The following is a 115,343-nucleotide window of genomic DNA, read 5'->3' as shown; positions in this document are numbered from 1 at the left end:
CCTAGGACGCGCTCTCGATTGCGAACTGTATGCAAAATGTGAGTTTTTTAATCCAGGTGGCTCTGTTAAGGATCGTATTGGGTATGAAATGGTTATTCATGCAGAGCGAGATGGCCATATCAAGCCTGGTTATACACTAATTGAGCCTACATCCGGGAATACAGGAATAGGCATTGCGTTAGCAGGTGCGGTATTAGGTTACAAAGTAATCATCACTATGCCCGAAAAAATGAGTCAGGAAAAACAGTCTGTACTTGAGCGCTTAGGAGCAAAGATTTATCGTACCCCAACAGAAGCTGCTTATGACGATCCGGAAAGCCATATTTCTTTAGCTAAAAGGCTGCAAGCAGAAATTCCTAATTCTTATATCCTTGATCAGTATGCCAATCCCAATAATCCTAATGCCCACTATTATGGCACCGCACAAGAAATTATTGATGATTTTGGCAAAGACTTGCATATGGTTGTTGCGGGAGTTGGCACTGGAGGAACAATTACAGGTATTGCAAAACGACTTAAAGAATATAATTCAGAGATTAAGATCATTGGTGCTGATCCTGAAGGTTCAATTCTTGGTGGTGGAACTGAAGTTAAATCCTATGATGTGGAAGGGATAGGTTATGATTTCTTCCCGCAAGTTTTAGATAATAGTTTAATTGATAAGTACATTAAAACAAATGATCAGGATTCATTCCGAACTGCAAGAGATTTAATTCGAGAAGAAGGCTTACTGGTAGGAGGTTCTTCTGGGGCAGCAATGTGGGCGGCTCTACAGGCTGCCAAATCTTTAAGTAAAGGCCAAAAATGCCTGGTTATTTTGCCTGATTCAATTCGTAATTATATGTCTAAATTTGCTAATGATGAATGGATGAATGAGCACGGATTTTTGTAATTGCACAAACCTAGAAGGCAAGCGTTCAGGAGGATGCTTGAATCTTAGGCAACGGTTGGATTTGAGCGCAGGTTGCGTGAAAATAACTCAGAGAAAACATAGCATAAATCCGTATGTGAGACTTCCGAAGATTTATTTTCGCCTAAGAGGTACCAAATACAGCCGTTGAGTGAATAAAGGACGAATGTTTACCCTAGAAGCAGACGAGGGAATGTAGCGTATATAAACCGGACTCTGCTTCGCATATTCAAAAATTTATCTCAATGCAACAGTAGATTGATTTTCTATTTGCTCAAATAAACTATCAGGCTCAACTTGTTTTGTGCTAATCCAACTCGATAAAGCGTTTGCTAACAGTTCGATCGTTTGTTGTTCTCGTTCTTGGGGAACACCAGCAATAACAGATTTTCTGTTTGATTGCTCAAGAACAGCCGCTAGTGTATTGTTCGTTTGAGCAGGTAAAAAGGTAATATAGAGACCCATTAATTGCTCACGGGATAATTCGCCTGCAACAACCATGCTTAAAATAGTCTTACGCCATTGTTCATAAGACTGCAGTATTTGTTTATTGTCCTCCGCAATCAGCGCCATAATATCGCTTAGAGTTTCCCCCTGCTCTTTTGTATTTTCAACAGGTTTAGGAGCATTAATGGCTAATTGACCAACATATGCAAAATCTGCTTTATGCTTTACAGCGGGGAAATACTGATCCCCTTGCACTTGAATTACTAAATTAATTTTATTAGACATCATGCTTCTCCATCATATACATCTCTTTTCCTCAGTTCCTTTCCAAGTTCTTTAAAAGATAGCGTAATACTAACCCCCAGCACCTGAGCCAAGGCCTTTAAAGCGCTTGATGGCAGTTCGACCTCTGGATCACGCAAATAACTTTTTGGCGTGTCAGCACTTAACCCATCAAATACTTCACGATACATTAATGGATGCGTATATATCTCATCCACTGCAAGCTGGCGTAGCACATAAGCCATGCATTCCACTAACTCTGACTTGCGAGACGTATTGAGTAACATACCCATACGTTCTGAAAGTGTTAAATAAGGTTGATTACTAACATATTTTGGGAAATGAAGATAAAAACGCTCCAAAATTTTTTTCAAGGTAGCATCATTGCCTCGTTGGGAAATGCTTTGTAACGAGTCGATCAGAGCTACAGCAACCGCATGAAATTGTTCATTACCAACATTGATAAAATTATATTCTACGCGTGGCCTAGGTTCATGATGTAGATAAGCTCGATTACTAAAAAAACCAGCCATAATGCTCTCCTACCCCTCAATATAACTTCATTCTAATGAATCAAAATTAAGGAAATATTAACTATAAACATCATAAGACATAATTTAAACAGCTACTCCCGTTTCTAGAAACAGAATCATTTAACAAAAATAATACTTAACACTATAATTCTATACTACATGCAGAAATTTTACTCGATTATATTGCAATAAGACATATATCCGTTTTTATCCATGATGATTATATGGGATTAATGAGGGAAAATACATCACAATATCAAATTTATGCGCACAAACTGGTGTCTCCCTTCTTTAAACTGATTAAATGTAGGCGCAAAGAAAAATCAATTGCATGTCTTGCTTACTCTTAAAGTGGAAACACATAGCCTCTCACTATGCTAATAAGATATACTCAGGACTTACGAAAAACCCCAATCTCTTTGTTAAAAAATGTTTTTAATTCGGTCATTTAGTCTATCTAAACTCCCTCATTAAAAACATTTTTTGCCTCGACCTTGAGATTTTTCGTACGTCCTGATGCTGGTATTATTCTATAAGGTTCCGGAGCAATAGCTAAAATTAGCTGCACATTTAATTAAGGATTTACTCTTGGGTCACTCGACACTTTATTTTGTTTGTTTGCTCCTTGTACTCTTAACGTTACTTCTTCATTTTAAGTGCAAAAGCAAACAGAGCAGTGTGAACCGTTGGCAAAAATCATTAAATCTACAAAAGCACGCCCAAGCATTTCGCCAAATTTATACAGATGCCAACGGCTTTCTGCTTTCTCAGAATGCTCGCCAGAACCATGATGCGATGGAATATGCTTACGGAGAAATTGAGTTTTTATCATTTATCGCACTATTGTCCTTAACCAACCCAGATGAAAACACCGTATTCTATGACTTAGGTTCGGGAGTAGGCAAAGCAGTATTAGCGTGCAGCATGGTTTTCCCCGTCCGCAAAAGTGCTGGAGTCGAATTATTTCCCCAACTCTACTTCGATGCATGCAAACGTGCCGAGCAACTGGCAGCAATGAAGGACTACACCGAACAAGCAAAGAAGATTCAGTTTATTTTAGGTGATTTTCTTGAAGCGAATCTGAGTGATGCAACGCTTGTTTTTATTAATTCCACTGCCTTTTTTGGTCCAATATGGGAAAACCTCTGTATTAAACTGGATCAACTACCGCATCTGAATACCGTAATTACAACCAGCAAAGCACTATCCTGTACTCATTTTATGGTAACAGCACGTACCAAAGTTGAAATGAGCTGGGGCGTAGTTTTCGCCTATATTCATACACGAAAAACAACTTTTGACTAACCGTCTTGAAAATATTGAATAATTTTTTTCCCAGTCTATACTTATAAAACAAGGGACAATTGTCAGCACCTAATCTGTATTGGTTGCAGACTTTGATACACGCGACAACACGAGGTGGGTATGATCAAATCGGAACTCATTGAACACATCGCTGCTCGAATGACGCATCTTACTGAAAAGCAAGTGGCTGATGGCATAAATAGAATATTAGAATTAATGAGTGAAGCACTCATTAAAAATCAAAGAATAGAAATTCGGGGATTTGGCAGTTTTTCTCTTCATTACAGACCGCCACGTAATGCGCATAATCCCAAAACGGGTGAAAAAGTAGTGACTAAAGCCAAATATAGTCCGCACTTTAAGCCGGGAAAAGAATTACGTGAACGTGTTGATGCCTCGCGTGATAAATATAAATTACCTGATGAAGAATAAGGTAAGTTTGTTTTATATCTTATATTAATCTGAGCACTGGACCAGGAGCGTTATGTCCAAACCTCAGATGGGGAAGCCCCATTAAGGTAATGATCTTCATCATTCCCGCGAAGGCGGGGACCTATTCTTATAGCAGGACTGTGCCTTCCAAGAAATAGGTTTGCGCCTTCATGGGAACTACCGTTATTATTTAGCTTTGTGGCGATGGCTTACCAACCTTTCGAGCCACAAAATTTATTGCCTATTCGCTAGGTTATGTGCGAGGCAAAGTAACCCCTGTTTGTCCCTGATATTTTCCACCACGATCACGATATGAAACAGCGCAAACTTCAGAGGCCTCCAGAAACAGCATTTGTGCCACACCCTCATGTGCATAAATTTTAGCGGGTAATGTGGTAGTATTTGAAAACTCCAGAGTCACATGACCTTCCCACTCGGGCTCCAAAGGTGTCACATTCACGATAATCCCACAACGTGCGTAAGTCGACTTACCAAGACAGATAGTCAGGATATTTCGTGGAATTCGAAAATACTCTACAGTTCTTGCTAAGGCAAACGAGTTGGGAGGAATAATACATACGTCGGACTGCACATCGACAAAGCTGTTTTCATCAAAAGCTTTCGGATCCACAATAGCAGAATTTATATTCGTAAAAATTTTAAATTCATTCGCACAACGCACGTCATATCCATAGCTTGACACACCATATGAAATAATTCTTCCATTTTCATTTTCACGCACTTGCCCTGGTTGAAATGGAGATATCATTCCATGTTCAAGCGCCATCTTTTCTATCCATCTATCTGATTTAATCGACACAATAAAAACCTCATGAATTCTTCAAAAGGAGTGTTCTATCATAAAAGTCGGATAAACGAAAGATTGTATTGATATTTGCCAAATGATTCATAACCTTTGGGCTAAGGCCCTGGGGTACGGCTTTGCCTTCACCCAGGAGATGGTTCTAATTGAAGCTATGATTTTTTTGTCGCCATATTGGCCAAGAAATCACCCAGCTCTATTGGCATTGGGAACACAATGGTAGAGTTATTATTGCCCGCTATAGCGGCTAATGTTTGCAAATAACGTAATTGCATAGCCTGGGGTTGTTGAGCCAAAACTTGAGATGCTTGCAGTAATTTATCTGACGCTTGTAACTCTCCTTCAGCATGAATCACTTTAGCACGTCGTTCACGCTCAGCTTCAGCTTGTCTGGCAATTGCGCGGATCATGCTTTCATCCAAATCGACACGTTTTATTTCGACATTAGACACTTTAATGCCCCAGTTATCGGTTTGTGAATCCAGTATTTTTTGTACGTCACTATTTAAGCGCTCGCGTTCAGAAAGCATTTCATCCAGTTCATGTTGTCCTAACACTGAACGAAGCGTTGTTTGCGCCAATTGACTGGTTGCTTCATAGTAATTTTCTACTTGGATAATTGCATTTTCTGGAACCACCACTCGAAAATATAAGACCGCATTGACCCGTACTGAAACGTTATCTTTAGAGATCACATCTTGGCTCGGAACGTCCATAACTATAGTACGTAAATCGACCCGTACTACCTGTTGAATCACTGGAATAATAAGCACTAAACCAGGCCCTTTAACTTTCCAGAACCGTCCTAACATAAATACAACACCGCGCTCATACTCTCGAAAGACTTTAACTGCCGAGATCAAAAGTATTAAAATTGCTACGATGATCACCGTTAAAAATGGTCCCATTTTAACCTCCTTGATTACCCAAATCTTCTTCAATTTCCAATTTAAGTCCTGAAGTCCCGATTACTTTTATTGGCGTGTTTGCTGCAATGGGCTGTTTGGAGTGCACGCTCCAAATCTCACCGCGAATCATTGCCTGTCCTTCAAGATTTACATTGCCAAGGGTATGACCTTTGGCTCCCATCAAAACGCTTAACCCATGTTTTACATTTTGTCGCCTTGCTTTTACCACCATCCCGAGAATGATCACAAAAAAGAGAATATTCACAAAGGCCATTGCTCCTATTGCCGACCAAGCAATATGATACATTTGATTATCGGCATCAATTAACATAATAGAACCAATAATAAATGCAATAGTTCCTCCTACTCCCAGAGAACCGTAAGCAGGAACAAATGCTTCTCCTATAATAAATGCTATTCCCAATATAATAAGAAAGAAACCAGCATAGTTAATCGGTAATAATTGCAGCGCATAAAGTGCGATACACATTGATATCGCACCAATCACTCCGGGAAATAAATGTCCTGGATTAACCAACTCGAAAAAAATACCGTATATACCCAGTAAAAGAAGAAGATAAGCTACTGTTGGATCCGTAATTATCGATAAAAACCGTGTACGCCAATCAGGTTTAATGAGTTCAGTCTGTGAATTATTGGTATGAAGTATTATTTTTTGATTGTTTTGCATTACTGATACGCCGTTCAACTGGGTCAGTAATTCCTTCTCATCATTTGCAATGAAATTAATCACACCTTCCTTTAAAGCTTCTGTAGCGGTTAGTGTTTCAGCATTCAAAACCGCTTTTTGTGCAAAATCTGGATTACGCCCTCTCAATTGAGCCAATGACCGTATTGTGGCTACAGCATCATTGGTAATTTTTTTATCCATCGTAGTTTGTTTATCTGAGTTGGCCACATCGCCGAAACCTGTTGCTGCTAAATTAACCGGACTCGCTGCTCCCAGTTGCGTTCCTGGAGCCATAGCCGCCAAAGTACTGGCATAAAGCAAATAAGTACCAGCGCTTGCCGCACGTGCACCATTTGGGCTTACATAAGTCACTATAGGAATATTAGAGGATAGAAATTTTTGAACTATTGTTCGGGTTGCTTCATCAAGTCCCCCAGGAGTATCAATAGTAATTAGGATTAAATCTGCATGTTGTGAATTATCGATACTACGAATAATATAATCTGCTGTCGCAGGTCCAATTGTTCCTTTTATATTAAGTTCAATCACTTTAGTCGCATAGGAACATGAAGTGTAAATGAGTAACAAAATAAACAGAACACTGTATCGTAATAACAATATTATTCGACCCGTTGGCGTGACTATGGACTTTGGCATGATGTACGCTTTACACATGCTCCCTTCCCTAATGAAATACGCTATATGTTAAAAGATAGCACAATTTGAATTATTTATTGCTGCGACACGAAGGAAGTCAACGGATTATAATCGATAATAATTTATGTGTAGGGTTGATAAGCGTTGCGAGCCAATCCAAAGAATCTTTATGCGCTAAAACCCTGGGTTACTGAGTTGCGTTCACCCAGGGTACAAAAATAATTTTTTAGAAATAAACCCCGATTTGTGCAGAAACAGTATCCGCAGTACCACCGGTACCTATTGTGGGTGCGTTTACAAATCCTGGAGCTGAAGCACCATTGGCAAAATCATTGGAACCGTAATCAATTTCATGTCGATATTCGATACTTTCTACAGTATCTTTCCAGATTGAAATATTAAATACGCCAATAAAGCGGTGCTCTGGCAAGTTTAACGCAAGCGCCTCTTTAGTTCTTTGATAACCAACGCCAATAGATGCAGGTCGATTAAATGCCTTAAACGTCATATCAATTTCTGTTTGTAATGCCTGTGGCTTTGCACCGCGTCCATTAAAACTTAAATCCTGTGCTCTAAATGATTCAATTGTACCAACCCATTCAGCAGCAAAGTTAAATCGGTCATAAGCCATGTTGCCATACACATCCATAGCTTCTGTCTTGCGCACGAGCTCATTTCCGTTAAGTAGCGATCCAAATCCGCCAAAAGTTCCTGGGTTACCGCCAGTATTTTGCATTCCAGCAGAATCATCAATAGAGCTGATGTAACTTGCGCCTATTTCACCAGTGACTTCATTAAATGCAAAGACATATCCTAAGTTCGCGCCACCTACGCCAGCGCGCCCCAAGGTAGTATCACTTCGATAAATGTATGTAGCTGCAAATGGTCCGGTATCTTCTTGTGATTTATAACCTATAATAAAAGGCCTTGTTTTAGTCCGGGCTAAATTTAAAGTCAGCGGAGCACTGATCATCGAACTTGAATAACGTCCAAAAGGAACATACAACTGCCCAGCAGTAAAGTAAAAGGGCGTTTTATCCAGGTTACCGATATTCACGAAGCCCATATTGAGGTTAAACGCTGAATTGTTAATTCTTGGGCCAACATCAGGTGGACTTTCATCATAGGCCAGTGCGATATATGCCTCGACATTTTGATTTAATGCAGCTGCAACATCTACCTCACTAGAGCCTAAAGTCAAATCAACATTTGTTCCACCGACATAATCACTATTGATCATGCCAACAGGCTCTGCTTTTCCACTAAGTGCAATGATTGGCCTTTCAGGAATCGGGTACCCCATATTTCGATAGGCTCTATATAATTTCCGACGCTGTTGCATCAAACGGATATCTCGGTTAATACTTGAAATATTCACAATATAATCCGATCCATCAAAAGCAGGTCTGTCCCCTAAATAAGGAGAAGTTACAACCGGTGTTCCTGCAATATAGGTTACAACTCGATTTTCTGCCACTAAAGCAGTTGGATAAAACCCTATTGATTCTGGATGTTCCTCAGGTGTATGTACCGTTATAGTTGAGGAATGATACTTAACCATTTTTTCATGTTTTTGCTGTTCATGTTTCTTCTCATGCTTTTTATGAACAACAGGCCCTGGCTTTTTCGACTCCTTTTTAGTCGACTTGCTCGAATGAGTTACTTTCTGAGCCACCAGTTCTTTTTGTAGCGAATCTAATTGAGTTTGTAATTGTTGTGCTTGCTTTTGTAAACGAGCTATTTGACGTTGCAACTGCTGATCATGTTCCGCATAGAGTGGCGATGACAAACAGACTAGGGCCAATATGATTTTTTTATATTGCATGCGGTACTCCTGTTCATTATTTTTACTTCCACATCGGAAAGGCAGAAAATTATAGCTTGGTAAACAAGGAGTGGCTAGCTTCTTTTTCACAAATTTGCTTAAAATTTGTTACTTAACTGGCTTTGATTAAAAAAAAACCCATAGAAAATCTATGGGTTTCATTGAGCAATTTACAATTCAGTTTAGCTTACGCATTTCCAATTAGCTTCAGGCCAAAATATGGACCAAAAACGCCATAGTCAACTGGGCGAGTTGGACCAAATAAATTGGGAAATGGCTGTTCTTCCAAAACGTGAAAATAATTTACTACTTGATAACCTGCTTGAATATTTGCAAGACCTATAGGTGTAGAATGGGCATAATTTATACCAAGTTTTGCTTCCAAGCTTGGAACAATACCCCTTTTACGGAAGGATACTTGCTCAATAATTGCTTCTGTAGGGGATACTACAAAACCTGCATGATATCGATTAGTTCCGTAGAGAACTGAGCCGCCTCCATTCGCAGTGACACTTAGTGAGTCAGTAATGTTGTATGCATAGTCAATTCCAACTACCGGTCCAAAACCTTTATATTCAGTATTGTCGAATTTACTAAAGGGATTTGTCACAAGAGCGGGAATGAATTCTGTTATATAATAATTTGTAGATGTAGATTGGATATTTGCATATTGCATACCGGCATAGAAACGCATTTTCTTACGCATACTTATGTCAGTATGTTGTCCCATTACTACGTTAACCTGGTCTATTCTATTGCGGCTAATGAATTCAAATGGCGCTGGAATAGGTGGTAAACTTGTTACGGGTATGTTCAAAACTCCGAAAAATTCTGTAGGATCTGTTGAGGTACTGAAGTGCATCCAATTAACGGAAATATCATTGCCGGTGTTAAAATGATATGACCCTTCTAAAAAATATCCCCAGTTCCAATCATTTTTTATTTCTTTATTTACTGGTAATGTACCGTATTGTATCGATTTCTCACTACCATAGATGGATCTTAAATAGAGCGCTTGAGCGCTAAAGTCCCAGAGTTTTGTTACGCATGGAACTGTAACATTACCTGGCGTACAAACTGGGCCCATACTGCCAGCAGTAGCTAGACCTGCGGCCAATCCCAATACAGCTATACTTACTTTCTTAAACATGAATACTCCATTAGAAAAAAAAAGCCCATCACTAATGACGGGCTTTTATAAGATCTTAATCAATTAAGAAATTAAATGTTTCCAACATACTTCAGACCGAAGTAAGGACCAGCAGCAGCGAAGTCAGTTGCTGTAACTGGCAATACGGTTGTGTTTAACGCATGGATGTAGTTAAACCACATGTATCCAGCATCCAGAGTTAAATCACCTTGTGCCATTGCATAAGTGTAGTTAGCACCTAACTTAGCTTCTAATTCTGGAACGATTGCTGTTCTGGTTCCGCTGATATCAACAGTGAACACATTTGGAAGAACAGGAACAGAACCATCAGCATCAACGAAGTCAACATTGTAGCTGTGTTTTTGTGAACCAACTAACAATGCACCAGCTGCTTTAGCGTAAATACCAAAACCGTTACCGAATACATAGTTCATGTCGATACCAGTACGTGGTCCGAAACCATTGTATTGAGTGTTTCCTTCAAATCCAACTGTGAAGTCTGGAACACCATTATCGAAGTCTGTTCCAAATGCATGGACGCTTCTCTTGATGCTAGCAAATTGGAAACCGCCATGGAAACGGATTTTCTTGTTCGCGCTGAAATCAACGAACTGACCGAATTCACCGTTAACTGCATCCCATCTGTTTTTATGACCAAAACCAATTAATGTATCTGGGTCAATAGCAGGAGTAAATTCATGGTTGTTCCAACCAGTATCTAAGTGATACCAAGTTAAAGTAATGTCGTTTCCAGTGTTGAAATGGTAAGAACCTTCAATTTGGAAGCCCCAGTTCCATTGCGCGTCTAGTTCTGTATTCAAAGAAACGCCTGATGGAGCAATGTTGAGGTCCAAAGTAACATCGTTATCAGTCATTGTTTGCAAAACTAATGCTTGACCACCGATGTTCCATCCAGTACTTGGGCAAGGAACAGTAACGTTACCTGGGGTGCAAACTGGGCCCATGGTACCAGCGAATACTGCACTGCTACCTAAAGCAAGAACAGCTAACGCTGTTTTTTTCAAATTTAACATGCTTATCTCCACTTTTTATTATTATTTCCGTTCGTTACCAATTTAAATTGTTAGCAACGGTACGCATATTCGCTCTATACCGAGAGCGTACCTTGCTCAATTATCTAACCGGAGTTTCATAAAGTCAACAGTACCGATTAAATTTATTAAAATGATAGCGAATTAAATGTTTCCTATATATTTCAAGCCAAAGTAAGGGCCAGCAGCAGCGAAATCAGTTGCTGTAACTGGTAATACGGTTGTATTTAACGCATGAATGTAGTTAAACCACATGTATCCAGCATCCAGTACCAAATCACCTTGTGCCATTGCATAATCATAGCTAGCACCCAATTTAGCTTCTAATTCAGGAACGATCGCTGTTCTGGTTCCGCTAATATCAACGGTGAACACATTAGGAAGAACAGGATTAGAGCCATCTGGGTCAATGAAATCAACATTGTAGCTATGTTTTTGTGAACCAACTAACAATGCACCAGCTGCTTTAGCATAAATACCAAAACCATTACCGAATACATAGTTCATGTCGATACCAGTACGTGGTCCGAAACCGTTGTACTGAGTGTTTCCTTCAAATGTAAGCGTATAGTCTGGAACACCATTATCGAAGTCTGTTCCAAATGCATGCATGCTTCTCTTAATGCTAGCAAATTGGAAACCGCCATGGAAACGGATTTTTTTGTTCGCGCTGAAATCAACGAACTGACCGAATTCACCGTTAACTGCATCCCATCTGTTTTTATGGCCAAAACCAATTAATACATCTGGGGCAATAGCAGGAGTAAATTCATGGTTGTTCCAACCAGTATCTAAGTGATACCAAGTTAAAGTGATGTCGTTTCCAGTATTGAAATGGTAAGAACCTTCAATTTGGAAGCCCCAGTTCCATTGCGCGTCTAGTTCTGTATTCAAAGAAACGCCTGATGGAGCAATGTTGAGATCCAAAGAAACATTGTTATCAGTCATTGTTTGTAAAACTAATGCTTGACCGCCAATGTTCCATCCAGTACTTGGGCAAGGAACAGTAACGTTACCTGGGGTACAAACTGGACCCATGGTACCTGCAAATAATGTACTGCTGCCTAAAGCTAAAATTGCTAAAGTAGTTTTCTTTAAACTTAACATGCTTATGTCTCCGCATAAATTATTATTGTTTCCTATTTCATTGATAACTCTCTACTAGGAGTTGTCATTAGCATGCCTTCGTCGCTTCAGGTCGATGCATGCAACAGTGTGAGTATTAGCAGTGGAGTAGAATAAGTCAAGAAGATTTACTAAAAAAAATTAATATTTTTCAAGTATATATGCTTTTTTTACGCATTGGATGTTTTTTTTGAGCAGCATGGCTGTTCTTTGGTTTTACCTATTAAAAAAAATGTGGCCTCTGCGCTTTCTTAAAAAATGCAAGAACAGAGTACCGAGGATGACTAATATAGAGCATCCATAAAAACTTGCAACCTTTTTTAAAATTTAATGATCTTGCAATTTAATTTATTTATTTGACTTAATTACAATCAAGCGAACTCTATTTTTTTATTAGCGTAATCACCACTCTTCGGTTCGCTGCACGACCTGCATCGGTATCATTTCTGGCTACCGGGTACAGTTCACCCACCCAAGTCACATGCAGCATTTTTTTAGGTACACCAAGTTTTAGTAAATATTTTTGCACCATTCGCGCCCTATTTTCAGATACTGCGTTGTTATAACCCTTTCGCCCACTCGCATCAGCATAGCCAATGATTCTTATTTCATTTATTTGAGCATCTGCCTCTACATAGTGTGCAATACGACGTAATTGTTCCTTATCTGCATCACTCAACTCGCTATTATCTTCTTTATAATGGAAGACACTTTCTCGTATCTGCTGATAATCGAACGGTAACAAATTTCCAATACATTCTTGATAGCGGGAATAAGGCTTTTGAAATCCAACGGGTGATAAAGCAACCGTTGTATTAAACCCTGTTTCAGATCGATAGCTGAAATTTGGTTCGTAGCCTTGTGATAGGAACGTGAGTAACTTTAAACTTGCATCGCGCCTTAGATAGATACCAAACTCACCCGGCTTAACCATTAGCTCTCCTGCAAAAACAGAAGGTCGATCTGGCTTCCAATTGGGCGATTTTATGATGATTTTAGCATGTAAATACTGCTGGACTTCATCCCACGTCCGTAAAACAAAATGGGGAGGTTGTGCCGCATATTGTTCAAAATATGCGATGCCATAATTAGGGATAGTAAGTGCCAATCCACAGCGAATCGGATTACGGCTGACTCGCCATCCCTTTGCACCTAAAGGATTTGCAAAATGAACTTGCGTCATTGTATGTGCAGTATTTATTGTAAGCACCGTGCTCAACGCAATACATGCCATAAATTGTCCTTTGTGATCCACAAATGCCATCTTTTACTCATTCTCGCTACTTGTTTCATGTTATCCTTAATTATCGGCAAGAACGCAGGAATCTTTACTATGCAAACGCTAATAATTAATCGCCCTGACGATTGGCATGTTCATCTTAGAGATAATGAGATGTTGCAACACACAGTGGCAGATAGTGCAAAGCATTTTGCTCGCGCATTAATAATGCCAAATCTTAAACCGGCTTTAACAACATTGTCATCCCTTGGTGAATACAGAAATAGAATTCTGACAGCACTACCCAAAGGATCTACTTTTGAGCCTTATATGACTTTTTATCTTAATGATTCCGTGTGTGCCGAAGAATTACATCAAGCCGCAAAAACTCCTTATGTTCTCGGTGCAAAACTTTACCCGGCAGGCGCAACGACCAATTCAGAAGCAGGTGCAAAATCGTTAACAGCTCTTTATCCTCTTTTTGAAGTGTTACAAAATAATAATCTGGCGTTGCAAATTCATGGGGAAGTTACTCATAGTGATATTTTTGAACGTGAGTCCTTATTTATTGATGAGTATTTAAAGCCAATCGTCCGAAATTTTCCCAAACTAAGAGTAGTCCTTGAACACATATCAACACAAGCTGCTGTCGAATATGTAACAGATGCTCCAGCAACAGTTGCGGCAACGATTACTCCACATCATTTATTATATAACCGCAATAAACTGCTGGCCGGCGGACTGAGACCCCATTATTATTGTTTACCTATTTTAAAGCATGAAAAAGATCAAAAGGCGTTACAGGATGCTGCCTGTAGCGGTAATCCGAAGTTTTTTGCTGGAACTGATAGCGCCCCTCATATCGTAAGTGCCAAAGAAAGTGCCTGTGGTTGTGCAGGAATTTATTCTGCTCCCTTTGCTCTCGCTCTATATACACAAGTATTTGATGAAATGAACCAGTTAAAACAACTTAATCATTTTCTCAGTCGTTTTGGTGCTGAGTTCTATCAGCTACCCATCAATCAACAACACATTGAACTCATTAAATCCCCACAAACTATACCCGATTATCTGCCTTTAGGCTCAAACCAAGTTGTTCCGATCGCTGCAGGTGAAACCATCCAATGGAGCATTCATGAGCCCACGCGATAGTGTATTTTATATGAATTTAAAAGAACGATTTCGTGGTTTCTTACCTGTCGTCGTTGATGTAGAAACAGCCGGTATAGATCCATACAAAAACGCATTGTTAGAAATGTGCATCGTATTAATTTTTATGGATGAACAAGGTAATTTTTATCGTGGCAAAAGTCATTTTGAACATATTTTGCCTTTCCCTGGCGCTGAATTGGATCAAAAATCCCTGGAGTTCAATCAAATAGATCCTTACCAACCTCTGCGTTTTGCGCTGGATGAAAAAATCGCTTTGGAAAATCTATTTAAACCCATTTTTACTGCGCTTAAAGAAACTCAATGTCAGCGCGCTGTCTTGGTTGGCCATAATGCATGGTTTGATTTATTGTTTATAAAAGAAGCCATCAAAAGAACAGGAGTTAAATCACCATTTCATGCCTTTACTTGCTTCGATACAGCTACATTAGGCGGGCTCATATATGGGCAAACCGTATTAGCCAAAGCAGCTCAAGCAGCAGGAATTCCTTTTGATGCTCAGGAAGCACATTCAGCGATTTATGATGCAGAAAAAACCGCCGATTTATTTTGTCATATGGTCAACATCTGGAAAAAAGTACAACAAAAAACTTAATGGAGATTTTGCGAAATATAACCTAATTTAACAATACTAGGATGTGTTGATAACTCATCTCAACACTTCATCTCCCGGAAGACGCTTTGCGTCCCCGGGGATCAATTTTTACAATGATTCAGAATGCTCTGATAAATAAGCAGCAACACCTTCTGTTGATGCTTTCATACCTGCTTTACCTTTTTGCCAGCCTGCAGGACATACTTCACCATTTTCTTCAAAGTGCTGAACGGCATCAATGATTCTTAAAATTTCGTCCATATTGCGACCTATAGGCAAATCATTAACGATTTGTGAACGAACTACGCCATTGGTATCAATAATAAATGCACCTCGGAATGCAACACCCGCACCAGGATGTTCAACTCCATATGATTGGCAAATGCTATGAGTCATATCAGCAGCCATAACATATCGAACTGGACCAATACCACCCTTATTAATTGGGGTATTTCTGTATGCATTGTGAGTGAAGTGTGAATCAATTGAAACAGTAACCACTTCAACATTACGGCTTTTGAACTCATCAATACGATGGTCTAAAGCAATTAACTCAGAAGGACATACAAAAGTAAAATCCAGAGGATAAAAGAACACGAGCCCATACTTACCTTTTAAATGCTCGTGTAAATTAAATTTATCCATAATCTCACCGTTAGGCATTACAGCTGCTACGGTAAAATCAGGAGCTTTTCGTCCCACTAATACGCTCATTCTATGATCTCCATCATTATCGTTATTATTATGGTATTAACTCGTTATATTATGCAGCAATTGCATCACGCAGCATTGTTTCTAATTCACCTTGTTGAAATAATTCAGCAATGATATCAGAACCACCGATTAACTCTCCCTTCACATAAAGTTGTGGAAAAGTGGGCCAATCAGCGTACTGTGGCAATGTTTGGCGAATATCAGGATTAGCAAGAACATCTACATAGGCAAAATCGACACCACACGATTCGATGCATTGTACCGCACGAGCAGAAAATCCACATTGTGGCATCTTCGGCGTGCCTTTCATATAAAGCAGAATGGCATTTTCTGCTATTTGCTTTTTAATTTTTTCTAAAGTATCCACTCAAACACCTTATAATAAGTTAATTATTGCTCATTATCGCGAAAACCTATAAAAGCCGCAACCAATAAATTTTTAGCACAATAGATTAACAGATCTTGGTTTAAAAGCCAACTAATGCTCCATTTGACCTAATAATAACCAGCAAACCACGTGTAGATTCTGTTTTTAAGCACTTTCATTATTCCAGGCTAAAAACCGCTTTTTTTCTTATTATAATTAATCTTCATTGAATATCATGCCCTTCCTGCTACACTTACGCGCACCGAATAAAATAATAGGAGATTAGGATGACATTTACATTGCCTGAGTTACCTTACGCCAAGAATGCGTTAGAACCTCACATTTCCAGTGAAACATTAGAGTATCATTACGGCAAGCATCATCAAGCTTACGTCACCAATTTAAATAAATTAATTCCAGGAACTGAATTTGAAACCATGGATCTGGAAGAGATCATCAAAAAGTCAAATGGCGGCATATTTAACAATGCGGCACAAGTTTGGAATCATACCTTTTACTGGCATTGCCTCAGTCCTAATGGTGGTGGCGAGCCCCAAGGCAAGTTAGCGGAAGCAATTAACAAACATTTTGGCTCATTCAGTGCATTTAAAGAAGAGTTTACAAAAACTGCAATATCTACTTTTGGTTCAGGCTGGGCATGGCTTGTTCAAGATAGTACTGGCGCTTTAAAAATAATCAGCACCAGTAATGCAGGAACGCCCATGACCGAGGGTTTAACCGCGCTATTGACGTGCGATGTATGGGAACATGCATATTATATTGATTACCGCAATGCACGTCCTGACTATGTCTCTGCATTCTGGTCTTTGGTTAATTGGGATTTTGTAGTCAGTAATTTGAAATAAAAACATTCTTTTTACCATGGATACCTTTCCTCATGTAGCATAGGGAAGAAAGTTATGTCTATAATGTGGCCGCACCCTATCTCTCCCTGAAGGGAGAGATAATTTTTGAGTGGAGATCCTTCATTTTTAAGGAAAACATTATGGCTTTAATTACCAGTTACAATCCTATGCCAATAACTTTCACCCATGGAGAAGGAATTTGGTTGTATGACGAACAAGGCAAGGCCTATCTTGACGCTTTAAGTGGGATAGCAGTTTGTGGATTAGGACATTCTCATCCTGATGTCACCAAAACCATACAGCAACAAGCAGCTAAGCTGCTCCATACCTCGAATACCTTTCACATCAAACAACAAGAATTACTTGCCGAAAAACTTACAACTATGGCCGGTATGGAGCAAGTTTTTTTCGCTAATTCAGGTGCTGAAGCCAATGAAGCGGCAATTAAATTGACCCGTCTTTATGGCCATAAAAAGGGAATAGAAACCCCTTCAATTATTGTTATGGAACGAGCGTTCCACGGTCGTACAATGGCTACTTTAACCGCATCAGGAAGTCGAAAAGTACAAGCAGGATTTGAACCCTTAGTACCTGGTTTCATTCGTGCTCCTTTTAATGATTTGGATGCCATTCATACTATTGCAGCAAATAGAGAGGATGTTGTTGCTGTTATGCTCGAACCAATTCAGGGAGAAGGTGGAATTCATGCAGCAGAAGAAAGTTATCTTCGCTCCTTAGCCAAGCTTTGCGAACAACATGATTGGATGCTTATTCTGGATGAAATCCAAACTGGGAATGGCCGCACCGGAAAACTTTTTACCTGCATGCACTATGATATTCAACCTGATATTCTTACTACTGCCAAAGGTTTGGGTAATGGTGTTCCCATAGGCGCCTGCCTGATGAGTAAAAAAGCAAAAGATTTATTTAAACCAGGAAATCATGGTTCGACTTTTGGAGGTAATCCACTTGCTTGTGCCACCGCTTTAACGGTATTGGAAGTCTTGGAGCGTGACAAAATTTGTGAAAAAGTAACAAAAAATAGTCCGCTGTTAATGGAAAAATTAATTAAAAATCTGGGTGAGCATCCCTGTGTTAAGTCGATTCGTGGTAAAGGGTATATGATAGGCATTGAGTTGGACCGCCCCGCCAATGACATGCGTTTACTTGGGTTAGCCAATGGCATACTCTTTAATATTACCGCAGATACAGTGGTACGACTTTTACCTCCATTGATTATCAATGAAGACGAAATCGATGAATTGGTTAAGCGATTAACTTTGACGATCAATCAATTTACTCAAAACTAATTAACCTTCACGAGCTTTTTATTTTAGCCTGTATGCGACGAAGTGAGCGCTTTTAGTATACGGGCTAAGCTTCTTGCTTCATCATTTCAAAAAAATCAATAATCGTATCATAGATTTTTCTTATAACTTGATTCTTTGACTTTAAATTCAAACAAGTATCTTCTTCCGCGTTTCCTGCTTGCAGTTTTTGGCAAATAAGGTCAAACATATGGGCATCAATTTTCGCTAATTCAGGGAGCATGCGATTGATTCGCTCTAAAAAAACATTTTTTTTATTTTTTCTTGATTCAAATAACCTTCTCTCCAGTCTATCCATTAGATCTTGCAGTTCATTTTCGCGGCCACTACATGTGATGCGCATAAAACCATCATGTTTTGACAATCCAAAATAAGACAAAGGTGTAATCATTAGATTGTCTTCAAACAATAAATAATAAGACAGCTCCTCATCCGTCTTCACTAAACCCGACTTCTGTAAAACGCGAACCGCATCTTTGGGCAAAGGCAAACCAAACATATCACTAAAGTCAGCAAGAACATAAAAAGTGGCCTCTACCTGGTATAAAGGGTCTGGCATTGCCGCTCCCATGGCTTTTAATCGCGCAACCACATAATCGACCTTTTTCTTATAGAATGCTGCTATATTATTTTTTTCCTCAGTCCCAAAATTCGCCATGGTTTGAGCATAAGCTGCTTGTGCTGAACGCGGTGCATGAATGAAGTAGCTTATATTTTTATTGAGCATTTCATTCATCAAACTTGATTCAAACACCAAAAGCACTGCCATGCGCTCGCCAGCTGCTGACAAAGCCTTTGTTGCTGAACGCAAAACGATCACTCGTTCTTTAAGGTCGGGAGCAATTTTTAAGAAAGAAGGCATATCTGAAAAGCTCATCTCGGTATAAGCTTCATCAAAAATGATGTACAAATCAGGATACTGACGCAAAACATCTGCAATTTTTCTTAACTCATCTTCGTCAATGATGTTTCCCAAGGGATTTGATGGATTACAAATTAATATGGCCTTTGGCCAACCGTGGTCCATTTCAGCAAGGGAATAAGCCTCTTTAATGCTTTGTTCTGTTGCACGTGCTGTTAGTTTATATCCAGGCTCATCCATCACATGAATAGGATGCAAACAATGCAATGGATTATTGGAATAGGCGCTGTAATAAGGAAAAGGGGTAATAATTCGATATCCCGGCACATCTTCATAATGAGTATTAAAGGTTTCAAATAATACTCGTAAGGCACCAATACCGCCTACAGTAAATAATATGTTTTGCGCTTTAATTTCTGTCCCATACCAGCATGACATGATGTCGGCCATTAATTCTCGTGGCGCGTAATCACCACGAGGATCTCCATAGTCAATGGCAATATCCTCTTCAACCTGGTGAGGGTCTGCTTTCCATTTATTGGTTAAATGGTCTAACTTTTGCCAATATGAAAGATAAGATGCAATCGTATGTGAATTAATAGGATAGGTCGGCTTCCCAAGCCCCGCAAAAATTAATTTTTTTGTTGCGGATAAACCTTGTGCTTGAATTTCGTCTCTTAAAGTATTTGCCCATAATGCCAGCAGCATTACTTTTTCAATTTTATTCGCACAATGTCCATCGGGAGTGAGCATGATATTACCGGATAATCAATTTTGCTTATTATAACAGAATGCAAAATAAAACATGATATCAATTTTAAGAACAATCAATTCAATAAAAATCCTAAATTAATCGGAAGTTAGAGAGCATTTATCTATGCTATGCTTAAAAATATATGGACACTTCTTTTGGTTTTTGTGTCAATGGAGACGAATGACCACGCTCTAAAATACAGAAAATTCATGTTTTTAGATTTGGGCACTCAAAAAATATGCTGAATTAAAATTTTAATTGATCACGGAATAAAATGGCGAAAAAAGAAACTCCCAAAACGGCTAACTTAATTGCTGATTTAGACACGTTACAAAATAAAATCGATCATCTGGAAACACAATATGCCCAATTAAAAAATCTGCTTGATGCCGTGCCTGGAGATGTCTACTGGAAAGATTTAAACGGTGTATGGTCTGGGATGAATCAACGATGTGTCCAAAGTCTTTATCATATGAAATTCATCAATAAATGCGATGAAAATGAAGTTATTGGCAAAACAGATTATGAGATATTCGGCAAGCAAACAGCCGATATTTATCGAACAAATGACCTTGAAGTGATTGAGAAAAATGTTGAATTGTCACGGGAAGAGAGAACGCTTTTACCATCAGGTGAAGAGGTGATTTTACTTTCGACTAAAAGACCTATGTTGGATAAATCAGGGAACATTATTGGCATTCTTGGCAATACCATTGATATTACTCATCTAAAAAAAATCGAATCCGAGCTCAAAAGAGCGAAAGAAAAAGCAGAGGCTGCGAACTATGCCAAAGACGAATTCATCCGCAATATGAGTCATGATATTCGCACTCCTTTAAGTGGGATTATCGGGATCTCCAGCATTCTTGAACAAGAAGCCCACAATTCCCGAGACAAAGAACATGCACACATGATAAACATAAGCGGAGAACAGCTCTTAGCATTACTTAATGGGGTGCTCGATATAATTGCTGCAGGCAGTCAGCAAGAGAACGTAATCAATGAATCCGTATGTAATGTTCATGATTTAATATACAGCATTGCCGATCTGGAACGTCCGACCATTACGTTGAAAAAATTGGATTTATTAATTAGCATCGACTGCGATACTCCCGAATGGATCGCTACAGATACTGTAAAACTGCATCGAATTTTATTAAATCTTTTAGGCAATGCGGTTAAATTCACGGAAAAGGGTTTTATTGAAATTGGAGTCAGGCCCAAATCACATCATGGCAAAACATTAGTTGAATTTTTTGTTAAAGATACTGGCCCGGGAATTAGACCTAAAGATAAAGACAAAATCTTCAAACGCTTTTATCGGGCAACACCTTCATCACAAGGTATTTACTCAGGTCATGGGGTGGGATTACATATAGTGAAACGTTACACCCAGCTTTTAAAAGGCAAGATACGTGTTGACTCAGCAATCCATGCCGGAACCACATTCACACTAACAATTCCTGTGCAGAAGGCAGAAAAACCAGTCAATCTTCAAGAGCCGGCACCTCTTAAGCTCCCGGTAAACAAAACAAGCTCTGAAGAATTAAATAATGCTCCCCTTGTGCTGCTTATTGAAGATAATGCGATTGCTCTAACAATGATAGAAAACCTTTTACAACAAGTTGGCATCCGATTTTTATCGGCCTCAACAGGTAGCAAAGCCTTGGAGCTGTTTCAATCCCATACTTTTGATTGGATATTAAGTGATATTGGTCTACCTGATACTACTGGAATACAATTAGCAAAAAAATTTCGTCAGTATGAACATAGCCATAACCAATCACCCACTCCGATCATTGGTTTGACAGCCCATGCAGTAGCTGATGTTGAAAAAGAATGCTTACAATCCGGGATGAATCAAGTGATAACAAAACCTCTGCGCACCCATTTGTTGCAGGAGCTATTGATTCGCTATAGCAATTCCAAACTTCCATCTCCTAATTTAGGCGCACAGCCTGAATCTATGCTGCAGTTTAATGAATATCCCTTGTTTGATCGTGCTGAAGGTATAAATAATCTAGGTTCAGAAGGAGCCCTCAAAAAGATAGTGCACCTTCTTATTGAAGAAAACACCAAGGATTTAATAAAAACAGCCCAGGCTTGGGAAAAGCAAGATCTGATTGAAATTAATAAGTTAACCCATAAAATGAAAAGCAGCGCGCTTTATTGTGGCACCCTTCGCATGCGCCATACATGCGAAGTCCTTGAGCAACATTTTCAACAAAATCCCGAATTATATCCTCACGCGCTTTATCAACAACTGCTCAAAGTCCATCAGGAAACTGTTGCCGTGCTCCAAGATTGGCTTCAACAATGAATTTGAGTTATAATTGAACCGACTGTTTAATGTTGCCCTAAGGTTGGTCAGCATATACTCAGACTATTAATAGACCGAAACTAATTAAGAGTAAGTATGCCAGGTTATTTATCAATTCATCCACTGACCTTTCCGAATTTATTTCGGAAAGAAAAAATATCGATTGAAGAAATTACTACCCCAGCTATAAGGTACGAGCTAGAGCGAAGTGGTAATGTAATTATTATGCATACGCCCATAAAAGTTGCATCGCTTAAAAAATTCTTTGACGATCTCGCAGCTCGCGAAGATTTATCTCAAATGCATGTTCTGCTTGGAGTTATCGGACAAGGGGCTACCGAAGACCACATAGTCACCATGCATCTGCCTCCAGGGAAGCAACCCCAAGTTTATGACTCCAAATACAGCAATCCGGAACGCTTTTTTTCGACCGCCCCCTCAAAAAATACTATTATCGGAATGCTAAGCGCTGCCTTCCATTCCTTAAATCCATTCGCAAGCCCAGAGCAACATGTTGATTTAAATCATTTAGGGTCCGAACGCATAAATTCTGCAACATATCATGCTTTCGGAACCCAATCCTTTTTTGATGGCGTTACTTGCGGTTATCATACGGCTCAGCTCATCAAAATTTTTGCGCCTATTCTCGAGCATGGTGATAATCCAAATCCGAGTGAGCTTTTGAACGCTTCCATTAATCCTATAACGAGCTCGGCAAAGATACTTGAAGAGAATGCCCCCGATTTGGTACAAGTTTCCTTTTTTTCCTTTTTGAAAAAGGCCTGGCAAGATACTTTTTTGACTCTAACTGACCCACAGTTTAGAAATCAGTATCATTTTGGCCATTACTTTCTCGGTTGGCCATCCGATCCTAAAGGCTCAAAAATAGCCTATTTTCTTACCTTAAAATTTATTACCGCCCCATTAACAAACTTACTGTCTCTTGCCATTGAGTTTCCACTTAATTTTCTTAGTGAAACATGCTCCTTTTTAAAAAACAGGATCCTCTCCTGGGCGCCGACAAATTGGCTAACCCAAAGCCTACGTAGTGTTTTACTCCTTACAACAATGGGACTGCAAGGATTGTTTAAAGGAGCGAATTATCTGATTCGCACCATTACTTCCCCCATAGTTAGCTTTAAGGAGGCGCAAAAAGTTCATCCTGCTTTAGGATATCTCAGTGCTTTAGCTTCTATATGCTTTATTGGTGCGGCAATTGCAGCTCTGGCGTTTTTTGCACCACCGATTGTGGCAGCTCTAATGCCCTCTATAGGCCCTGGAGCACTTGCCGTGCTAAGTACGTTAGCCTATCCTTTTGTCCAACTGTTTTCTTTAATCAGCGTCTCAATTCCTGCAGCTACAGGGGCCATGCTTTCATTGATTACCGGGGCATCCTTTTTAGGTGCTCTGCATCAGCTAGGCAGGAACACTATTTATCCTCAAAAGAGTCAAGTTATAACGCAACGTGTAGTCAATATTGAAGTATCCCAGGAAGGAAGTAATGTGAGCAAGCATCTATCAGCCCAAGCAAAACCCGTTCATGAAACGACATCTATAAAGAAACAAGAAGATTCTTCTAATGAATGGGTATATTTAGATGAAGAAGACAATTCTTCTCAAGAACATCAGAGACAAAAGGCAGAAACACAAAAAGCCATCGGCCCTAAAAATAACTTCAATCCTAATGGTATTCAAGATAATATAGAATTCAAATTTTAATTACTAGATACCCATTTCCTATGAGCACGCTAGATACACTCATCGCCGAAGTCGATAATGCGCTACGTACTTTATTTCCCCCAGCACAACGGATGAGTACCCGGCCATCGCCTGCACAATCACTTACTGACATCGAGCTTTCTATAAAAGAAAAAAATCATGTCGCGGGCCTCATGCGCGTCAATCATGCCGGAGAGGTCTGTGCCCAGGCACTTTATCAAGGTCAAGCGCTAACAGCGCAATTGCCCCATATAAAAAAACAAATGAGTGATGCTGCAGCAGAAGAAATTGATCATCTCGCTTGGTGTGAAGCGCGATTGACTGAACTGGGTTCAAAACCAAGCCTATTAAATCCTTTCTGGTATGGCGGTTCCATTATATTAGGAGCATTTGCAGGTTTCGTTGGTGATAAAGTAAGTTTAGGTTTTGTTGCAGAAACGGAGCGCCAAGTCTCTGCGCATTTGCAGCGTCATTTACAACAATTGCCTGCAAAAGATAAAAAATCTCAGGCAATTCTCGTTAAAATGAAAGAAGATGAAGAGCACCACGCAACGACAGCGTTGAACGCTGGAGCTATAGAGCTTCCTTACATTGTCAAACAATTGATGCGTGTTGTATCTAAATTAATGACTAAAAGTAGTTACTATGTATAGTAGTCTGGTGAAACAGAGCAAATACGAAATTGAGGATTGAACGTCGTAGCCTAAGATTGCATCCAGGCTTCACTATCCTGCGTTCGCGACGTTTCGCTTAAGCTATAAAGCTATGGCGCAAGGAGCTATTGCTATGGACTCAGCAATTTTATTTACACTTTTTGTTATTTTAGTTGCCTATATCTTTGACTTTATCAATGGGTTTCATGACGCAGCAAACTCTATAGCTACTATTGTTACCACTAAAGTTTTAACCCCGAAGCAAGCCGTAATGTGGGCTGCTTTTTTTAATTTCATTTCGTTTTTAGTATTTAATCTCACGGTAGCAAAAACTATTGGTAGCGGCCTGATTGAGTCTGATTTTGTTGATGACCATTTTATTTTAGCCACCTTGATAGGCGCCATATTCTGGAATCTTGTTACTTGGTATTATGGACTGCCATCAAGCTCATCACATGCGCTTATTGGTGGATTAGCAGGTGCCGCTATTGCCAAAGGTGGTTTTTCATCCCTTAAAATGTCAGGCTTTGCTAAAGTTATTGGCGGGATTTTTATTTCACCAGCACTTGGATTACTCATTGCCCTGCTTATTACTTATTTTTTTTATAAATTTTTACACAGTAGAAATGACCCTAAATTCAAATTATTCAAAGGATTCCAATTATGCTCCTCTGCTCTTCTAAGCTTGACCCATGGCAGCAATGATGGACAAAAAACGATGGGTATCATTTCCATAATACTGTTTTCATCCGCATGGATTGAAGGTCCTTTTTATGTCCCATGTTGGGTGATTATTTCATGTCAGGCGGCAATTAGCCTCGGAACCTTGGCCGGAGGATGGCGGATTGTGCGTACGATGGGAACTAAAATCACAAAACTTGACCCCATGAAGGGATCTGCCGCAGAAACTGGAGCCGCCGTTTCTCTTTTTATTGCAACTCAATGTGGCATCCCAGTCTCAACCACATATACAGTCACCGGAGCAATTACCGGAGTTGGCTTAATTAATGGAGTTGCAGGAACGCATTGGCGCGTTATTAAAAGAATTTTCTTTTCCTGGCTCATTACAATGCCTGCAGCTGCAATAATTTCAGCTGCATTGGTATTAAGCCATATCTAGTCTTTTGCCAAAGCACTATTGGAATAACCATAGGCAAAATAAATCACCAATCCAATAGCCATCCAAATCACAAAGCGAAAAAGGGTCACCAGAGGTAAATGAATAATTAAATAAAAACAACTGAGCATCCCTAAAATAGGGACAAAAGGCATTCCAGGGGTTCTGAACGGCCGATGCATTGTTGGATGTTTATAATGTAAATAAAGTACCCCTGCACAAACAATAAAAAATGCAAATAGAGTACCGACGTTCACTAGTTCGGCCAAAACATGGATTGGTGCAAAGGCAGCAAGTGATGCCATTAAAACACCGCATAGCAAAATAACGCGTATGGGGGTATGAGTATATTGATTGGTTTGCGAAAAAATCTTCGGTAATAAGCCATCGCGTGACATAGCTAACATAACACGTGTTAAGCCATAGAATAAAACTAACATTACGGTAGTCAATCCGGCTATTGCACCAACGCTGATAAAACTGGCCACGGTTTTATAACCTAAAACCAATAAAGCATGGCTGATCGGAGATGCAACATTGAGTGTGCTGTAGTGTGCGATACCCGTTAATAACCCTGAAACAATAATATATAAAACCGTACAAATAAATAATGAGCCGATTATTCCTATAGGTAAGTCCCGTTGTGGATTGATCGCCTCTTCAGCCGCTGTAGAAACTGCGTCAAAGCCAATATAAGCAAAAAATATTAATGATGCCCCCTTAATTACTCCGTCCCATCCAAAAGGTAAAAAGGGTGACCAATTGGGCGGATAAACCTCCCTTGAAGCAATCACAATAAAAAGAAAAATAACAATAAGCTTGATCATCACCATAATATTATTGACTCGGGAACTTGATTTGACCCCCCAAATTAATAATGCGGTTAAAATTGTCATAATGACACATGCTAATAAATTAAAAACTCCACCCTCCGTTGGGCCATGCAAGAGAACTTTGGGGAGATTGATTTTTAAAATCATGAGAAAATCATTGGCATAGCCGCTCCATCCCACAGAAACTGCAGAAACAGAAATGGCATATTCCAATAGCAAATCCCAACCAACAATCCATGCAATTAACTCTCCAAAACCTGCATAAGCATAACCATAAGCACTGCCACATCCACCAATAGATGCAGCCAGTTCAGCATAAGATAAAGCAGCGAAGACGCAAGCTACTCCAGCCAATACATAAGAAAAAATCACTGCAGGGCCCGCATCTAATGCAGCGACAACCCCTGTCAAAATAAAAATACCTGCACCTATAATGGCGCCAATGCCCAAAAAGGTCAGATCAAAGGCAGTAAGACATTTAACAAGATGGGATTCTCCCTCAAATGATGCATTGATCTCTTTTTTACGAAACAAGTCCATGGTATGCTCACGATTTATTACTTCAAAATTCTATTTATTTATAAGCAAGAAAGCTGCCAAATTAATAATATGAAGGTTAGATCATAAAATTATATTTGTAGTTTGGATCCCGCATAGGTTAAAAGTTAAATGAAAAAAACAACCTTACGAATGATCATTATTGGTCTATTAATATTGTTTTCTTTGAATACTTACAGTAACAGATCCTCTACAATTTCATCTACCCCCTCTTCCAATGAAACTAAAGCATCCAGTGCCAATGCAGCAACTCAGAATGAGGAAAAGAAAAAGGATCTCACTGCATTTAAAACCGAAGAGCCCAAAGGATGTAAATATTGGCTTCCTATATTTAAACCTCTTTGTTATCGCTTACATCAAACATGGACTGAAGGCAACAAAGAACTTTATTTCTCTGGTTATGCATGGCATAACCGCTTTACTTATCCTGCTGAACTACTCCGAGAAAAAAAATACAATGAACTCGCTTGGGGGGGCGGATTTGGCAAAGGTTTTTTTGATGAAAAAGGAAATTGGCACGGTCTTTATGCTATTGCCTTCCTCGACTCCCATCGTAACCTTGAACCGACGGTGGGATATGCCTATTTGAAAGTTGCAAAATTAACGCAAAATTTTAAGGCTGGATTGGGTGTTTCTGTATTGGTTACATCACGCCCTGATATCATGCACAATATTCCGTTCCCGGGAGCGGTCCCATGGGCAGGCTTATTTTATAAAAAACTTTCCTTAAAAGCAGCCTATATTCCTGGCTCCTCAACCAATGGAAATGTTCTTTATCTTGTAGGAGCATACACATTTGATAAGTAGGTAAAAATATACTTGGGTGAAGCAAAACTGCATTTTTTAAAAGAATGTGCTATGTTTTATAGAACTTAATTAGAATAATTTTAAAATGAAACCTTTTATTGAACAAGCACAGTTTTATGCCGAGTATCATCAAAACATCCAAACACGTTATACGCATATGGCGGGTGTACCGATTATTATTTTATCGGTAATGATTCTGTTAGGTTTTGTAAAAATTATCGTTCCTGGTGTTTTTGCAACAAATCTGGCCTGTTTAGCTACATTAATTGCCCTAATTTATTACTTTCGTCTGCATTGGCAATTAGCTTTGGCACTTACTCCAATAATGCTTATCCTGTTATTGATTGCAAATTGGTTTAGCCAAGATGGTCCAACAACACTAAGCATCTGGTCGTTTGTCTTCTTTTTTATTGTAGGCTGGGGATTACAATTGTATGGCCATTATCTCGAAGGCAAAAAACCAGCTTTTATGGTTAATTTAAGCCAAGCGCTTATCGCACCGTTATTCCTGGTTGCAGAGCTCTTTTTTATGGCTGGATTCATGCAGTCTTTAAAAGATCAAATATATGGTACAGAAAAAAATACGCTTTAATTCGTTTGCTAAACCTGCGTGAATCCTTACCCTAATTTTACTCCTGCCCATCAGAATAGATCGTTTTGCTTTCCAAGTGAATTTTACGAAAAAACTGATGAATCAGGGGTGAAAGTATGATCACCATAATTGCAATAAATGCCAAACCACTAAACAATGCATAGCATCCTGCAAAGACTTTTCCAGGGATTGTTACCAAATTGGACGCAGGCCCCATTCCAGAAAGAATCATGGACGCATTCATGAATGAATCAACCCAGGACATGTGTTCCAAGTGATGATACCCCAACATCCCTATAAAAAGGGCCATTGCCGTCATTAAAAGCCCGAAAATTGCATTACGGGCCATATGTTGGTACACATTAGCCGGGGTTAAGAATCTTTTTTTCCTTTTCGTTGAAGTTCTCATTCTTACTCCCTATAGACGAACCCCATGCTTAAGTACTGGCAAATTGAGGCATCATTATTTTAAAGCAATGATGAATTTTTTGATTTCGTTTAAAATCTTGATCTATAGTCTGCGCGCTAATGTCGTGTACTGAATATTTTTCTTTAATTTGAGTATCCAATTTAAATTGACGTAAATTGGTAGAAAAATATAAAACGCCATTGGGATTGAGCAAACGCATAGCAGAATTGACCAAAGAAACATGATCCCGCTGAATATCCAAAGTATCCGTCATGCGCTTGGAGTTGGAAAAACTGGGCGGATCTAAAAAAATAACATCAAATCGATCGCGAGCAACTCTCATCCATTCACGGCAATCATATTGCACAAACTGGTGCTTCGATAAATCAAGATGATTTAATTTGAAATTTTCTTCAGCCCATTGCAAATAAGTATTGGACAAATCAACATTGGTGGTCAGAGCTCCAGCTAAAGCCGCATGAACGCTGGCACTGGCCGTATAACAAAAACAGTTGAGAAACCGTGTTCCTGGCTTTAATTTACCAAAACTTAAACGCATTAAGCGATGATCCAGAAATAAACCTGTGTCCAGATAATCATATAAATTCACTTTAAACTTAGCTGGACCTTCTGTAACGACCATGGTTTTTCGACTTTGCCCCAGTTTTTGGTATTGCTCGCTGCCTTTTTGTTGTTTGCGTTGCTTTACTACTAATTTATCGGGTTCCAAACCCAATACTTTGGGGGTAACCTGCATCACCTCTAAACTTCGTTTTTCTGCTTTATGGGTAGGAATACTCGCGGGAGCAGCATATTCCTGGAGGACCGCATAATCGTTATAAATATCAATGGCATATGCAAATTCAGGCAAATCCGCATCATATACTCGATAACAAGAGATATGGTTATTCTTGGCCCATTTTTGTAAATGACGATAATTCTTTTCCAGTCGATTAAAAAACATCTGTGCGCTTTCAGATAGGGTATTGCTCATGAGTCCTTTAAGCTCATTAGTCGCATGAATGTCCAGGCAATAAAGCTTACACTCCAGTGCGCCGTTATAGATGGTGTATTGTTTGCTAGCGCGCAATCCCAGGGCTTTACCTAAAACAGGGTTAGAGGTCAAAACGGCTGCCTGCCAACCTTGATAATGCGCATGCAAAATCTTACCTAGCTGCTGGTAGAGCGGAACTAAATGCGTCGCATCACTAAGGCGTTCACCATAAGGGGGATTGCATATGACTAATCCTCTGGTTGCGGGAGCGTTAACCTCATTCAATGCTTGGGGTTTAAAATGAACCAATGGAGCGACACCCGCGCGTTCAGCATTTGCACGTGCTATAGCAATTATTTTGTGATCTGCATCAGTCCCTAATAATGTTAGTGGTAGCGACTTAACGTGTTGCAAAGCGTCTACTCGCAATTTTTCCCATAATGAAGATTGATGTTGTGCCCAATATTGTAAGGACTGATCTTGACGCAATAATCCTGGAGCAATATGCGCTGCCATCATTGCTGCTTCAATAACCAGAGTACCGGCGCCACAAAAAGGATCATGCAAAGCATAACCCTTAGCTGCTAATTCTGGCCATTTAGCTCGCATAAGTAACGCGGCGGCGACATTTTCTTTTATAGGTGCCGCGCCTGCCTTTTGACGATACCCCCTTTGATGCAAACTATATCCAGTGAGATCAAAGCTCACGGTAACCACATCATTTTTTAAATAGGCATGAATAAGAATTTGCGGTTTTTCTTTATCTACTGTAGGACGTGAACGATCTAACCTACGGAAATGATCTACGATTCCATCTTTAACTACTTGTGCGCCAAACATTGTATTGCGAATGTGCTCAGATGCGCCATGGAATTCTATTGCGATTGTTTTATCATGAGAAAAAACTGTTTGCCAATGAAATTGTGTACACAGTTGATGCAGTGCCTGCTCATTACCTGCATACCCACTAAAAAGAATTAATTGCACGCGATTAGCTATTCTTGACCAGAGGCATAATTTGTATACCGTCAATAAATTGGCCTCTCCGTAAACTCCTTGTGGGCTAACGCGCGTAACCAATAAACCCAAGGACTTTAATTCTTCTTCTAATAAATACTCAAGTCCACGCGGACAGCTTATGAATAAAGAATATTTCATTCTATGGTCGACCTCAAATAGCGGAATAGTGCTTTGGCAGCGCCTGTATTTTTTTCTTTCTGTTGATCATCAACTGCTTTTTTAATTAATTGCCTTAAATGCTGAACATCTTCGGGATGATAGGCTTCAATAAACGCAGTTAATGCTTCTTTACCTTCATTGATCAAGCGATCACGCCAATGTTCAACCTCATGAAATGAAGCAGTTACAGCACTGTCTTCTTCAAGCAAACGCTCATAAGCTGCCAAAATTTCTTCGTGCTCAGCCGCGCGCATTAATTTTCCAATTAATTGAGCCTGTCTTCTTTTGGCACCATGACTTCTAATTGATTTTGCATCGATAATGGCTTTGTACAAATTTTCGGGAAGTGGAAGCAACTCAAGTTTGGACAAACTCAAGTCGATTAATTTTACACCCATTTTCTGCAAAAAATCGGCATCTCGTTTTTTCTGCGATTTACTGACTGGTTCATCCATAGCGTATACTGTTTATTTTAAAATTAGCTAATCATACTATACTTCACACGCTCACAAAATGAGCGCGTGAAGATAAGCTATTATTCTGCTGTTACAAGGGAAGCAGGCGTTGGGGTTTGTGCATAATTTTTGCTGGGTCTAGAGCGTAAATACGAACGCCCTACAGCAAAAAAATTATAAATCAGAATGAATAATAGAAGTAAATGCAACCAGGTAATAGTTAATTGCATAAAAACGGGGATAGTAATAAGGACGCCTAGGCAACCGGAAAGACTTAGGATCATGGTTTTCTTTAAAGGGATTTTATCGTGTTTTAAGAATACCAAAGTAGTTAATGGTTGCTGCATAGCTCCGGCGGTAGTCATAATTGGGAACGCGACTACAGGCGAAATATTCATTAAAAATAGGACGCCTTGAACCATAACAAATAAACCGATTCCCACTGAAGTTAAAGCACCGCACACTACCATTGCTAAAAAGCCTATAACCAATTTCCATGAATGTAATTCGGTTAATTCACCACCAACAGGCAATAGACGGAATTGATGAGAAACTAACAGTAGGATAATTAAAGCAAAACAACAAACCATCGACAAACGAATCGCTTGCTTACTTAAATGACTGACAACAAAACCACCAAGTAAACCACCAACACAAGTACCCATGACTAAAGTGAGCAGAGTAGTCAAATCAACATCAATCAAACTCATAAAAAATAAAGATTCAATCGTTCCAGGAATAACTTGTGCGCCATTATTTACAGCAGGCATTTCATCGTCACGAAAAGTACCCGTGAATTTTGCCAAAGCTACATTAACAGCAAAACTACCAACACCTAAAGTATCGGCAATAAAAGCAATTACGCCGCTTATGCTTAATTTCAAATATTGCATCAGAGATAAAGGTTCGGCAGGCTGTCGAGAGAGCTTAAAAACCATCACTGCGACACAAAGCAGGCTTAATATCAAGATGCTTAAAGTAATAAAAAGGATGACCATTAAAATATTTAAATTAAAGTTAAAAACTTGATAATTATATACTAATTATGTTGATCGGGAAACAACATGTAGAGCAAAAAAAATGCTTTGTGAATTACGCAAGGCCACAAATGGAGCGCATTTGCTCGATTTTTTTTGTGCAGTTGATCGGCCCCTAATCTGCATGAACTCAAGTGAAGCACTTCGCCCACCCAGAACAAGCGAATTCTCGTCCCGGGCAAGAAAAAAGATAGAAATTTAATTGGCCATACAACTGGCGGTACTCACACCTACTTGACCAAACACTGATTTAACCATTTGTGAATCAATGTGCAAATCTTTTGCTGCATACAGCACACCACACGCACCTTGAATAAAGTTCGTCGTAGGAGTCCAGTATTTACTGTTGGCAATGATCATCGTCTGATAAGCCTGTTTAATACCTATGTTCTTAGCCAATAAATAAAATGCCTTATTAAACACCCCACTTGCCGTATGCACAATAAAGCTTTGTCTTTCTTGTGGATTAGATATATGTGATTTTGCATAAGCAACTAATTCAGGATAACTGATTGCGCAATAGGCCCCCTGACTTTGAGCTAAATTTTTATCCAAACAATCTGCGGAACTGCCATCAGACGAAGGAAAATCCATAAAGCGCAAAGCTTTACCAAATGAGTCACGAACAATAGTCTCGCCAATACCCCAGGTTACGGTATTTGGCTCTAGATAAAGTTTATTATAAAGCTGAGGAAACTTGTCCAAGAGATAAGCTCGCGATGCTTGTCCCGCCATATCAGACAACGATTCATTAAGAGCCCCTGACTGATCGTGGTACTCAAGACCTGAATGTTGCTCAGTAAAACCATGCGTTACCTCATGACCTGCAACATCCAGAGATACTAGGGGATAAAAGTCTTCGCCATCGCCAAAAGACATGAATTGCCCATCCCAAAACGCATTGTCATAATGTTGTCCAAAATGGACACGCATGACGAGCTGCATTGGTGCTCCATTAGTATGTTGCAGTGCATTAACGCCATACCACTCTTTATACATATCTACTATAGTCTGGCCAAAATAATACGCATCGTTGGTTGGCGAAAATGCTCCATTGATATTTTCTTCTGTATTCTTATTACAAGGATATTGAAATGGAGTACTCAAAAGATCATTCCAGTCCCAAGCAGACGCCAGATTCACCAATTTTACCTTAGCAGTATTCATAACACATTGGCTGCCATTTTGGGTTACATCCAAGTAAGGCAATCCATCTCGTCCATACCAATACTCATGAACTTTTTCATTGCCGCCTGGGCCAATATCCATAAAATTTTTTATGTTATTCCACTGCTTGGTGATATCACCACTTTGTGCATCTATAATAAAAAATGGCCACGCAGGTTTGTTATCAGCTTGAGTTGTTTTAAATGAAACCTGATAAACCAGTTTCAATTCATTACTTTGACTTGCTCTAATTTGCAACTCACTCAACTCTTCATAAATAGGTGCCTGAGAATTAAAGCTGAACCAGGATTTCTTAGCCAAATCAATAGCTTGTTTCGAAGTCAGAGTTGGTTGTGTATTCAGTTGAATGTCGTTAAGTAAATGTCCGTTTACTTGTGCATCCTCTTTAGTAATCATAACTTGTGCACCAACAACCGGGATTCCTCGATATATTTGTTGATACCGCGTGATTGTTTTTGAGTACTCCTGAGTTTGACTTACTTGTTGCAATGTATTTTTTTCTGCAGTTGGGGCTGCTGTGCGTGCACTTACTTTTGATTGTTGCTTAATTGAAAATTGGTTCAAACTACTTAATGGAGCCTGATACAAATCCAACTCGGTTACTGCAAAAGCATCATAAGTGATAAAAACAAGAGTAAAGCCCAGAATTTTTTTTAACATAAAAATCACTCAAAAAATTCACAATGGCATCATGATGGCATAAAAATAGACAACATCCAAGTGGGTTGTTCAAATATTATTTAATATTAAATTTCAGCAAAATAACTCTTCCTTTTTAAGGTAGAAATCAGCTCTATTACTCTTGCAAAAACGACAGGCTCTGTATAAGGTGGGTATTTAAATCATCTACGGCAGTTAAAAAGCCACCTTAACCTCACTTTAATGAATGGAATTTATATCACGCTAAGGATAATGCATATGATGTTTACTAAAAAATGTACCATACTTTTTCTTGGTCTCTGCGCTACTGTCTCTTCAGCCCAGGCAGGAATTGTGGAACGCTACGTGCAACAAAAACAAGCAGAAAAAATTCCTTTAGTTGCTGAAAAAAAGATTCAACTCGCCTATTTCAAGCAACTTATCGATCATAATGATCCAGCAATAGGAACCTTTTCTCAGCGTTACTATATTGATGAAACTTATGGCCCAACAGATGATTCCCCAGTGTTCTTTTATATTTGCGGTGAAGCGGCTTGTACTAAGCGTGCACTAAATGGTGCCATTAGAACTTATGCACAAAAGTTTCATGCCAAACTCATTGCTCTAGAACATCGATACTATGGTGAGAGCTTACCTTTCAATTCATTGTCCACCGAAAACTTACGCTTTTTAACTACAGAAGCCACTTTGGATGATTTGGCTTATTTTCAACGCCACATAACTAATGAGAAAAACTGGACTGGCAAATGGGTCGCTTTTGGAGGCTCTTATCCTGGTTCATTATCAGCTTATTATCGCTTAAAATTCCCTTATTTAGTTGTTGGTGCCTTAGCTTCATCTGCACCAGTAATGGCTAAGGAAGACTTTATTGAATACGATGCCCATGTGACTCAAGTCGCCGGTTCGCAATGTGCCAACCAAATGCGAGAAGCAGTCGGTGAAGTAGAAGCCAGCATAAACGATGCGACAAAGTGGCCCCAAATGAAAGCTTTGTTCGATGCATCTGCAATCGATGATCCTGTTGATTTTTTATACTTGATCGCGGATACCGGGGCTGCAGCAGTACAATATGGAATGCGTGATGATTTTTGCAATAGCTTATCTGCAAGTCCAACTCCACTTCAAGGTTACGCCGAATTTGCCAAAGAATTATACAAGGACATGCATGTCAGTGCGGTAGAGATGACCGCGCAGGGCGCCATGAGTGAAAACCCCAGTGATTATAAAGATGGCTTAGGCATGCGTCAGTGGTACTATCAATCATGCAAAGAATATGGTTATTGGCAAAATGCCCATCCTAACCCAACGCTTTCTACTCGATCTTCATTAATTAATCTGGATTACCATCACCATGTATGCCAACGCTTGTTTGGCTTAACCCATCCTGCCAACACCATAGAGCTCAATAACACTTTATACACTCCTTTAATGGATATCCTAACCTCCAACATTTATTTTACTAATGGAGAAAACGATCCCTGGTCTACTCTCTCTTTAGCCGAAAAAAATGGAAATGCAATTAATCCCAAATTGGCATATCAATTGATTCAAGGAGCCGCCCATTGCGATGACTTGCATAGCCCTTCCTCCCATGATTCCGACGCATTAAAAGCGGCAAGAAAAACAATGGAATCGTTGTTAGCTGCATGGCTCATGTGACCCTCATCCCTAACCCTTCTCCCCAAAGTGGGAGAAGGGTTAGGGATGGTCACACCAATAAATGGGGAACAAATAAAAGTCGCCTGGCTTTACTCCTATTCACTTATTTATTTCACATCCATTAATCCAGTTTTAGACCAAATTTAGTGAACTTCATTGCATAGGATCGAGCATCACGCGAACGCTTTAGAATCTACCGCTACGAAAATCATCCAAAGCTTGTATTATTTCTTCCTGAGTATTCATTACAAATGGCCCATGTCGAGTTATAGGCTCATGGAGTCTCGCCGCAGCAATCAGAATACATTGGCTTGCTGTCTCTCCTTTCAAAAGCAAAATATCTCCGTCGCCAAGTTTTGCCACAGTATCATGTTGTACTAATTGCTCACCGATACGAACGGTTCCAGAAATCACCAGAAGAATCGTTTGGTAGTCATTGGGAATATGTTGCTGCATACTGGCACCAGGTGGCAAAATAATATCAAATAAAAAAGGTTGGGTAGCAATACCTGTAATTGGCGAATTGGTTCCATTATCGGTCTTACCGGCAATGACTTTAATTCGAGCACCAGAGTCATTTGTTTCCACTGGCAATTGGGCACTTTGCATTTCTTGGTAAAAGGGGGCGCCCATTTTCTCTGCAGCAGGCAAATTTAGCCACAACTGCAAGCCATGTAATTTACAATTAGCTGAGGGCATTTCTGAGTGGATAATTCCTCTTCCGGCAGTCATCCATTGAACATCGCCTGCAGCGATAACTCCTTTATGTCCTTTATTGTCTTCATGAGTAATACTGCCATCGAGTAAATAAGTAATTGTCTCAAAACCACGATGTGGATGGGAAGGAAAGCCAGCCATATAATCCAAAGGATCCGCGCTATTGAAATAATCAAGTAAAAGAAGAGGCTCAAAATCATTGCTTCTCTCGATACCAATATAGCGATGTAATTTTACACCAGCACCTTCTCGTACCAGGATACCTTTGATTAATCGCTCTACTTTAATTTCGCTCATGAATACGCTCCATGTTAGCTAACGAAAAACTTTAATTTCCTTCTGCTAATATAGCATAGATCAAAATCCATGATTCGATCTTGGTAAATTAGTTCTTCTCAAAAATTACTTCTCGCACAACATCCTTAATTTTATCCTTCGTAGCATCTCAAGTCATTATGCCCCGTTTTTGAACAAAAAATACCCTGTACTATGCTTATAAAATAAACAGCGCAATTAAAAATAATTACGCTTGGCCAAAAACAACCCGGAGGCCCAAGTTATGTTAGGCAGAGTCGCTCGAGTTACCCCTGTTAGTCCATGCCGTCGTGTGGTTTTAAACCATTTGGCAAAATCTGCTCGCATGGGGAAGATTTTTAGCCCCCTTCGAGATATACCAACCGAAAGTACCCATCATGAGCTTACTAAAAAAGCAACCGTAGATTATCATCAAATGCTAGGCAGTTTGCCAAGTGGACTGGATATAATTCACCGTGGGATGGCAGGCTTTGCTGAAGTGGAAAGCATTGCGACCTATGGAAGATTTGGTGCCGGGAAATATACTAAAAGACCTTTTTCTTTAAACATAGCTGAATTTATACATAAGCCCCAGAGCTGTGTGTTGCTTTCAACATCACCAGATCCATACACCGTTAAAGAATACATGGTAGGATTTCAGCTTATTAGTGCAAAAGGAGCCATTGCATCGATGTGTTTACCTGCAGTATATATTCGACCACAAACAGCACGGCATATCGATGTGGAACAGTTTCAATATTATCAAAGTATTCTCAATGCCCAACAGGCACCTGGAGAATACACCAGAGGTGAAAATATTTTTGATCTTGCTCAGGGAAATAATGAAACAACCGTAGTCTTGGGCGCAACAAAAGAAGATGATTGGCGCCCGCAATTTGATATCGATCTGCATAGTATAGTGCTAGTACAAGGCGCTGGGCGTATTTTAAGTGGTTTTACGAAAGCAGAAACCGTAGATACAACAACGATTATAAACCCCTTCTTTCGTAAACGAATAATGTCCATTGAAATTGCATCAACGACTTCCGCAGAGAGTTCAATGTTTCTGAAGTACGTTGATAAAATGAATGAACGAGCACAAAAATTAGGCGTAGCTAAAGATGGCTATAGAGTTTTAACATTGGCCGATGCCTCTATTATGATGAGCTCACTTAAGTATCTAGAAACGTTGGGAAAATATTCAGCTTCTGATAAGACCATGATATTGCAGGATGTTCCCGCAGAGATTCCTATAGGCTCGGAAGAACTCGTTGAATATGCGCTGCATCTGATCGAAGCAAATCCGGCAAAAGAACTGGTCTCTACAAGCGCCGAGAGTTTGCAGCATAAACTGTAAGTCATAAGGCAAAAGGTCTTTTCTTAGCCCCCAGCAAGGTGAGGGGCTAAGAAAATTTTATCAATACTCGGTCATTTCTTCTTTTAATACTCGTGTGATTCCTGGTTCTTTTAGTTTAAAATGCAGACGACACGTTGAGGAATACATATCATTACCGCCAATAACAACTTGCTCACCCTCAGTAATTACATCACCTTGAGCATTTAACCGTAAAATCATGGTCGCTTTACGTCCGCAGTGACAAATGGTTTTGAGTTCAACCAACTCATCGGCCCAAGCTAAAAGATATTGACTGCCTTCAAATAATTCGCCGCGAAAATCCGTACGCAACCCATATGCCAGAACAGGAATACCCAATTGATCAGTAATTTCCGTTAATTGATGCACTTGTGCTCGCGTTAAAAATTGAGCTTCGTCAACCAAAATACACGCGTATTTTTTTTCTTGTGCCAAAAGGAGCTGATACAGGTCATCTTCTGGATTAAAAATCAAAGCCTGTTCGGATAATCCAATGCGAGAATAGACCATACCATGCTGATAACGATTATCAATCGCTGGCGTAAATAATAAAGTATTCATACCACGTTCACGATAGTTATAACTTGATTGCAAGAGAACGGTACTTTTCCCAGCATTCATTGCTGCAAAATAAAAATAGAGTTTAGCCATGGAGATCCCGGTTATATTTTAAAATACCGTCATCATACCTAAATCACTGATTAAGGGTCTACTATGCAGGCACAACTCATTAGAACCATGCGATTTCAGGAGTATTTTTTGGTATAGTACAAAAAGATATTTTTTCCGACTCACACTTACAATAAAATAAAGCAGCTTCTGAATAGTGTATGAGATAACTATGAACTCAAAAATAAAATCCTTATTTGCAGCATTGATGTTAATGACCAGCGCAGCCACTTGTCAGGCGGATGTTCTACTTAAAGACACTCAAGGCAATACGATCTCTTTTTCATCTCTGAAAGGGAAATGGGTGCTTATTAATTACTGGGCGGGCTGGTGTAAAACCTGTATCGATGAAATTCCTGAGTTAAATCATTTTTATCGAAAACACGAAAACGACCCTGTCGTATTATTCGCAGTAAATTATGATGGGCTGCCAGTTCATAAGCAAAACAAACTCATTCGAAAATTCAATATCTTGTATCCATCATTAGCTACTGACCCAGCACTCGCATTAGGATTAGGTGATATTATTGGTGTGCCTGTTACCTTCATCATCAATCCACAAGGAGATCTCGTTAATACCCTCTATGGTGGGCAAGACATTAAAACTCTAGACACTGCGATAAAAAAAGCATAAAGCATCATTGCCTGGGCTTTGGCTCGTGTCGTTGGTAATAGGAGCAGAAAGGGTTAAGTTATGCCTGTTTTAAGCAATCTTAATAGCCTATTATTCAAGGCAGATATCCTTGATTTTTGACACCCCACCAAACCTATTACTACCTTCAGTTCATGATTTAAGAACATGCACAGTTTGTTACGTCTTTTTGATCAAATGAGTTAACAATAAGCGAAGAGAACGCGATTTAACTTCGTAATTTTTAGGGTACCCTATTCTTCCTGAAAATATAATATTGTCAGCCAAGCTCCCATGTATATTGTTAAAACTGATACCTATTTTCTTTAATAACCTTGTGTGCTTTTCAAAATCCTTGGCGTAATATTCTTGGGTGTCACTCCTGGATAATAATATTGCAAAATAGCTTGGGCATATTGAAATTCCATGTTGAGCGCATGTTAGCCAAAAGCGTTGTACCATTTGACCATCCTCGATGAAATTTAAATACATGGAGTTGATATCGCCTACTCCTGACTGTTCCGAATGGGCATTATTTAATCGAACAATACTAAACTGCGCTCCTGAAAACATATTGGAAATAATAGACACTTTTAATAGCGGCAACAAATAGCCTTTGAAAGAAACCATGAAAGTGTGAAATAGCTTTGGTTTTTTTTGTATATACCGAGATAACAACCTGGAAATAAAGGATATATTAAAAGATCCCAAAGGTATTCCCTGACTGGGAAAATCATTCTTTGAAAGAGACTTTTCTGAAAAGAAATGAATCAATTTTGGGTGTAACATCATTGTTTTTTGAGCTCTCGCATCAAGAAGAGAGAACCTCCATTTATCTTTAAAAGTTTCCTTAAAAACAATGCCATGATTGATTGAAATACTTTGTTTAAGTGCTTCTAACACTTTAGGATTTATTTTTTTTAGTTGGTAAGGACGTCGATCAGTAAACCGTATCTTTATAAATTGAGATAAGGGATCTGGAGTTATAGATAAATTCTCTTTGAAATTTAAATTGAAATGTAACGTATTATCTCCTTCAACTTCATTAGGAACAAATGTCCATGAAAAATCGTGCTTAAAGTAAGATGATGCAAGCCTTAGTGTTTCAAGCATAAGCCCCGCATGAAGGAAATTAATTTTTATTGTCTGGTTAGAAGGGCCAGAAATGTCCGTAGATAAAATGCTTAACTTACAACTTTTATCATTAATCTCAGAAAATTCCCACTTTTGACTGTTATGGGCACTAGGTGACCATCGGGCCAAATTAAGGATGTTTTCAATAGGGTTATTAAAATTTAAATTTGGATAAGGATATTCTTGATTTCCTTTATTAATAAACATTTTTTTTGCTAAAAATATGCGTAATTTTTGAATTGGATTACGATTACCATATGGCATATATACTCTGAAATATTTATTTCGATAACCGTCATATTGATGACTATAGGGAGCGGCATAAACAGTCCCCCTATTTAATAAAATTTTTAATGCCTCGGTTACTGCTGCCCCTGCGCAAAACTGACAACCCATAATGGTCGAAGGACCTTTTTTCTTTTCTAAATTAACCCTTGACTTATCCATTAAGTAAGAAGTATGAGCGCCTTTGGGTGAAACACCCAACAATAGTTTGATTGAATTTAACTCTGAATTATCCTTGTCAAAATTAAAATACTGCTCCATACTCATTTTCCCTGGCAAAAAAATTACCTGACCAAATCCCATCCCAAGAGGAACTGAGAAAATTACTGGAATTTTTCTTTTCCAACATTCAGAATAAACTAGTCTTCTTGCCTCAATACAAAACAAATCAATGCAATCGAAGAATAAATCTACCCCATCAAGAAATTGGTTTACATTATCAGGATTCACACCATTAGGGAAACTTTGAATATTTAGATTCGGATTAATGTCCTTGGCCATAGCAATTAATACATCGGCCTTCATATGGTGAATTGATGAAACGGTCGCGCCGATTTGCCGATTAAAATTAGCAAGCTCGAATTCATCAAAATCAGTTATATGAAAACTCCCAATTCCAAGACGCACTGAAGTTAAGAAATTAATTCCACCAACGCCACCCATTCCGGCGATAGCAATTTTTTTAGTACGTAATACTTGTTGTTCCATTTCAGAAACCCAACCAATATTTCGACTAAATGCTTCATTATAATCAAAAGTATCCATAATTCCTCCTACAATTCTTTTAGTCCTTTTGCTTTTAATACTTATAAATAAGTTGGTTCCAATTTAAAAAAACTAAAAAATGAAGATAAGAAAAAGAAATAAGGCTTTAATGAAAAAGGAGTTTCAAAGCCATCTTTTATCATGTTAATACCTTCGAATTTAGTAAAGATACTAGATCATCAATGACCGGTTCAGTTAATAAACTATAGTGATTTGCAGCGAATTTATAAATAACCATACTCGCCAAATAGGGTTTCCAAGTCTCTGGAGACAGAGCTGTTTCGCTCGCTTGAATATGGAAAACATCCGCCGTGATTGCTCCAGGCTGATGGTCTTTCCCAGCTTGCAAATTGGCTTTTATCTGCTCAAAAAGAGGCTCAAAATTTATTGTTGAATTATATCTCTTGGCATGTAAAGTCAGGTAATCTTGGCATTCTTGTTGTGTCATCCCTTTGAGTTCATTGAACGATTTATTTAATTGCAAGTTATAACGATGATTTAACTCATGATACAAATCATACCAGACAAGCGCTTCATTTTCGCACACTGCTTCCGACAAATGATTCAAAGGATAACTATCAATCATTAATAGTTTAATCAACCGTTCTCCTTGAAGTTCCAATTGATAGGATATTTCATGAGCAATAACACCACCTAAAGACCAACCAACAAGTCGATATGGCCCTTTAGGCTGAACCTGCTTCATGGCATTTATATAATGAGCAGCCATCTCTTTAATGGATTTAGATTGCTGTAACGGGGTTTGCTGCAGACCATATGCAGACTGATTTTTGTCCAGTTTTTTGATTAATGTTGTATATCCTAAAAGATTGCCATTTACCGGATGGACAAAAAAGACGGGTAAATTTCCACCTTCTTTTAATTCTACCAAGGGAGATGTAGTCGATTGCATTTTACTTAGTAGTTGAGCCATACTCTCAATCGTTGGTGCATTGAATAGGGTAGAAACATTGAGTTCGACGCCAGTCTGTTGTTTAATGGCATGCATTAATTCAATAGCCTTTAATGAGTGCCCTCCCAAGTCGAAAAAATTTGCAGTTACACTAATATGACAAACTTGTAATACATCCTCCCAAATTTGCTTAAGTATCGATTCACATTCATTGCGTGGAGCAACATACTCAGAACATGAAGCAACATGTTGCGGACTGGGTAATGCTTTACGATCTAATTTGCCATTTTCGTTTATTGGAAGTTTATCCATAAACATAAATGCACTAGGAATCATATATTCAGGAAGTTGCATTTTTAATTGTGCCACTAATACATCTCTGTTGTCTTTAATTTCACTAGTATTTAAAACAACATAAGCGACAAGTCTTTTTTCGCCTCCTTCTTCACAGGCTACTACAGCAGATTCCTGTACTTGCGGCTGTCTATTTAATAAATTTTCTATTTCGCCCAGCTCAACCCTAAATCCTCGTATTTTAATTTGGTTATCAATCCTTCCTATATATTCAATGGTACCGTCTTTTAACCAACGGCATAAATCCCCTGTTTTATACATCTTGCTATCTGGTTTATTTGAAAAGGGATCAGGAATAAATCGTTCTTTTGTTCTTTCTGATTGATTTAGATAACCGCGAGACACGCCATCCCCACCAGCATATAATTCACCAATTATTCCTATCGGCACAGGAGCCAAGTTTTTATCCAAAATATAGACTGAAGTATTACTGATCGGACTACCTATTGGTATGGTTTTGTTAAAATCCATTTCTTTCTTAAGGGTAAAGGTTGTTGTAAATGTCGTATTCTCTGTTGGACCATAACCATTTATCAGATATCCTGGTTTACCTATTTTATTATTCATTACTTTACTTGCTATTGCAGGATTTAACGCTTCTCCTCCTACTAAAAGATATTTTAAACTAGAAAAAACAGGTTCAGAATAATGAGCAATTTGGTGAAATAGACTGGTTGTTAACCATAAAATTGATATCTTATTGTTTTGAATTGCCATTTTCAGTTTGCTCGGAGAAAGTACCTCATCAAAACCAAGAATGCATAAACAGGCCCCATTCAGTAATGCCCCCCATATCTCCAATGTAGATGCATCAAAAGATATATTTGATGATTGCGCAACTACATCTTTTGAAGTAATCGTGATGTAATTTGTATTTTTAACTAATCTAACGATATTGTAGTGCTCAACGACAACCCCTTTAGGTATACCTGTTGAGCCTGATGTATACATGACGTAAGCCGCACTATTAGGTTTACTCCAAACAATATCATGTTCATAGTTTCTTATGTCTGACAATTTATCGCCCAACTCTTCAATGAAAACGACACGCCCTAAAAAATTATCAAATCGCGTGCAGTATTGCTCTTGGGTAATGATTAATGAGGGTTTAGTATCGTTTAGCATATAATTTAATCGTTCATCTGGATAATTTATATCTAAAGGTACAAAAGCGGCTCCAGATTTAACTATAGCCAGAATAGCGACGATGAGATTGATTCCTCTATCTAAACTTATAGCGACAAAAGACTCACTTGTAATGCCGTTATTTCGAAGATAGGAGGCTAATTGATTTGTTTTTACATCAAGTTCTTTATAACTTAACTTTTCATTATTAAACATTAATGCAGTATTATTAGGGTATGCATCGACCATTTCAGCAAATAATTCTTGTAACGTTTTAAGCTTTGGATAATTGGACTCCGTTCTATTCCATTCAACTACAATTTTTTGCAATTCTTTAGGCGTCATTAACGACAATTTGTCTACTTCTTCCTCTGATTTATTCGTAATTTCTTGTAATAAAATACCCCAATGCTCTGTCATTCTCTCAATAGTATCTCTATCAAATAGAGATGTAGCGTATTCAAATGAACAGTCAATGCCATCCTCAACTGGCTCACATACTAAAGTCAAATCATACTCGGAGGCCACATTATGATAAGATACGGTTACATCGAGATGTTCCATATTCATTTGTGGCTTAGTATGTTTTTGTAAAACAAACATGACTTGGAATAACGAAGTTCCATTTGCATTGCGCTGTCTATTCAGCGCATTAACAATTTTATCAAAAGAAATATCCTGATTTTTTAGTGCATCAAGTACTTTTGTTTTTACTTTCCTTAATAAGCTGTTGAATGTTTCTCCTTCATCTAAGGTAGCCCTAATTGGGAGCGTATTGATAAAATATCCGATTGTTTTTTCCAATCCAGATTGACGCCTGTGTGTTGTTGGGATACCAATTACGAAGTCGCTTTGACCAGAGTAGCGCGAGAGCAATACTTGAAAAGCAGTCAATAAAAACATAAATAAAGTGGTATGTTGGCGATGGTTCATCTGTTTTAATTGATTTGCTACTTCTCGAGGAATTAGATATTTAACCTTATCAACAGAGTGCCCCCTTAATGAGTCTCTAGACCTATCTTTGGGTAAAAGTAATTCAGAGGGAGCATTATTTAACTCATTCTTCCAATACTCAATTAGCTTCGAATAGCTACGATTATAGTTAACGTTTTGTTGTTGGGAATACTCATAATATTGTATCGGTAATTTAGGGAGAACAAATTTTGCATTGTTCATGCCTGCATTGTAAAAGGTAGTTAACTCTTCAGAAAATAATGAAAGTGACCACCCGTCTACCAAAATATGATGAACACAAATTAATAATTTATAGGTGTTATCGTTCAAAATATAGAGACAACCCCTTATTAATGGGCCCGTCTCCAGGTTAAAGAGCTTTTCAGTCTCTTGCTGTATTGATTCTTTTAATACATCATTGCTTTCTGTTTGATCATTTTCAGATAAATTATAAATGGGTATTTTAATGCTCTCGCTTTTTTTAATGCGTTGCATGAGAATACCATCACATGATTCAAAGAAGGTTCTAAAAACTGCATGTCTTTTAACAACTTCATTAATAGCATATATTAACGTTTCAACATGCAATTCCCCTTTAATATCAAATATCATGTATAGATGATATATGGGAGATTGCGAATGGAGTTTACTCATAAAATACATGCTTGACTGTGCGGCGGTTAATGGAAATTTATCATCCGAACTCTCTGAGTTCAGATTGCATTCCATTTGATTCACTTCACATTTATTTTTATGGTTATCAATATAACTGGCTAACTCTCTAAGCGTTATGTTAGTGAAGAAACGATGTAAATCAATGTCAATGCCCCATTTATCCTTTATTCGATTTACTACTTGTATTCCATCTATTGAATCAATACCAGTTCGTACAATTTGATTATCAATTCCAACTTGAATATTTAGTACATCAGTAAATAAGTCGCACACCTCTTTTTCTGTTCTCGTTAAGTTAATATTTTGATTAATATCTTCGGTTTCTCCTATTTTCCAAGCATATAAGTAATTTAATTCATTGTTCATCAGCTTATTCTTCATTTGCTTTCGTCTTACTTTTCCGCTAGTAGTCTTTTCAATAGTTCTTGGCGGTAATAAATAAACAGAATGGGGTGTAATTTCATGTTTTGCAGTCACAGCCAATACCACATCTTTGCAAATGCACTCAAAAGAGCTAACTTGATTTGTCATGTTCTTATCCAGCTCACATAGAATACATAACTTTTCTTTATTATCGATATTTACTGAAAACGACACACAGTTAACTATATTTGTAGTATTGCGAGTTTGAATTACTGTATATTCAAAATCTTGAGGATAATAATTTTCTCCATTTAATATGATTAAATCTTTAAATCGTCCACACACAAACAATTCATTCTCATAAATAAACCCTAAATCTCCGGTTTTTAGAAATTTTGTAGCGGACTTCTCTTCATTAATGGAATTATTAAAAATAGTATCGGTTGCTTCACTATTGTTATAGTATCCCCCTGCAACAGAATTTCCACTTACCCATATTTCACCGACTTCATTAGATTGACAGATACTTTGTGTACGTTCATTGACTATGACAACATTCATTTGAGGAACACCTGAACTAACAAGACGTGTACTGTCTGGAGCGTCAGTCAAAACCACTGAGTTTTTCGCCAGTGATTTTGTATCAAGCGATATAATTTTTTCTGTTTGTAGAATCGGCTTTGCTGAAACCATAACTGTTGCTTCTGCTAACCCATAACATGGAAAAATGGTTCCTGCACGTAAACCACATGCCTTATATGTTTTATAAAATTGTTCTAACGTATGAGGATTTATTGGCTCTGCCCCATTAGCTATCACTTCTATGCGGCTTAAATTAATTTTGGATTGATCTAAATCTCTAGCGGCTTTAATGCAAAGTTCAAAAGCAAAATTTGGAGCTCCTGTTGTAGTACATCCATACTCTGACATATACCTTAACCAATTTAATGGTCGTGAAATAAAGTCCATGGTCGACATCAATGTTGAGGGTATATTCGCATATAAAGGCTCAAGAATACCTGCAATTAATCCCATATCGTGGTAGGGAGGCAACCAAGAAAACATTTGGCTTCCCTCGCGATGATCTAAAGCATTACGAATCACTTCAAAGTTATCTAACAAATTGGCATGGCTGAGCATTACCCCTTTTGGATCACCTGTAGATCCCGAGGTATATTGCAAAAATGCTATATTTTCTGTTTTTGTAAGAGGTTGTATCGCTTGTTCGATATTAATTTTTTTTCTTTCTTCGCTGGCAATTAATTTAATTCGCTGTCGATTGATTAGCGTGAGTAATTGATCGGTACTGTCATTAATGCCCGAATATCTTTTTAATTTTTTAGGTAAAAATTTGTTAACTAACAACCCTTTTTTTAATAGTGTATGAGTCTTCATATCACTCACCACAAGGGTTGGTGTAGAATCTTGTACAATATGAATAAACCGTTCCGTCATTGCACTGTTCACAGGAGGGAAAACCGGAACAACAATCGCGCCTGATTTTAGACAGGAATAAAAGCTAATAATGTATTCCAATCCAGGTCTCGCCGCTAAAATGACTCTATCGCCAGGATTAACATATTGGCTAACATAAACAGCAAATCGATTCACTTCAGCTTCTAACTCTGCAAAGGTCAGAGACTGTATCGAACGATCAGATTCGATGAATCGGTAAGCTAATGCATGGGGATTTTTTTGTGTATTGATGCTAATAAGATCTGCGATATTATAAACTTTTAATTGTAGATAATCATTCACCGTCGATTCTCCAATTGATTTAACTTATATCACTTCATTATTATTCTTTTTTAATTTGTTCTTTTGTTGGCAAACTAACTTCGTTGACCAATCCGAAAAGAGATAAATAAAACTGTAATAAATAATCAATTTGCCATTTTAAAGGCCTATGTCTCGCCGGGAAGGGAAATGCATGATGGCGATTATGCCAACCTTCACCATGGGCGAGAACGGAGAATTTATAGGGTCGATGATATGCAGTCATCCAAAAAAATGGAGGGATTTCAAAAGCTATACCCCTGAAAATAGTTAGAACAAGCTTGCTTAAGTTGTTAGCTTTGCAGTAAAGTGTTGCAATAAACGGTGTTACTAGTATACATATGCTATTAATTTTTCTGGTTATTGTGAATTTTTTATACAACTCTACATCTGATTTTTCCATTACTACGCTCTGATTAAAACCGTTACAACCAAAAAACACTATTGTTAGTATAAGTCCTAATTGAACAATTTTCATGCTAAATGAGTGTTTTTTTATCTTCACGACTTTATAGATGTCTATGGAGTGCATAAAAAAGAGGGCACATATCCAACTCACTGGCAATGAGCGTTGTTGAGTAATTTTTCCATCAGCACGATCAATGACTCAGTGTTTTCCAGACACGTACAAGCAACAATGTAATTACCTGGATGGATTTGAATTTAAATCCTGATTGGTTCACTCGAAGAGAATACCAAAGATGATTCTCTATAGCGGTGCATTCATTGCATGAATAAACTTGAGTTTTTTTAATAGGCGCGATCCAAAATGTTCTTGTTCGACAATAGTCTTACCTTCTGACATGTGTCTCTAAACCCTGGGTTGCGCGGTATGTATAGACCTGAGAGAACGGTACACCCAGGCTATTAGCAATTTACAATGATGGTGGGCTACTCATTGCAAACAAACGTTGTTTTTGGGCTTGGGTGAGGCGGATCTTCAATAGCCAATCGCCATCTTCATTATGTGATTCACTTAAAATAGCACCCAACTCATACAGTTGTGCACGTAATTTTGCCTGAGTTGGTTTGAGTACGACCTGTTCCACAAGAACCGCCCCATGCAATTGAGTACTTATTGCCTCTTTGAGCAAGTCCAATCCCAAATTCGCTGCGGCAGAAATCCATACCTTACATTTTCCTTCCTGGTAATCAATTTTAGGCGCCCAGCCTTCTTTTAAATCAATTTTATTGAATACCTGAATGATGGGGATATCATGCACTCCCAACTCATCCAAAACTTGTTGTACTGAAAACACATTGTCTCGCCAATGCGGATCAGAAATATCGATGACGTGCAACAATAGATCCGCCTGTTGAGTCTCTTCTAGGGTCGCGCGAAAGGCTTCAACCAATTGATGCGGTAAATCACGAATGAATCCTACTGTATCGGTTAAAATTACTGAGGAAGAACCGGGTAAATTAAGCTGGCGCATGGTGGGATCCAATGTAGCAAACAACTGATCGGCCACGTAAATGCTTTCCCCGGTCAATGTATTGAATAAAGTGGATTTCCCGGCGTTGGTATAACCTACCAAAGACACGGTAAGCAAAGAAGCCTTGCGTCGAGCCTGACGGTTTTGATCGCGGCTGCTGCGTACTTTTTCCAAACGTTTGTTAATGTATTTAATGCGTTCTCGCAATAAGCGACGGTCTGTTTCTAATTGGGTTTCACCTGGACCTCGCAAACCAATACCCCCTTTTTGCCGCTCCAAATGGGTCCAACCGCGTATCAGGCGAGTTGATAAGTGTTGTAATTGTGCCAGTTCGACTTGCAGTTTCCCTTCAAACGTGCGTGCACGCTGGGCAAAAATATCAAGAATCAAACCGCTTCTATCGACTACCCGACATTCACATAAACGTTCGAGATTTCGCTCTTGTGATGGGGATAATTCATGGTTGACCAAAACCAACTCTGCATCAAGCGCTTTAACCAGCTGGGCAATCTCTTCTGCTTTACCTTTACCAATATAATACTTGGCATCAGGCGTTGCGCGAGTCCCTAAAACACAATCTAAAATTTCCGCTTTTGCCGAAAGAGCCAACTCTTCAAATTCCTGCAATGCCTTATCTGCATCAACACCCGGTAATGCCAGTTGCACCAATACCGCTCGCTCGCCACCTTGAGGACGTTCAAACACTAGGTTTTTCTCCGAAAAAATAGGATAAGTATTATGTCAAAAGAAGAAAAAAAACACCATGTTGGCAAACACTTTGAGAACTAGAGGCCTCCAAATAGTCTCCCTACATATCTTTTAGTTATTAGTTAGACAACAAATTATCAGATTATAACAAATTTGATCAAAACAATCTGCGATGTTAATATTAAATTAATCTACAACAATTATAATAATCGTAAGAAGGTTGGATTGAATGAGTAGGAAGTAAGCAGAGACTAACCAGGGGTAATCCGAATGTTTGAGACAATATTTGCGGCGGTAGAAACGCTTCAGAACGAATTGATAAAAATCAATGGAGATACAGCATTACCCACCAACACTGAGAAATTAAACAAAGAGCTTTCAGATCTATTGTTTATCAACCCAAACCTTTTGCCAGACTCTTTCGAGCTACCTCAAACTGTCACTATAAAAGAAAAAGATAAGAAAACACGGCAAGAAGTTAAGAAACAAATAGCGCTTGCGACCAAAGAGCAACAGGACAAGTATTCACGTCAAGTATTGCAGGCAGTTTTTAATATTGCTAATTCTATTCCTAAACCTAATGCTGGTTACATTGAGATATCTGCTACTTTAGTTACAAATAGAAATGTCATCACCCAATCCTTTAATTCTCTAGATTCAACCTGGGTTCCCAAAATTTTTGATGATCGAACCTATCAAGTAGGAAAGGCGCTACAGACATTTTTAGAAACAGCACTGAGTGAGCAGGCACTTGCAGAGCTTCCGGAATCTCTACGAGGTGTGGGGAAAGTTCGAAAACCAGCAGAAAACCTTTTGAAAAGTTTGAAATGGACTTTGGATTGGCGAATATATATTTATGAGATCCATTCTAACCTTGAAAAAAGTAAGGAATATTTAGAATTTAAAACAGAGAGAAGGATGCAATGGTTTAACCAGTTCGAACCTTTAAAGAAAAAAATAAACGACGCAGAAAGGCTTTTTTTTAATGTTAATTCGATTTTAAAGCAGGAGCCACCTACTGAAACGACAGCATTGCAAACTCATCTCGAGAATGTGCAAACACACCTCATAGATTTGAAGCAAAAATATGAAGAAATAAAAATAGAAATGCAAAAATTTGCTGAGTTTAATGAGAGATGGAAAAAAGAAAATGATGAAAGAAACCTGCCTAAAGAAATTATATCATCACCATTTATTCGGGCATTGAATACTGAGATATCCAACTCTGTTCTAAAATCACAATTGATAATAAAAGAGTGGACCCGATTGGTCGCTGAAGAATTTGTAGCAGATGAACTGCGCGAAGAGCGAATTGCGACGGCTCTGGAAGACACTTATGAGCAAGGTCAATCTATTGTAGACAAAGCCTTCTCGGTAACTGAGATAATGATTTCAAGCCTAATTAAGGACCAAGGATTTATTGATTTACATATTGCAGATGTTACTTCATTAAGAGATTATATTGATAAGGATACAGCATTATCTCGACTTCCTATCCCCAAACCTCCTTGTGTCACCGGTGAGTTTCCTGAGATAAGCTTGAACGTTGTTTTATCGACAGATGCAGACAATAGCGTGAAATTAACGGCTAATAGAGACGCTTATGATAAGGCTTTAAAGGAACTTAATGACTACCACGATAAACTGGTTAAAGGAAAGGAAAAGTTGGCATCTACAGATTTAAATGATGCTTTGCCAGCATGGCCTGAAGAATTTCCCTATCAAGATATCTTTAAAAAAGCTCGTAGTGAGAAGCAAAAACAGCTGCTCACAGAAATGGAAAGTCAAATCAACGCCGTTAATAAATTAATACAAACAGCAACATTGGAGAAAAGCCGCATTAATCGTGAATTAATAAAATTCAACCGAGACGGGGCCACCAAGCAAGCCTCTAGCCGTATTCAAGAAACATTTCAAAAAAAAGAAGACTCTAAAAAATATTCAAGTTACGTTAATTATGACTACCATAGAACCCAAATTAGATATGAAAGAGCTTTATCTTCTAAGCAAGCTCATAAGTCTCAACTAACAGAAGTAGCAAGTAAGATTAGCACAACTGAAGAAGCAATCAAACAGCAAAGAGATTCTATCAAAAAGCTCCAAATTAAGAGAAAGCATCGTGAGCTATTTTTATTAGAAACCAAGGAAAAATTAACACAATTTAAGGAAGATTTGAGTAAGCACCAGGGCTTCTACATCCCCGCGGATAAAATCCCACAAGCGGAGTTAATAAAATATTTGGAGTGTGGCTCAAATGAATTTTATGACAACTTGTATCAAAGAGCGCAAAACGGTAACGCGTACTATGGTGCAAATATAACTTATGGAATTGATTGGGCGAGTTATCTTTTAGGATCAAGGCAACATGAATCAGATTTCCAAAAGGTTTCTAAGGACATCGAAGCCAAAATTGAACTTATCGATAAGGAATTAAAGATTAAACTTGAAGGTCAGGATGAACAACCGGAGAGTGAATCGATTGCCGAAGAAAACCTTTGGAGTCTACAAAAGTCCTATCAAAAGGCCACTCATCAAAAAAAAGAAGGCGAACTACGATTAGATTTACTAAAAACCCAACAAGAACAATTACACAAAGAGCAAAAAGAAACAAATGAACTATTAGATATTTTGAACCAAGGAAAATCAGAATTAGAACAAAAAGTTAAACAAGCCGACTTGACTATGCAACATGATGAATTTAGTAATCAGCAAGCAATCTTGGCATCAGATATGCTCAAACTTGAATATGCACTTGCTGATATTGGGGAAAGCGTAGCTAATTTCGATCAATTATTTCAAAATCTTGCCAATCTTGCTAATGAAGAATTATTGGCCCAATCAGCTGATCTTGAGGAACAACTAAATACGATTTGTCGTCCTTTAACTGAGAGGAAAACATATTGGGAAAAATCAGTTGCAGAATTGATTAAGCAAGTACAAGAAACTATCAACTCATTAGAAAAAAAATGGAAACAGGTACCTCCTAGTCCTGAATTGGCTTCTGAGTTCCAAGATCTTAAAAAACAGCTTACCGCCTCTTTGGAGGATAAAGGAATCGAGAATACCTATGCTACGCTGAGCATTAAAATTGCTGAGAAACAAAACGCACTGTTACAACTCAAAGAACTTGCCGTCACTCAAATAAAAAGCACCGAGTTATTACAAAAGGCTAGTTTGTTAGAACAAATGAGCCCAGACGAAAGAGGTGAGCTGTACGAGCAAATTAAACATTTCGAAAACGAAATTGAACCGCAATTGACGGTCATTATGGAGAACTCCAATGAGCTTGTGAAGAAGAAAGTTGATGCAACAAAGAAAATGCTTGAAGGACTTATCCAAGTAAAAAATAGTATTGAGGATTTGGAGCACTTACCAAAAATTAATTTCGTCTATGCTGAATTGGATAGGAGGGTCGATGCATGTGAACCAAACATGGTGTTAGCTCGAAGAAAATTACTAAAAGAGATTGAGCTCTTTGAACAAAGTGACTTGGGAATTTCTTTAACTAGAATTCGTATAAATAACAATCCTGCTGTGAAAAAAGAACGTGAACCAGTGCTCCAAATGCATTACAAAATTGGTTATTTTAAAATGCTCTATAAGCCTTCTCCTAAAGAAGGGTGTGACCTCCATTTGCTGGATGACTTACCTACTAAGGAGGAGTTTGATAACGATAAACTTGGAACATATAAAAAATGCTATATCTATAGCAAAGAGGCTAGTCAACTTTATTACATATCATATGGAAAATCTGAGCCAGTAAAGATCAATGATCCGGACCTATTTCAAGAAAATCTCGAAATGATTAAAAAACAACGAAATACGGATCCATTAAAGCTTACTGGAGAAGAGATTTATACGTTGATAACGTTAAACGGAGGACACTCTCTTCCGACCCTTTTTGCAGATTTAGAAGCCGAAGAGGACCAAAAAGATAAGGACAGTATTTTAGAGCACTTAGATCATGTTATTGCTGGATATGAAGGATTTAAAGAAAGGGAAACAAAATTGTCTCCAAATGCAGCGCAAGCAAGACAAAAGCTTTTCTCCGACATTAAAGAATTTGAGGAAAGCGAACTCGTGACCCTTCTGAACTATATCAGTGAGCGTGAGACTAGAGAGCCTGAGATCCAGGCAAAAATAGAACGCCTAGCAGAATTAAAGGCTAAACTCAATACTTTTAAAATGGCTTATGATGAGATAGGAACTAAGCAAGCAATTAATAAGGCGATTGAGAAGGCAACTACGAGCACAGAACAATTTGGACAAGCTCGAGCTGATTTGAAAACAAGATACTTTGGGGAAGAATCTATTTTTGACAATTATCTAAAAGAACGAAAGAGCACCTTCGCCTTCAGAGATTTTTTCAGCTCTGCTGCAGCTTTAGTATTAGGGTGCTTTGGTTATAAAACAGAGTCACAAAAAAGAGAAGAATACCTCGAGGAGCTGCAAGCAGCATTGCAAGCCTATCAAAAGGCGCCAATTGATAACGTCGAGGAAGTGAATAGCACACATTCGCAATTGCTTGAGAAGATCGACATAGGCCTTAAAAATTTCTCGCCAAGAAGCAAAGAAGGCGAAGATCATGGGAAATCACTAAATGCAAAACTGACTGCATTTAGAACTGCTGTTGAGAATGTACACAGCCAAGTCCCGGAAAAACAAGAAGAGCTGGATTATTCTGTAATAAGCTATGTTTAAAATACGCCATAGGTCATTACTAATGAAATGAAGTAAACTTGGAGATTAGCTTGGCGAATCAACTCTCAAGGCTTACTGCAGCTACCGTTAAATTAAAAACCTTTGTCATTCCCGCGAAGGCGGTAATCTATTTCTACAAATAGCAGTGCGCTTCTTTTAAGCATGGATCCCCGCCTTCGCGGGGATGACAACTTTTCGCACATATGGACCTTGCTTAATGGCAGTAAAGGATATGGCATACTAAAGTTCCTAGCCTTCCTCCGCTCCTTCGCTTCCAGAGTTTTCCTCATCAGCAGGCATTTTTATTGCGCGTGAAGGAACTACTGTAGAAATTGCATGCTTGTAAACCATTTGGGTGATCGAGTTTTTCAGCATGACTACATATTGATCAAAAGAATCCACGATACCGTGTAATTTGATTCCGTTTACCAGAAAGATAGATACAGGCACCTTTTCTTTACGTAATTCATTTAAAAAGGGGTCTTGTAGTAAATGAGTTTTAGACATTGCCCACTCCTTGTTGTTATTGTATTTATTAAAGGCAAAACATGCATCTGATCACTTATTCGACATTTTTTGATAAAACTTTAGATTAATTTCATGACAGCTCGATTTTAATCCGTTACTATAGTTTGCAAATTTAACTCTGAATTCTACTCAACAAGGAATTTCGGTTACTCATGCCGGAAGAGAACAAAGGAGATAACATTTATCATTTTTGCTGGAGAAACTCCTTTGTATAATTGTTCATTACACTTTCTCATCTTCATTAAGGAGGATTAAATGGCATTTACTCGTATCGACTTAACAGCACTCAAAAATCCCTACGAGCATCTGAGCGATGGTGACGCATTGGCAAAGAATGCTAAGGAGCTCAATGCATTAAGCGCCAAAGAACAAGTCTCTCTTGCTACCAAGATCATTGCAGCCTGCCCTGACTCAAAGTTCAAACAATATGGCCATCAAATTAAATCGTTGGAAAGCTTGGCTACAAGTGAAGAAACATTTCACTCCGTAATTACTGAAGCCTATCAAGTCAGACAGCGTATCACATCATTACTTGACCCTCGAAATAAAGCACCACACACGTTATTTTCAGGAAAGGAATTTAATCCAGCTTCTTTTCATCGTTTTAGTACCCTCGCCGAGCAAGTATTGGAAAGTAATGAATCAGCAATTGCGGAACGAGTCGCCTTATGTGCCCCAGAACACGAACGAAGTCAAATCGCCCATAACATAAGCATCGCGTTCCCCAAACATATTCTTGAAGTAAAAACTCAAATTGCATTCATGCTGCGTCGAAATATTGAACGATTGTTATTAGGAAACAATCCAGAGAAATTTTTTACAAGTCGCGATTTTAATAAAGAAACCTGCAAAATGTTCGTTAATATGTTTCGCACTTTATTGAATGGGCATGAAGCAACAATTGGAGAAAAATTAGGTGCTCTCGAGTCTCAGGCTCAAGCATCAATCAAGCGTAACTTGGAATTGTTGCACACTGAAGCATTTGATGAAACCAATCCGTTCAAGCTCATTGCTGATTCCATGAGTGCAAAAGAAAGCACGGAGCATGAGAAAAATAAATCTCAAGCCACCAATCCCAATAGCTTGTTTAAGAGCTCGCTCAACATGTCGAGCAGAACAATACAAAACAAGGAAGAACTTGAATCAAGTAGTGATGCTGATGAAAAAGAACTCTCTTACTTTAACGAAGAGGAAGACGCACACGATGGTTCTCCCACTAACACTTGGTTTTAAATACATCTGCCCTTACAAAGTAAGGGCGCTTTTTTTTGATCCTTAATTTCAAGAGAGGTAAGTTAATGACGCAAGAAAAACTGACTGTCGCATTAGTACAAGAAAAATGGCACGAAAACCCTAAGGAACATCAAGACAAACTGACTTCCGGAATCCATTCCGCAGCACAACAAGGAGCTGCTGTAGTTTGTTTGCAAGAACTCACCCTAAGCCCTTATTTCTGCACGCGTTCAGATGTAGATCCTACTCCTTTTATGGAGGATATTCATACCGGCCCTACTGCCCAGTTCGTCAGTAAAATGGCAAAGGCTTATAATTTATGCATTACAGCATCCCTATTTGAAAAAGCAGGTTATAACACTGCTGTGGCATACAATAATAAGGGAGAGCTTATTGCAATAACTAGAAAGCAACATATCCCCAGCGGCGAAAAATACCATGAAAACTTCTACTTTAAACCAGGGGACTCCAATTACCCCGTTCATCAAATCGCAGGACATAAATGGGGATTACCAACCTGTTATGATCAATGGTTTCCAGAGTTGTCACGAATTTATGGTTTGAAGGGTGCAGAAATTTTGGTTTATCCAACCGCGATAGGTGGTGAACCTACTGCTCCGGAAATAGATACGCAACCGATGTGGCAAAAGGTTATGGTTGCACAGGGAATCATGAGTAATACCTTTATCATTGCCGCCAATAGAATTGGTTGTGAAGATGGATTGGAATTTTATGGTAGCAGTTTCATTAGTACACCTATGGGTGAAATTTTGGCGCAAGCATCTCGCGACAAACCGGCAGTACTCGTAGCAGAATTAGACTTTAGTCAACGTGCATTGTGGGGAAGATTGTTTCCTTTTGCACAGCAGCGAGAACCTTCAACTTACCATGAACTTGTAACATCACGTTAATCCCTTTGGAATATCGATATTATGAACATCAGTGCACCATCTGAAGAAAATTTATATAACATCAACAACTGGGGTGAGGGATACTTCAGTATTAATGCCGAAGGGAATATTGCAATGAGTAAGGCACCAGGAAAACCTGGTGTCGAGTTGCAGGCAATTGTTAATGCTGCGAGTAGGGCTGGATTGCATTTACCGCTGCTAATTCGCTGCTCTGATATCTTACATGACCGTGTGCATCGCATTTATGAAGCATTTTCTCAGGCCATAGAAGAGAACGAATATACAGGGCACTACAAACTGGTTTATCCTATTAAAGTAAACCAAGAGCAAAGCGTTGTTCGCGAATTGTTGAAATCACCAAACCACTCTATAGGACTGGAAGCAGGCTCAAAGCCCGAACTCATGGCGGTCATTGGCATGCTGGGCAATCAACAAAACAGCACCATAGTTTGTAACGGGTATAAGGACAGCTATTATATTCGTACCGCGTTAATCGCCCAACAAATGGGACATAAAGTCTTTATTGTTATTGAAAAAATCTCTGAGTTGGATATTATTTTAAAAGAATCTGCTCGCCTGAAAATAAAACCATCACTTGGTGTTCGCATTCGTTTAATTACTAAAAGCGCAGGAAAATGGGAACATACCGGCGGGGTTAAATCCAAATTTGGCCTTACTGCAAAGCAAGTCCTCGAGTTAGTGAATCAATTAAAAGCTCATGACATGCTTGATTGCCTGCAGTTGATGCATTGTCATTTGGGTTCGCAAATAGCCAATATTCATGACATTCGCCACTGCATGCAAGAAGTCTCGCGTTACTATGTCGAGTTACGCCAACTCAATGCACCAATAGATACTATTGATGTGGGTGGTGGACTTAGCGTGGATTATGAAGGGACCCATTCGAATCAGGGTTGTTCCATGAACTACAGCTTGCGCGAATATGCCACCCATATTCTCCTCGCCATTCAATATTTATGTCAGGAAGCAAATGTTCCAGAACCAAACATTATTTCAGAATCAGGTAGAGCCTTAACAGCCCATCATGCCGTTTTAATTTCTGATATTAGCGATATAGAAATAATGAGTAAGTCTCCCTCTCTTCCGGAAATTACTAATGAAGACTCGCATGTGATTCGCGATATTTATGATACCTATCATTCAATTACTGCAAGCTCACCCATTGAAATCTATAACTATGCAGAACATTCGTTGAATGAAGCCCATTCCTTGTTTAAGCATGGGGTTATTAGCTTACAAGAAAAAGCTAAAGTAGAGGCTTTTTATACTAATATATGCCTGGAACTTAAAACGCGGCTCAATGTAGAGAATCCTACAGAAGAAGCTTTATTGGCAAAAATCAATGAAGACATGGCCGTTAAGGTTTTTTGCAATATATCGTTTTTCCAATCGATTCCGGATGCTTGGGCTATCGGACAAATCTTTCCAATTGCCCCCATTTCACAACTGACAGAACCACCCGTCATGCACAGTGTGTTACAAGATTTAACCTGTGACTCGGATGGCACCATTAAAGAATATCTTGGCAGTTCTTGTGTGAACTCAACATTAATGTTACCCCCCTATGATAGCAACAATCCTTACTCTCTGGGTTTTTTCCTGGTTGGTGCATACCAGGAAATATTGGGTAATTTGCATAATTTATTTGGGGATACTAACTCACTGGATGTCAAACTCTTTGATGATGGACAGTTTGAGCTCAATGATTTGGTTTATGGTGACACCGTAACCAATGTCTTGAATCTTGCTCATTTTGATACAAAAAAACTCGTTCAATCCTATGAAAAGCAGCTAATTCAAGCAGAGCTACCTAAAGAAACAACGCTTTTATATTTAAATGAATTAAGAAGCATTTTTTCTCAATTAACCTATTTAGACGAAAACATTCGGAGAAGATAAGATGACACCAAAACAAAGTGGATTTTTCATGCCCGCTGAGTGGCATCCGCATGAGCGCTGCTGGATGGCATGGCCTTGTCATCTTGAAACCTGGTCTAAAATAGGTCTGCAAAAAGCCCGGGCAGCTTATGCCCGGGTTGCGCAAGCCATCGCTCAATATGAACCCGTGACTATGTTAGTCAATCCAGGTGATGAAGACTCGGCGCAAAGCTTATGTGGTGATGGAATTACCTTATTTACCCTTCCCATCAATGACTCATGGACAAGGGATACCGGACCGACCTTTTTGTTAAACCAAAACCATCAATTAGCCGGTGTCGATTGGATTCATAATGCTTGGGGTGGTAACTATCAAGATTGTGCGCTGGATAACCAAATTGCCGCAGCAATCATTAAACAAACCCATGCTTTATCCTTTGCAGCACCTCTGGTTATGGAAGGCGGTTCATTCCATGTAGATGGTGAAGGAACTGTTTTAACTACTCGTGAATGCCTGCTCAATGCCAATCGAAATCCCCAGCTCAGTCAACAAGAGATTGAAACTTACCTGTATGATTTTCTTGGTTCTCAAAAAATTATCTGGTTAAACAAAGGATTATTAGGTGACGAAACTGATGGTCATGTCGATGAGATTTCCTGTTTTATCGCTCCTGGAAAAGTCTTATGTCTTATTACCCATGATAAAGAAGATCCGAACTATGCTGCTTTACACGAAAATCTGGAAATTCTTAAATCAACAACTGATGCAAAAGGTCGAAAGTTAGAAGTTTATACTGTGGAGCAACCACCAGCAACGTACCTTGATGGCGAGCGATTAACCTTATCCTATATCAACTTTTATTTAGCGAATAAAGGGATTGTTATGCCTGCTTTTGGCTATGAACAACAGGATAAGGCAGCTTACCAGTTATTTACTCAATTATATCCGGGTTATCATATTACCCAAATTGATGCACTGGATGTATTTGCAGGAGGTGGTGGAATTCATTGCATTACCCAGCAGGAACCCAAGATAACACGTGTTCCTCTTTGAGATATTTCTTACGCTCTGTTGCTCTATCCACGCAATGACAACGGCAACCAAAAGACTATACTCTAACTATAAAGGACGACACGGAATTGTCTGACAGGAAGTCAAACTACAGGGACCAGTACATGGGATGTACTCCGCTGCAAGGATGCAGCACACTAAACGTTTAATATATCTTATTTCTCCGTAAGAAAATGTCTCTCTTTCATCTATTTCTGATAAGAAGAGAGACTGTTTTTATCTTGAGGGTTATGGGATCTTCAAGTGCACCTCACAGTAAGCCGCCCACATGCTCTATAACTTCATGACTTATATTGAGCAATGATTTCTTCTTCCTCTTTTTCGGTAAACTCCTTAACGAACGTTCCTTTAAAATCACCGAAAACGCCGTTAAAATGTCCTTCAAATTTACGAGTTTGAAATAAAGTTCCCGCTAGTAAATGACTTTTAGCTACCAATTCTCGAACATTTGGTGAAGTATTTTTAGCTCCGATATCTTCGCCAGTCTCCTGCTTTCCATCCAGCTGTTGCTCTTCCATTTTTTTATTTATTGTGGCAATAATTTCATCGGCTGCAGCATCCAAAATTACATTTTGACCATCTAACCCATCACGATGATCATTGGTAACATAGGTATCTGCACCCATAGAACTGCTCGCGGTGTATTTTAGGAAGCCAGGACCAACATATTTTCGTTCCTGCTGCAGACAGTCTTTACGAACTCGTCCGCGATGCTCTATATCACGACTGATACGACGCTCAATAATGTCTGCATAACTGTCGGTTGCAACATTCGCTGTAACCACTGTCACCTTGAATGACCAATATTTTTTATAAAAATACTGCGCAAATATGCCTTCTATAATAATGACATCGGATGGATGAACCTGCTCTTCGTCTACACGCCGGTTTGTCTTAAAATCAAAAATTGGTTTGGTCACTGACTTGCCATTGTGAAGCAAAGCAATATGTTCTTTTAATAAATCTAAATGAAGCATCTCCGGTGTATCAAAATTTGTATCTCTACGATATTCTTCAAGATTAACTTCTTCAGGACACTCACGATAATAATCATCCATATTAAGTATTTGTGCACTTACTCCATTGAGCTTTAGCTTTTCCAGTAAATGCAAGGAGAGTCCTGTCTTCCCGGAGCCAGACGCTCCTCCAATAATTATAAAAATCATATGCACCCCAAAGAGATGTTGAATTTAGATTCACAAAGACGAAAGATTATACATGCGTGCTTATGATTACTCAAACAAAACAATTATGTATTTTACTGATTTTTATATATTTTTTGGATAATAATGCGGTTAGACATGCATTATTCTTTTATCTATGAGCTCTTACGCTAACGTTAATGAGTTGCATGTTTTTTGCAACAAAATCGATGTTAACTCAATGAATTTTTTCAAATGAGACTGACTCTTAATCAGAAGACCGGATCAAGAGTCAGAATGTGCTCGGCAAAATCGACCTAATCTCTATTTATAATTTACTAAGTCATGAATTAAACTGCCAAGTTCTGGAGTACCTAATCCAGTCACATAATCATATCCTTTTTGTGCAGCACAGTAATATCCACATGTTCCATTAGTTCCTGTGGTAATATCATTAAAATTGTAATGGTATTTTCCAGTGCTGGGGTTTGCGGCCGCATAGATAGCACTAATAAAATGAGTGCCATATACTTTAGAATAGAGTGAATTTGTAATTGCCGCGATTCCTGCCCACTGCGGTGCACCTGCGCTTGTACCACCGACAACGGCCCAACCTATACCATCGCTACTTGGAACAGAGTTATAAACTGAAAATCCTGTTTCTGGATCCGCATTATAAGCTACATCTGGACCCCCCCGCTTATTATTGGATTTTGGAATAGGTAATTTTTTTTGATTCTCAGGCCATGGTTCTACAATGCTCACTCCGCCACCACTTCCTGACCATGCCTCCTCTCCTTGATAATTTCCATAGTTATCAACAAGTAACGTAGTTCCGCCGACCGCCAAAACATAAGGTGATGATGCAGGATAGAGGGTTCCCTTGCCGCTATCACCGGATGAGGCTACAAAAGTGACCTTTGGATTATTAAATAGTGCATCATAGGAAGTTTCTTCAGGAAACTCATCTCCACCCCAGCTCATGGAGACAACGGTAGCTCCGTTTTTTACGGCAACTTGCACGGCTTTAAATAAATTATCTATGCTATCATCTGCAGCCTCTACTAAAATTATTTTTGCTGCAGGCGCCACAGCATGTACCCACTCGACATCCAAAGCAATTTCTCCGGCCCATCCAGCATCTGTTTTTGGCTTTTTACCGCTTGCATAGATCTTCTTAAAACAGCCATTTGCTGTTGTACACGCAGGTAATCCGAAATGTTTCGAGAACACGCCTAGATCTGCTTCAATTTTTGGATCGTCATAAGCATCTACAATCGCAATAACCTGTCCCTTTCCTTGCGAGTTGACTGAATTAAATCCATAAGCTACTCGTACCTGGCTTGGTGTTAATCCTGTGGGGATAAAATGAGGTGTATTTGGTTTATAATGGATTGGATGATGCGCTACCCCTGGTGCTTTTGCTAATGCATAAGCCTGCACACTCAATAAACCGAGTACAATTGGTGTAACAAGCCATTTAAATGGGAAGCCATTTAGTTTCAATTTCATTGTATTTCCTTATATCGATGTAATTAAATCCTTTATCTCCATCATACGTACCAATGCTATTACTTTAAATTAGGAACAACCGGAATAATTGGCTTACTTGCAAAGGGAACACTTCATACTTGCAAAGAGTTCCTGGGTTCTAGCTCACGCCTTCACCCAGGCTATGTTGATTAGTTTTCTAATTGAATATTCACACGCAACACTTTATACGTCTATATTTTCAGCTTCTAATGCGTTACTTTCGATAAACTCACGTCTGGGTTCAACATTGTCTCCCATCAATGTCGTGAAAATCGCATCTGCAGCAACTGCATCCTCAATGCTAACTTGCAGCATACGGCGTACAGCGGGATCCATAGTTGTCTCCCACAGCTGATCTGGATTCATTTCTCCCAGACCTTTATAGCGTTGAATAGCCTGACCTCTTTTGGCTTCTTCCATAAGCCAGTTTAAGGCTTGTTCAAAGCTTTCTACCATCAACTCCTTGTCACCCCGTTTAACATACGCTCCTTCCTCTACTAAACTTGCTAATTTGGAACCTAGATTAGCTAATTCTTTATAGTCTTTAGAGTTGAAAAATTCGACATTCATAGGGATGTAATTATCCATTCCATGCTGGGTAACTATGATTCGTGGAATAAATTGGTTTGTATCTTCCAGAGCATGTGTCTCGACCTGATACTGCTCCGTCTTACTACCTAGTTGTTGCAAACTCAAATGCAACTGTTTACACCAATTTGCTATTTTTTCTTGCTGGTTAAAATCTTCATTGTGCAACATGGGCAAATATGCTACCCGTTTTAGGATATCTGTCGGATATCTTCTTTTATAACGTTTGATAATTTTTTCAGCCCGCCGATATTGTTGTACCAAATCTTCTAATGCGGTAGCAGCAATTGGAGGAGCGTCTTTTGCTGGGTAGAATGCTGCTCCATCTAAAGCACTTTGTGTTAAATATTCAAATAATGCTTCATCATCTTTTACATATTGCTCTTGTTTTCCGCGCTTCACTTTATATAGCGGGGGCTGAGCAATGTAGATGTAGCCACGCTCTAGCAATTCTGGAGTCTGTCTATAGAAAAAGGTTAGTAATAAGGTTCTGATGTGCGAGCCATCGACGTCGGCGTCGGTCATGATAATAATACGATGATAACGGACTTTATCGGGATCATATTCATCGGGTCCTATACCACATCCCAAGGCTGTGATCAGTGTAGCCACTTCTTGCGATGAAAGCATCTTATCAAAACGTGCTTTTTCGACATTTAATATCTTTCCTTTGAGCGGTAAAATCGCTTGGAACTTTCTATCCCGCCCTTGTTTCGCCGAACCGCCCGCAGAATCTCCCTCTACCAGATAAAGCTCTGATAAGGCAGGGTCTTTTTCTTGACAATCAGCCAGTTTTCCGGGCAACCCAGCGATATCCAATGCACCTTTGCGACGAGTCATTTCGCGAGCACGTCGCGCAGCTTCTCTTGCACGTGCAGCATCTATAATTTTGGCAACAATTGCTTTTGCACAGGCTGGATTTTCTAAGAGGAAATCATTGAATTTTTCGGCAACACTCGATTCAACAACTGATTTTACTTCTGAAGATACAAGCTTATCCTTTGTTTGAGACGAAAATTTGGGATCGGGAACTTTAACGGAAAGAACCGCTGTTAATCCCTCACGAGCATCATCGCCTGTTGGCGATACTTTGGCCTTTTTGGCATAACCTTCACTTTCGATATAATTATTTAAAGTTCTGGTTAATGCAGCCCTGAATCCAGCCATGTGAGTACCACCATCACGCTGTGGAATATTGTTTGTAAAGCAATAAAGGGTTTCTTGATAAGAATCATTCCACTGCATAGAGAGTTCAACAACAATATTATCTTTTTCAGCGCTCATAGAAAACACTGTAGGTATAATGACGTTTTTATTTTTATTAAGGTGCTCGACAAACGCCTTTATCCCACCCTCATAATGGAATGTATCTTGTCTTTGACTGCGCTCATCAAACAAATGGATGCAGACGCCAGAATTTAAGTAGGATAATTCTCTTAGTCTTTTTGCTAAAATATCGTAGTGAAATTCAATATTAGAGAATGTTTCAGCACTCGGTTTAAACCAAATTTGAGTTCCAGTCGTTGTTGCATCGCCTGTTTCTGCCATGGGCGCTTCTGGAACGCCATTGCGGTAATGTTGTTCGTGAATTTTACCATGTCGACGCACTGTCAAATGCAATTCTTCTGATAAGGCATTAACTACTGAAACACCAACGCCATGCAAACCACCTGATACTTTATAGGAGTTATCATCAAACTTACCTCCTGCGTGAAGTACTGTCATGATCACTTCTGCAGCAGAGCGCCCTTCTTCTTTATGAATATCAACAGGGATACCACGTCCATCATCTTTAACAGAAATTGACTCATCGGAATGAATAGTAACAAAAATCTCTTTGCAGTATCCTGCCAGTGCTTCATCTATAGAGTTATCAACAACTTCAAAAACCATGTGGTGCAGACCTGTACCATCATCCGTATCACCGATATACATCCCGGGTCTTTTTCTTACTGCATCTAAACCCTTTAGGACTTTAATATTATTTGAATCGTAACTGGCATCAACGCTCATTAGGTGGTCCTCTTACCCTATTGGTGGTGTTCTAAATACCCTATAATAGCATATTTTGCGCCACGTTTATATGTCATCCAGGAACTTTACATACAATCGATAACGCCCTCCTTAAAGCCACTCAATAATGGAATATAGACTATTCCCTCTTTTATTTTCATTGATGGTAAATAGGTTTGGAGACTACGATTTGTTTCACGTGAAACATTATTTCTGCTGTAACACGCCTTCACTGATTTGATAAATTAAATGTTCTTGGGTCGATATTACTGAAATGAGCTTTTCTGGATGAGTTGTAGAAGTGATTACGTATTGTCCCGCTCGTTGAGCAAGATACTCCATAAGTTTCATTTGATGTGTTTCATCGAGTTCAGCAGGTAAATCGTCAATTAAATGCAAGCATTCCTGTTGTAAAAGATTCGCTTGAGCTAAGCGCAAAGCAATTAAAATTATTTTTTGTTGCCCACGGGATAAAACTTGTTTCGCTTTATTTTGATTAACTTCTATTAAAATATCAGCTTGATGAGCGCCAAATTGTGTATAAGTCTTTTGATTATCAGAAGCAAAATTCTCAGCTAATATTTGTTCCAGTTCTTTTCCAGAGTTTTTTTTGTCCCAACCTTTATAATAGCTAAGCTTACAATCGAGATGACTCAATTCTTTTAGTGCAGCGACAAACGCACGTTCCCATTGCGCAAAATACTCTTCACGAAGCACATGAAGTTGGTAGGCAAATTGACTTAGCTGTTTATCCCATGGAACAAAATGCTTTAAAGGGGCATGTTGTTTTAAAAGCGCATTGCGCTGCTTTAGTACTCTTTTATATTCCTTCCATAAAGGAAGATAGTTATGTTTCACGTGAAACAATCCCCAGTCCAATAAACTACGACGAACAGAAGGACCTGCATCGATAATTTGAAAAAGGTCGGAATAAAAGATCTGACAGGGTAACGCGTAAGCCAATTGACTGGTTGTGGAGCAAAATTGATTATTCAATTTAATCTGGGTGGGTTCAGAATAAGATTTTTGAATACTAATCGTTTCTTGTTGTTGTGCTCGAGCAAATACGGTTAAAGATGGGTAATCATAAGAAATAATTGGCGATATTTCACGGGAACGAAAAGAATGTCCACAGCTTAATAAATAAAGTCCTTCAAGGACAGAAGTTTTGCCACTGCCATTTGGACCATATATAAAATTAAATCTGGGACTTAAGCCAAGTTGTGTCGATGAAATATTTCGTAAGTTATGAATTCTTAATTCAGAAAGGATCATATTTTCATAGGCATAATTATATATTGGTAATTATCATCATCTATAGACTCAATTAAAATACTACTATCCGTATTCGATAGAGACAAACGAATTTGTCCTTCACCAAAATGTGAAAGCACATCGAGCAAATAGGTAGCATTCAAGCCAATCTTTAACTCATCGCCCTGTGTTTCAGCGATTAAAGATTCAACGGCTTCTTCTTGTTCATTATTGTTGGCAATTAAAGTTAACATGCCAGGTTGTAAATGAAGCATAACCGCCTTTGACTTTTCATGAGCCAAAATGACAATACGTGATAATGAGCGCTTAAAAACAGCGCAATCAATAATGATCTGCTTGTCCTGATTTTTAGGAATAGCTTTAGTATAAGGAGGAAAACGCGCTTCAATCAATTTTGATAAAAACATAAATTGACGGGATACCAATTTAAAATGAGATTTTCCAGCAGCCAATAATACCTCTTCATCTTCAATACTATTTAGAAGACGTAACAACTCTTGAATTCCCTTTTTTGGTATCAACAGTTTTTTCTCATTGGTATTAGAACATTGATGACGACAAATCGCCATTCGATGTCCATCTGTAGCAACAGCAGAAATGAGGTTCGGTTCAAAATCAAGAAACAATCCATTTAGAAAGACTCGCACATCTTGTTGTGCCATAGCAAAATGAGTGGACTGCAACAGCTTTAATAAAACCAAACGAGGAATAGTCAATTCAACCTCGTTGCATTCATCTTCGCTTAAGGGATAGCCATCAGCGGGTAACGTTGTCAATTTGAACGAACTACGTCCTTGTTTAATAGTTAATAGAGCATTATCAACAATCACTTTGGGATTGGGGTCATCATCTAAAGAACGAATAATATCAATAAATTTTTTTGCAGGGACAGTAATACTTCCAGACTGTTCGCCAGAATTACAGGGTACTTGAGCAGCAATCTCAATTTCCAAATCCGTAGCCGTAATATTTAACGAATTATCTGATAATTTAAGATAAAAATTCGACAAAATAGCTAAACTTTGCTTTTTATCAACAGCACCTGCAACTGTAAGTAGCGGAGAAAGTAAATCCTCTTTTTTAATAGCGAATTCAAACAAGATAGAACTCCATCTTAACCTAAGAATAACAATAAAAAAATCGCTTCATCACGCTCATGCATCATCTGGATTAAGATAGTCATAATCGTAGCCAGAGTAAAGCGAAACGGAACAGGGTTTGTCTCGGCCTGGATGAATACTTTAGTCCTGGATTCCACCTCAATCCCCTCAGAAGCCCATGGTCGGTCTGTTAAAATCTGTCGATTGAATTAAGAAGACAAAATGCGCATTAAATTTTTATAATCTTCAGTAAAATCACTGTCATCCTGAACCAATTCCTTAACTTTCCTGCATGCATGAATAACCGTTGTATGATCACGGCCACCAAAATGATCCCCAATTTCGGGTAAGCTGTGATTGGTTAACTCTTTGCTTAAAGCCATAGCCATTTGTCTGGGTCTGGCAATAGAACGGCTGCGGCGCTTTGACAATAAATCAGCCACTTTGACCTTATAATACTCAGCTACTGTTTTTTGAATATTTTCAATGGTAACTAATTTATCCTGCAAAGCCAGAAGATCACGCAAGGCTTCGTGAACAAACTCAATGGTAATTGGTTTGCCAGTAAAATGAGCATTGGCAATAACTCGCCGTAATGCGCCCTCGAGTTCCCTGACATTGGAGCGAATACGCTTCGCAATAAAAAATGCAACCTCATAAGGCAATTCAATATTCGATTGTTCCGCCTTGCTAATTAAAATAGCAACACGTGTTTCAAGCTCGGGAGGTTCAACAGCAACAGTTAATCCCCAACCAAATCGGGATTTCAAACGCTCTTCCATACCTTCAATTTCTTTAGGATAACGGTCACTCGTGAGAATGATTTGTTGCTGCCCCTCCAATAAAGCATTAAAAGTATGGAAAAACTCCTCTTGAGACCTGTCTTTACCAGCAAAAAACTGGATATCATCAATAAGCAATGCATTTAGGGAACGATAAAAACGTTTAAATTCATTAATTGAGTTCGTCTGGATAGCCTTTACCATATCCGCAACAAAACGTTCAGAATGTAAATATAGTATCTTCGCATCAGGATTATTTTTTAATATGGCATTACCAATAGCATGCATCAAATGCGTTTTTCCTAAACCCACACCACCATAAATAAACAGTGGATTATAGGCATCACCAGGTCGCTCAGCTACCTGCATTGAAGCAGCTCGAGCTAGCTGGTTGGAATTACCTTCAACAAAGCTTTCAAAAACAAATTTTTTATTTAAGTGACTGCTCTTATAATCGACAGCTTTCTTAGGTGCCGTCTTGATTGCAACGGTATTGGCCGGAGCAGAGGCATTTACTTCAGATGAAAAAGAACTAGAAGAACCTGCAGAGCTCGAATCAGACTCAGTACTGGAAACTCTGCTGCCAATTTCAATAGAAATTGATTTAATCTCATCACCACAAAACTGTTTAATCAACTCTTCAATTCGTGCAAAAAAATGCTTCTTTACCCAATCAACAACAAATCGATTGGGAGCAAATAAAATAAAACGTTGTTCTTCTGTATGAGCCTGTAAAGGACGCAACCAGGTATTAAATTGTTGAGCAGAATATTCATCTTGCAATAGACCTAAACATTTTTGCCAAACAGATGCTGACACAACATAACTCCTCATTAAAGAAGGGTGGTAAAAAGAATACAAAACTAATTATCCACAGCAATTAAATATGCCACTGAAAGTACCCGGACAGCAAGATAATTAAGCATGAAATTACTACGTATGAAATTGAGAAATAGAATTTCTTCGGTACACTAAGGTGCTGCTGCAGGCAAATTATACTCAGCCTTGGGAATAAAGAAAAGTTATCCACAAAAAAAGTGTGGATATTTTCAGAAGTAAGAGAGAATTATTTTGCAAGAAATTTAAATTGATATATTTGAAGAGAGCTATGCTAAGTAGACGTATCACTTTGAATTTCCATGCAATTTTCCTTATTCTCATTTAAAAAAAGATAAAAAAACAATTGAGTTTGCCCTTAATATAATTGTTTCAAATAAAGATCAGTACAGAGGTGTTGATTGGAACGAATCGCTCCATCTTTGTTCTCACTTTGTATACCTAACGATTTAAAGACATAAGATAATGTAGCACTTTGATTGCACGCCATAACCGTTTAAATACATCATTAAAACATTCAGCCTTTTGTTCATAAAGAAAATAACCACGAATACTCTATCTATTCATTAATGTCGCGCAATAGCTTTTGTTGACTCTTCTGTAATTGCTTTTGAACTATTGGCACGTTAACTTTATTTCCTAATGTGACAAATAAAAAATAGAACTACCAATAGCTAAAAATATAGCGATAGAAAAGATACACGAGTTAAAGAAAAAAAAGCGACAAAACTACCAACCATAGCGAATACGATACCAAATAATAGCCATGCGACCCTAGATCCAGATCCAATACCATTTATAGCGGATGTTAAAAATAAGATGATTATTCCTAAATAGCTGAACTCATTATTTGACGTCATTGATGTTTAGTTGCATTGCAAAAAAGAATAATAATAAAAAAATCAATAAGTTAAGTATTAAACAACATCCAGCGAAGAACAGCGATAAAACATAATAAAAAAAGATAAAAAATAAATCAGGTTGGATCAAGTTAACTATGAATAAATACGATCGAATAACGGGTATAAGCTGATAATAAATCATTGAATAAATCAAATCATAAAAATACATACAAATAGATCACAAGCTTAAAAAGAGGTTACAAACAAAGTTTCATATCAATTAAGTTATTGTTTTTAATAATTATTTAACATTTATCAACAACAGATAAAAACCTAATAACAATAAAAAATTTAAAAAATATAAAATAATGTAGTTATTAACAGGCCCAAAAAACAAAGAAAAAAGAGAGGACACAAAAAATAATCAATTATCAAAATTGACAGTAGAAAAAAAGTTCTCTATTATTGCCAGCCTCATAAATTTATTAACAGGTTCATCATGAAACGTACCTTTCAACCTAGTAATTTAAAACGTAAACGTGACCACGGTTTTCGTGAGCGTATGGCTACTCGTGCAGGTAGATTAGTAATCAAACGTCGTCGTGCTAAAGGCCGTAAACGTTTGACTGCCTAAGTGTTTGCTTTTAAAAAAACACAGCGATTACTAACAAAATATGATTATAATCATGTGTTTGAACAAGCAGAAAAAATAGTAACATCCGAGTTTATCGTTCTCTTTAGAGAAAATAATTTAGGTTATGCACGACTTGGGCTGGCGTTATCTAAGAAAATGATAGCAAAAGCTCATGATCGAAATCGTATTAAACGGCTGTTAAGAGAAAGCTTTCGACAAAAAGAATTACCTGCAGTCGATGTGGTTTTTTTAGCAAGACAAGGCGTAGCAAAACAAACAAATGCAATTATAAATGCTAGAATGAGCAAAACATGGAAAAAATTAATCTCATGTTACGAAAAATAGTTTGTTTCCCTATCAAATTATATAAATATTTGATTAGCCCCTTGTTAAAGCCAAGTTGCCGATACTACCCAAGTTGTTCACAATATGCTGAAAGCGCTATCCTACACTGTGGCATAACCAAAGGTTTATGGATGGCTTTAAAAAGAGTACTGCGTTGCCATCCTTGGTCACGTGGTGGCTATGATCCTGTACTCCCCAACAACGAGAATCATTGATGGATATACGACGTATTGTTTTATATATGGCGCTTGCGCTAGTTAGTTTATCACTTTGGAATGCCTGGCAACTAGATTATCCTCCTCAGCCAGCGCCAACAGAAAAGGTGAGCGGCCAAGAGCAGAGTGGACAACCTTTGCTTCCGCAAGTTACACCATCCAATACGTCCACCTCAACGCCCATCAACCCTGTTGCGGAACAAACTAAAAACAGTAATGTACCGCTAATCCAGGTTAAAACGGATGTTTTAGATGTGGCTATTGATCCGCAACAAGGTGATGTTGTTTCCGGGCAGCTCCTTGATTATCCGCAAAGTGTAGATGAAAAGAATAAACCATTTCTTCTTTTACAAAATCAGGCAAATGAGCGTTATGTTGCAAACAGCAGCCTTTTTGTTGCTTCAGGACAGAACGTCCAAGCTCTTGATTTCAATTTTACGACAGCACAACAGAATTACGTAATGGCGCCCGACCAGCAGCAATTAACGGTAACTCTTAGTGGAACAAATAGTGAAGGACTCAATGTAAAAAAAGAGTTTATTTTTACTAAAGGCAGCTATCTTATCGATGTAAATTATAAAATTGTTAACAAGGGCAGCAATGAATGGACTGGATATTTGAATACCCAGTTATTACGCAGCTCACCCAAAGAAGATAAGTCAAGCGTATTTCATGTTGGCTCATATACTGGTGCTTCTTATTCAGAACCCGGAAAACACCGCTATCAAAAAGTAAGCTTTAGCGATATGAATAAAGCAAATCTGGATGTGGATAGTAAAGGCGGTTGGATTGCTATGCAACAACATTACTTTTTAAGCGCCTGGGTTCCTGCAGCAAATGCGAATAACAAGTTTTATACACGAGCTGCCAATGATGATTATACTATTGGTGCTGTGAGCAAGCCGATTACCCTTAAACCCGAAGAGCAAACAACTGTTGGTTCCAAATTGTATATTGGTCCAGAAATTACGAGCGTGTTAAAAGAGATTGCTCCATCACTGGATCTTACTGTTGATTATGGCATGTTATGGTTTTTATCTTCGTTATTATTTTCGTTGATGAAAACAATTTATAATTTCATTGGCAACTGGGGTTGGTCTATCGTATTAGTTACTGTATTGATTAAACTGGCATTTTACCGCTTATCAGCGGCCAGCTATAAATCAATGGCTGGTATGCGTAAATTGCAACCCAAATTGCAAGCGCTACGTGAGCGTTATGGCGATGATAAAGCTAAAATCAGCCAAGCGACTATGGAATTGTACAGGCAGGAAAAGGTAAATCCTTTAGGCGGTTGTTTGCCTATATTGATCCAAATTCCAGTATTTATTGCTCTATATTGGGTTCTATTGGAAAGTGTTGAGCTAAGACAAGCTCCATTTATCTTTTGGATTAAAGATTTGGCCTCACCTGATCCTTATCATGTATTGCCAATAATCATGGGGGCTACCATGCTGATTCAACAAAAATTGAATCCTGCGCCTCCAGATCCAATGCAAGCAAAAGTGATGATGTTTTTACCGGTGTTATTTACTGCTTTATTCTGGAATTTCCCAGCCGGTTTGGTTCTGTATTGGATAGTGAATAATACCTTGTCCATATTGCAACAATGGTACATTACACGTAAATATTCAGATGAAAAACCAGCCAAAAAACTTGTTCCAGCTAAATAAATGACTACAGAAACTATCGTAGCTATAGCTACCCCACCTGGAAGAGGTGGGGTAGGAATAATCCGATTATCCGGTCCAGAAGCATACTCTATTGCCTTTTCTCTCAATGGTAACAAATCATTACCACCACGCATGGCTACTTTTTGCTCCTTTTATTCATTTTGCAACAATGAGCACGCCCAGCAACTTGATACTCTGATTGATCAAGGGATAATGATTTATTTTAAAGCGCCTCACTCTTTTACTGGGGAAGATGTTGTTGAGATTCAAGCGCACGGCTCGCCTGTTGTGCTTGATATGCTGACTAAAGTATGTATTCATTTAGGGGCTCGCTTGGCACGGCCAGGGGAGTTTTCCGAGCGTGCGTTTATAAATGATAAAATTGATTTAACTCAAGCTGAAGCTATTGCTGATTTAATTCAAGCCAGTTCGCAAACCGCTGCGCGAATGGCGTTAAAGTCATTACAGGGTGAATTCTCAAATAAAATAAATAAGTTAAATGAAAAGATTATTTACTTGCGTTTATATGTTGAAGCAGCAATAGATTTTCCAGAAGAAGAAATTGATTTCCTTAATGACGGTAAAGTCGCGCATTTGCTACACGATATTTTAACTGAATTAGATGAAATCCGTTCCCAAGCCAATCAAGGAGTTATTTTACGTGAGGGATTGTCTGTAGTGATTGCTGGAAGACCTAATGCAGGCAAATCAACGTTAATTAATTGTTTGGCGGGACGCGATGTGGCTATAGTTACTGAGATTGCTGGCACCACTCGTGATATTATGCGCGAACATATTTTATTGGATGACATCCCCCTCCACATTATTGATACTGCCGGTTTACGTGAGTCTGATGATATTGTCGAAAAGGAAGGGATTAAAAGAGCCTGGCAAGAATTGAAAAAGGCTGATTGTGTTTTACTGGTCGTTGATGTAAATGATCTGGAACACCATCATTATTTAACTAAGGAAATTAGAACCGCCTTGCCAGCGGAAGTTCCGATTATTACTGTCTTCAATAAAATTGACACCTTAGGTCACCGTGCTCACACAAACAATCATGATATCTATCTTTCTGCAAAATCAGGTGAAGGAATTGATGGCTTAAAGCAAGTAATAAAACACGTTGTAGGCTATCAACCTAACGAAGGAAATTTTCTTGCCAGAAGACGGCATTTGCAGGCATTGGATGAAGCAAAAAAATTACTTTCGACAGGCCAGCAACAATTGGCAGAGCATCGTGCTGGAGAGTTACTGGCAGAAGACTTGCGTCTGGCACATCAAAGTCTATGCGAAATAACAGGCGAGTTTAGTTCGGATGACTTATTAGGACGCATCTTTTCCAGCTTTTGTATTGGCAAATAAATTGATTGATAGGCTGTTTAATTTTGCTGGACACAAACCGCCGCATTATTAAGTTTTTTATTCTCACTTTTTCACCCCAAAGTGATCTTTACAGCTATAAACACTTTCTTTACTGTTTTGAAACATTATGTTAAAAAAACAAACAGAAATATCTTGTCAAAACCATTGTCCAATGATAACGTATAAGTCTTACTGTCTATTTTTTGTGAGGTGGTCATGGCTCATTCAAAACATAATGCGGATCTTAGTAACGATAAGAACTCGTTTTTTATGCAACTTAATAAGAATGAGCTTAAGACTGTAGAGGATATTGAACGTCGTGCTGATAAGCTCGGTTATCCTTTTATTTTAGAAAATCAAAAATCTCTTGAAGCTGAATTCACCCAAATGTTTGCAGTGCTGCAAAAGCGAAAAAAAGAAGATAATGAAGCTTTTTGGATGTACTGTTACTATTGCGCTACCCTGTTAGAGACCTTCCATAAAGCATATTCTCAGTACAGTAAAGAAGAAGATTATAAAAAAATAAAGCAACAAATTAAGAACCGATTGTTAAAAAAGGTACAAGAGGATGCCAAAGCAGAGGAAGAGTTCATCGAATCACTGAAAAACAGTTTTCTTAACAGTTTTCATAATTTGATGAATGCACCATTACATCTGTCCCAGATTCGTGATTATGTGGCTTATGCTAACTTATGTCGTGTATATTGGGTATTTTGCCGTTTAACTTTAGTATCGGGTTTATCTTTTGCAAAAGATATGCACCTTATTGAGCATCTGGATTCAATTTTAGGTACACACACGGATGTCGGTCAAATAATTGATTTTCTTAATGCACCCAATGGAGTACTTAAATATTTTAGTGTGGGTTTATTTTTAATGCGTTTTGCAATTGATGCAGGCTACTTGGTTGAACATACTTGTTTTCCTACCGAGGAGGAAGAAAAGAATGGAACTACGGCCTATGAGCGATTTAAATTTGAACTTTATAAACGCCACTGTAATTTTGCCAATGACCTGGTATGGGCTACAATAAATTTCCTAACAAATTTTAATCATATTACCCATATACCCGATCCAACAGCCGGAGTAATAACCTGCGTCTTTTTGGGTTTTGACGTGTGTATGACCCTGTATAAATGTCATCTGGCCAAGCAGGAATATCTGGCTAAAAAGGCACAATATGAGCAAGAAATGGAAGATTACCTGAATCATCCAGAAAAATTTCCTGGTATGACTGATAAGCAAAGATTAGCTCATGCATCAATGCTCCAACAACAACTTAAAGAATTGGAAATTAACTGGCGTACTAAAGAAAGCACTTTTTATTTTGTTGCTGCCGCAGCCACCTTGCTGATGATGGGATTCGGTGCTTCATTACTATTTACTGGCCCAGGAATAGCTGTTGCTTGTTTCTTTGTTTGTACTTTTGCGGTAGCTATGTATCTTTCTTCTGATGCGTATTCGAAATACCAAGAGAAAAGCATTCGCTTAGAGGAAGCTACCGATAAAGAATATGCTGCGGCACTAATAGAATACGAAGCGGCACGTAATGATTTTATCTTCACGATGATAAAAAATACGGTAATGCCTACACTTTTAATTGCTGCCTATGCAACATGTTGGCCGGCAGCAATCGCTTTAACTGTATTGTATATTGGTTATGAAATTTACCATGCCTATGATCAGCATAATAGTAAGAAAGAGGCTGCTAAGCTGGCTTTGGATGGACCTAATGAAGAAGATATAGAAGCTATACCACTTCTTCTAGATGAAGTTCAGACGGACAATGTAGACGGAGCTTCGTGTCTTTGCTAATAAGCGCTCTATGAAGAAAATGCTCAGGCCTGGTTGAGGTGATGCAACCCAGAGATCTCCACGTTGTAGTACAATGTTTCGATGGGAGATCCCCGGTTGCATTTGGATGGCAGGGAATCATAATATCTGCACTAAAGCGCTCGTCCTTGCGGATAAGCTGTGGAGCTTAGGTGCAGATTGCTCAAGAGACAGGTGGATTTACCCTGATTAAATGGATTTATTTTTTATTGCTAAAGCCTTTTCATACAATTCATTTTTATTCCCACTGCTCAATTTGCAAGCGATTGCTACCGCCTGCTTGAGTGGTAGTTCATCTAATAATACGTTTAGAAGTTTTTCGTAGGCTTCAGGTTCATTCGAAACAGGTCGCGGAGGAATTAATAATACAAACTCCCCTTTTACATGTCCCGGATCTGCCAAAAGCCAATTTTTGACTTCAAGTACAGTGCCAGTAATAATGCGTTCAAAAGTTTTGGTTAATTCTTTTGCCAAGACCATCTCACACGTCTGTCCATAAATTTCGCCAAGGTCATCCAGGCACTCCAGAATGCGATGCGTTGATTCATAAAAAATCAAAGTGTGCGGTTCTGTACGCAAGGCATCGAGTTTAATTTTTCGGGCATGCTGTTTTGCTGGGAGGAATCCTAAAAATAAAAAGGAATCGCAAGGAATGCCCGCAGCACAAAGAGCAGTAATTAATGCACAAGCTCCGGGAACAGGAGTAACCGGAATTTGCTGCTGACGGGCCAATTTTACCAATAAAAAACCTGGGTCGCTAATTAATGGAGTTCCGGCATCACTGATTAAGGCGATGGATTTTCCTGTTAAGAGTTGGTCAATAAAATGTTTGCTTTTATCATTTTCATTATGTGCGTGGAGTGATTCAAGATTATTTTTAATTCCTAAAGAACTCAGTAACGGTGCCGAATGACGCGTATCTTCAGCTAAAATGATATCAACAGACTTGAGAACCTCTAATGCTCTAAACGTAATATCCTCACGGTTTCCTATGGGAGTTGCAACAATATAAAGCGTACCAATGCCTGTTGCTAGTGAGTTAGTCATGGTTTATCCTCTTGCGTTATTGCTTATTCAATTCTTGAAAAACATGTTAATAAAAATTCGCGTATTTTTTTTACTGACATCTACTTTTTTTCTTTGCCAGTGTACTACCGCAGTGAATCCTCCAGAAATGGCAGCGCCAGTGCCTGCATCTAAGGTAGAAAAGAAAAAAATAGCGAGTCCTTATTCCAAATCTACTGCAAATTACCTTATGCAGGCTAAAAATCAAGAAGGCATTGATAAGCAACAATCGTTACTCTCGGCCGCGGGACGTTTGATTTCAGACGGTCAATGGCGACAAGGTGCTGCTATTTTAGCACAGACTTCTGACTTAACACCGGTACTTAATGATGAAAAAAATCTTTTACTAGCCCAAATTGATCTCATTCGTGACCGACCCAATATGGCACGGAACAAATTAGTTAGTATAAAGGAACGTGAAGCATTTTCTGCATACCAAAAGATCCAGTTTCATGAACTTTTGGCACAAGCCTATCGTGGCGAAGGTAAGTCATTGGAGTCGATTAATGAGCGGATAGAACTTGAGACTTTGTTGGCCGATGAAGAGAGTCAAGATAATAATAGGCGCGCCCTGTGGTTAACTCTAACGCGGATGTCACAAACAGAATTAAATTCATTGGCTGCTAAAGCATCAAGCCAATCTGTTTTACAAGGCTGGATTGGGCTGGCATTGATTTCTCGCAAGTATCGAGATAACCCAAAATCTTTGCTCGCTGCTTTAGAGCAGTGGCAATCTCAGTACAGTAACCACCCTGCAGGTCATATTTTGCCTAATCCACTGGACTCGATTGCAAATAAAATACGTGCTCAACCGAAACAGGTTGCTCTTTTGTTACCTGTAAGTGGTTCTTTGCAAGGACCGGGTTCTGCTGTACGTGATGGGTTTATGGCGGCATATAACAAAAACAGTGAACAATCGATGCAGGTGAAAACTTATGATACCAATAAAGGCAATGTTGCTTCTTTGTATCAAAAAGCAATTGATGATGGCGCTGATTATATTGTAGGCCCTTTAACCAAATCACAAGTAGCCACAGTTGCAGCCTTACCACATCCTGTCCCCACTCTGTTATTAAATGATGCAGATACCAATATTCAGGAAAATTCTTATTTATTCGGACTTTCTCCCGCTAATGAAGCAACCCAGGTGGCAATCAGAGCAAAAGATAAGGGATATAGTCGAGCATTAATTATTGCACCTGCAAATGAATGGGGAAAAGAGATAACCAAAGCGTTTACGCAACAATGGCAAAAAAATGGTGGACGAGTTGTTGATACTTTTTTATATGGTTCTAATGATGATTTGAATAAAAAAATGAAGGATTTTCTGCAAATCAGCAACAGCCAGCAGCGTGAAAAAAAATTAAGGGAGTTATTAGGGTATAAAATTCAGCCAATTATTAGTCGCAGACAAGATTTTGATATGATATTTCTACTGGCCTATCCGTCAAAGGCCCGTCAGATTATGCCTTTACTAAATTATTATTACGCAGGAGACGTTCCTGTATATGCTACAGCCAGTGTCTATGGTGGAAGCGCTAACCCACTGAAAGATAAAGATCTTGATGGAGTTATTTTCTGTGATATTCCCTGGGTTTTCTCGCATCAGGCAGGAACTCGCAATTGGCCTGAACAATTTAACAGTTACAATCGATTGTATGCTTTAGGAATAGACAGTTATACTTTGGCCACCCAATTGAATCAATTGATGCTATTTCCTGCGGATCGGTCGCATAATGGGGATGGTATTTTATACCTCAAGCCATCTCAACAGGTTGCACGTATTTTGGAGTGGGGGCAGTTCAAACAAGGCCTCGTGCATTCCTTGGGTGAGACGGTGTAATTGATGACCTATGAGAAAGGCCGTATTGCTGAAGAAAAAGCTTTAGCATATTTAAAAAAGCAAGGTCTTGAGTTCATAACGCAAAATTACAATTGCCGCTTGGGTGAAATTGATTTAATTATGCGTGACAAGGAACAGTTGGTTTTTATAGAGGTACGTTCGCGCGTTTCTACCCAGTTTGGTGGTGGCATTGCAAGCGTTACTTATACAAAAAAACAAAAAATACTCAAAGCAGCGACTTATTATCTGCTGGAACATCGAAAGTATGACCAATTAGCTCTTCGTTTTGATGTTGTAAGTATTGATGGAAAATCAGCATCCATTAATTGGATAAAAGATGCATTTGGAACGGATTATTAATTAAATGTAGCCTGGGTAGCGAAGTGGAACCCGGGAGTTTTATCATCTGAACAATAACCAGGGTTCCGCTTCGCTTCACCCAGGCTACAAAGAAAGTACAAGATAGAGGTTTAATATGATGGGACAAATGGAAGAACGAGTAAGACATCTGTTTGGGGTAAATATAGAAACCAAAATAGCACTTGCTGATTCTTTATCTGATTCAATCGCCAAAGCCGGGCAACGTTTAGTGAATTGTTTGCTTGCCGATGGCAAAATATTATTGTGTGGTAATGGAGGGTCAAGTGCCAATTGCATGCACTTTGCAAGCGCCATGTTGAATCAATTTGAAGTTGAACGCCCGGCTCTTCCGGTAATTAATTTAAGTACTGATGCGAGCAGTTTAAGTTATTCTGCAAATGATAATCATTATAACCAGGTTTTTGCGCGCCAAATTCAGGCTTTAGGACAAGAAAACGATGTGCTGCTTTTATTAACTACCTCAGGTAACTCCGACAGTATGTTATACGCGCTTCATGCCGCTAATGAACGTGGGATGGACACCGTAGCCTTAAGCGGACGTGATGGAGGAGTGCTAGCAAATCATTTGGGCCCAGAAGATATTGAGCTTCGCGTTGTGTCAGATAATTCAGCACGAATTAGAGAAATGCACTTGTTCATCTTACACTGCTTTTGTGATTTAATTGACCAGTCATTATTTGGTCAGGTGTTGGGGTAAAAAATGAGTTTCAAATTAAAATCAATCGCTTTTCTTTTAGTAACCACCTTGCTGACAGGATGTGTTGCTGCTGTTGTAACTGGAGCTGTTGCTGGCATGGTTTATGACCGACGCGGTGTCATTACCATGGAGGCTGATGCGCGATTATTTCATGTGATTCATAAGGCCATAGTAACAAATCGGCAGTTTAGTGATTCGCGAGTTATTGTGACTAGTTTTAATCGTGCGGTTTTACTTGTAGGCCAAACACCAACAGCTTCTTTACGTGATTTAGCCGAAAAAATAGCCCGAAGTGCTCCAGGTGCACATCGAGTTTATAATGAAATATCAGTTGGTTATCCTATACCGCTTACAGAGCGCTCTAAAGACAGTTTGATAACCAGTCAAGTCCGCAGCAGAATGTTGGCTAAAAAGGGACTTGAGTCCGGATCAATTCGTATTGTGACAGAAAATAAAGTAGTTTATCTCATGGGTATCGTTAACGCACAGCAAGCAGCTCTTGCAGTCGATGCGGCGCGGCGAGTTAATGGTGTGAATAAAGTAGTTAAAATTTTTCAGTATATTCACTAAATGAAATGTTAAAACAAGGATGTTTTGCAGTATTACTTGCTAGTGTTCTATTCTGTTTATATGGCTGTGTAGGCGGCATATGGACTGGCGCTACTATGGTCTACGACAGACATAATGTGTATAAGAAACTGGATGATTACAGCTTAAATATAAAAGTGAATAATGCGATAACTGTCGATAACAAATTCAAAAATAATGGATGTGTTATCGATATCGCCGTGTTCAATGGTGATATTTTAGTCTCCGGACACGTTCCCACGGCTGAAATGAAAGAGAAATTGAGTCAACGATTAGCTAAGGTAAAAGGTTACAGGCGTTTATTTAATCAAGTACAGGTTCGCACTGAAGAGTCCAATTTGATGCTAGATAGCTGGATAACGGCGAAAATTCGCGGGCAAATGTTTGCTGATGATTCGATTGATCCTAATGCATTCAAAATTGTTACTTCAGATCAAGTGGTGTATTTGATGGGAGATGTCCATAAGGAACAAGCTGAAAAAGTAATTAATATGGCAAGAGAAACCAGCGATGTTGTACGTGTGGTAAAAATGCTCAAATATTTTACTTATCAGGATAATTCTGTAGGGTAATCCTAAAAAGAGCGCTTGATTAAAATATCACATACAACCAACCGCCCTTTTTAGGATGTATGTATATTAATGGAAATGCCCCTTATCAGGTCGCTTACGCATTTTCCTTAATTTAAGTTGGCGTAATAATCCCGTGGAGCCGGTTAACTCTTCTTCACTTATATCGTTACCTTGATTACAAGGGTGGGATCTAAAGTGTTGTCGATATTCTAGATGATGTTTGTTATGTTTATGATGTAACCCATCGCTATAACGAGCGAGCATTTTTTGCTGCAGGCTGGCTGCAGTACGTTGGATCTTATCAGGCATGTTCTTTCCTTTTGCGAGGTTAATAAACACTACTTATTACCCGAGTTGCGATAATAAGCTCCACACTTTAATTATAGACGTTAAAATCTAGTGTAATTGGCTTCCGCAGGAAAACTATAAAGGAGAAAATGGATGAATTATTTACATACGATGGTACGAATTTCAAATTTAGAGGAGTCTCTGGATTTTTATTGCAATAAACTGGGCCTGGTTGAAGTCAAACGCACGGAGCATCAGAAAGGCCGATATACTTTGATATATCTAGCATCAACAGATGATTTAGAGCACACAACCCATGCAAATACACCCTTGCTTGAGCTTACTTACAATTGGGATCCCGAAGACTATCAAGAGGGGCGAAATTTTGGTCATTTAGCATACCGGGTGGATGATATCTACGCGACATGTCAACGATTAAAAAATGCAGGGGTAGTAATTAACCGACCACCTAGAGATGGGCATATGGCGTTTATTCGTTCGCCAGATAATATTTCCATCGAGTTGTTGCAAAAAGGTGACCCACTGCCAATACAAGAACCCTGGGTATCAGAGCCGAATGTAGGTCATTGGTAATTAGAAATTTTGTTGGATACAAGACAGGACCGTATATTAGGGAAGGCTCAACTTACCGCCAGACGCAGTGACATTTGCTGGGTATAAAACATAAACCATTGTAGTCTATAATTTAATCATTAAGATTAATTGGTGGTCAATTATGGCTTTAACGATTTATACTTGGAACCATAGTACGAAGGAGTATTCAAAAGGATTGAAAAGAGTAATTGGGCCGAAGTTTTTCGGAGGAAATATGGGACATACTTCGATAGAGTTAACTTGGCCTTCTGATGAAAAAGGAGATAGTCTCGCTACAAAATACGGTAGTATTGATGGAGTCACTATCAGTAAACGAACAGAAATTATTTCTGAAAAACAGGGCGACAGCTATCAACCAAAAGAACAAGTGGTATATTTTGCCTATTTTAGCTGGTGGCCAGGGTATACGAATGGACATCATATCAATAGGTTTCTTGATGATCGAAAATCAGAATGGGAGAATGATCCTGAGGGAAAATTAGAAGCGGAACAAATATTAAAATTATATGGTTCGGAAGAACAACCCATATCTACGAAAACTACAGTCAAAGGATATCTCATATCAAGAAAAGAAGTGACTAAAATAAAAGAACTCGAGCACCCGTCTCTGCTACAGGGCAGACAACTTGAAGATGATCCTGCCTATCAACAATTGAATCAAAAAAAAGTAAATTTAGAAGATGAGCAAAAAATGCTCATGGAGAAACGGGATGAATTTATGAATGAGCTAGAGTCAGCGAGGAAGGAAGGAAGAGAACCCGATTTACAACTTGATTTTACAAAAGAAGACGGAGATCGTGTTGATAGTCTCATGATAGAGTTAAAGTTAGCAACGAAACAACTTGAGGCATGTAAAGAAGATTTTGCTGAGCGGCATAGATCTGTGGGGAAAGAACCAGATGGTGTAATAGAACTCCCAATGGATTATGATAGCCAGCAACCGACGCATAGTTTAGATACAGAACGTGTGCTCGCGCGAATGGTTGCACTATCTAGAAGCAAAAAAGAGTACAATATCCGAACCTTCAATTGCTCAACAGCAGTACATCAAGTGATTGAGTCAGGGCTAAGTGATGAGTTGAAAGAAAAGATAAAGAATGATGGTTTTGATATCAGTATAATATCCAAACCACCCATCGCAAGTCCCACAAGTGTCTATAAATCGAGTACAAAACTAAAAGAGGAATTGTTTAAGCTAAATTTACTATCTGTAGACGTCGAGCAAGAGGACGCAGATAGTCAAATACTTAAAGTGAAATAATTTTAGTAATCACTGAGTGCCCATTCACTGATTGGCTGTATTTGGCTCACTTTGTATGAAAATAAAACTTCGTAAGTCTTACATCTTATTGGATGCCGCTCTTTAAATTAGCGTGGTGATTGTGCATTTCGTCGTAAATTTTAACCGCCATCAAAGATTCAAGTATATCCTCTGAACAGTTATTAACTTTATTGCTTAGATCAGGCATTGCTTATTCATACGCGTTGATTTATAATTCGCGCGGTGAAACTTAGGTGAATATGTGAACAAACAACTAAGTAAGCGCGGAATTGTACGACTATGGTTTGTACAGCTAAGCGTTACATTGGTCTTTGCAGCTTTATGCGCACTAGTATATGGTACTAATGCAGGAAGTTCAGCATTGCTTGGTGGTATGGTTTGTATCGTTCCAAATGCATATTTTGCTAGGAAACTATTTAAGTATCAGGGTGCGCGTTCAGCCAAACAGATAGTAAATAGCTTCTATAAAGGCGAAGCATTAAAGATAGTTATATCCATATTCCTGTTCACTGCGGTGTTTTTGCTATTTAAAATCACACCGTTAGCGTTTTTTGCGTCGTATATTATGATACTGATGACGCATTGGTTTGCCCCGTTGATTATTGTAAATAAACAGAATAGGCCTGAAAGTGACTGAAATGGTATCTAGCACAAACTACATTAAGCATCATTTAACGTATCTTACTTATAACGTTAGTGATATGAAATTGGGTTCGGGTGGTTTCTGGACATTGAATCTTGACACTTTATTTTTCTCAATCGTTTTAGGAATAGTTGTTTGCGGATTAATGTATTTTGGTGCACGCAAAGTGACTACCGGCATTCCGGGTAAGTTACAGAACTTTGCTGAAATCATGCTTCAATTTGCAGATAATCAGGTTAAAGACTGCTTCCATGGCAAAAACAACCTAATTGGGCCATTGGCATTAACCATTTTTCTATGGGTATTCCTGATGAACTTCATGGATATTTTACCTGTAGATATATTACCTGCTCTCGCGCAAACCGGAGGCATCCACTACCTTAAAGTCGTGCCAACAAACGATTTAAACTTAACCTTTGGTTTATCACTTTCTGTATTTATTCTGATTATTTTTTACAGCATTAAGATAAAAGGTGTGAAAAAGTTTATCAAAGAGTTGACTTTACAGCCTTTTAATCATCCTGGATTTATACCTTTTAACTTACTGCTCGAAGTGGTTGGTCTCGTTGCTAAACCAATTTCACTGGCATTACGTTTATTTGGTAACTTATATGCAGGCGAATTGATATTCATATTGATCGCGCTGTTAACCTTAAATGCTGCAACTTCATCAACACTGGCTACTGCGACTTTAGGCTCAGCACAATTTATTTTGGCGCTGGCGTGGTCAATATTCCATATATTGGTGATAACATTGCAAGCATTTATTTTCATGGTGCTAACGATTGTGTATCTTAGTTTGGCACACGAAGATCATTAACCGATTTAATTTTCATCCATTGTAAAGGGGATAAATATGCAAGCCGCTAGTTTAATAGCACAAATTCAGAGTATGACCGTTGTTGCGGTTGCCTTGTTAATTGGTTTGGGTGCATTGGGCACAGCGATAGGATTTGGTTTGCTTGGTGGCAAATTCCTTGAAGGCTCAGCTCGTCAACCAGAAATGGTTCCAATGTTACAAGTAAAAATGTTCATCGTTGCTGGTCTATTAGACGCCGTAACCATGATTGGAGTGGGTATCGCATTGTTCTTTACTTTCGCAAACCCTTTCCTTAGCAACCTGGGTTCTTGATAACACATAATCAGGGCGCCAGGCGCCCTAATTGTTACAGGAGATAAACAGTGGAAATTAATTTAACATTAATTGTACAAATGCTCGTTTTTGCAGCGTTTGTTTTGTTTACCATGAAGTTAGTATGGCCTCCATTAGCAAAGGCAATGGAAGAACGACAAGACAAAATTGCTGATGGTTTAGCTGCTGCAGAACGTGGTCGAAAAGAATTAGAACTAGCTCAGCATCGCGTAAAGGATGAATTAAAACAAGCTAAGGTTCAATCAGCAGACATCATTGAAAAAGCGAATAAGCGTGCTGCGCAAATCATTGAAGAAGCAAAAGAAGCTGCGAAGCATGAAGCGCAAATGCAAGTGAAATTGGCACAAGAGCAATTACTGCAACAAGTCAATCACGCAAAAGATGAATTGCGTAAACAGGTTGCAAACTTGGCAATAACTGGTGCTGAGAAAATTTTGAAGCGCGAAATTGATGCCAAGGTAAATACTGCCTTATTAGATAACTTGATAGAAGAGATTTAAAATGTCTGATAGTACCACCATAGCCAGACCCTATGCTAAAGCAATATTTGAATATGCTTTAGGGGAAAAAAAATTAGCTGAGTGGTCAGCACATTTGAAAAATCTTGCACAAGCTGTGCTGATGCCTGAAGCTGAAAAGTTTATTGCTAATCCAGCAACTACTGTCGCGCAGCATATCGAGTTGTTGCATGCAGCAATCGATGCAAAGTCAAATGAAAATAAGGCATTAAACAATTTAATTACCTTGTTGGCTACAAATAAAAGATTGATACTGCTACCAGATATTTGTGCACTCTATGAAGCACATCGTGCAGAGCAAGAGAAAACTCTGTGTGTTGATGTAAGCAGTTTTTCTGATTTATCAAATGCGCAACAACAGCGATTAATCGAATCATTAAGTCAGCGCTTACAGCGCAAGGTCTCGTTAAAAATCAGTATTGATCCTTCCTTGCTTGGTGGAGCAATAATTCGAGCGGGCGATTTAGTTATAGATGGTTCAGTTCGTGGCAAGCTTAACAAGCTCAGTACAGAATTGGCCGCATAATTTAGAGGATAGTTTCCATGTCAGAACAAGTAGCGTTAAATCCTTCTGAAATCAGTGAATTAATCAGAAAGAAAATAGAACACTTTAGTGTAGTATCTGAGTCACGCAATGAAGGTACTATTGTCAGTTTGAAAGACGGTGTTGTGAGCTTGCATGGCCTTGAAGATGCAATGGCTGGTGAAATGATTGAATTTCCAGGCGGAATTTATGGTCTGGCTCTTAACCTTGAAAGAGACTCGGTAGGCGCGGTTGTTCTTGGTGATTATTCTACTTTAGCTGAAGGTCAAAAAGGTAAATGTACTGGCCGTATTCTTGAAGTTCCAGTTGGGAAAGGACTTTTAGGCCGGGTTGTTGATGCTTTAGGTAATCCAATTGATGGTAAAGGCCCAATCGATGCAGCAGGCATGGCTCCCATTGAAAAAGTTGCTCCTGGTGTTATTGCACGTAAATCAGTAGACCAACCAGTACAAACAGGATTAAAAGCAATCGACGCAATGATTCCAGTTGGACGTGGACAGCGTGAGCTCATCATTGGTGACCGTCAAACAGGAAAAACAGCAATCGCAATTGATGCGATTATTAACCAGAAAGGCACGGGTGTTAAGTGTGTTTATGTAGCAGTCGGACAAAAAGCTTCATCTGTGGCAGCAATAGTACGTAAGCTTGAAGAGCATGGTGCTTTAGAACATACCATCGTCGTAGTTGCCGGTGCATCTGACTCAGCTGCATTACAATTCATCGCACCCTATGCCGGATGCACCATGGGTGAATACTTCATGGAGCGCGGTGAAGATGCATTAATCGTATATGATGACTTAACTAAACAGGCTTGGGCTTATCGACAAATTTCATTATTATTAAGAAGACCACCTGGCCGTGAAGCATATCCTGGTGATATTTTCTATTTGCATTCACGCTTGCTAGAAAGAGCAGCACGAATCAATGCTGATGAAGTAGAAAAATTAACTAATGGCGAAGTTAAAGGAAAAACAGGATCATTGACTGCCTTACCGATTATTGAAACACAAGCTGGTGACGTATCAGCATTCGTTCCAACTAACGTAATTTCGATTACTGACGGTCAGATTTTCCTTGATGTTGATTTATTTAACTCAGGTGTAAGACCAGCGATTAACTCCGGTCTTTCTGTATCACGGGTTGGTGGTGCTGCACAAACAAAAATCATGAAAAAGCTGGGTGGTGGTACTCGTTTGGCACTGGCTCAATTCCGCGAATTGGAAGCGTTCTCTCAATTTGCTTCAGACCTTGATGATGCAACTCGTAAACAGTTAGAGCGCGGTCAGCGCATTACTGAGTTGATGAAACAAAAACAATATTCTCCATTATCTGTTGCAGAAATGGGTACGGCATTGTTTGTTGTTGAAAAAGGTTATTTGGATGATGTACCGGTAAGTGAAGTTGCTGCATTTGAAGCGTCATTGCATGACTATATGCGTACCTCACATCCTGATCTACTACAACTGATCAATGAAGCGGGCGCTTACGATAATGACATTGAAGCAAAATTGAAAAAAGCTGTAGAGGACTTTAAACGTACGGCAAGTTGGTAAGTCAATTTAAGGCGAAGTGATATTATGGCTGGAGCAAAAGAAATCCGTTCGAAAATTTCGAGTATTAATAAGACCCGAAAGATTACTCGTGCGATGGAAATGGTGGCAGCAAGCAAAATGCGTAAAACTCAGGAAAGAATGCGCGCATCTAAACCTTATGCCAGTAAGATCTACGGTGTAGTAAAACATATTGCTCGTGCTCATTCAGAGTACAGACATCCGTTTATGACCCATCGCGAGGTTAACCGTATTGGTCTAATCGTTGTCACTACAGATCGCGGTCTATGCGGTGGTTTAAACGTAAACTTGCTGCGAGAGACAATTCGCACTATTCGTAACTGGAAAGAGCAAGGCAAAGAGGTTGATATTGCTGTTATCGGCCGTAAGGGACAAGCATTTTTTAAACGCGTTGGCAGTAATGTTCTTGGCTCAAAAGACCATCTAGGTGATACGCCAAGTATAAAAGACCTTATCGGTATCGTTAAAGTCATGCTTGATGCGTTTAATAATGGCACCATCGATGCATTGCACGTTGTATATAACGAATTTGTTAACACCATGACTCAGAAGCCTATGGTGAAACAATTACTACCATTGCCAAAATCAGAAGAAGACAGCACAACAATGGGGCATCATTGGGACTACATCTACGAACCTGATGCTAAGGAATTGCTGGATAATCTTTTAGAACGTTATATCGAATTGCAGATTTACCAAGCAGTAGTTGAAAATATTGCTTGTGAACAAGCGGCTAAAATGATTGCAATGAAAAATGCAACTGATAATGCCGGTGATTTGATTAAAGAATTTCAATTGGCTTATAACAAAGCTCGACAAGCTGCAATTACTCAAGAGTTAGCAGAGATTGTCGGTGGCGCAGCCGCTTTATAAGAGGGTATAAAATGAGCTTAGGAACTGTAGTAGAAATTATTGGCGCGGTTGTGGATGTGGAATTCCCCCGTGATAATGTCCCTAAAATCAATGATGCATTGAAACTTGTTGATGGTGATTTGGTTTTCGAAGTACAGCAACAGCTGGGTGATGGTGTAGTTCGTACTATTGCAATGGGAACAACCGAAGGACTTAAGCGTGGTTTAAAAGCTGAAAATACAGCTAATCCTATTCAAGTACCTGTTGGTAAAAAAACCCTGGGTCGAATTATGGATGTTTTGGGTCGTCCTGTTGATGATGCAGGCCCAATCGGTGCAGAAGAGCATTGGTCTATTCATCGCAAGCCACCAAGTTACGAAGAACAAGCAGGCAGTCAAGAATTGCTTGAGACCGGTATTAAAGTTATTGACTTGCTCTGTCCTTTTGCTAAAGGGGGTAAAGTCGGACTGTTCGGTGGTGCCGGTGTGGGCAAGACTGTGAATATGATGGAGTTAATTCGAAACATCGCGATTGAGCATAGCGGATACTCTGTATTTGCGGGTGTTGGTGAGCGTACTCGTGAAGGAAATGACTTCTATCATGAAATGAAAGACTCAAATGTATTGGATAAAGTATCATTGGTTTATGGCCAAATGAATGAGCCACCAGGTAACCGTTTACGAGTTGCATTAACTGGCTTGACCATGGCTGAAAAATTCCGTGATGAAGGCCGTGACGTATTACTATTCATTGACAATATCTATCGATATACCTTGGCAGGGGTTGAAGTATCAGCTCTGTTAGGTCGTATGCCCTCTGCTGTGGGTTATCAACCAACACTTGCTGAAGAAATGGGTATGTTGCAAGAACGTATTACTTCTACTAAGACTGGTTCTATTACTTCAATTCAAGCAGTATACGTACCTGCTGACGATTTAACTGACCCGTCACCAGCAACTACGTTTGCTCACTTGGATGCTACCGTTGTATTGTCGCGACAAATTGCTGAACTAGGAATCTATCCTGCGGTAGATCCTCTGGATTCTACTTCTCGACAATTAGATCCACTAATTGTTGGACAAGAGCACTACGATACAGCACGTCGTGTACAACAAACATTACAACGCTATAAAGAATTAAAAGACATTATTGCGATTCTTGGTATGGACGAATTATCTGAAGAAGATAAACGTGTTGTTACCCGTGCGCGTAAAATCCAAAGATTCTTATCTCAACCATTCTTCGTTGCTGAAGTATTTACTGGTTCTCCAGGAAAATACGTATCGTTAAAAGATACGATTAAAGGCTTCCAAGGTATTCTCGCCGGTGAATACGATGATTTACCTGAGCAGGCATTCTATATGGTTGGTAGCATTGAGGAAGCGGTTGCTAAAGCTAAGACCTTGTGAGGTAGGCAAATATGACTAGAACAACGCACTTAGATATTGTTAGTGCTGAACATGAAATATTCTCTGGTTTAGTAGAAATGGTAGTGGCTACAGGAGAATTAGGCGAAATAGGTATTACAGCCGGTCATGCACCTTTGCTTACAATTCTAAAGCCAGGCGAAGTGAGAATTACTTTGTCTGGTGGCCACCAAGAAATTTACTATGTTCAAGGTGGAATGCTGGAAATACAACCTAACTGTGTGACTATTCTTGCAGATGTGGTTGAACGAGCTGAGCATCTTGATGAAGCCGCTGTTCTGGCTGCTAAAGCTCAAGCTGAGGCGGCAATGGCGAGTAAAGGCGGTGAAATGGATTATTCTGTTGCTGCTGCCGAACTAGCTCGAGCTGTTGCACAAATTCGCGCTATTCAAAAAGTTAGAAAGTCAATTAAATAGTATCAACTCCAATCTTTAATGTTCCCCTCCCTTTTTGTGCAAGAGGGAGGCGATTTTTTAAATCGCTGTAAATATAACTGGTGAAATTAACCGAAGATTTTAATAAATATCGTTATTTGGTTTTGTCACTTTTGATGCTGGAACTCTCTTTAACAGTTTGGATATCAGAATATAAAACGACCTGATTTCGTCCATTATTTTTTGCGAAATATAGTGCCTTATCGGCTGCTTCAATGAGTTCAACCAGGGTGTGACCATGCTCCGGGTAGGAAGAAATTCCAATCGAAATGGTTATGGGGCCAACCTGTTGGGCGCCATATCTTATTTTTAACATGGATACCGAATTCCTGATGCTATCGGCACGCTCTTTAATAGATTTTGGATCTGCATTGAAGAATACGATGACAAATTCTTCCCCGCCGTATCTCGATGCCATATCTTCAATGCGTATATCATCCTGCAATACTTTGCCTACTTCTTTCAAAACAACGTCTCCAGCATCGTGCCCAAAAGTATCATTAATCCGTTTAAAATGGTCCAAATCTAGCATCAAAATTGAAAGAGGGAGTTTTGCACGTTCTGCTTGATGAAGTTGTTTAAATAGAAAGTCTTCTAAATAACGACGATTATACAAACCGGTTAATGGATCTCGGATTGATTGGTAGCGCAGATTTTCCCTTAGACGTACATTAGCATAGGCCAAAGCGATTAATTCCGAGAATGCAGTGATCAAGAGTAGATGATCATCAGAATACAATGTAGTGTCTTCTTGGTTCATCTCAAGAAATAACAATCCATAAATATCATTTTGCGCCATTAGAGGTACACAATGAGACGCTGTCGTTTGTTTATCAGCAATTTTAATATGATCACAAATTAAATCATGATGCGAAGGGCTTATTGTATGAATATGACCTAGGCGAATGGCCCAACAGTGTTCAGGCGTGAAACTGGCTTCTTGTGGGGTGGGATCACCCCAGGAGGCTACACTTTCAAAATAATTTTTTGACGGATGCAGCACATATAAATAACCATTTGCAAAATTAAGCGCGCGTTGACAATATTTGGTAACTACATTATTTAATTCTTCGAGTGTTCCACAAGCAAGTAATATGTCGCTCATTTCAACAAGCAGTGTAATTTGCTTATTTTTATCTTTTAATGCTTGCAGGCCCTTATTAAGGTTTGTATTTAAATCCTTTAGCTCGTCTTGCTCTTTCACCAATTTAGTAATATTACGAACAATATGTACCGCTCCTTTTACTTCATTATTTATATTGATAATGAGGCTTGAGCTGACCTCATAGACATTTCGTTCCTTATTGATCTCCAATTCGACGTTATTTACAAATTCCTCACCGTTTAGAGATTTTTCCCATAATTCCATATAGGGTCTATTTGAACCGGTTACATCAGCAAATGCTTCTTCAAGCGGCATTCCTATGGTAATTGATTTGGTGAATATGCGGCGAAACTCACGATGGTATGCTTCATTAAAGATTATAAATCGACATTCACTATTTACAGCAGCAATCATATCACTTGCACTTTCGAGAATGCTTTGTAATTGTATTTCAATATTTATTCTACGCCGCTCAGCTTTTAGACTGCTTGCCAACTCATAATTTCCTAATAGAAAAGCTGCAATTAAGCCAGTCAGGCTCACAATGCTGCCTATGATGATTATCAAACTAGATTTATGAGCGTTGCTTACTACAATTTGATTTCGCTCATTCAACAATACCATTTCAACTGCATTGATTTCGTCGCCAAGGCCTCTTACTTGATCTGATATTTCTTGTCCTTTATGAACTAAGATCAGGGCTTCCTGGGAACTTAAGCTATTGTGCATTTTGAATTGAATTACTTCATTTATTATTTTCAGTCTCTGATTCACTAAATCAATAAAGTGGGTAACACGTTCATGTTGCTGAGGATTATCTATGGTTAATTGCAGCAGGTCGTTGATTTGTTCAGATAGTTCTTTTGTCACGGTTTTGATGTATTCAAGGTACAGATTATCGTTGGTAATAAGATAGCCCCGTTGATGCGATTCAATATCAACTACAGTGTAAAGTACTTTGTCTGTAGCTTGAGTTACTTGATAACTACGGGTCACCCATTTATTAGACTCTACAAGATCTCGAACCTGTTTGTATGAATAAATGCTGATAATGAGTACCATAATAAACGCCGGTATGGAAATTACGTAAAGAATGTACTTACTTAGGCGAGAATTACTGTAAGTATCTAGGGAACGGCTTGAACTCGTCTTTTCATCCATTAGTTGAACTCCGTAGTCCTTTATTAGGATGCATATTAATACAATTATATATTATTTATTTTGTTTGCTGTGGATGGGAACGAAAATGAGGCATGGGTATGGGTCTAAAATGAATTTTTGTGTTATTTACAACAACTTATTCGAAATATGCTATGATAATACACAAGGTTATCCACAGGTGATCAGATATTTAAAAAACCAAAGATTTTAAAAAATAATTAATTATCAATTGGTTAAATTTATTATACTGCGTTGATTAGAAAAATATACAAAGTTATTCACAATGTATAGGTAGTTTATCTATCTACCAGAACATCCAATTTGTTGAAAATACTTTGCAACAAAGTATCCTAGTGGTTAAATAACGATATAAAACTCATGAATAAAGAAGCAATGAATCAAGTAACAGAACGAAAACCATTAACTGAATTTACCGAAAAGGCTTATCTTGATTATTCAATGTATGTCATTTTGGACAGAGCCTTACCACATATTGCAGATGGATTAAAACCTGTTCAGCGACGCATTATTTATGCAATGTCTGAACTGGGTTTGAAAGCAACCGCCAAATACAAAAAATCAGCACGTACCGTTGGGGATGTATTGGGTAAATTCCATCCACATGGTGACAGTGCCTGTTATGAAGCCATGGTATTAATGGCGCAGCCATTTTCGTACCGTTATCCCTTTGTCGATGGCCAAGGAAACTGGGGTTCTCCTGATGATCCTAAATCCTTTGCCGCAATGCGTTATACGGAAGCTCGGTTATCGCCTTATGCGGAAGTTTTACTTTCAGAGTTATTACAAGGTACGGTAGATTGGGTTGACAATTTTGATGGAACGCTACAAGAACCGGCATTATTACCAGCACGCTTGCCGAATATCTTATTAAATGGTGCAACAGGTATTGCTGTGGGTATGGCTTCAGATATTTTGCCCCATAATTTGACCGAGGTGGCTAATGCTTGTGTTCATTTATTGGATAATCCGCACGCAGATTTAACCGCAATGACCCAATATATCAAAGGCCCTGATTTTCCGACCGAAGCAGAAATCATTACTCCGCCACAAGCCATAGCGAGTATGTATGCGACAGGTAATGGTTCAATTAAAATGCGTGCTGTTTATAGTCAGGAAAAACAAAATATAGTCATCACGGCTTTGCCCTATCAGGTTTCTGGTGCCAAGGTAATAGAGCAAATCGCGTTACAGATGCAGCAGAAAAAACTTCCTATGGTGGAGGATTTACGTGATGAATCCGATCATGAACATCCTACGCGACTGGTTATTATTCCACGTTCAAACCGAGTCGATGCCGAAGGATTGATGTCACATTTATTTGCAACCACAGATTTGGAACGTAGTTATCGAGTTAATTTTAATATGATAGGGCTCGATGGCAGACCAAGAGTAAAAAATTTGCTGGATATTCTGACCGAATGGTTGTCTTATCGATTAACAGTAGTGAAGCGACGATTGGAATATCGTTTGGCAAAAGTGCTCGATCGTATTCATGTTCTTGAAGGCTTACTGATAGCTTATCTGAACATCGATGAAGTCATCGCCATCATTCGTGAACATGAGCAGCCCAAGCAGGGATTAATGGCTCGTTTTAACCTCAGTGATCGCCAGGCAGAAGCCATTTTAGAAATGAAATTGCGTCATTTAGCGAAACTGGAAGAGATAAAGATACGTGGCGAACTGGATGAGCTTTGTGCTGAGCGAGATAACCTGCAAAATATTTTAGCCTCAGAGCAACGATTAAAAACTTTGATTAAAGAAGAAATTATTAGAGACAGGGATGAGTTTGGCGATGCACGTCGTTCACCAATTATTGTGCGACAAGAATCACAAGCATTAAAAGAAGAGGATATTTTACCTAATGAGCCAATTACGGTAGTGCTCTCTAAAAAAGGCTGGGTGAGAGCCGCTAAAGGTTATGATGTAATCGGAAGCGAGTTGAGCTATAAAGCTGGTGATGAATTTAAGGCTCAGGCCATGGCACGTTCAAATCAACAAGTCCTCTTTTTCGATAGCGAGGGCAAAGTTTATTCTTTGCCGGGGCATGTTTTGCCATCAGCTCGAGGACAGGGTGAACCCTTGACTGGGAAGCTTAATCCGGCTGAAGGAGCACTCTTTGAAGCGGTAGTTGGCGGCGAAGCGGAGCAGTTGGTGTTATTGGCATGTGATGCGGGATATGGTTTTATCGCTAAGATTGATGATCTTTACGTAAAAAATCGCAACGGCAAGGCCTGTATCAAGTTGCCTGAATCCAGCCAAATTTTATCACCGCGCGTACTTCCTAAACATGAGGAGTTGTTTGTTGCGTGTGCAACAAGTGCTGGCCGATTACTTATTTTTTCCGCGAAAGAAGTACCTGAGTTATCTCGTGGAAAGGGAAATAAATTAATCAGTATTCCTGCTGCGAAAGCCGCATCACGTGAAGAGTATGTGATTGACTTGCAAGTGCTTTCCGCAGATGATTCCCTCACAGTGCATGCGGGTAAACGTCATTTTACCTTGAAAGGTGCCGATCTGGAGCATTATAAAGGAGAGCGCGGACGACGAGGTAATCGATTGCCACGTGGCTTGCAAAATGTGACCCAATTGCAAGTTAATACCCCAGAATAATCTATAAATTAGATTGTAGCCTGGGGTGAAGTCATCGCAGAAACCGGGTAGTGAATTCTCAGGTTCTACTGCGCTGCATCCAGGCAAATAATGGTGATTCCATCGTTTAATCGATGGGATTTACGCTAATGATCTGTTAAATAATTCATAGTAGTGATAAAGTGCTTGAAGCAATAAGCTAATGTGATTTCCAATAATGGAAAATAGTTTAGATAGGGAAGTCTTAGCACCCATGTTAAAAATTTTTACCTTTGTTGCCTGCCTGTTATTGAGCTCCTGTTTTATGGTTGGTCCTAATTATAAAGAGCCGATAAAACCTATTGCTGCCCATTGGCCGAAGAAGGATGCAACGGTAAAAGAAGCACCATTTAAAACGACAAAATGGTGGCAGGTTTTTCATGACCCCGTACTAACCTCATTAATTTATCAAGGGTATCATAACAATTTGACGCTCCAGAGTGCCGGGGTAAGGGTTTTACAAACCCGGGCACTATTGGCCCAATCGGTAGGTCAGCTGTATCCGCAACAACAGGCGGCCATTGGTAATTTCACCTATTATGAGATTGGTGGTGGCGAGCTGCAGACACTTTTGCCTTCATCCTTTGAAACGTTATCATTGGGTTTTTCTGCGAATTGGGAAATTGATTTTTGGGGTAAATATCGAAGAGCAATTCAGGCCAATGATGCTACATTTTTATCTTCTCTTGCTGCATATGATAATGCCTTAGTCACTCTTACCGCAGATATTGCCAGTACGTACATCCAAATTCGTACTTATGAGAAACAAATCAAGGTAACGAAAGCGAACATCGTCGTGCAAAGAGAAGGATTAAAGATAGCCCGCGCTCGATATAATGCGGGCCAAACGAATCTCATTGATGTCGAGCAAGCCCAGACAGAGCTTTCACAAACAGAAGCCTCTTTGCCTCCCTTGGTGACCAATTTAGAGCAGCAAAAAAATGCATTGGCTCTTTTATTAGGTACGGTGCCTAACGGTGTTGATGGGGAGTTGAGGAAAAGCAGAGGGATTCCCAACGCACCTTCAACTGTAGCTGTTGGCATTCCCCGAGAAGTCTTGGCTCGACGACCGGATATTCATCAAGCGCGTTTGGACGCGATGGCACAATCCGCTAAAATAGGCGCAACAAAAGCCAATCTTTTCCCCTCTTTAGCATTAAATGGAACATTTGTTTTTTCTTCAAATAATATTGGTCAAAATTCGCTTTCGGATATATTCCAATGGTCAAACCGCTCCATAACCGCAGGCCCTGCGCTGACTTGGCCAATACTTAACTATGGGCAAATTACCAACGCGGTACGAGCGCAAGATGCTGCATTCCAACAGTCTTTATTAAGCTACGTCAATTTAGTGCTTAAAGCGCAGCAAGAAGTTCAAAATAGTATTACAGCCTATATCGAGGCAAAAAAGGCAGAGCGTGCTTTAACCAAGGCAAATAACGCTGCAATTAAAACATTGAAACTAGCAATAATACGTTATGTTAACGGGGAAGTTGATTTCACACCGGTATTGAATGCTGAGCAACAACAATTAAGCGTACAGACGTCACTTGTTAATGCACAAGCGAATATTCCTCTGGCATTAGTCTCTCTGTATCGTGCGCTTGGTGGTGGTTGGGAAATTCGTGGTACAAATGATGTGGTGCCACAACAAATAAAAGCAGAAATGGCAGCACGTACGAACTGGGGTACTTTACTAAACCAGCAAAATCATGAAGTACCTCGAACGAAGGAAGAAGAAATAAAAGAACTTTATTTACCTAAGTGGTAGAGGCGTTCTAAATGGTAGTGGGGTTTACCTAATTGTAGAGAACAGGAAATCTCCTCTCGCCGCATTAGTTAAGAAAAAACCTGTCGTTCCCATAAAGGTGGGAACCCACTTCTAGAGTGGCTTATTGCCGCTTTAAGAATAGATTTCCGCCTTCGCGGGAATGACAAAATTTCATAACTTAATGGAAGCGATTCGGCATAGTGTGTCGCTTTTACCCTTAGAGAGAAGGAACATTTTGGAACAATTAAATAAAATGGTATTGGGTATGAACTTTAATCGAGATTCAAAATCAGTCAAAATTGCAGGGATAGCTGTTGCTATTTTATTTCTTATCTATCTGATGTTACATTTTTTTGGCAAAAGTAATGCGCCAACCATCCCGGTGCCTGCGGTCGTTGTGCAAAAACCAATAATCAAGGAAATGGCTGAATATGTGACGCAAACGGGGAATACCGTAGCGTATAAAGCAGTTAACCTGGTGGCTCGTGTTGAGGGTTATCTTGATTCAATTGAGTTTGTTGATGGCACTTTTATTAAAAAAGGAAAAGAGCTCTTTGTAATTCAGCCTGAGCCTTATTTTGAAAAACTTAGGGCTGCCAAGGCGACTGTTGCTGCAGCAAAAGCATCACTTATTTATAACAAATCAGAATATGCACGCCAACAGCGCATGTATAAAGAGCATGCCACCTCCCTAAATGAAGTCGAAAAATGGTACGCGAAAACCCTGGAGATTGCGGCACAACTGGATAAATCAGAAGCAGAAGAAATAAATGCGGCAATTGATTACAGTTATACCCATATTTCTGCTCCATTTGATGGCCGCATTGGTCGGCATTTGGTGGATGTAGGAAATCTTGTGGGGCATGGGGAGGCCACTAATTTAGCTACCATCGAGCAGATAGATCCAATCTATGTATACTTTAATCTGAATGAGATTGATTTAATCAAATTACGCGCGGCAGCTCGTGCACGTGGGTTTAAACCGGAAGATATTAATAAAATACCTGTTGAAGTAAGCTTACAAAATGATCCTGAGACCAAGTATAAAGCAACGCTGGATTTTGTTAATACCGGTCTTAATGCATCAACAGGGACTATGGAGCTTCGCGCTATTTTGCACAATAAAGAGTATATTTTTGTGCCTGGCCTTTTTGTGCAAGTGCGAGTTGCAATCTCCAGACCTAAAAACCAATTAACTGTGCCTGATACAGCAATCCTGTATGACCAAATCGGCTCTTATGTGTTGACTGTGGATAACAACAATATTGTGGTAACAAAACGGGTAACATTGGGCAGTGTAGAGAATGGAATGCGTGCGGTGACTACAGGACTTACTGCACAAGATGACGTAATTATTGATGGCCTGCAGAATGCGACTCCTGGCAATAAAGTTGCGCCACGGGACAAGGACACACAAACAAAGAGTAATGGGGAAGCCAAGCATTAATTTAGATCAGGACTTACGAAAACCGCCAGTCTCGTTGTAAAAAAATGTTTTTAATTCGGTCATTTAGTTTATCTACTTCCTCATTAAAATCATTTTTAGCTTCGAACTTGGAGATTCTTCGTAAATTCTGTAGCGATGACAGGCGAGCATTGTTCAGATAATTGTTACAACATGTGAGAAAATGGCAGAATGATTTCTAAATTTTTTATTGAGCGGCCTATATTGGCAAACGTTATTGCGCTTCTCATCGTGCTATTGGGAGCGGTAGCTGTATTTGTTTTACCTGTAACTCAATATCCTGCAATTGTTCCCCCAACCATTCAGGTAACCACTACCTATCCAGGTGCGGATGCCAAAACACTTATTAAAACCGTAGCTTTGCCTATTGAGCAGCAAGTGAATGGGGTGGAGAACATGCTGTATATGCAATCCACCAGCACCAATAATGGTACTTATACGCTGATTGTTACTTTTGCCATCGGGACGGATCTCAATTTTGCACAAGTATTGGTACAAAACCGGGTACAATCAGCAATGGCACAGTTACCCGATTCAGTGCAAAAACAGGGTGTTATGGTCCAGCAAAAATCTACGGCCATTTTGCAATTTATTACCCTAACATCCAAAAATAATGAATACGATGGGCTGTTTCTTGATAATTATGCTGCAATTAATATGCAAGATGAGTTGTCACGCTTACCTGGTGTCGGAAACGTGCTTATTTTTGGAACCGGGACTTATGCGATGCGTGTTTGGCTGGATCCTAAAAAAATGTTGGCTTATTCACTTAATCCAAGCGATGTGCTACAAGCCATTAGCCGCCAAAACCAGGAAGTTTCTTCTGGACAAGTTGGAGCACCGCCAACCGATGGCAAAGCAGCGTACCAATTTACGGTGAACGTTCCAGGACAACTTGCTGATGTCGATCAATTTGCCAATATCATTGTGAAAACAGTAGCTCAAAAGCCCAATCAAACGGCCAATCAAAGTAGTAGTGCGCAAATTGTACGTATTCGTGATGTAGGTCGTGTGGAACTGGGCTCTAATAGTTACAACCAGGTCGCGAAACTGAATAACAAACCGGCGGCTGCTATTGGTATTTATCAGCTCCCCGGGGCCAATGCGCTGCAAGTCGCAACCGAAGTACGTAAAGCAGTTGAGAAAATGGCAAAGCAATTTCCGCCTGGAATGGAGTATTCAATTCCTTTCGATACAACCGTTTTCGTGAAGGCATCAGTAGACGAAGTATATAAAACTTTATTCGAAGCGGGTATTTTGGTTCTGATTGTTATTTTGCTCTTTTTACAAAACGCTCGTGCCACTTTGGTGCCTACAACTACGGTACCGGTAACCATCATCGGTGCGTTCTTTGCCATGCTGGCATTAGGCTATTCCATTAACTTACTGACATTATTTGCCCTTGTTTTAGCAATCGGGATCGTGGTGGACGACGCCATTGTAATTGTTGAGGGGGTAACCCAACATATTGAAAAAGGCACGCCACCCAAACAATCGGCAATTAATGCCATGACGGAATTAATGGGCCCCATTATTGGTATTACGCTTGTATTAATGGCCGTATTTGTTCCTGCAGGTTTTATGCCTGGCTTAACTGGCGCGATGTATGCCCAGTTTGCATTGGTTATTGCCGCAACCGCGTTTATTAGCGCGATTAATGCGATGACCCTAAAGCCCACTCAATGTGCTTTGTGGCTCAAGCCGATAGACCCTCAGAAAAAGAAGAACCTTGTTTTCCGTTTATTTGATAAATATTACTATCCTATAGAAGATACCTATCTCAGGTTCATTGACAGGCTGGTTCATAATAATAAATCGGTTTGTCTTGTTGGCCTTACACTGGTGATTTTGGCGATTATAGGCCTCAGCCGTATCCCAACCGGGTTTATTCCAATCGAAGATCAGGGCTATGCGATGATGAACGTGCAACTGCCAGATGGTTCTAGTTTGGGGCGTACGGAAGCTTTGTTGCGCGATTTAAGTGACCAGGTATCTAAAATTGATGGAATAGCTAATGTGATCACCATTGACGGGATCTCGCTTTTAGATAACAGCGCGAGTCTTGCCAATGGCGGGGTTCTTTATATTATGTTTAAAGATTGGAGTGAGCGGGGTAAAAAAGAGGATTTGCTGGCGATGTACAAAGCGCTTAATGCAATTGCCCAAAAAACCTTGGGCGCTAAAATCCTGGTTATGATTCCCCCACCAATTCAAGGTTTGGGCACGGCGGGCGGCTTTCAAATGCAAGTTGAATTGCAAGACGGTTCCTTTGATTATCAAAAATTACAAACAGCTACAGATCAGTTGATTCGTTATGCAAGTCAGCAACCTGAATTACAACGGCTAATGACTTCCTTTCGTGCTTCAGTGCCTCAGCTTGCGGCCCCAATCAATCGGGTCAAAGCGGAAGCTTTGGGCGTTGCGGTGGGTGATGCCTCCGATACATTACAAACCTATCTTGGATCATCTTATGTGAATTTATTTTCAAAATTCGGACAGGTTTTCCAGGTTTATGTGCAGGCGGACGCAGACTCGCGCATGACGATTGGCGATGTGCGTAATTATTATGTACGAAATAAGTCCGGTGAAATGGTGCCATTGGGAACGCTGACTGATATGTCACCTACTGTTGGGCCGTCCATTATTTCTCTTTATAATTTATACCCTTCCAGTAATATTTATGGTGCTGCAGCGCCAGGGTACAGCTCCGGTCAAGCCATGCAAGTTATGGAGCGATTAGCCAAACAAGTATTACCTGCAGGCGTCTCTTATGAATGGACGAGTACCGCTTATCAGGAAAAAATTGCCGGAAATATGAGTTATTATATTTTTATTTTGTCACTGGTTTTGGTGTATCTGATTTTGGCGGGGCAATATGAAGATTGGATTGCCCCGGCGGCGATTTTATTAAGCGTGCCATTAGCCTTGATTGGAACGGTATTCGCTTTATCAGCTTTAGGCCTTGCCAATAATATGTACACCCAAATTGGAGTCTTGTTGCTCATTGCTTTGGCTGCAAAGAACGCTATTTTAATCGTTGAAGTGGCACGAGAACAGCATGAGCTTCATAATAAATCGATTATGGAAGCTGCAGCAATTGGTGCCAAAACGCGTTTTCGCCCGATTTTGATGACTTCTTTTGCGTTCATTCTCGGGGTAATGCCATTAGTATTTGCAACAGGTGCTGGCGCCAATGCGCGGCGCTCAATTGGCATTGCTGTATGCAGCGGCATGTTGGCATCGACTTGCCTTGCTGTAGTTTTTGTTCCTGCATTTTTTGTGATGCTGCAAACCTGGCATGAGAAAAGAAAAATAAAGAAAAAATCCAATAATTTTGAACCAATTAATACAGATAATTAAGAAATTCTTAAGCTAAAGGGGCTATACTCAATTAAAGAGTAAAATCTGAGAGGTTTTTCCCTATGCCGACCCCTGAAATACGTGCGAAATTACAAGCTATCTATTTGCAAGCGCTGCATACTGCAGCAAAGGATATATATGCTGCTAAAACTAAGATGAATCCTGAATATTTTCCAATGGATCCACAAGGCCGGGTTATTATTGATGTTCAACTTAGCGCGGATAATTGGAATAATATATATAAAGATTATCTTGCGCTACGAGAGATTAATCAAGACGAACAATTACAGGAATTTGATGATGTTGACGCATTTAAAAGAGAATTCCACGCCCTTTTAGGGCATCCTATTCAGGAGATTACTTCTGTTAGCTTTGATTTACAAACCTCATCCCAGCTAAAATCACCTTTAGATTCTACACTAAAGAAAAAGTTACCCCAAAATAAATCTCAAGAAATTTTACAGGCATATCAGGGCTTAGCCAAAGGCCGCATCATTAGTTTACACCAGGAAACCCATTTTCATGCCCATTTAATTGGGCGGATGCTTAAAACTGCGGTTCATGCTGAAGGCCGTGACTATAATGATACTGAATTTCAACAAGGTATAGAAGCTGCACTTTCTAGGCTTAATCCTTACATAATGAAGTTGCAAGCGGACGCATTAAAAAAAGCGTATGCCAAGGCTAATAAAAGAGCCCCATTTGATCAGGAGCAATTTGCAACTACTTTAAATGCTGAGCTTGATAAGGCCAGAAACAAGCTATTGCCGTATATTGCTAAAACAATACGTGTTGAAGTCATTATGGCGACTGGAATTCAATTTGATGCAAATATCACCAGGCATTTATCAAAACATCTAGCAGAAGCAACCACTGCCAGCGCCAATGATTTCGTTCATATCGATAAAGGAACAGGGTTCATTAGCTTTATCGGTGCCAGTGAGCATACCTCGCATCATCAGGAATTGGGTGAAAGCCATTTAGCAGATCGCATGATGTATTCTCACCATCTGTTAGGAGATGATGTAGTACCTTTATCTCATCGTCAACAAGTTCGCGTTCCTTCACTGGCGGTAAAACAACTACATCCCATCACGCAAAAGCTTTTGCAACAGGAAGTAAAGCAAGGTAAAAACATCGAAAGCAAAGATGATTCCCTAGTAAATAAGGAAATAACGAAACTTGACCCCAAAAATAAGCTCTCTAAAAAAGAACGAGATCAGATTTGTAAAGAATATATAACAATAAATAAACTCCTTGTCAAAAAATATCCCAAAGCACTCTATTCGGATGAAAATATAAAATGGGCTTTTAACGAGCTGATTGTGAATGATACGGTTGAAAAACTCCGTTATTTACAAGATAAATATCAACTAGGTGGAGATGTTCGCAGGTCAGCGGGATCTCAGTTTCCCCAAGCCTTTATTTACAATCTATATACCACCTTAAATAAGGGCAATCCTGCTGGAATTTATGATGAGAGCAAAAATAAGCAAAGTCAAAGTGCGGAACACATTTTGGCAGCGGCGCATGCGTACAATCGAGCCAATCCTCTAAAACCTTTATGTTTAGTCCAAAATATCGCCGTTAATGGTTGGGGCCATGAGCTGTCGATTCATGATAAAAATTCGGAGCTTGTAAATGAAGCCGCCTTGATGACGCAAATGGCTTCTTTGCATACTATTTATGAGATTATTCGGGATAAAAATGATAGAAAGCGCGTTGAATCATTGTTTGCTGAATACGATCACTTTCTTGCCCTTGATTATGGGCCTTCTTTTTATAGTTATCTCAAATCAGAAAAGCCTGAGGTTTTGACAACTCTTAATCACCTACAAAGCAGTATGACAGTTCCTGACGCGGCACCAAGTTCTGAGTTTCAATGGGAGGAGCATCGTGCGGCGATTGTAGATAATGTAAAGGTTGCTATAGTTTCCCTATTCAAAGAGGGTGCATTTGGCCATCATGAGAATGGGTTCACCTACCAAGCTTTATCAGTATTTGCGGAAAAGGCATCTATTGGTGGCTGTAAGAGCGCAAACGAAAGGGCGCAAGCCGTCAATGGTCGTGTCTCTATTCTTGATTTTGTAAGTTTGGATAATTCAGCGCGCGAGAGTCTTTTAAAGAGGTATCTTTCTGACACGGAAGCAGAGAGGCTTATTAATTTAGCAAATGAGTTGGAAACGAGTATTTATTGTAAGAATACAGCAGATATAACCAAGAATTTGGATGCGCTCTATGAGGCTTTAAACCTTGAAGGGTTCCAAGCCGTAATTAGTTTTATCGATCAGGGCGGCCATGCAAAATTAGGCACGAGAACTAGTATTTTCTCTGATACTAATAATGCTGAAACAGTTACTACCCATGTTAAAAATGCGTCGAAATGGCAATGCCATAAAGGGTTGACTGATAATGTATTAAGAGAGTTTTGTGGGGTAGAAAAGATAAGTTATTTGAGTGAACTTAAGACTGCAGGTAAGGCCATTCTTGGGATAGCAGTAGGTGGTGCATTAATTGAAGCTGGAGCTTTTGGTATTGCAGTTGTTGGCTTTGGTCTAGCTGTTTCAGCATTTCCTCCAGTTGCTATTGCGATTGGCGTAGGAGCAGGAGTTGCAGCTGGAGTAATAGCGCTGGTTTTGCTGGGTGATTTTCTCTATAGACTTGCTACGAAAAATTCCGCTCAAAAAGCTCGATTTGAAGAATTACAAAAAAGAAACATTACATTAATTGAAATGAGTAACCAGAAAAAACCGGAAGCGGATCAAGATCCTAGATATGGCCAAGAAGAGCAAGCTAATGCTGGAAATGCAAGCAGTGTTCCAGTAGGCAAATGGCGAGACACGAAATCTGCATATATTCCCGATAGAAATGGGCCTGTGATTTCAACCTCCTATGCAAAGACTGTTTTAAACGAAGGAAGAGAATCACAAAAAGATGTATTAGATTCTACCGTTGGTGCCCGAACATTTCGGATGGATAGTTCAGGAGGAGAAGATTTATGATTTTCTCTTTTAATGTACCTATCAAATATAAACAACTTATGTAGCCTGGGTGAAGCAAAGCGAAACCCAGGGTTTCCTGCCAATAACTCTCCGGGTTCTGGCTATATTGCTTGATATCCTAACTACAAAGATCCCTAATCTTCTGCTTTAGTTCTACAGATAATTGTGTCATCGGCAATGTAGCCAAGGCCGCAGTTTGGTATAAACGCTTTGTTTCGGGATTATCTATGGAGTTCAAATGCAACGCGATGGTTTGAATATCGCCTCTTGCCAGTGGCCCTGTGAGTGTTTCTGCGATATGTTTAGTTTGCAGTAAGTTATCAAGATTTCCTTGCATTAAATTCACCATCATCTGTCGGCTTTGCTGGCTATTAATGCCGGCGTTCAGAAATAATTGTTCACTGCAGGCTGCTAAGGTAATTAAATAGTTCGAAGCCATGCAGGCTGCAGCATGATAGGCTGCTTTTGCTTCGGGATTAATGGTAATTAGATGCGCGCCCAACTGCGTAAAAGAGCGCTTCAACCACTCACATACTTCCAGATCTCCTTCTAAGATACAGTCGACTTGCTTAAATGCGGTGGGTTCCAGGTAATTTGTTTTAAACGCTTTTAAAGGATGAAAACTCGCCACGAAACAACCTTGTTTCCTTAAAGGGGCAAGTAATGCCGAGCTGAGTACGCCGCTGCTATGAATGACAAAACTGCCTGGTTTTAAAGTGATACTGTGAGCTAAATTGTCAACAACATTCTCAATGGCGTCATCATTACAACATATCCAGGTTATCTCTGCTGCAGGTAAGTGAGCCATTTTGTCGATTACCTGCCCAAAACCCAGCTCTTGATGTGCATTTTGTGTACTTTCGAAGCTGCGATTGCAAATGGAAACTGATGTGATCCGCTGTGCTTTAAATAGGGCTAAAGCGATATTTTTACCTAATCGACCCGCTCCTATGAGATTGCATTTCATATTTTTTCTTGCCTGTAAATTTATCAATAGTTCATTACCCACTAAAAATGCAATTTTAGCAAAAAATTATCACCATTCGAGCAATTATTGGATATAATACTCTCAATTTGTCATGTTGAGAAATGAATTATGCCTTATATCGTACAGGGAAACGCACAACAAATGTTTCAGGCATTTGGACAGGACTGGGCTATTGCAGAACAAAAAGATGGCACAAGAGTTATTTCTAGGGAAGTCATTAATTTCCTGGGTTCTATGCCGCAAGCAATAAGACATTTAAATATTTGGCAAAAACAAGCATCAGGAAAGCATTATCTGCGGGGCAATATGACTGCGGGTAATTTGGTCTATTTATTTGGCATCGACCCTCTCAAGAAGAAAGATGAAAGCCCAGAGGTTTATCATGCTAATTTTATTCGTCAGGATTTCGCCTATATTGATGATGCGGGAGAAGACTGTGGCCTCGTCGTCATGTATCGAAAGGATGACCCCAAACAATGGGTAATCGGCTTAATGAGAAAAGGCCATGCACTACCTCAGGACAGAGAAATTATCTGTGCAGCGAGTTTTGATTTACACCCATTTATTAAAGCGCCTGATTCCGGGCTCACAGTTTCCTCTATGCCCTCTCTTGAGCTGTTATTAAATCAGGTTCGATCTCCTTTGCCGCATTTTTTATTACAAACAGCCGTCAATGCAGATAATGGAATTAATTTACGCCTTCAACGTGTTGCGCTGTTGATGCGACAGCTACAAGGAGGACAGGACCCCGCGACAATTGGTACTTCAATTCCTTTTAGTGAACTTAATTTATCTGCCATATTTGCAGAGAATCCAGCTCTGGATTTGATTCTTCAATCCAAAATACTTGATAAATTTACGTTACCTGTTGGCGTAATCAATGATCTTTTGTCACCATCCAGCCAATTGTGTAAGGAAATTCTAAAAATTAAGTTCACCAAGAATATGCGGATTAATCAGAGTTTATTAAAGATCATCATCATATTTTATGAACAAGGGATTCTTGAGCAAAACCGCGAGCTACTAGGGAATTTGGAGTTTATTAACAAGTTCAGTGGTTTTATGTGGGATAAGACGCAAATCAAGCTGCTCCCCTTTTTAATTCAACAAAACTATCCTGAAGATTTAATCCGTCTTATTTTATCTAATGAAGTATATTACCAAGTGATAGACCGCTTGGTAACATTAGAGTCGGCACTTACGGTAGATGTGCCGAAATTCTTTAACGATCCTACAAAACTAGGGGAATTAAAATTTATTCATTCCCTGCATGATGAAGATTGTAAGAGAATTTGTTTGATTTTTTGGGTAAAAGGATCTTTGTCTGCGAATAAATATCAAGAAATAATCGATGCAACAAACGAATATCCATTGTTGGCTTCGACCCTGATTGCTATAGATCAAACAAAAACTTACAGTATTAAAGGTCTGGAGAAACTTGCGTTAGCTCCCCGCGACCATTTGAAAGAATCAATTCGCTATCATTTTGAGGAAGAGTTCAAAAATCTGCATGATGTTTATGCGCGTTTATGCGCGTTATCAGTCCATGAGCTGGAAGCTGCGAGTAATGCGCTGCTTCTATTAAGGAAATCAGGGGTAATAAAACCTGAATCTTATCATGGAGCGATAGAAAATAATCATAAGGGGCAAGCCTTACGTCTGTTTTTACCGCAGTTGGAGCATATTGAGGAGAGCACTCGAAAGATATTAATAGATGTTCTGGATGTTGGTGTAACAAATGGGGTCACGGCTCTAGGCAAAAAGATACTTCAAATTACAGATCCAGGACAATTGGCTTTAGCTACACGTTTAGAAGAGCGATTTATTTGTGTCAGGCAAATGCAAGATTTAGATTTAAAGCGCAAAAATGAAATGGTTGAATTAGCGGCAATAGAAGAGAGTGAAGAAGCCAAGCGTTTTCGACACGTTATTATGCGTGTGGAAGCACAATGCGAAATAATTCATGTACGTTTGTCCGAGGCTAACTCATATAGACCCATGCTTGACAAATGGAAGAAAGCAGAAAAAGAATACAGGAAAAAATTATACACTATCACTTATGATGCGCTTATGAATCCTGATGTTGAAGTACGTTCCAAATTAAAGGCAGCCGAAAAGAAAATTCTTGATATTGTCGATCCCAAAATCGAGTCAGATATCTATAAAGCCATAATTGTCCTGGCTAATATTGTGATTAGTGTCTGTTCTTTTTTAGGGGCCAATGGATATAAATACCACAAAACTGGAAATTTTTGGTTTTTTAATCAAACCCGCTCAGGAGAAGAGATACGCGCTCTTGATAAAGAAATTCTCAAGCTTATAGAGCCAGAGAAAACAGATGAAAATGGAATTTGGTCATTCATTCCATGTTTGCAAATGAGTTAAACAAGTGTAGCCGGTAACTGCTACAGCCTTAGCCCGAGAACTTATCTCCCTCCGGGCTAGGGCATTCTTCTTGCAAGAGACCACGACTAACCTGAACAGTTCTAGGGAATGACAGCCTAAATTCGCCCAAAATTACTCCATTCGTTGTCTAAAAATATTTTTGGAACAGAACTGCCGAACCCCATTTTATCTTTTTTGCAATGGAACCTGAAAAACTAAATCATCCTAAGGAGCTTAAGATGATGGATCTCCTGAGTAGGGCAAATACACTATTTCATAAAAATTATGCCATATCCAGGCGATCCTTATCTTCGTTTAGGATGAAGTATCTTAAGCGCTAAGCGCTTAAAAAATACCCTTTAAATGAATGAGAAGGCTGGACTATTTTTTTCTTCCGTTTCGGATTCACTGGGTTGAGCTAATGAGTTAAGGAAGTTATGACGTTCAGGCTTTCTCTTTTTCAGTGGTGGTGGTGCGACTATACCTAACTTCTCAATTTGTTGAGGGTTTAATTCGTGCTCTGGAAATAAAGGAGCTGGCCGTTTTGAAGACGCAAATAACCGTAACGACGGAATTCCGAATGCGGGAAATCTTGTGGCGGCCTGTGGCGAATCACTGGATAACAGAGCTGGTATGTTTGACTCATCAGGTACTCCATCTTCCGCAAATTTTAGCCTTCTTACTTTTGTATTCTCAATAAGTGGATCATCATTATCACCCACAGCGAAGCGCCTGGGTCTTTCTAGTGCGTAGCGCACTCTTTTGGTTTCAGCATTTTGCTCTTTTAAACTTGACGTTAGCGCGATGTTTTCCGCAAAAGTTGTTAACCAGTTTTTAATACTGGCAATCGAGCATTGGTGAGTACCTATTGTTTTACCATTATGATCTAACTCATCGATAATTAGAACTTCAGGTAAATTGAATGGAAGGCAAGTCTCATTAATAACAAGAATTGCTAGAATCCATTTAATGGAATCAAATGAAGGACGAAAATCACCACTTTTATGATTAATTTTAATTAAAGTGGAATAGTCTTCACTAAAAAACAAATTGCCAGCGGTTTTACAAAAGGCCTGATTTTGTGGGGAGCCTGTCATTTTGAAATGTGCAGGGGCGTCAGGAGCATTACTATGTGACTCTCTGGCAAACCAGGCTAATTTATTTAAACAGACAAGATAGCGTAAAACAGGAGTTTCCTCTCCTTGTTTCATTTCTGTTAATAACTGTCCTAGAGTGGCTAGCGAATGAATAAGATACTCGGAAGTACGGGTTATCTTTTTCAAATTATTGGAGTGAAATTTATCATTTTGATCTGGTGGTGTAGAGAAAAGTTGTTCTAGCTTCGATTGCATAAAAATCGCCTATTATCAATAAGATATGTTTAAAAAGGCGCGTATTTTACCATGAGAGCCACTATTTAACCAATATTTTGATCATATTTTTTTCTAAACGGTTTTTTTATGCCTTTTGCTTATTTTCTTGTGATGGCATGCCTGCGCATTTAATGACGACAACTTAATATATTATTGATGCAGTATGCTTTCCCAGAATCCTGCCTGTTCTGCATAAAATTGGCGGTAGCGATACCAGTTCTCATCTTTGAGCAAAAGCTTTTTTATGGGTAAGAAGCATGCGAAAAATAGATTAAAATACAAGGTGCGAGTGAAATACAAAACTTCACGGATCGCTGACTGCGGCGGCCTATGTGCCAATGGCACCATGATAAGTTATAATAAAAAAAGCTAAACAACATCATATGAAAAACTTTCCTTTAGTGATGTGGTTATCGCTTGAATCTTACTGTTTAGTTTCCTTGTTATCTGTTTGAAAATTATTCTTGAACTTATTGAATATTTCTGCTTAATATGAACTATTCTAAAGGACGACTGTGATTTAATGGATTAAACATATGGGAATTCCAAAAAGGGCGCTGAGACATCGCCAACTCACTTATTCTACAAAAACAGCTATCTCGGATAGTTCTCATCAAACATTTCATGTTAGTTTTGAAGAAGATGGTGTTATCAAGAAGGCCTTTTTTAAAAAATTAGAACCTAAAAATCACTATCCTGAATTATTAGCCAAAATAAGTGTAGCCACTTCATCATTTAAACGTTTATTCCAAGGAAAAAGATCTGCTGAAGAGCGTTTGGTATTTGAGGAGTATGACATTGAATTACTGTTAGACAGTAGTGAATCGAGTAATACACTAAAAGACAACACACTTTATATTAAACTAGATCAACAAGATTCGCTTAAATATATTGTTAAGACTCCTGATGGTTCGATAAAAAAAGACACGATTTCAATAAAGGATATACAAGACTTTAATCTTGAGTTGCCTTTAACAGTAGAGCAACTTCAATCGGTAAAGAGTCATATCCTGGAAATCACATCAAAAAGGGGCCACACCCAAGATAAATTAATCGGTACGTTATCTATTGGTGTAGAGGATTTTAAGCCTTTTCATTTCGCTAAAGAAGGCATTCCTATAAATAGCTCCTTAAAGGAACAAGTTGCGCCCAGTGTGAAAACACTTATTGAGAAAAACATCATGGAGCTTCTGCTTGGCAGATGGTTTCTTGATGATGATGATGCGCATCCGCATAACCTGAGCCTAGCTGGAGATATCGATTTTGATATGTTTTTTTATTGGTTCACTATCTATATGAAAGAGCCAAGATCAGTGATTGGAGTTCCTAAAAAGCATGTTACTCTAACCGTTCATGATTATGAGGCTTTTCCCAACGTTCAGGAGTCCATGCCTTATCACTGGCCACCTTATCAACATCCAGGGCAAGTAACTATTCCGGTAATCGTACCTGGAGTACAAGAGCAGGCTCTTAAACTATTACCAAAAGCCTATGCAGACCCAGTTGAATTTGCACGTTTGGCTCAGAATTCTGTGGCGCAAGAACAAAAGCTCGCCGCAGCTTTAAAAGCTTTATTAACATTCCAGCCTGAGGTACAACGTAAACGTTTAACAGAGCTCTTTGGCGATCTGCCTTTAAATTACGCCTCCTTAGATGAGACCGACCCCAGCTTAAGGGCAAAATATGAAGAGCTGTATCCTCGTTTTTGTAATGAAGAGACGAACAAAAGGTCATTTGTTGATTTTATGATGGATTTGTATCAGGAACATTATGATAATTTATATCGAGTTGTCGCCTTTTATATGGGATGTTCTGACAATGGCTATGGGATACCATTATCACCCACCTATTTGGCTCTTTATCAAAAGCCTTCATTTTATCGTAACGTAGAGGAATGGGTCAAAAAGGAAAATGAAACAACCTATGCCAAAGAAGAGACACTTAAATATGATCTTGGCGAATTGCAAAAACGTTATCACCAAGTTTGGCGTGATGCATTTACTCCAACTATAAAAGAATTGATTTACAGTTCATACAGACTAACGAATGCATTACTTAAAGAGGCTACCAATCCACCATATGTACAAATCTCCGAGCTGGTTAGCAAAAAAGCTACCGATGAGACGTTAACCAGCGCGTGGGAGTTATTTGGAAATCTCCCTTTACTTTCTGCCGACACAATTGAAACGAAGATTAGTGTTGATAGGGACAGTAAGTTGCGTGATGCAGTATTATCGATGGTCGCATTTGTTAATGAGTTTCGTGCTATTACAAAAGCTTATTATGAAAAGGAACGAAAGGATCTTTCAGAAGAAGACAATCTCGAATTTTCAAATAAACTAAGCTTACTCCATCAAACGTATAACTTAAAAATTCGCCAAGCTTTAGCAAATACAACAACTCATGCTGCTGAATTTAATAATATCGCCTCAAGCCTCAAGTTGATGGCAGAACAGGTCAATTTCCAATTGCATTTGACCACTACTGATGAGCTTATGGAGAAAGCATTACTTGCAGTTAAAAAAGATGTATTACCTTTTACGCATGAAGATGTGAAAAAACAATATTGTGATTCATTATTTGTTTGGGCAAAAACCATTAAGCCTGAGGAATTAGAGCGTTATATCAACGATATTATAGATAAAAAATATGCTCCTTTGCTGCCTTCGGTGTCATTCCGTCAAAGGGCCGAACCTGTGAGACAATATTTAAAGACAAGCGGAAGTGAAAGTGGTGATAATCGCTTGGCTTATATTTTAAGTTCAGGAACCCAAGATAATGGAGCGTTGAACACCCAGCTTATACTAGGGCTTACCCCTCTTATGTTACAAAAGCATCCTATACCAAGTATTGATCTTGCAATCAGGGAGAAGAGTTTTGAAAAGGGCATCGCTGATTTCACGAGCGATGTAGTATCTTTTGCGAAAGAAAACAAGCGATTTACTCATCCTTATAGTGATGGAGGCATCAACATGGTGTATAAGGCGATTTATGATTGGGTAGATACACTAACTACGAAATCATTTAAAAGCTTAATTAATTCTACATTAACAAAATATGAGTCGAAAACATGGGGAAGCCTTATAGGTGTATCCAGGAGATCGGAAGTAGAAAGTTATTTAGAAGGAAATTGTAATTCGAAAGCACTGGCCATGATCTTTATGAATGGAGGTGAGGCGTCAACATTAAATGAGTGTTTGTTTGTCAAAATATTAGACACAATTAAAAGGGAAGTCTCTAAATACCCGGTGATGCTGCAAGAGCCAAAATATCAAGTAGTCACTCAGTTTAATTTAAATGAGCAGCATAAAGCGTTTTATCTTGCTAATCTGAAATATCATCATGAAACGATTTCTGCTTCGCATCGTCAGTTACAACTTACCTACGGAGATGCTAGCAATAGTAAGGAACCTACACCACTATATTTGTGACCATTGGAAGTATAGGTTATGATTCCCTTTTTTAAAAACGCGGTGAGAGTTTCGCATGTCTTTTGATTTAATAAAAACATTACCTCAATACCTGATTCCTCAGCATGGTCTTACAGCTCTTGCGGGTTGTTTGGCTGATGTAAAAAATGTCAAAGTTAAAAATTATATTATTCAACGATTTATAAGAAAATATCAGGTCAATATGAGTGAGGCCCTGATCGAAGATCCCACCGCATACTCTTGTTTTAATGATTTTTTTATCCGCCATCTGAAACCGGAATGTAGGCCTATGGCCCATGCAGACATCATCTCGCCTGTAGATGGTTGTGTTAGCGAGCTAGGATCTATAGAGCAAGGCCAATTAATTCAGGCAAAAGGTCATTACTATTCTGTCGCAGATCTTTTAGCATGCAATAATAAGGTGGCATCTCAATTTATTAATGGATGTTTTGCTACGTTGTATTTATCACCCAAAGATTATCATCGGGTCCATATGCCTATGGATGCTGAAATCGTATCGATGACCTATATTCCGGGGGCTTTATTTTCAGTTCAGCCTTCAACCGTTCGGGTTGTGCCAAAATTATTTGCGCGTAATGCTCGACTGGCAATCTTTTTTTCTACCAAAGTAGGTCCTATGGTGATGGTGATGGTTGGCGCAACTATAGTTGGAGCGATAGGAACCAGTTGGCATGGGGACATCAAACGGAGTAAGGCCCGCATTGATTTTGAATACAATCAGGATAAAGAACAAATGATGATGGCTCAAGGCGATGAAATGGGCTACTTTAAATTAGGCTCAACTGTTGTCTTGTTGTTTGCAAATGGCGCACAAGTCCATTGGCATGAAGCTTTAAAAGCAGGAAGAACAATACGTTTGGGCGAGGCATTTGGAGAAATTAAATAGGTGCCAAAAGCTGGAGATTCTTCGTCGCAAACTCTTCACGACGAGGTGGTACAAAATCTAGGCTGGGTGCAGCGCACCGCGCCTGAGAGATCCTCACAAAATTTAGCCATAGTGAGGACTCTCTTGTTGAGTCTGAATAGCACACTGATACAGCATGCTTAAAAGTTTCTCAAAAACTTCTTGAGAGATAGTAATTGCTTTTTTCAAAGCTCTTCTTCCGAGGAAAACGATGGATAAAACAGAGGTATGTTTAGCAGACTGGGCTTGGAAATCAGAGGCTTTTCCGATTGATTTGGTGTAAAGTCCAGCAAGCCAAGCGGTAAATAGAGCAATAGCTGCAATGAGAAGAAGAATATTCATTCGATGAGGGCATTTAGTTAGAC

General features: G+C 39.1%; 90 protein-coding genes (1 of these 90 running past the window's edge). 51 read left to right on the top strand and 39 right to left on the bottom strand.

Going from position 1 to position 115,343, the window contains the following annotated elements:
• Positions 1–892, top strand: the 3' portion of a protein-coding gene (locus ELY20_RS08215) for a pyridoxal-phosphate dependent enzyme (protein ID WP_110142260.1). The gene continues 59 nt to the left of window position 1, outside the view; the window shows 892 of its 951 coding nt (coding positions 60–951); its start codon lies beyond the left edge, outside the window; its stop codon occupies positions 890–892.
• Between the two features lie 255 nt (positions 893–1,147).
• Here the strand turns inward: ELY20_RS08215 and ELY20_RS08210 are convergent, their stop codons facing one another.
• The gene (locus ELY20_RS08210; protein WP_233590527.1) at positions 1,148–1,645 is read right to left on the bottom strand and encodes a hypothetical protein; all 498 of its coding nucleotides are present in this window, start codon (positions 1,643–1,645) and stop codon (positions 1,148–1,150) included.
• Positions 1,642–2,172 carry a transposase gene (locus tag ELY20_RS08205; RefSeq protein ID WP_110142262.1) on the bottom strand — a complete coding sequence of 177 codons (531 nt, stop codon included), beginning with the start codon at positions 2,170–2,172 and terminating at the stop codon, positions 1,642–1,644. The genes ELY20_RS08210 and ELY20_RS08205 overlap by 4 nt, the downstream gene beginning before the upstream one ends.
• A 588-nt stretch (positions 2,173–2,760) precedes the next feature.
• Between ELY20_RS08205 and ELY20_RS08200 the strand changes: the two genes are divergently transcribed.
• Positions 2,761–3,477: a class I SAM-dependent methyltransferase gene (locus tag ELY20_RS08200; RefSeq protein WP_110142263.1), complete on the top strand. Its 717-nt coding sequence runs from the start codon at positions 2,761–2,763 to the stop codon at positions 3,475–3,477.
• Positions 3,478–3,597: 120 nt separating this feature from the next.
• Entirely contained in the window at positions 3,598–3,909 is a 312-nt protein-coding gene (locus ELY20_RS08195) for an integration host factor subunit beta (protein ID WP_058459016.1), read from the top strand.
• Between the two features lie 253 nt (positions 3,910–4,162).
• Here the strand turns inward: ELY20_RS08195 and dcd are convergent, their stop codons facing one another.
• The 8 genes from dcd to ELY20_RS08155 form a co-directional block, all read right to left on the bottom strand.
• On the bottom strand, positions 4,163–4,729 hold the full coding sequence (gene dcd / locus ELY20_RS08190; protein ID WP_058468610.1) for a dCTP deaminase: 567 nt from the start codon (positions 4,727–4,729) through the stop codon (positions 4,163–4,165).
• A 155-nt stretch (positions 4,730–4,884) separates the two neighbouring features.
• A complete protein-coding gene (locus tag ELY20_RS08185) occupies positions 4,885–5,640 on the bottom strand; it encodes a slipin family protein (RefSeq protein ID WP_110142264.1) in 756 nt (251 codons plus the stop codon).
• Between the two features lies 1 nt (position 5,641).
• On the bottom strand, positions 5,642–7,006 hold the full coding sequence (locus ELY20_RS08180) for an NfeD family protein (RefSeq protein WP_407656322.1): 1,365 nt from the start codon (positions 7,004–7,006) through the stop codon (positions 5,642–5,644).
• Between the two features lie 208 nt (positions 7,007–7,214).
• Positions 7,215–8,813: an LbtU family siderophore porin gene (locus ELY20_RS08175; protein WP_110142265.1), complete on the bottom strand. Its 1,599-nt coding sequence runs from the start codon at positions 8,811–8,813 to the stop codon at positions 7,215–7,217.
• Between the two features lie 187 nt (positions 8,814–9,000).
• Positions 9,001–9,963 (bottom strand): Lpg1974 family pore-forming outer membrane protein, encoded by a 963-nt coding sequence (locus tag ELY20_RS08170; protein WP_110142266.1) that lies wholly within the window; start codon positions 9,961–9,963, stop codon positions 9,001–9,003.
• Positions 9,964–10,034: 71 nt separating this feature from the next.
• On the bottom strand, positions 10,035–10,997 hold the full coding sequence (locus ELY20_RS08165) for an Lpg1974 family pore-forming outer membrane protein (protein ID WP_110142495.1): 963 nt from the start codon (positions 10,995–10,997) through the stop codon (positions 10,035–10,037).
• A gap of 162 nt (positions 10,998–11,159) precedes the next feature.
• Complete coding sequence (locus ELY20_RS08160) at positions 11,160–12,122, bottom strand: Lpg1974 family pore-forming outer membrane protein (protein ID WP_110142496.1); 963 nt, start codon at positions 12,120–12,122, stop codon at positions 11,160–11,162.
• 400 nt (positions 12,123–12,522) lie between these two features.
• Positions 12,523–13,404: an OmpA family protein gene (locus ELY20_RS08155; protein ID WP_110142497.1), complete on the bottom strand. Its 882-nt coding sequence runs from the start codon at positions 13,402–13,404 to the stop codon at positions 12,523–12,525.
• A 69-nt stretch (positions 13,405–13,473) separates the two neighbouring features.
• On the opposite strand from ELY20_RS08155, the gene pyrC reads away from it, so the two are divergent.
• Both pyrC and rnt read left to right on the top strand, forming a co-directional pair.
• On the top strand, positions 13,474–14,511 hold the full coding sequence (gene pyrC, locus ELY20_RS08150) for a dihydroorotase (protein WP_165831600.1): 1,038 nt from the start codon (positions 13,474–13,476) through the stop codon (positions 14,509–14,511).
• Entirely contained in the window at positions 14,495–15,124 is a 630-nt protein-coding gene (gene rnt, locus ELY20_RS08145; protein ID WP_110142499.1) for a ribonuclease T, read from the top strand. Before pyrC ends, rnt begins: the two co-directional genes overlap by 17 nt.
• A gap of 108 nt (positions 15,125–15,232) precedes the next feature.
• On the opposite strand, the gene ELY20_RS08140 is transcribed toward rnt, so the two are convergent.
• Both ELY20_RS08140 and grxD read right to left on the bottom strand, forming a co-directional pair.
• Positions 15,233–15,838, bottom strand: a complete 606-nt coding sequence (locus ELY20_RS08140) for a peroxiredoxin (RefSeq protein WP_110142500.1) — start codon at positions 15,836–15,838, stop codon at positions 15,233–15,235.
• Positions 15,839–15,887: 49 nt separating this feature from the next.
• Complete coding sequence (gene grxD, locus ELY20_RS08135) at positions 15,888–16,205, bottom strand: Grx4 family monothiol glutaredoxin (RefSeq protein WP_058469255.1); 318 nt, start codon at positions 16,203–16,205, stop codon at positions 15,888–15,890.
• Between the two features lie 287 nt (positions 16,206–16,492).
• Here grxD and sodB point away from each other — a divergent pair, with 287 nt between their 5' ends.
• Together sodB and ELY20_RS08125 are read left to right on the top strand one after the other, a co-directional pair.
• Entirely contained in the window at positions 16,493–17,071 is a 579-nt protein-coding gene (gene sodB / locus ELY20_RS08130; RefSeq protein WP_110142501.1) for a superoxide dismutase [Fe], read from the top strand.
• Positions 17,072–17,211: 140 nt separating this feature from the next.
• Positions 17,212–18,381 carry an aspartate aminotransferase family protein gene (locus ELY20_RS08125; protein WP_110142502.1) on the top strand — a complete coding sequence of 390 codons (1,170 nt, stop codon included), beginning with the start codon at positions 17,212–17,214 and terminating at the stop codon, positions 18,379–18,381.
• A 64-nt stretch (positions 18,382–18,445) separates the two neighbouring features.
• On the opposite strand, the gene ELY20_RS08120 is transcribed toward ELY20_RS08125, so the two are convergent.
• Positions 18,446–20,014 (bottom strand): pyridoxal phosphate-dependent aminotransferase, encoded by a 1,569-nt coding sequence (locus ELY20_RS08120; RefSeq protein ID WP_110142503.1) that lies wholly within the window; start codon positions 20,012–20,014, stop codon positions 18,446–18,448.
• Between the two features lie 275 nt (positions 20,015–20,289).
• Between ELY20_RS08120 and ELY20_RS08115 the strand changes: the two genes are divergently transcribed.
• From ELY20_RS08115 to ELY20_RS08100, 4 genes are all read left to right on the top strand, one after another.
• Positions 20,290–22,335, top strand: a complete 2,046-nt coding sequence (locus ELY20_RS08115) for an ATP-binding protein (protein ID WP_110142504.1) — start codon at positions 20,290–20,292, stop codon at positions 22,333–22,335.
• Positions 22,336–22,431: 96 nt separating this feature from the next.
• On the top strand, positions 22,432–24,054 hold the full coding sequence (locus ELY20_RS08110) for a hypothetical protein (protein WP_110142505.1): 1,623 nt from the start codon (positions 22,432–22,434) through the stop codon (positions 24,052–24,054).
• A 20-nt stretch (positions 24,055–24,074) separates the two neighbouring features.
• A complete protein-coding gene (gene coq7, locus ELY20_RS08105) occupies positions 24,075–24,707 on the top strand; it encodes a 2-polyprenyl-3-methyl-6-methoxy-1,4-benzoquinone monooxygenase (protein ID WP_110142506.1) in 633 nt (210 codons plus the stop codon).
• 133 nt (positions 24,708–24,840) lie between these two features.
• Positions 24,841–25,827: an inorganic phosphate transporter gene (locus ELY20_RS08100; RefSeq protein ID WP_110142507.1), complete on the top strand. Its 987-nt coding sequence runs from the start codon at positions 24,841–24,843 to the stop codon at positions 25,825–25,827.
• Here the strand turns inward: ELY20_RS08100 and ELY20_RS08095 are convergent.
• The gene (locus ELY20_RS08095) at positions 25,824–27,197 is read right to left on the bottom strand and encodes an amino acid permease (RefSeq protein ID WP_110142508.1); all 1,374 of its coding nucleotides are present in this window, start codon (positions 27,195–27,197) and stop codon (positions 25,824–25,826) included. The two genes, ELY20_RS08100 and ELY20_RS08095, sit on opposite strands and share 4 nt — an antisense overlap.
• A 129-nt stretch (positions 27,198–27,326) precedes the next feature.
• Between ELY20_RS08095 and pagP the strand changes: the two genes are divergently transcribed.
• The gene (gene pagP, locus ELY20_RS08090; protein WP_110142509.1) at positions 27,327–28,022 is read left to right on the top strand and encodes a lipid IV(A) palmitoyltransferase PagP; all 696 of its coding nucleotides are present in this window, start codon (positions 27,327–27,329) and stop codon (positions 28,020–28,022) included.
• 85 nt (positions 28,023–28,107) lie between these two features.
• Positions 28,108–28,614, top strand: coding sequence for an Mpo1 family 2-hydroxy fatty acid dioxygenase (locus ELY20_RS08085; RefSeq protein WP_110142510.1), 507 nt, complete (start codon positions 28,108–28,110; stop codon positions 28,612–28,614).
• Positions 28,615–28,651: 37 nt separating this feature from the next.
• On the opposite strand, the gene ELY20_RS08080 is transcribed toward ELY20_RS08085, so the two are convergent.
• From ELY20_RS08080 to ELY20_RS08060, 5 genes are all read right to left on the bottom strand, one after another.
• Positions 28,652–29,023, bottom strand: coding sequence for a hypothetical protein (locus ELY20_RS08080; RefSeq protein ID WP_110142511.1), 372 nt, complete (start codon positions 29,021–29,023; stop codon positions 28,652–28,654).
• Between the two features lie 28 nt (positions 29,024–29,051).
• Positions 29,052–31,175, bottom strand: coding sequence for a bifunctional 23S rRNA (guanine(2069)-N(7))-methyltransferase RlmK/23S rRNA (guanine(2445)-N(2))-methyltransferase RlmL (gene rlmKL, locus ELY20_RS08075; RefSeq protein ID WP_110142512.1), 2,124 nt, complete (start codon positions 31,173–31,175; stop codon positions 29,052–29,054).
• Positions 31,172–31,651: a ribosome biogenesis factor YjgA gene (gene yjgA, locus ELY20_RS08070; RefSeq protein ID WP_110142513.1), complete on the bottom strand. Its 480-nt coding sequence runs from the start codon at positions 31,649–31,651 to the stop codon at positions 31,172–31,174. Before yjgA ends, rlmKL begins: the two co-directional genes overlap by 4 nt.
• 80 nt (positions 31,652–31,731) lie before the next feature.
• Positions 31,732–32,649 carry a sulfite exporter TauE/SafE family protein gene (locus ELY20_RS08065; protein ID WP_110142514.1) on the bottom strand — a complete coding sequence of 306 codons (918 nt, stop codon included), beginning with the start codon at positions 32,647–32,649 and terminating at the stop codon, positions 31,732–31,734.
• A gap of 237 nt (positions 32,650–32,886) precedes the next feature.
• Positions 32,887–34,536 carry a M4 family metallopeptidase gene (locus ELY20_RS08060; RefSeq protein WP_110142515.1) on the bottom strand — a complete coding sequence of 550 codons (1,650 nt, stop codon included), beginning with the start codon at positions 34,534–34,536 and terminating at the stop codon, positions 32,887–32,889.
• Between the two features lie 258 nt (positions 34,537–34,794).
• On the opposite strand from ELY20_RS08060, the gene ELY20_RS08055 reads away from it, so the two are divergent.
• Entirely contained in the window at positions 34,795–36,195 is a 1,401-nt protein-coding gene (locus ELY20_RS08055; protein ID WP_110142516.1) for a S28 family serine protease, read from the top strand.
• Between the two features lie 186 nt (positions 36,196–36,381).
• On the opposite strand, the gene ELY20_RS08050 is transcribed toward ELY20_RS08055, so the two are convergent.
• The gene (locus tag ELY20_RS08050) at positions 36,382–37,209 is read right to left on the bottom strand and encodes a pirin family protein (protein ID WP_110142517.1); all 828 of its coding nucleotides are present in this window, start codon (positions 37,207–37,209) and stop codon (positions 36,382–36,384) included.
• Between the two features lie 262 nt (positions 37,210–37,471).
• Here ELY20_RS08050 and ELY20_RS08045 point away from each other — a divergent pair, with 262 nt between their 5' ends.
• Entirely contained in the window at positions 37,472–38,563 is a 1,092-nt protein-coding gene (locus tag ELY20_RS08045) for a hypothetical protein (protein WP_110142518.1), read from the top strand.
• A 60-nt stretch (positions 38,564–38,623) separates the two neighbouring features.
• Here the strand turns inward: ELY20_RS08045 and ELY20_RS08040 are convergent, their stop codons facing one another.
• Positions 38,624–39,232, bottom strand: coding sequence for a thymidine kinase (locus tag ELY20_RS08040; RefSeq protein ID WP_110142519.1), 609 nt, complete (start codon positions 39,230–39,232; stop codon positions 38,624–38,626).
• Between the two features lie 190 nt (positions 39,233–39,422).
• Here ELY20_RS08040 and ELY20_RS08035 point away from each other — a divergent pair, with 190 nt between their 5' ends.
• Entirely contained in the window at positions 39,423–39,884 is a 462-nt protein-coding gene (locus ELY20_RS08035) for a TlpA disulfide reductase family protein (protein ID WP_110142520.1), read from the top strand.
• A gap of 177 nt (positions 39,885–40,061) precedes the next feature.
• Here ELY20_RS08035 and ELY20_RS08030 read toward each other — a convergent pair whose 3' ends face one another.
• From ELY20_RS08030 to hflX, 4 genes are all read right to left on the bottom strand, one after another.
• Positions 40,062–42,065 (bottom strand): ThiF family adenylyltransferase, encoded by a 2,004-nt coding sequence (locus ELY20_RS08030; RefSeq protein WP_199739213.1) that lies wholly within the window; start codon positions 42,063–42,065, stop codon positions 40,062–40,064.
• A 139-nt stretch (positions 42,066–42,204) separates the two neighbouring features.
• Positions 42,205–48,207, bottom strand: coding sequence for a non-ribosomal peptide synthetase (locus ELY20_RS08025; RefSeq protein WP_110142522.1), 6,003 nt, complete (start codon positions 48,205–48,207; stop codon positions 42,205–42,207).
• A gap of 40 nt (positions 48,208–48,247) precedes the next feature.
• Positions 48,248–48,628, bottom strand: a complete 381-nt coding sequence (locus ELY20_RS08020) for a hypothetical protein (RefSeq protein ID WP_126955479.1) — start codon at positions 48,626–48,628, stop codon at positions 48,248–48,250.
• A 472-nt stretch (positions 48,629–49,100) separates the two neighbouring features.
• Positions 49,101–50,366: a ribosome rescue GTPase HflX gene (gene hflX, locus ELY20_RS08015; RefSeq protein WP_110142524.1), complete on the bottom strand. Its 1,266-nt coding sequence runs from the start codon at positions 50,364–50,366 to the stop codon at positions 49,101–49,103.
• A gap of 273 nt (positions 50,367–50,639) precedes the next feature.
• Here hflX and ELY20_RS08010 point away from each other — a divergent pair, with 273 nt between their 5' ends.
• Positions 50,640–55,070 carry a coiled-coil domain-containing protein gene (locus ELY20_RS08010; RefSeq protein ID WP_110142525.1) on the top strand — a complete coding sequence of 1,477 codons (4,431 nt, stop codon included), beginning with the start codon at positions 50,640–50,642 and terminating at the stop codon, positions 55,068–55,070.
• Positions 55,071–55,319: 249 nt separating this feature from the next.
• Here the strand turns inward: ELY20_RS08010 and hfq are convergent, their stop codons facing one another.
• Positions 55,320–55,577, bottom strand: coding sequence for an RNA chaperone Hfq (hfq, locus tag ELY20_RS08005; protein ID WP_110142526.1), 258 nt, complete (start codon positions 55,575–55,577; stop codon positions 55,320–55,322).
• 276 nt (positions 55,578–55,853) lie between these two features.
• Between hfq and ELY20_RS08000 the strand changes: the two genes are divergently transcribed.
• The 4 genes from ELY20_RS08000 (at position 55,854) to ELY20_RS07985 (ending at position 60,695) form a co-directional block, all read left to right on the top strand.
• On the top strand, positions 55,854–56,831 hold the full coding sequence (locus ELY20_RS08000; RefSeq protein ID WP_110142527.1) for a lpg0008 family Dot/Icm T4SS effector: 978 nt from the start codon (positions 55,854–55,856) through the stop codon (positions 56,829–56,831).
• 65 nt (positions 56,832–56,896) lie between these two features.
• Positions 56,897–57,742: a carbon-nitrogen hydrolase gene (locus ELY20_RS07995; protein WP_110142528.1), complete on the top strand. Its 846-nt coding sequence runs from the start codon at positions 56,897–56,899 to the stop codon at positions 57,740–57,742.
• A 21-nt stretch (positions 57,743–57,763) separates the two neighbouring features.
• Positions 57,764–59,662, top strand: a complete 1,899-nt coding sequence (gene speA, locus ELY20_RS07990) for a biosynthetic arginine decarboxylase (RefSeq protein WP_110142529.1) — start codon at positions 57,764–57,766, stop codon at positions 59,660–59,662.
• Between the two features lies 1 nt (position 59,663).
• Complete coding sequence (locus ELY20_RS07985; RefSeq protein WP_110142530.1) at positions 59,664–60,695, top strand: agmatine deiminase family protein; 1,032 nt, start codon at positions 59,664–59,666, stop codon at positions 60,693–60,695.
• Between the two features lie 299 nt (positions 60,696–60,994).
• Here the strand turns inward: ELY20_RS07985 and ELY20_RS07980 are convergent, their stop codons facing one another.
• The 7 genes from ELY20_RS07980 to dnaA form a co-directional block, all read right to left on the bottom strand.
• Positions 60,995–61,879: a uridine kinase family protein gene (locus ELY20_RS07980; RefSeq protein WP_110142531.1), complete on the bottom strand. Its 885-nt coding sequence runs from the start codon at positions 61,877–61,879 to the stop codon at positions 60,995–60,997.
• Positions 61,880–62,179: 300 nt separating this feature from the next.
• Positions 62,180–63,367: a S53 family peptidase gene (locus ELY20_RS07975; RefSeq protein WP_110142532.1), complete on the bottom strand. Its 1,188-nt coding sequence runs from the start codon at positions 63,365–63,367 to the stop codon at positions 62,180–62,182.
• A 204-nt stretch (positions 63,368–63,571) separates the two neighbouring features.
• Positions 63,572–65,989 (bottom strand): DNA topoisomerase (ATP-hydrolyzing) subunit B, encoded by a 2,418-nt coding sequence (gene gyrB, locus ELY20_RS07970; RefSeq protein ID WP_110142533.1) that lies wholly within the window; start codon positions 65,987–65,989, stop codon positions 63,572–63,574.
• A 207-nt stretch (positions 65,990–66,196) separates the two neighbouring features.
• On the bottom strand, positions 66,197–67,264 hold the full coding sequence (gene recF, locus ELY20_RS07965; protein ID WP_110142534.1) for a DNA replication/repair protein RecF: 1,068 nt from the start codon (positions 67,262–67,264) through the stop codon (positions 66,197–66,199).
• A complete protein-coding gene (gene dnaN, locus ELY20_RS07960) occupies positions 67,261–68,364 on the bottom strand; it encodes a DNA polymerase III subunit beta (protein ID WP_110142535.1) in 1,104 nt (367 codons plus the stop codon). Before dnaN ends, recF begins: the two co-directional genes overlap by 4 nt.
• 14 nt (positions 68,365–68,378) lie before the next feature.
• Positions 68,379–68,522 carry a hypothetical protein gene (locus ELY20_RS16765; RefSeq protein ID WP_158618871.1) on the bottom strand — a complete coding sequence of 48 codons (144 nt, stop codon included), beginning with the start codon at positions 68,520–68,522 and terminating at the stop codon, positions 68,379–68,381.
• A 51-nt stretch (positions 68,523–68,573) separates the two neighbouring features.
• Complete coding sequence (gene dnaA, locus ELY20_RS07955; protein WP_110142536.1) at positions 68,574–69,965, bottom strand: chromosomal replication initiator protein DnaA; 1,392 nt, start codon at positions 69,963–69,965, stop codon at positions 68,574–68,576.
• A gap of 1,359 nt (positions 69,966–71,324) precedes the next feature.
• Between dnaA and rpmH the strand changes: the two genes are divergently transcribed.
• The 6 genes from rpmH (at position 71,325) to ELY20_RS07925 (ending at position 76,872) form a co-directional block, all read left to right on the top strand.
• Positions 71,325–71,459 carry a 50S ribosomal protein L34 gene (gene rpmH / locus ELY20_RS07950; protein WP_019232681.1) on the top strand — a complete coding sequence of 45 codons (135 nt, stop codon included), beginning with the start codon at positions 71,325–71,327 and terminating at the stop codon, positions 71,457–71,459.
• A complete protein-coding gene (gene rnpA / locus ELY20_RS07945) occupies positions 71,460–71,804 on the top strand; it encodes a ribonuclease P protein component (protein WP_110142537.1) in 345 nt (114 codons plus the stop codon). It abuts the gene before it with no gap.
• The gene (gene yidD / locus ELY20_RS07940) at positions 71,771–72,019 is read left to right on the top strand and encodes a membrane protein insertion efficiency factor YidD (RefSeq protein ID WP_110142538.1); all 249 of its coding nucleotides are present in this window, start codon (positions 71,771–71,773) and stop codon (positions 72,017–72,019) included. The genes rnpA and yidD overlap by 34 nt, the downstream gene beginning before the upstream one ends.
• On the top strand, positions 72,019–73,692 hold the full coding sequence (gene yidC / locus ELY20_RS07935; RefSeq protein ID WP_110142539.1) for a membrane protein insertase YidC: 1,674 nt from the start codon (positions 72,019–72,021) through the stop codon (positions 73,690–73,692). Before yidD ends, yidC begins: the two co-directional genes overlap by 1 nt.
• Entirely contained in the window at positions 73,693–75,057 is a 1,365-nt protein-coding gene (gene mnmE, locus ELY20_RS07930) for a tRNA uridine-5-carboxymethylaminomethyl(34) synthesis GTPase MnmE (RefSeq protein ID WP_110142540.1), read from the top strand.
• A 216-nt stretch (positions 75,058–75,273) separates the two neighbouring features.
• The gene (locus ELY20_RS07925) at positions 75,274–76,872 is read left to right on the top strand and encodes a hypothetical protein (RefSeq protein WP_233590526.1); all 1,599 of its coding nucleotides are present in this window, start codon (positions 75,274–75,276) and stop codon (positions 76,870–76,872) included.
• A 207-nt stretch (positions 76,873–77,079) separates the two neighbouring features.
• Here ELY20_RS07925 and rsmI read toward each other — a convergent pair whose 3' ends face one another.
• A complete protein-coding gene (gene rsmI, locus ELY20_RS07920; protein WP_110142541.1) occupies positions 77,080–77,937 on the bottom strand; it encodes a 16S rRNA (cytidine(1402)-2'-O)-methyltransferase in 858 nt (285 codons plus the stop codon).
• Here rsmI and ELY20_RS07915 point away from each other — a divergent pair.
• The 5 genes from ELY20_RS07915 to ELY20_RS07895 all read left to right on the top strand — a co-directional run bounded on the left by ELY20_RS07915 (position 77,936) and on the right by ELY20_RS07895 (position 82,036).
• The gene (locus ELY20_RS07915) at positions 77,936–79,798 is read left to right on the top strand and encodes a penicillin-binding protein activator (RefSeq protein WP_407656323.1); all 1,863 of its coding nucleotides are present in this window, start codon (positions 77,936–77,938) and stop codon (positions 79,796–79,798) included. The genes rsmI and ELY20_RS07915 overlap by 2 nt on opposite strands.
• Positions 79,799–79,801: 3 nt before the next feature.
• A complete protein-coding gene (locus ELY20_RS07910) occupies positions 79,802–80,158 on the top strand; it encodes a YraN family protein (protein ID WP_110142542.1) in 357 nt (118 codons plus the stop codon).
• A 118-nt stretch (positions 80,159–80,276) separates the two neighbouring features.
• Entirely contained in the window at positions 80,277–80,876 is a 600-nt protein-coding gene (locus ELY20_RS07905; RefSeq protein ID WP_110142564.1) for a D-sedoheptulose-7-phosphate isomerase, read from the top strand.
• Between the two features lie 3 nt (positions 80,877–80,879).
• Positions 80,880–81,446, top strand: a complete 567-nt coding sequence (locus ELY20_RS07900; protein ID WP_110142543.1) for a BON domain-containing protein — start codon at positions 80,880–80,882, stop codon at positions 81,444–81,446.
• A gap of 5 nt (positions 81,447–81,451) precedes the next feature.
• The gene (locus ELY20_RS07895) at positions 81,452–82,036 is read left to right on the top strand and encodes a BON domain-containing protein (protein ID WP_110142544.1); all 585 of its coding nucleotides are present in this window, start codon (positions 81,452–81,454) and stop codon (positions 82,034–82,036) included.
• Positions 82,037–82,102: 66 nt separating this feature from the next.
• On the opposite strand, the gene ELY20_RS07890 is transcribed toward ELY20_RS07895, so the two are convergent.
• Positions 82,103–82,345: a hypothetical protein gene (locus ELY20_RS07890; RefSeq protein ID WP_110142545.1), complete on the bottom strand. Its 243-nt coding sequence runs from the start codon at positions 82,343–82,345 to the stop codon at positions 82,103–82,105.
• Positions 82,346–82,477: 132 nt separating this feature from the next.
• Between ELY20_RS07890 and ELY20_RS07885 the strand changes: the two genes are divergently transcribed.
• The 11 genes from ELY20_RS07885 (at position 82,478) to ELY20_RS07835 (ending at position 91,345) form a co-directional block, all read left to right on the top strand.
• Positions 82,478–82,918: a VOC family protein gene (locus ELY20_RS07885; protein ID WP_110142546.1), complete on the top strand. Its 441-nt coding sequence runs from the start codon at positions 82,478–82,480 to the stop codon at positions 82,916–82,918.
• Positions 82,919–83,153: 235 nt separating this feature from the next.
• Positions 83,154–84,200, top strand: coding sequence for a hypothetical protein (locus ELY20_RS07880; protein ID WP_126955477.1), 1,047 nt, complete (start codon positions 83,154–83,156; stop codon positions 84,198–84,200).
• Between the two features lie 262 nt (positions 84,201–84,462).
• Entirely contained in the window at positions 84,463–84,858 is a 396-nt protein-coding gene (locus ELY20_RS07875; RefSeq protein ID WP_110142548.1) for a F0F1 ATP synthase subunit I, read from the top strand.
• Position 84,859: 1 nt separating this feature from the next.
• Positions 84,860–85,684 carry a F0F1 ATP synthase subunit A gene (gene atpB, locus ELY20_RS07870; RefSeq protein ID WP_076547500.1) on the top strand — a complete coding sequence of 275 codons (825 nt, stop codon included), beginning with the start codon at positions 84,860–84,862 and terminating at the stop codon, positions 85,682–85,684.
• Positions 85,685–85,720: 36 nt separating this feature from the next.
• A complete protein-coding gene (atpE, locus tag ELY20_RS07865) occupies positions 85,721–85,996 on the top strand; it encodes a F0F1 ATP synthase subunit C (RefSeq protein WP_010655291.1) in 276 nt (91 codons plus the stop codon).
• 50 nt (positions 85,997–86,046) lie between these two features.
• The gene (locus ELY20_RS07860) at positions 86,047–86,517 is read left to right on the top strand and encodes a F0F1 ATP synthase subunit B (protein WP_110142549.1); all 471 of its coding nucleotides are present in this window, start codon (positions 86,047–86,049) and stop codon (positions 86,515–86,517) included.
• A gap of 1 nt (position 86,518) precedes the next feature.
• Positions 86,519–87,061, top strand: a complete 543-nt coding sequence (locus ELY20_RS07855) for a F0F1 ATP synthase subunit delta (protein WP_110142550.1) — start codon at positions 86,519–86,521, stop codon at positions 87,059–87,061.
• Between the two features lie 17 nt (positions 87,062–87,078).
• The gene (gene atpA, locus ELY20_RS07850) at positions 87,079–88,632 is read left to right on the top strand and encodes a F0F1 ATP synthase subunit alpha (RefSeq protein ID WP_110142551.1); all 1,554 of its coding nucleotides are present in this window, start codon (positions 87,079–87,081) and stop codon (positions 88,630–88,632) included.
• Between the two features lie 24 nt (positions 88,633–88,656).
• Positions 88,657–89,523: a F0F1 ATP synthase subunit gamma gene (gene atpG, locus ELY20_RS07845; RefSeq protein WP_110142552.1), complete on the top strand. Its 867-nt coding sequence runs from the start codon at positions 88,657–88,659 to the stop codon at positions 89,521–89,523.
• Between the two features lie 11 nt (positions 89,524–89,534).
• Positions 89,535–90,911 (top strand): F0F1 ATP synthase subunit beta, encoded by a 1,377-nt coding sequence (atpD, locus tag ELY20_RS07840; protein WP_058469309.1) that lies wholly within the window; start codon positions 89,535–89,537, stop codon positions 90,909–90,911.
• An 11-nt stretch (positions 90,912–90,922) separates the two neighbouring features.
• Positions 90,923–91,345, top strand: a complete 423-nt coding sequence (locus ELY20_RS07835; RefSeq protein ID WP_110142553.1) for a F0F1 ATP synthase subunit epsilon — start codon at positions 90,923–90,925, stop codon at positions 91,343–91,345.
• 112 nt (positions 91,346–91,457) lie between these two features.
• Here the strand turns inward: ELY20_RS07835 and ELY20_RS07830 are convergent, their stop codons facing one another.
• A complete protein-coding gene (locus ELY20_RS07830) occupies positions 91,458–93,629 on the bottom strand; it encodes a diguanylate cyclase (protein ID WP_110142554.1) in 2,172 nt (723 codons plus the stop codon).
• A gap of 378 nt (positions 93,630–94,007) precedes the next feature.
• Between ELY20_RS07830 and parC the strand changes: the two genes are divergently transcribed.
• From parC to ELY20_RS07805, 5 genes are all read left to right on the top strand, one after another.
• Positions 94,008–96,260 carry a DNA topoisomerase IV subunit A gene (gene parC / locus ELY20_RS07825; RefSeq protein ID WP_110142555.1) on the top strand — a complete coding sequence of 751 codons (2,253 nt, stop codon included), beginning with the start codon at positions 94,008–94,010 and terminating at the stop codon, positions 96,258–96,260.
• A gap of 232 nt (positions 96,261–96,492) precedes the next feature.
• Complete coding sequence (locus ELY20_RS07820; protein WP_110142565.1) at positions 96,493–98,049, top strand: efflux transporter outer membrane subunit; 1,557 nt, start codon at positions 96,493–96,495, stop codon at positions 98,047–98,049.
• A 265-nt stretch (positions 98,050–98,314) separates the two neighbouring features.
• Positions 98,315–99,496, top strand: a complete 1,182-nt coding sequence (locus ELY20_RS07815) for an efflux RND transporter periplasmic adaptor subunit (protein ID WP_233590524.1) — start codon at positions 98,315–98,317, stop codon at positions 99,494–99,496.
• Positions 99,497–99,685: 189 nt separating this feature from the next.
• Positions 99,686–102,874 carry an efflux RND transporter permease subunit gene (locus tag ELY20_RS07810; RefSeq protein ID WP_110142556.1) on the top strand — a complete coding sequence of 1,063 codons (3,189 nt, stop codon included), beginning with the start codon at positions 99,686–99,688 and terminating at the stop codon, positions 102,872–102,874.
• Positions 102,875–102,936: 62 nt separating this feature from the next.
• A complete protein-coding gene (locus ELY20_RS07805; RefSeq protein ID WP_110142557.1) occupies positions 102,937–105,876 on the top strand; it encodes a hypothetical protein in 2,940 nt (979 codons plus the stop codon).
• 118 nt (positions 105,877–105,994) lie between these two features.
• Here the strand turns inward: ELY20_RS07805 and ELY20_RS07800 are convergent, their stop codons facing one another.
• Positions 105,995–106,843, bottom strand: coding sequence for a Rossmann-like and DUF2520 domain-containing protein (locus ELY20_RS07800; RefSeq protein ID WP_110142558.1), 849 nt, complete (start codon positions 106,841–106,843; stop codon positions 105,995–105,997).
• Positions 106,844–106,972: 129 nt separating this feature from the next.
• Between ELY20_RS07800 and ELY20_RS07795 the strand changes: the two genes are divergently transcribed.
• Positions 106,973–109,249, top strand: coding sequence for a hypothetical protein (locus ELY20_RS07795; RefSeq protein ID WP_110142559.1), 2,277 nt, complete (start codon positions 106,973–106,975; stop codon positions 109,247–109,249).
• Positions 109,250–109,608: 359 nt separating this feature from the next.
• On the opposite strand, the gene ELY20_RS07790 is transcribed toward ELY20_RS07795, so the two are convergent.
• Entirely contained in the window at positions 109,609–110,601 is a 993-nt protein-coding gene (locus ELY20_RS07790) for a hypothetical protein (protein WP_110142560.1), read from the bottom strand.
• Between the two features lie 557 nt (positions 110,602–111,158).
• Between ELY20_RS07790 and ELY20_RS07785 the strand changes: the two genes are divergently transcribed.
• Positions 111,159–114,053 carry a hypothetical protein gene (locus ELY20_RS07785; protein WP_110142561.1) on the top strand — a complete coding sequence of 965 codons (2,895 nt, stop codon included), beginning with the start codon at positions 111,159–111,161 and terminating at the stop codon, positions 114,051–114,053.
• Between the two features lie 55 nt (positions 114,054–114,108).
• Positions 114,109–114,960, top strand: a complete 852-nt coding sequence (gene asd / locus ELY20_RS07780) for an archaetidylserine decarboxylase (RefSeq protein WP_110142562.1) — start codon at positions 114,109–114,111, stop codon at positions 114,958–114,960.
• Positions 114,961–115,062: 102 nt separating this feature from the next.
• Here the strand turns inward: asd and ELY20_RS07775 are convergent.
• On the bottom strand, positions 115,063–115,343 hold a 281-nt coding region (locus ELY20_RS07775; RefSeq protein WP_233590523.1), incomplete at its 5' end, for a hypothetical protein.

The sequence above is a fragment of the Legionella qingyii genome, from assembly GCF_003990155.1.
GTDB classification, from domain to species: Bacteria; Pseudomonadota; Gammaproteobacteria; order Legionellales; family Legionellaceae; genus Legionella; species Legionella qingyii.
Note: the sequence above shows the minus strand (reverse complement) of the source record. Positions and strands in the feature narration are given on the sequence as shown.

Coding starts and splice junctions, on each gene's coding strand:
- mnmE (WP_110142540.1), top strand. CDS start 73,693: ATGACTACAGAAACTATCGTAGCTATAGCTACCCCACCTGGAAGAGGT.
- ELY20_RS07880 (WP_126955477.1), top strand. CDS start 83,154: ATGGGACATACTTCGATAGAGTTAACTTGGCCTTCTGATGAAAAAGGA.
- ELY20_RS08040 (WP_110142519.1), bottom strand. CDS start 39,232: ATGGCTAAACTCTATTTTTATTTTGCAGCAATGAATGCTGGGAAAAGT.
- ELY20_RS08000 (WP_110142527.1), top strand. CDS start 55,854: ATGGCATTTACTCGTATCGACTTAACAGCACTCAAAAATCCCTACGAG.
- ELY20_RS08035 (WP_110142520.1), top strand. CDS start 39,423: ATGAACTCAAAAATAAAATCCTTATTTGCAGCATTGATGTTAATGACC.
- sodB (WP_110142501.1), top strand. CDS start 16,493: ATGACATTTACATTGCCTGAGTTACCTTACGCCAAGAATGCGTTAGAA.
- ELY20_RS08180 (WP_407656322.1), bottom strand. CDS start 7,006: ATGTGTAAAGCGTACATCATGCCAAAGTCCATAGTCACGCCAACGGGT.
- yidC (WP_110142539.1), top strand. CDS start 72,019: ATGGATATACGACGTATTGTTTTATATATGGCGCTTGCGCTAGTTAGT.
- ELY20_RS08100 (WP_110142507.1), top strand. CDS start 24,841: ATGGACTCAGCAATTTTATTTACACTTTTTGTTATTTTAGTTGCCTAT.
- ELY20_RS07980 (WP_110142531.1), bottom strand. CDS start 61,879: ATGATTTTTATAATTATTGGAGGAGCGTCTGGCTCCGGGAAGACAGGA.
- atpA (WP_110142551.1), top strand. CDS start 87,079: ATGTCAGAACAAGTAGCGTTAAATCCTTCTGAAATCAGTGAATTAATC.
- ELY20_RS08160 (WP_110142496.1), bottom strand. CDS start 12,122: ATGTTAAGTTTAAAGAAAACTACTTTAGCAATTTTAGCTTTAGGCAGC.
- atpB (WP_076547500.1), top strand. CDS start 84,860: ATGGTATCTAGCACAAACTACATTAAGCATCATTTAACGTATCTTACT.
- ELY20_RS08020 (WP_126955479.1), bottom strand. CDS start 48,628: ATGGAAAAATCAGATGTAGAGTTGTATAAAAAATTCACAATAACCAGA.
- ELY20_RS07830 (WP_110142554.1), bottom strand. CDS start 93,629: ATGGATGAAAAGACGAGTTCAAGCCGTTCCCTAGATACTTACAGTAAT.
- pyrC (WP_165831600.1), top strand. CDS start 13,474: ATGCAAACGCTAATAATTAATCGCCCTGACGATTGGCATGTTCATCTT.
- ELY20_RS07820 (WP_110142565.1), top strand. CDS start 96,493: ATGTTAAAAATTTTTACCTTTGTTGCCTGCCTGTTATTGAGCTCCTGT.
- speA (WP_110142529.1), top strand. CDS start 57,764: ATGAACATCAGTGCACCATCTGAAGAAAATTTATATAACATCAACAAC.
- ELY20_RS08170 (WP_110142266.1), bottom strand. CDS start 9,963: ATGTTTAAGAAAGTAAGTATAGCTGTATTGGGATTGGCCGCAGGTCTA.
- ELY20_RS07785 (WP_110142561.1), top strand. CDS start 111,159: ATGGGAATTCCAAAAAGGGCGCTGAGACATCGCCAACTCACTTATTCT.
- ELY20_RS07795 (WP_110142559.1), top strand. CDS start 106,973: ATGCCTTATATCGTACAGGGAAACGCACAACAAATGTTTCAGGCATTT.
- ELY20_RS07790 (WP_110142560.1), bottom strand. CDS start 110,601: ATGCAATCGAAGCTAGAACAACTTTTCTCTACACCACCAGATCAAAAT.
- ELY20_RS08045 (WP_110142518.1), top strand. CDS start 37,472: ATGTTAGGCAGAGTCGCTCGAGTTACCCCTGTTAGTCCATGCCGTCGT.
- ELY20_RS08050 (WP_110142517.1), bottom strand. CDS start 37,209: ATGAGCGAAATTAAAGTAGAGCGATTAATCAAAGGTATCCTGGTACGA.
- ELY20_RS07985 (WP_110142530.1), top strand. CDS start 59,664: ATGACACCAAAACAAAGTGGATTTTTCATGCCCGCTGAGTGGCATCCG.
- rnt (WP_110142499.1), top strand. CDS start 14,495: ATGAGCCCACGCGATAGTGTATTTTATATGAATTTAAAAGAACGATTT.
- ELY20_RS08010 (WP_110142525.1), top strand. CDS start 50,640: ATGTTTGAGACAATATTTGCGGCGGTAGAAACGCTTCAGAACGAATTG.
- ELY20_RS08195 (WP_058459016.1), top strand. CDS start 3,598: ATGATCAAATCGGAACTCATTGAACACATCGCTGCTCGAATGACGCAT.
- ELY20_RS08205 (WP_110142262.1), bottom strand. CDS start 2,172: ATGGCTGGTTTTTTTAGTAATCGAGCTTATCTACATCATGAACCTAGG.
- hfq (WP_110142526.1), bottom strand. CDS start 55,577: ATGTCTAAAACTCATTTACTACAAGACCCCTTTTTAAATGAATTACGT.
- ELY20_RS07910 (WP_110142542.1), top strand. CDS start 79,802: ATGACCTATGAGAAAGGCCGTATTGCTGAAGAAAAAGCTTTAGCATAT.
- rsmI (WP_110142541.1), bottom strand. CDS start 77,937: ATGACTAACTCACTAGCAACAGGCATTGGTACGCTTTATATTGTTGCA.
- coq7 (WP_110142506.1), top strand. CDS start 24,075: ATGAGCACGCTAGATACACTCATCGCCGAAGTCGATAATGCGCTACGT.
- ELY20_RS07885 (WP_110142546.1), top strand. CDS start 82,478: ATGAATTATTTACATACGATGGTACGAATTTCAAATTTAGAGGAGTCT.
- yjgA (WP_110142513.1), bottom strand. CDS start 31,651: ATGGATGAACCAGTCAGTAAATCGCAGAAAAAACGAGATGCCGATTTT.
- ELY20_RS08175 (WP_110142265.1), bottom strand. CDS start 8,813: ATGCAATATAAAAAAATCATATTGGCCCTAGTCTGTTTGTCATCGCCA.
- asd (WP_110142562.1), top strand. CDS start 114,109: ATGTCTTTTGATTTAATAAAAACATTACCTCAATACCTGATTCCTCAG.
- ELY20_RS08185 (WP_110142264.1), bottom strand. CDS start 5,640: ATGGGACCATTTTTAACGGTGATCATCGTAGCAATTTTAATACTTTTG.
- ELY20_RS07895 (WP_110142544.1), top strand. CDS start 81,452: ATGTTAAAACAAGGATGTTTTGCAGTATTACTTGCTAGTGTTCTATTC.
- gyrB (WP_110142533.1), bottom strand. CDS start 65,989: ATGAGCGTTGATGCCAGTTACGATTCAAATAATATTAAAGTCCTAAAG.
- ELY20_RS08115 (WP_110142504.1), top strand. CDS start 20,290: ATGGCGAAAAAAGAAACTCCCAAAACGGCTAACTTAATTGCTGATTTA.
- ELY20_RS07925 (WP_233590526.1), top strand. CDS start 75,274: ATGGCTCATTCAAAACATAATGCGGATCTTAGTAACGATAAGAACTCG.
- atpG (WP_110142552.1), top strand. CDS start 88,657: ATGGCTGGAGCAAAAGAAATCCGTTCGAAAATTTCGAGTATTAATAAG.
- ELY20_RS07890 (WP_110142545.1), bottom strand. CDS start 82,345: ATGCCTGATAAGATCCAACGTACTGCAGCCAGCCTGCAGCAAAAAATG.
- ELY20_RS08210 (WP_233590527.1), bottom strand. CDS start 1,645: ATGATGTCTAATAAAATTAATTTAGTAATTCAAGTGCAAGGGGATCAG.
- ELY20_RS07915 (WP_407656323.1), top strand. CDS start 77,936: ATGGTTTATCCTCTTGCGTTATTGCTTATTCAATTCTTGAAAAACATG.
- ELY20_RS07835 (WP_110142553.1), top strand. CDS start 90,923: ATGACTAGAACAACGCACTTAGATATTGTTAGTGCTGAACATGAAATA.
- ELY20_RS08080 (WP_110142511.1), bottom strand. CDS start 29,023: ATGAGAACTTCAACGAAAAGGAAAAAAAGATTCTTAACCCCGGCTAAT.
- ELY20_RS08065 (WP_110142514.1), bottom strand. CDS start 32,649: ATGGTCATCCTTTTTATTACTTTAAGCATCTTGATATTAAGCCTGCTT.
- ELY20_RS08165 (WP_110142495.1), bottom strand. CDS start 10,997: ATGTTAAATTTGAAAAAAACAGCGTTAGCTGTTCTTGCTTTAGGTAGC.
- pagP (WP_110142509.1), top strand. CDS start 27,327: ATGAAAAAAACAACCTTACGAATGATCATTATTGGTCTATTAATATTG.
- ELY20_RS07800 (WP_110142558.1), bottom strand. CDS start 106,843: ATGAAATGCAATCTCATAGGAGCGGGTCGATTAGGTAAAAATATCGCT.
- ELY20_RS07995 (WP_110142528.1), top strand. CDS start 56,897: ATGACGCAAGAAAAACTGACTGTCGCATTAGTACAAGAAAAATGGCAC.
- atpE (WP_010655291.1), top strand. CDS start 85,721: ATGCAAGCCGCTAGTTTAATAGCACAAATTCAGAGTATGACCGTTGTT.
- ELY20_RS08120 (WP_110142503.1), bottom strand. CDS start 20,014: ATGCTCACTCCCGATGGACATTGTGCGAATAAAATTGAAAAAGTAATG.
- ELY20_RS07815 (WP_233590524.1), top strand. CDS start 98,315: ATGAACTTTAATCGAGATTCAAAATCAGTCAAAATTGCAGGGATAGCT.
- ELY20_RS08125 (WP_110142502.1), top strand. CDS start 17,212: ATGGCTTTAATTACCAGTTACAATCCTATGCCAATAACTTTCACCCAT.
- ELY20_RS07805 (WP_110142557.1), top strand. CDS start 102,937: ATGCCGACCCCTGAAATACGTGCGAAATTACAAGCTATCTATTTGCAA.
- ELY20_RS07905 (WP_110142564.1), top strand. CDS start 80,277: ATGGGACAAATGGAAGAACGAGTAAGACATCTGTTTGGGGTAAATATA.
- ELY20_RS07900 (WP_110142543.1), top strand. CDS start 80,880: ATGAGTTTCAAATTAAAATCAATCGCTTTTCTTTTAGTAACCACCTTG.
- ELY20_RS07975 (WP_110142532.1), bottom strand. CDS start 63,367: ATGAAATTGAAACTAAATGGCTTCCCATTTAAATGGCTTGTTACACCA.
- rlmKL (WP_110142512.1), bottom strand. CDS start 31,175: ATGAAATATTCTTTATTCATAAGCTGTCCGCGTGGACTTGAGTATTTA.
- recF (WP_110142534.1), bottom strand. CDS start 67,264: ATGATCCTTTCTGAATTAAGAATTCATAACTTACGAAATATTTCATCG.
- ELY20_RS07855 (WP_110142550.1), top strand. CDS start 86,519: ATGTCTGATAGTACCACCATAGCCAGACCCTATGCTAAAGCAATATTT.
- ELY20_RS08095 (WP_110142508.1), bottom strand. CDS start 27,197: ATGGACTTGTTTCGTAAAAAAGAGATCAATGCATCATTTGAGGGAGAA.
- ELY20_RS08085 (WP_110142510.1), top strand. CDS start 28,108: ATGAAACCTTTTATTGAACAAGCACAGTTTTATGCCGAGTATCATCAA.
- ELY20_RS08155 (WP_110142497.1), bottom strand. CDS start 13,404: ATGGCATTTGTGGATCACAAAGGACAATTTATGGCATGTATTGCGTTG.
- ELY20_RS08055 (WP_110142516.1), top strand. CDS start 34,795: ATGATGTTTACTAAAAAATGTACCATACTTTTTCTTGGTCTCTGCGCT.
- ELY20_RS08060 (WP_110142515.1), bottom strand. CDS start 34,536: ATGTTAAAAAAAATTCTGGGCTTTACTCTTGTTTTTATCACTTATGAT.
- ELY20_RS08030 (WP_199739213.1), bottom strand. CDS start 42,065: ATGGATACTTTTGATTATAATGAAGCATTTAGTCGAAATATTGGTTGG.
- yidD (WP_110142538.1), top strand. CDS start 71,771: ATGGAAAAAATTAATCTCATGTTACGAAAAATAGTTTGTTTCCCTATC.
- parC (WP_110142555.1), top strand. CDS start 94,008: ATGAATAAAGAAGCAATGAATCAAGTAACAGAACGAAAACCATTAACT.
- atpD (WP_058469309.1), top strand. CDS start 89,535: ATGAGCTTAGGAACTGTAGTAGAAATTATTGGCGCGGTTGTGGATGTG.
- ELY20_RS08110 (WP_110142505.1), top strand. CDS start 22,432: ATGCCAGGTTATTTATCAATTCATCCACTGACCTTTCCGAATTTATTT.
- rpmH (WP_019232681.1), top strand. CDS start 71,325: ATGAAACGTACCTTTCAACCTAGTAATTTAAAACGTAAACGTGACCAC.
- ELY20_RS08140 (WP_110142500.1), bottom strand. CDS start 15,838: ATGAGCGTATTAGTGGGACGAAAAGCTCCTGATTTTACCGTAGCAGCT.
- ELY20_RS07810 (WP_110142556.1), top strand. CDS start 99,686: ATGATTTCTAAATTTTTTATTGAGCGGCCTATATTGGCAAACGTTATT.